The organism is Janibacter sp. GXQ6167, assembly GCF_041365945.1.
Taxonomy (GTDB): domain Bacteria; phylum Actinomycetota; class Actinomycetes; order Actinomycetales; family Dermatophilaceae; genus JBGFSK01.
Genome location: NZ_JBGFSK010000011.1, coordinates 1 through 80939 on the forward strand (window position 1 = coordinate 1; position 80939 = coordinate 80939).

The following is an 80939-nucleotide window of genomic DNA, read 5'->3' on the forward strand; positions in this document are numbered from 1 at the left end:
ACCTCCGGGTTGGAGTGGGCCTTCGACAAGCCACATCCCATTCGGAGGTTCTCGTTCGTTCAAGCAGGCGCGCTGCTACCAACCTGATGGCCGGGTACACCTAGTCGCGAGCGCGTCGCGCGTCGCCGCCGTGGCGCGGGCGACCCTGACCGCCGCGGCGCGGTCCACCCTGGCCGCGGCCGTAACCGCCGCGTCGCGGAGCGCTCCCGCGCGGACCGCCGGTGCCACCGTGGCGTCGACGGGGCGGGTCGAGCAGCGCCCGGAACTCCGCGTCCGCGATCGGCTCGCCGGTCGGTTCGCTGGCCCCGGTCGCCGCGATCACGGCGTCCCCGGGAGCGGCCTTCACCGGGCGGGCGTCCAGCCCCGCGTCGGCGGCCATCCGCGCCATCGTCTTGCGCTGGTGCGGAAGGGCGAGGGTCACGACGGTGCCCTGCTCCCCCGCACGCGCGGTGCGTCCGGCGCGGTGCAGGTAGTCCTTGTGGTCGGCCGGCGGGTCAGCCTGGAGGACCACCGAGACATCGTCGACGTGGATCCCGCGGGCGGCGACATCGGTCGCGACGAGCACCGGCACGGTGCCCTTGCGGAAGGCCCCGAGGACCTTGTTACGCACGCCCTGGGTCAAACCACCGTGCAAGGCGGCGGCACGCACGCCGGACTCGCGCAGTTGGCGAGCGACGCGGTCGGCACCGAGCTTGGTGCGCACGAAGACGACGGTGCGGCCGTCGCGGTTCGCGAGCTCAGCGGTGATCGACTTCTTGTCCTGCGGGTCGATCAAGAGGATGTGGTGTTCCATCGTCGTGACCGAGGCCTGCGCGTCGTCGGTGGAGTGGGTCACCGGGTCGACCAGGTAGGTGTCCACGAGGGTGTCGATCCCCTTGTCCAGGGTCGCCGAGAAGAGCAGGCGCTGACCGCCCGACGGGATCTCGTCGAGGATCCGGGTCACCGCGGGCACGAAGCCCATGTCGGCCATGTGGTCGGCCTCATCGAGCACGGTGATCTGGACGGAGTCGAGCGAGACCGCTTCCCGGTCGAGGAGGTCGACGAGTCGCCCCGGGGTCGCGATCAGCAGGTCGATCCCGCGGTTCAAGGCGGCGATCTGACCCGTGTAGGAGAGCCCACCGGCCACCAACTTGTGACGCAAGCCCATCACGTGGACGAGCGGCTCAAGCGCGTCGCTGACCTGCATCGCGAGCTCACGGGTGGGGACCAGCACCAACGCCCGGGGGCGACGGGGCTTGGACTTCTCTCCGGCGAGGTGCGTCAGCGTCGGGAGACCGAAGGCGAGCGTCTTGCCCGACCCGGTCTGCCCGCGGCCGAGCACATCACGCCCGGCCAATGCGTCCGGGATGGTGGCTTCCTGAATCGGGAAGGGGGCGGTGATGCCATCACGGGCGAGCCGCTCGACGATCTCACTCGGCAGGCCTAGGGCGGTGAAGCCATTGTCCTCTCCGACCTCGACCGGGCCGCTCGCACTGGTGCGGGTGGCCTTGACCCAGGTGTCGGCTTCCATCCGCTCGGCCTCGTGGTCGACCGGCGCGTCGGAGCGCTCGAAGCGCTCCGGGCGGCGGCTCACCTGCTCCCGGTCGAAGGGCGGCCGGTAGCCCTCGCGGCGCTCCTCGTAGCGGCTGCGGGTCGGTCGCTCGCCCGCGTCGCGGCGGGGTCGACGGTCATCGCGGCGCTCATCCCGGTAACCGCCACGGCGGTCGTCGCGGCGCTCATCCCGGTAGCCACCACGACGGTCGTCCCGGCGCTCATCCCGGTAACCGCCACGACGGTCATCGCGGCGCTCATCCCGGTAACCACCACGGCGGTCGTCCCGACGGTCGTCGCGGCGCTCATCCCGGTAGCCACCGCGGCGGTCGTCGCGGCGCGGCTCCCACCGGTTGCCGCGGGGGCGCTCATCGGCGCTGCCGTCGCGGCGCACGCGAGCCGGACGGTCGTCGCGGTACCCACCGCGGCGGTCGTCACGTCGCTCATCGCGCCGGTCGTTGCGGTAGCCACCGCGGCGGTCCTCGCCGCGGGACTCCCAGCCGCCTTCGCGGCGGGGACGGCGCTCATCACGGCGCTCCTCGCGGTAGCCACCGCGACGCTCGTCGCGGGCGGCGCGGGTCTCGCGACCGCGCTCCCCCTTCGCGTCGCCGTCGGGACGGTCACGCCAGCGCTGCTTGGGCGCGCGCTCGTCGGCGCTCGGCGCCTGGCCGCGGTGGTGCGCCTTCTTCGGTGCGGATCCGGCCTTGGCCTTCTTCGCCTGCGCCTTCTGCGCGGCGCTCCAGCGGGCCTTCTTGGGTCCAGTCTTCTTGGGCATGGGTAGGTCTCAACTCTCTAGCCGGTCGGCTCGAAACGAATCAGACACGTCTCGAGCCACCTGGCGAGGGCGACCTCTTCGGACGAGTCTCGAAGCGCACTAGTTGCGCTCGTGCGGGCCCGAGGCCATCGGTTGATGCCTGGGCGGTCCAGGGCGAACGGTTGGGAACAGATAAGGCGGGAAGGGGGCCGACCGCTGGCGGTCTCGGCGACGGTGCCGGACTCGGGTCGGGCCACTTCACCTGGCGCAGCCGTGCGCCGGTTCGTGATCCTGGAGGAACGCTACAGTCTACCAGCGCGGCGGCGGCTCACGAACCACCACGCGAACGCCGCGATCGCCACCCCCACCAAATCGGCGACGACATCGAAGGGGTCGCCGGTCCGCCCCGGGAGCCAGACGTGCTGGATGAGTTCGCTGATCGGCGCGTGGACGGCCATGACCACCGCGGCGACCTGCCAGTGCACTCCGGCGAGGGGCGCGATGAGCGTCGGCACGGCGAAGAGGGCGACGTGGACCACCTTGTCGGCATGCGGGAAGGGGGCGGGCCCGGTCCCCGTCACGAGGTAGAGCGACCACACCTGCCACGCGAGCGCGGCGAGCAGCATCACGAGCGCGAGGGAGCGGGGCATCGGGCGAGTCATCGCCGCCCAGACAAGCATGTCCGCGACGCTGCGACCAAGCGAGGCCCAGCGAGACCTAGCGGCCACGCTCCCCCTTCTGCTTACAGTGGAGACATGACGATCCGAGAACTCGACCTCGACGGCTTCCGCGACACCGTGACCAAGGACTCGACCGTCCTGGTGGACTTCTGGGCGACGTGGTGCGGTCCGTGCCGCCAGTTCGCGCCGGTCTTCGAGGCCGCTGCCGAGGCGCATGACGACATCACCTTCGCCAAGGTCGATATCGACGCCAACCCCGACCTGGCCTCGCTGGCGCAGGTCACGTCGGTGCCGACGATCATGGCCTTCCGCGACGGGATCCTGCTCCACCAGAGTGCGGGCGCGCTGCCGAAGGCCGAACTCGAACGCCTCATCGAGGCCGTTCAGGGCGCCGACATGGAGACCATCCGCGCCCAGGTGGAGGCCGCCGAGGCCGACGGGAGCGGCCAGACCCGAGAGGTCTAAGCCCTCGCCGGCGCCCCCCCAAGACACAAGGAAGCGGCTCCCCCTTCGCCTGGGCGAAGGGGGAGCCNGCCGAGGCCGACGGGAGCGGCCAGACCCGAGAGGTCTAAGCCCTCGCCGGCGCCCCCCCAAGACACAAGGAAGCGGCTCCCCCTTCGCCTGGGCGAAGGGGGAGCCGCTTCTTGCGGTGCTCGTGACGTGTCGCACGGATGGTGGAGGTGGCGGGAATCGAACCCGCGTCCACTGGCGGACGACCAGGACTTCTCCGGGCGCAGTGCGTTAGGGATTTTCTCGGCCCCAGGGCTGGCACGCACACCTTCCCTGACAGGCCCAGTCGAGTAAGAGTCCCGCGACGCCCCCCGACATGGCGCCGCAGCAAGATCTCTAGCTGACGCTGGTGACTAAGCGGAGATCGCGCTTAGGCCAACGGACTTCGGGCTCGCTCAGGCGGCGAGGGCGAAGTCGGTGCGCTTGTTGTTGGCACCTATTGGTTTGCATGGAGCGTTTACGAGATAACCATGCATCCTCGACCCGCTTCCCCTGATGGACCGACCAATGTCGAAACCGATCACCCCCGCGAAGGGGGCAGACACGTCACGCTGTTGAGTTATCGAAGAATCAGTATCGGGCACAACGTCATTGGGGGGCAAGCGTATTCCCCCCTTGTGGGGGTTATGCCAATCGCCCGTCTCCACGTATGGTGAGAGGGCGCAAGGCCCTTCGGGGTCCGACTAGCCGCGCACATTCCAGACGATGGAGGTAGCCCATGGGTATCGGTGACAAGATCGAGAACATCAAGGACCAGGTCGTCGGCGAGGCCAAGCAGAAGCTCGGCGAAGCCAAGGACGACCCCGAGATGCAGGCCGAAGGCAAGGCCCAGGAGACCAAGGGCGACGCCAAGCAGACCGGCGAGAAGGTCAAGGACACCTTCAGCTGATCGACGCTGACCTGTAACCCTCCCCCGGGGGCAAACGGGGACGAAGGGGCCGGCTCTTAAATGAGCCGGCCCCTTTCGTGTCCGCTCGGGACTTACCAGGAGCCTCCGGTCGACCCGGCGCCGCCGCCGCCCGAGAAGCCCCCGCCACCCCCGAAGGAGCCGCCCCCACCAAACGAGCTCCCGCCGGAGGAGGCCGGGGTCGAGGTGAAGGTGCCCGATGCCGTCGTGGCGAAGAGGTCACTGCCGCTCGCGATTCCACCGAAGTCCGGTCCGCCGGCGACGCCCCACGGGACGATGTACCAGCTCGGCCAGGCGATGGGAGTCCCGGACAGATCGGCAGCCTCGGCGACCTTGGCGAACGTCTGCGCCCACCGCTCGGCCACGCCAAAGACGACCGCGTAGGGCAGGTACTGACTAAAGATCCGCTCGGCCTCTTCAAACCGGATCTGGTCGGCCTCGGCCGTCTCGAGGTACATCTTGAAGCCCTCGCTCTGCGCCAGCACCGCGCTCCCGTCCGCGGTCCGCGATGGCATGTGGGTCGAGAGCACGCGCGCGATCACCCCGCCGATCGCGACGCCGATCGCGAGGACCCAGATCGGGCTGATCGGCACGTACGGCAGGTCGATCTGAGCGCCGACGCCGAGGGCGTCCTGGACGAAGAGCAGGATGAAACCGGCGAAGACGAGAGCTCCGCCGATAAAGCGCATCCCCGAGCGTGCGGATTCGGGCGAACGGCGGAACCAGCCGCGGCGGATCGTCTCGGTGGTCATCTCCCCACGGACCATCTCGAGTCGGCTCGCAAAGGTGTTCTTCAAGCCCGAGAGCACCTGCTGGGGTCCGCTCGGGAAGAGCCCATCGAGGAGCATCTGCTCATAGGGAGCAAGGACATCGCGCGGCGGGGGCGCGAGCCGGTCCAAGACCCAGTCTGTGCGCTGGCGCTCCGACGAGGTCTCGGTGATCCGAAGATGTCCGCGGACCGCAAGGTCGAGCACGGTGGCCGAGACGTCGACGGTATCGGCTGACTCATCGATCACGACGCCGACGAGTCCCGGCCGGACCCCGGGGGGCGGGTGGAACTGCACGGCCACCGTCCCAAAGCGCCCGCGGCGTGTGGTCGCCGGCTCTCCCGGTCCCGGGGTCAGACCGGGAGTGAGGCCGACATAGATCTCGTCTCGGCCCCGAGTGGTGACGAGGAAGAGGCCGATCGCCGCGATCAGAAGGGGGACAAGGATGCCGGCTCCGACCATGAACCATCCGGTGTACCAACCGGGCACTTGCCGCAGGTCGGGATCGAGATTGCCGAAGGCCGATCGCGGGTACTCCACCGCGACCGTCATCCCCTCCCCCGCCGCGAGGTCGGAGTGCCGGAAACTGGCGCGCTCTCCGGCCTGGGCGTCGCACCGCGTCGTCGAGCCCTGCGGACCGTAGAAGCATGACGCCTGGGTGGCCCCATCGGGACCGACCACCGTGACGGTCACCGGGCCGTAGGTCTGCCGGTTGTCGGTCCCGACGACATTGAAGACCAGCTCGGCATGGTCGCCGATCGCGTTGACCAGTTTCCCGAGGGTGTAGGTGACGACGTAGGTCTCCTCGCCGCTCACCACCTGATCCGGGTCACCGACTCTGATCTGCTCGTGGGTATCGGTGCTCGTCACATCGAGAGCGGTCGGAGCGCCAGTGGGAGAAGTGACGCTGAGGTCGCTCAGCGGATAGGCGCGGTAGACGTCCTTACGATCGCCGTACCCGGCACCCACTTGGATCGAACGCAGGATCCCGTGACGGCCTTCACCTTCGGGGAAGTGGTGGACCTCTTCCTCGCGGACCGTGACCGACCCGTCGGGATGGGCCGTGATCGTCACGTCCATCCGGGTGACATCCGGCCGGTCGAGCCGAAGGCCCGGCTGCGCTGTCGAGGGCTCCGCGGCCCCAGCGCTCGATGCGCCCAGCAGCATGATGGCCACGGCGAGGAGGAACACTCCCGGCCAGCATCGCCACCGCTGCGGGGCCGAGATCACTCCCTGCCCCGCCCGAAGACCACCCGCTCGGCTTCGCGCCGGTCCTGGCGCTCACGCAGGGCATGGCGCTTGTCGTACTGCTTCTTACCGGTGGCGAGGCCTAGCTCGATCTTGGCGCGCCCACCCTTGAAGTAGAGCGAGAGCGGGATCACCGTGCGGCCGCTCTCCCGAGTGCGAGCCATGATCTTGTCGAGTTCGCTGCGGTGGAGCAGCAGCTTGCGGCGCCGACGCGGGGTGTGATTGGTCCAGGTGCCCTGGACGTACTCAGGGATGTGCACCCCTTCGAGCCACAACTCATCGCCATAGAAGGTCGCGAAGCCATCGACGAGGGAGGCGCGGCCCATCCGCAGGGCCTTGACCTCGGTGCCCATCAAGGCGAGGCCGGCTTCGTAGGTGTCCTCGATGAGGTAGTCGTGACGGGCCTTGCGGTTACTCGCGATGATCTGTCGGCCGTCCGGTGACGTCTTCTTCTTGGCCACGGCTACCCCCTTCGTGATCGTCTCGTTGGTCGTGTCGAGCGCACACGCTACCTGTCCCAGGCAGCCGCAGCCCACCGGATTGCGGCGCGGGAGGTTTAAGGGGCCGAACTACAACCAGTTCATCGGGTTGACGGGGACGCCGTTCTCCCGGGTCTCAAAGTGCAGGTGGCACCCGGTCGACAGGCCCGTCGTGCCGACCCGGCCGATCAACTGGCCGCGGCTCACCGATCCGCCCGTGACGGCGAAGGAGCTCAGGTGGTTGTAGCTCGTGGTGAGCGACGTCCCGCGCTTGACTCCATGGTCGATCACGAGTTGGTTGCCGTAGCCGCCCGCGACACCGGCGGAGACGATGCGGCCGGACGCGGCGGCGTAGACCGGAGTCCCGCACGCGGCGCCGTAGTCCTGACCCGAGTGCAGGCGCCAGTAATGCAGGATCGGGTGGTATCGCATGCCGAAGGGGGACCCCGGGGGGACATTGACCGGCGGGGACAGCACGCCGTCGCCGCTCGGTGCCTTGGGCGCTGGGCTCGCGGGCGGGGCCGGCGCGGAGGGGGTGCTCGGCGAGGACGGCTTGACCTTGTTCTGGTTCGCCGCCGCGGCCTGGGCCCGGCGTCGAGCATCGGCTTGCTGGGCCGCGCGGATCTTTGCCTCGCGAATTCGCGCCTTGCGGGCGCGCTCGGCGAGGACCTTGCCCAGGCGATCGGACTCGGCCTGGAGGCCATCGAGACGCTTGATCTCGGCGCCGCGTTCGCGGCGAAGATCGGCGGCACGCTGCGACTGCTCGGACTCCAACCCTTCGAGCGCGCTCTGGGCGTTATCGGCCTTGACCCGAGCATCCTGAGCGACACCTAGCGCATCCTCGGCCCGGTCGCGGGCCTTTTGCGTCTTGCGCTTCAGCGCACCGAGGTGGTCCTGCTGGGAGACGAGGTCCGCCCGGGTGGTGCTGAGATCCTTCAAGGCATCGCTTTGCATGCCGGTGACGGTCTCGGACGCCACCATGCGGTCGACGACCTCGGTCGGGCTCTGCGAGCCGGAGATCAGCGCGAGCGAACCCATCCCCTGGTCTTGGTAGAGCTCGCCGGCATAGGCACCCACCGCGTTGCGCTTGCTCGAGATGCTCTTGGTGGTGCGCTTCATGGCGCGCTGGGCCTTGCGTTCGTTGGCCTCGGCGACCTCGACCTCGGTCACGGCCTCGTCGTACGCGCCGCGCGCGATGGTCTCGGCCGTCCGTGCGTCGCTCGCCGCCTTGCGGGCTGCGGGCAACTTCGCCCGGGTCGCCTTCAGCGCGTCGTAGGTCTTGGTGAGCTTGGTCGAGGTGTCGCGGATCTGGTCCTGCGAGGTCGAGATCCGGCCATCGACGCTGCGCTTCTTATCGGCGGGATCATCGCCCGCATGGGCCTGCGCGGTGAGGCCAACGGCCAGGGATGCAGCAAGCAACGAGCACGCGCCGACGCGCACTCGCTGCCAGGTGTTTCTCGACCTCAGACGACTCATTAGTCACAACCGTACCGTCAGTCACCCCTTCTGTGAAGCAATCGTCCCGAAGAGGCGGGGCCGGGCGTGTCCGACCTACACCCGAAGGTAGCGCCAGATCGCGATCGTTGCCGTCACCGCGGCGAGGACAACGACCCCGAGGCCGAGCACGGGCGCCAGAGCGAGGACGTCGGCGGAGGAGATCCGCGGCACGGTCGCCACCTGTTGTCGGAAGTAGCGGTCGAGCACCACGACGGCGGCGCCCCAGAGCAGGCCGGTCGCGAGGATCACGCCGATCAGCGAGGTGATGATCGCTTCGACGACGAAGGGGGCGCGAATCGTGGCATTGGACGCACCGACGAGGCGCATGATCGCGATCTCGCGGCGGCGCGTCACGGCCGCCTGATGCACCGTGGTGACGAGGAGCAGCACCGCGCTCACCAGGGCGAGGACCGCGAGCCCGAAGGCGCCCCATTGCATGAACCCGATGATCTTCAGCACCGGGGCGAAGATCTCCCGGACATTGGGGATCGAGGAGACGCCGGGGGCGTTTTGGAAGGTCTCGGCGACGACCTGGTACTTCTCCGGGTCCGAGAGCTGGACGCGATAACTCGATGGCAGGTCGCCGACCACCACATTGTTCGCAAGCGGCGAGTCCTCATTGTCCTGCTGGAAGCGATCGAAGGCTTGCTGCTCGCTCACGAACTCCACGGAGGTGACGAGCGGCTTCATCTCCTCGAGCTGCTGCTCGATGTTTTCGCGCTGCTCGTCGGTGACCGCACCATCTTGGCAGGCCGCCTTCGGGGAGTTCTTCGGGCAGAGGTAGATCTGGACCTGGACCTGGTCGTAGACGGTCGTCCTGATCAGGTCTGCCTGGCGCCAGGCGAGGCCAGCGACGCCGAGCAGGACGACCGAGACGGCCGTGACCAGGACCACCGACATCGTGACCGAGAGGTTGCGCCGGATCCCCTGCCAGGCATCCGAGAGCACACTGGCGATCCTCATCGCTCCTCCCGCTCGCTCGTCTCGGCCCTCACGTCGTCATCGACCTCGCCGGGCTCGTGGTGGGAGTCCCTGGTATCCAGCGGGTCCTCTTCGATCGGGGCGGCCTCGCTGGTCGCCGGACGCGGGACATAGGACCCCCCTTCCTCATCGCGCACGAGTCGGCCGTCCTCGAGCTCGACCACGCGCTGGTGAAGGGCGTCAACGATCACGTTGTCGTGGGTCGCCATGACGACCGTCGTCCCACTGTCGTGGACGCGTTGGAGGAGCCGGACGATCTCGAGGGAGGTCACCGGGTCGAGGTTGCCGGTCGGCTCATCGGCGAGCAGGACCGGGGGTCGGTTGACGACGGCGCGGGCGATCGCGACCCGCTGCTGCTCGCCGCCGGAGAGTTCGTGGGGGTAGCGCTCCTCCATCCCGACCAGGCCGACGAGCTCGAGGGTCTCGGGGACCAGCGCTCGGATCTCGCGGCGCGAGCGGCCGAGGACCTGCAGGGCGAAGGCGACATTTTGCCGAACCGTCTTGTTCGGCAGCAGCCGGAAGTCCTGGAAGACCGTCCCGACCTGACGGCGCAGGATCGGGACCTTGCGCTGTGGCAGGTCGCGCAGGTCATGGCCCCCGACGAGGACGCGGCCGGAGCTCGCCTGCTCTTCGCGGATGATGAGCCGCAGCATCGTCGACTTGCCAGACCCGGAGGGCCCGACGACGAAGACGAACTCACCTCGGTCGACGTTGAGCTCGATCTCGTCCAGCGCTGGGGAGCTCGAGCGGGGGTAGGACTTGCTGACGTCCTCGAATCGGATCATGCGCGACCGGCTCGCCTTAGGGTCTCGAAGAGGTACATGGCCGTTTGCCACGATAAGCGCGGCACGTGCCAACACCGGTCAGGCGCGCGGACCTCGGCGCGCCGCGGATTCCCTTACAGCGGTAAGGAGGAGAAGCGGCCGTGGTGGACGCTGCGGATTCGATAGGTCGCGTCGCTGTAGTAGGCCGAGGCCGCTTCGAAGACGACCTGGAGCTCGCCCCCAGCGATCACCATGCCCTCGGACATGTTCGGCGCGGTGATCGCGCTGCCATAGCGGAAGTCGCCGTCATAGGTCCGGTTCCGGGGCCAGACAATGAGCTTGCTGTCGTTCTTGCGGCCACACGATTGCGACCAGACGATCTTGGTGCCGTCCATCGCGACGCCTTGAACCTTTGAGGGTGTGACCCGGGTTTCGCGATGGGCCAGGGCGCCGGTGGAGGTCACGACATAGCGGTACATCTTGTCGTTCGCGACGCGTTTGGTCGGACACGTCTTACCCGGCCCCCAGTTGAAGTTCCCGACCCATACCTCGTTGCCGGACCCATAGGCGTAGGACGCGTAGCCGGCGACGTTCTGCTGGTAGGTGAAGCGGATGGTGCTTCCCGACGGTCGGGTGAACTCCGTGCGGGCGTAGCGCTGCAGTTCTCCGCCGTAGGTCACCCACACGTACTGGTGCGTGGTGGCGAGACCTCCGACGTGGCCACGGTGCGGGAGCTTGTAGTACCGCTTGTACTTGCCGCTCACCCGGTCGATGACGGCGATCCGACTGTTTTCCCGACCCGAGGAGTCGTAGTAGGAGATGAGCAGCTCGTTTTCGGTCGAGCCATTCTTCGCCAGACCCTGCGGGACCCACTTCGTGTCCGACCATGGGATCCGCGAGCGGCCGGTATCCATGTACCGGTAGTACCGCTCGTATCGAGCCGGTGCGGCGGCGGCCGACGCAGCGACCGTCGTGACTGGTCCCGATGTAGCAGAGGGCGCCGCCGAGGTGGCGGGAGTGATCCCGACCAGCCCCGCACCCGCCACGGCTACGGCCACCACAACCGACGTCAACCTACGTCGTGATCCCATCTGATCTCCTCCCACGGGGGCGGCCCCACGACCGTCTGCGGGAGACGCTACTCCTGGTCGGCCTTCGCCTGCTCGATACGCCAGCGAATTCCGGCCTCGATGAAGGAGTCGATGTCGCCGTCGAAGACGGCGCTGGGGTTGCCGGTCTCGTGCTCGGTGCGCAGGTCCTTCACCATTTGGTAGGGGTTTAAGACGTAGGAGCGCATCTGGTCGCCCCAGCTGGCCTTGATATCGCCCGCCAGTTCCTTGCGCTCGGCGGCCTCTTCGGCGCGCTTGAGCAAGAGCAGCCGCGACTGCATCACGCGCAGCGCCGCGGCGCGGTTTTGGATCTGCGATTTTTCGTTTTGCATCGAGACGACCGTGCCGGTCGGGATGTGGGTCATCCGCACCGCGGAGTCGGTCGTGTTGACGCTCTGGCCGCCGGGGCCGGAGGAGCGGAAGACATCGATCTTGAGGTCGTTTTCGGGGATGTCGATCGAGTCCGTGCTCTCGATGACGGGGATGACCTCGACCGCCGCGAAGGAGGTCTGGCGCCGGCCCTGGTTGTCGAAGGGGGAAATGCGCACCAGGCGGTGGGTCCCCCCTTCGACCGAGAGGTTGCCGTAGGCGTAGGGGACGTTGACCTCGAAGGTGGCGGACTTCAGGCCCGCCTCTTCGGCGTAGGAGGTGTCCATCACCTTGGTCGGGTAGCCGTGACGCTCGGCCCAGCGCAGGTACATGCGCATGAGCATCTCGGCGAAGTCGGCGGCGTCCACTCCCCCGGCGCCGGCGCGGATCGTCACGACCGCCTCGCGCTCGTCGTACTCACCGGAGAGCAGGGTGCGGACCTCGAGCTCACCGACGGCCTTCTTCACGGCGGTGAGCTCGCGCTCGGCCTCGGCGACGGTGTCGTCATCGCCCTCTTCGAGGCCCATTTCGGCGAGGACCTCGAGGTCGTCGATCCGCGAGTCCATCCCGGTGACGCGGTCGTGCTCGGCCTTGGCGCGAGAGAGCGCGGAGGTCACCTGCTGCGCGGCGTCGGGGTCATCCCAGAGGTCGGGGGCGGCGGCGCGCTGCTCCAGGTCGGCGATCTGGCCCTCCAACGCGGCAAGGTCGGTCACCTGGCGCACGGAGTCCATCGTCGCGCGCAGGTCCTGGATTTCTTGAGTGAAGTCGGCAGCCACGATGGGCCAGCCTATCGTCAGAGTGGTTGAGCGCTTCGATCGTCGATCGGATGGCTGGCGATGAACTGGTTGATCCAGCGGGTGCTCGGATCCCGGTCGATCAGCAGGGTCTTCACGAGCAGGGTGAGCGGGACGGCGAGCAGGGCGCCGAGCGCGCCGAAGACATAGGACCAAAAGACGAGGGACAAAAAGACCGTGGTGACGTTGAGCCCCACCGCGTCGCCGGTGAACTTGGGCTGGAGCAGCGTCTGGATCACGAAGTTGGCGACGCAGTAGATGACGATCACCCAGATCATCGTCTCGACGCCGTTGTGCAGCAGGGCGAGCAGCGCGGGCGGGATCAGGCCGAGGATGAAGCCGATATTGGGGATGTAGTTGGTGACGAAGGAGAGCACCCCGAAGGTGAGGGCCAGCGGCACCCCGAGCCAGATGAGCGCGACGTAGTCGATGGCGGCGACGATCAGACCGAAGATGGTCGTGACGACCCAGTACTTGCGCACGCGCGCGCCATAGTCGACGAGGGCGTCGGCGAGGTCGGGCTTGACCCGGTGCACGGCTCGCAGCCGCTTGCCGAAGCCTCCGGCGTCCATGGCGAGGAAGACCATGACGGTCAGCAGGAAGAGCATGGAGGAGGTCGTCCCCCCGAGCACCCCGGCGATGTATTGAGCGACCGCGGTGAGGTCATCGATGCTGAAGTTGCTGGTCGCTCGGTCGATCTGCTCCTGGCTGATCCCCTTCGCGAGGAGGAAGGTCTGGCCCTGCTCGATGAGGCCATTGAAGGTGGCTGAGTATTTCGGCAGCTCGTAGGCGAGCTTGCCGACCGCCACCCCGAGCGCGGTCCCGATCGCGGCGAGCACTCCATAGAGCATGACGAGCAGCAGGAACCCGGCGATGAACTTCGGCAGGAAGCGGTCAAGCAGCTTGTAGATCGGGTGGACCGCGATGATCAAGGTGACGGCGAGGAAGGTGGGGGCGACGATGGAGCCGATCTCGCGCAGACCGAGCACGGCGACCACCATCGCGGCGATCCCGAGGACGACCGTGAGGGTGGGCGGCAGCATCGTGCGGACCGCCGGCATCTGCGGGTGCGGGTGCTCATGCAGGCGATCGGGACGCCCGATGTCGTCGGCCGCGATCTGCTGGCTCGCCGGAGTCGCCGCGTGCTCCCGCGTCACCGGGGGTGCGTCGGTCACCGTGCCGTCGGTGTGGTGGGTGACCAGGTCGTCGGCACCCTCTTCGGGTCTGCGATCGGATGACACGACGCCAGTCTGTCGGACCCGCAGCGGCTACGGGAGGAACGGCACGCACCAGGGCGCGATTGATCGTGACCGCGATGTCGCGCCCCTAGCTCGCAGGGGTGACAGCGCGGGCGCGGGACTCGACGGTGACCGTCACCGATCCACCGAGGGAGCGGATCAGGCCACCGACCAGAGGCACGTCGACATCTCCGGTGAGCACGACGACCGCGGTGCGCCCATCTGGAGTGCCGGTCGCGCCAGTGATGTGCAAAGCGCTCACCCGGGTCGGGGGTTCGCGTCGAGCAAGCGAGTCCGCAGCGCTCCGCCTCACAGTGGCGTCGCTGAGCGGTGCCGCGACGTCGACCCCCTCGCTGTACGCCAGGCGGCCGCCGTCATCGGCGGCGTCGAGCGCGGCGGTGTCGGCAGCGTCGATCATCGCCATCCGGCTGAGATGCACCGAGGTCACCGCGGTCGCACCGAGGATGACGGTCAGCGCGATCACGCACATCCCGAGGATCAGGATCGAGATCTGACCGCTCTCCCCCTTCGCCTCAGTCACGCCGGACCTCGTAGAGCGGGACATCGGCGATGCTCGTGGCGCTCACGGGAATTTCGAGCGGGATCACATCGCGGGCGAAGGCAGGGATCAGCGGAAGGGGGACCGTGACCGTCGCGGTGGAGACGATCCGGCCACCACGGCGCATGCACGGATCGCCGTCACACTGGACCTCGAGGACTCCTTCCTCAGCGAAGCCTTGGTCCGCGAACGCGAGCTCGGCCGCGGCTTCGGCGCGACCGGGCGCAGCTGCCGCCCGCGTCGAGGTGACGTACGCCCGGCCCGACTCCCGGGCGGCCTGGCTGACCGCATAGCTGCCGGCTTGGACCCGCGCCAGGGCCAGCACGAGGTAGAGCAGCGGGAGGAGAAGCAGGACACCGAGGACGACGAACTCGACAACCGCTGAACCCCCTTCAGCTGAGGCAGTTCGCTTGCGCCACAGGAGAACTGCCCGGGTCAGGAACCGCCGGAGGATCACGGGTCCACGCCCTGTCGTTCGGCGAAGGCGCGACCGCTGACCTCCAGTGAGTCGCCGGGACCATAAGGACCGAGCACCGGCAGCGGCGCCGAGACGCGTACGACAACCACGTCCACGCCCGCCTCGGTGGTCTCGGTGGTCGCCCGCACCCCCTTCGCGTAGCGAGGCGACAGAGAGGACGAGATCAAGTCCTCGGTGCGTGCGGCGCCCTCCCCCGGCGTCGCACCTAAGCGTGCGCCGTAGCGTGCTCCCTCGCTGGCGCAGGAGATCAAGGTGTTCCGCACGTGCAAGGCGAGGCCGACCTGCAGCACCATCACGAAGAGCAGGCTGAGCAAGCCAGCGGTCATGACGAAGTCGGTCACGGCCGACCCGCGCTCGCCGACCCCACGGGCCGGTGAGCTCACTTGCCGCCGACCCCGCTCGTGACGCTGTCGAGGGCGTCTTCGAACATGGCTGTCAGTCGCGTCCCGGCGATGGTCCACAGCGCGATCACGAGGGCAGCGGTCATCAAAGTGATGAGCACCCACCCCGGCACGTCCCCGCGCTCGGGTTCAGCGACCGCCCGCCGGTACCGCTCCGCGACCGCTCTCGTCACGCGGACATGGGCCCGAATCAGTCTGTCGGTCATTTTTGTCTCCTTCGCTGGTCGAGCCTGGCCGTCGGCTCGGCCTGGGTCACATCTGAAATTGCAGGAAGGTGAAGCCCGGCCAGACGGCAAACACGACGGTGATCGGCAAGACAAGGAAGACGACCGGAACCATCATCGCGATCTCCTTTTTGCCGCCGCTTTCCATGACGAGGCGGCGGCCCTCTTCGCGGACATCCTGGGCTTGGGCCCGCAGGACGTCCGCGAGCGGAGTCCCTCGCTCGACCGCGATGATGATCCCGTCGACGAAGCGGGCGAGGCTCGGCAATCCGGTCCGTCCGGCGAGTCCGTGCAGTGCATCGGGAAGGGAGGCGCCAGCGCGGGCGTCAGCAAGGCAGCGACCAAGCTCGGCGGAGAGTTCCCCGCGCGAGAGCCGCACCACGCGTTCGAGCGCACCAATCGCCCCTTCGCCAGCCCCCACCGCAAGGGCGAGGAGCTCGGCGATCGTCGGGAATTCGGCGAGCATCCGGGCCTCACGGCGCTCGGCCTGGCGGGTCAGCATGGTGTCCCGAGCGAGCACCCCCGCGATCAGGCCCACGAAGAGGAAGGTCGCGACGAGGACGAGCGACGTGCCCTTGGTCGCGACGACCAGTCCCCCGAGGACGGCGCCGATCGCGGCACCCGCGAAGGCCCAGACGACCTGCTCAGCGCGGAACTGTGCGGTGTCGGGGTCTCGTCCGGCCCGCAAGAGGCGTCGCCGCACCGAGGCCGTCCCTCCGAGCAGCCGCTCGGTGCGCCGGGCCAGATCGGTGAGGAGCGGCTGCACCAGCGTCGGAACCACCGCTCGGACGGAGACGCCGGGTGGTGTGAGGAGCCGCGACGGGCGCGGGGTATCGCGCAAGTAGGGCGCGATCCGGTCCTCAAGGGTGGGGCGACGCGGGAGACCCCGCCAGATCGCGAGAACCCCGAGCCCGGCGAGGAGGCCGGTGACGGCACCTGCGCGATGCACCAGGGCATCGTCAAATAGCTGCCGGAGTGATTCGATCATCCGAGGACCCGCCCTTCCTCGGGGAGGCGTCCAATCCGGATCATCACCCGGTAGGCGATCACCGACACGACCGCCCCGAACGCAAGGATCAGGACCCCGGTCCGCGTGTTGTAAGCCGCGATCGACTCCGGACGCGCGGCGAGCATGGCGAGGACGGCCCACGGGGCAGCGACCGCGAGGCGAGCGGCGTTGACGGTCCAGGACTGGCGCGCCTCGAGTTCGGCTCGGGTGCGCGCGTCTTCGCGCAGGAAGGTGCTGAGCGTGCGCAGCAAGGAGCCAAGGTCCGAGCCGCCGACCTCGCGAGCAATCCGCAGCGACTCGATCAACCGGTCTCCAACCGGGTCGGCGAGGCGTTCCTTGAGCCGGTCGAGGCAGTCATTGAAGCGCCCCGTCGCGCGATAGTCCTCGGCGAAGGAGGTGAACGCCGGACGTAGTTCTTCGGGCCCCCGATGCGAGAGTTGCGCCAGCGCCTCTGGGAGCGCCAGCCCCGCCCGGACCGCGGAGGTGATGTTGTCCACCGCGTCTGGCCAGAGGTCGCGCAGGTTGCGACGCCTGCGGCGAGCGCGGCTGCGGACGAGCGCGATGGGCGCGCTCGCCGCGATCCCAGCAAAGCAGGCGGCGACGGCGGGCGCGCGGGTGATGGCGGTCCCGAAGAAAAAGACCAGGGCGGCGATGGCCGCACTGGCGGCGATCAGGGTCCGGGGGCGAAGCCCGTGGTAGCCCGCCTGGACCAACTCATCCTGAAGCCCAGCAAGAAGGGGGCGTCCCGGGCGTGATCGGCGCGGTTCGCGCGGCCACCATGACCAGGCGAGGCAAAAGACCCCGGTCCCAAAGAGCAGCCCGACGAGCGCCCCGACCATGTCACGGCCCCGCGAGCAGTGCAGTGAGGTCGTATCCCGCGCGCTCGAAGCGCTCGCGATGCGGTGGGTACCCGTCGGCGCGAGTGAGGACCCCTTCGCGCCGGACGTAGATATCGGCCGTCTCCACGACATCTCGCTCGACTCGACCCGGGAGGGCGATGATCTCGCGCACGCGACGCACCCCGTCATGTTCCAGGGCGATATGGACGACGAGGTCGATCGAGGAGGCGACCGTCGGGACCACGAACCGGGCGCTCACATTTTCGCCCGCGAGGAGTGGCAGGGTGCACATCTTGGTGACGGCTTCGCGAGCGCTGTTGGCGTGGATCGTGCACATGCCGGGCAGGCCGGAGTTGAGCGCGATCAGCAGGTCCAGGCTCTCCTCCTGGCGCACCTCGCCGACGATGATCCGCGATGGGCGCATCCGCAGGGCTTCCTTAACGAGCCGTCGGAGTTGGACCTCGCCGGTCCCCTCAAGACTCGGCTGGCGGCATTGCATCGCGGCGACGTCGCGAAGCGGGAGCTTCATCTCGAAGACCTCTTCGCAGGTCACCACCCGTTCCTTAGGTGGAATCGCCGCGGCGGCACAGTTCAACAGGGTGGTTTTACCCGCCTGAGTTCCCCCAGCAACCAGCAGATTCAACCCCGACGCCACCGCTGCCCCCAGGAAGCGTGCGGCCGAGGTGCTCAGGGTGCCAAGGCGCACGAGATCGTCGAGGTGATCGGCTTTGACGATGAACTTGCGGACGTTGATGAGCCAATGTTCACGGCTGATATCGGGGATCACCACGTGCAGCCGACTGCCGTCCGGGAGGACCGCGTCGACGAAGGGAGAGGAGAGATCCACCCTTCGCCCGGAACTCTTCAGCATCCGCTCGACCAGGTCACGCACCCCGTCCGCGGTCAGCACCGTCGAGGTCAACTCGGCGACCCCGCCGCGGGCAACGAAGACCTGCGACGGACCGTTCACCCAGATCTCCTCGATCTGGGGGTCGTCGAAATAGCGTTGAAGGGGGCCATATCCAGCGACGGTGTCCATGACATCGCGGATGGCGTCGTCCAGGTTGTGCAGGATCGGGAGACCACCGTGGAGGGAGCGCTCGTCGTAGTCGGTGACCGCGTCGCGCACCAGAGTGCGTACCGCAGCGGTGTCGCGGGCCGGGTCCAGACCGGATCGCCGGATGAGTTCCCTCACCTCGGCCTCAACGGTCTCGACAGCGCTCACGTGCGCCCCTTAGCGACAGGTATGGCGTCCATCACATCGGCGTGATGAGTTATCGACCATACCGACCGCACGTGAGGAAGGGCAGATGTTATCCACAGGCTTTCAGCCCGCAGCGGCATCGACCTGGGTGGGCCAATCACCGCTCCCGCCCTGCGGGCGGTGTCACGGGAGCCTCTGGTCAGGGAAAATGGCAGGTGTGAACCGTCCGATCATGCTCTACGACGCCGATTGCGGCTTCTGCACGAAGTCGGCCGGCCAGGTGCCCCGTCTCGGCGTCGATGTCGAGATCGCGTCACTTCAAGAGAGCGACCTCGAGGCGCTCGGCGTCGATGACGAGCGCGCCTATCGAGAGATGCCCTTCGTCGGTCGCGATGGGCGAGTCGAGTACGGACACCTCGCCTGGGCGGGGATTCTCGCTACCGGTCCCCTGCCCGCCCGTCTTCTTGGGCGCGCCTTCCGGACGCGGCTCGGAGGGGCCCTCGCGAGCCGGGCGTACCACTGGGTCGCCGCCAACCGACACCGCTTGCCCGGCGGCAGCCCCTCCTGCGCGCTGCACCCGGAACCGAAGAGCTAAGCCCCCGGCGCGCACCCCACCCCTCCTGCCGGGGTGCCGAAGGTGCCGCACACCGCACCTCGAGCACCCCACCCCCTTCGCTGGGGTGCTGAAGGTGCCGCACACCGCACCCTCTGCATCCCACTTCCCGCGCCCGGGATGTCGAAGGTGCAGGCCCTCGCACCCTCTGCATCCCCCTTCCGCTGGGGTGCCGGAGGCGCCGACCCACGCACCCTCTGCATCCCACCTCGCGCGCCCGGGGTGCTGAAGGTGCGACCCGACGCACCCTTTGCATGCCGGAGGCGCTGCGGGCGGGGATGACGAAGGGGGTGGAGCCGGTCGGTCGGCTCCACCCCCTTCGACGACTCTCAAGTAATCAGCGCGCGGCCGAGCCCTCGGTGTAGTCGTCGTCGACCTGCTTCCAGGCGAAGTGGGCGCGCAGTTCCTTGCCGGTGGCCTCGATCGGGTGACCGGCCTCCTTCTCGCGCAACTCCTGGAACTCCTTGGCGCCGTTGTCCTGATCGGCGATGAAGCGCTCGGCGAAGGAGCCGTCTTGGATGTCGGCGAGGACGCCCTGCATCGCTTCCTTGACCGACGGCGCGATGACGCGCGGGCCCGAGACGTAGTCGCCGTACTCGGCGGTGTCCGAGATCGACCAGCGCTGCTTGGCGATCCCGCCCTCCCACATGAGGTCGACGATCAGCTTCAGCTCGTGGAGCACCTCGAAGTAGGCGATCTCCGGCTGGTAGCCCGCCTCGGTCAGGGTCTCGAAGCCGGCCTGCACGAGGTGCGAGACCCCGCCACACAGCACGGCCTGCTCGCCGAAGAGGTCGGTCTCGGTCTCCTCGGTGAAGGTCGTCTTGATGACGCCCGCGCGGGTACCGCCGATGCCCTTGGCGTAGGACTTCGCGAGCTCCCACGCCGACCCGCTCGCGTCCTGCTCGACCGCGATGATGTCCGGGATGCCGCGACCGGCGACGAACTCGCGGCGCACGGTGTGGCCCGGGGCCTTCGGTGCGACGAGGAGGACATCGACATCGGCCGGGGGCTTGATGTAGCCGAAGCGGATGTTGAAGCCGTGCCCGAAGACGAGCGCGTCGCCGTCCTTCAGGGCCGGGGCGATGTCATCGGCGTAGAGGTGGCGCTGCACCTGGTCCGGCGCGAGGATCACGATGACGTCGGCCTCTTCGGCCGCCTCACGCGGGGTGAGGACGCGCAGGCCCTCTTCCTCGGCCTTCCCGCGGCTCTTCGAGCCCTCCTTCAAGCCGACGCGGACATCGACGCCCGAGTCGCGCAGGTTCAGGGCGTGGGCGTGACCCTGTGAGCCGTAGCCGATGACGGCCACCTTGCGTCCCTGGATGATCGCGAGGTCCGCGTCGTCGTCGTAAAACATCTCGGCCATGGGGCCTTCTCCTTTATGTGGTGCTACTTGCGGTGATCGGTGGTCTGGTGGGGCTAGTGTCGCCCAGCGCGGTCGGTGATCGAACGACCACCCCGGCTGATGCCGACGACCCCGGACTGGACGAGCTCGCGGATGCCGTGGGGTTCGAGGATCTCGAGCATCGCCTCGAGCTTGTTGGAGCTGCCGGTCGACTCCAAGGTGACGGCGTCGGCGGTCACGTCGACGATCCGGGCCTTGAAGAGTTGTGCCGTCTCCAGGATCGCCCCGCGCGAAGAGGAGTCGGCCCGCACCTTCACGAGCACGAGTTCGCGGCTCACTGACGCGAGCGGGTCGAGCTCGACGATCTTCAGCACCTCGACGAGCTTGTTGAGTTGCTTGGTGACCTGCTCCAGCGGGAGCTGGTCGACATCGACGACGACCGTCATCCGCGAGACCTCGGCGTTTTCGGTCGGGCCGACCGCGAGCGAGTCGATGTTGAAGCCACGCCGCGAAAACAGCGCCGAGATCCGAGCGAGGACGCCGGGCTTGTTCTCCACGAGGACGGACAGGGTGTGCTTAGGCATGTCGGGCTTTCCTTTACTTGCCGTCGTGGTCGGCGTCGGTGTCCTGCTCGACCGCCTCGGAGTCCTCGCGGTCCCACTGCGGGGCCGCGTCCCGGGCGATCTGGATCGCGTCATTGCTGACGCCCGCCGGGACCATCGGCCAGACCATCGCGTCGCGCTCGACGACAAAGTCGATCACGACCGGACGGTCATTGATCTCCATCGCCTGCTGGATGGTCGCATCGACATCGGCGGGCCGCTCGCAGCGCAGGCCCACGCAGCCGTAGGCCTCGGCGAGCTTGACGAAGTCGGGGATGCGGCTGCCGACCGAGGTGTGCAGGTCGGTGTTGGAGTAGCGCTCGTTGTAAAAGAGCGACTGCCACTGCCGGACCATGCCGAGCGAGGAGTTGTTGATGATCGCGACCTTGATCGGGATGTCATTGATGACGCAGGTCGCGAGCTCCTGGTTGGTCATCTGGAAGCACCCGTCACCGTCGATCGCCCACACGACCGTGTCCGGCTCGCCCACCTTCGCCCCCATAGCCGCGGGCACGGAGTACCCCATCGTCCCGGCGCCGCCGGAGTTGAGCCAGGCGTTGGGGCGCTCGTAGTCAATGAACTGCGCGGCCCACATCTGGTGCTGGCCGACGCCCGCGGCGTAGATCGCCTCCGGGCCGGCGATCGCACCGAGCCGTTCCAGGACGTATTGGGGAGCCAGCTTTTCCGGGTCCTCGCTCGCGGTGTACCCGACCGGGTAGGAGCGCTTCCACCCCTGCACCCGGCGAACCCAGGGCGAGTAGTCGGCGCGCTTGCTGTCCGCGATCGCCGAGTATGCCTCGGTGAGTTCGGCGATGATCGCCTTGGCATCACCGACGATCGGCACGTCGGCGACGCGGTTCTTGGAGATTTCTGCCGGGTCGATGTCGGCGTGGATCACCTTCGCGTCGGGCGCGAAGGAGGACAGCTGCCCGGTGACCCGGTCGTCGAAGCGGGCACCGAGGGCGATGATCAGGTCGCTGCGCTGCAGGCCCGCGACGGCCGCCACCGAACCGTGCATGCCCGGCATCCCGAGGTGAAGGGGGTGACTGTCCGGGAAGGCCCCGCGCGCCATCAAGGTGGTGACGACCGGGATCCCGGTGGCCTCGACGAGCGCGGCGAGTTCCTCATTGGCCTCGGCGCGGATCACGCCACCACCGACATACAGCACGGGCTGCTGCGAGCGGGCCATCAGCTTGGCGGCTTCGCGGATCTGCTTGCCGTGCGGCTTGGTCACCGGGTGGTAGCCCGGAAGGGCGAAGCGCGGCGGCCACGAGAAGGTGGTCTTGGCCTGCAGCGCGTCCTTGGCGATGTCGACGAGCACCGGGCCGGGTCGCCCGGTCCCCGCGATGTGGAAGGCCTCGGCGATGACCCGGGGGATCTCCTCGGGATCGGTGACGAGGTAGTTGTGCTTGGTGATCGGCATCGTGATGCCGCGGATGTCGGCCTCCTGGAAGGCGTCGGTCCCGATCGCGCTGGAGGCGACCTGACCGGTGATCGCGACGATCGGCACCGAATCCATGTAGGCGTCGGCGATCGCGGTGACGAGGTTGGTCGCGCCCGGCCCGGAGGTCGCCATGCACACCCCGACCTTGCCCGTCGCCGCGGCATATCCCTCCGCAGCGTGGCCCGCACCCTGCTCGTGGCGCACGAGGATGTGGCGCACCTTGACCGAGTCCATCAGCGGGTCATAGGCCGGCAGGATCGCCCCGCCCGGGATGCCGAAGACGACATCCGCTCCGACCGCCTCGAGCGAGAGGACGAGGCTCTGCGCCCCGGTGACCTGCTCGGGCGCCTTGGCCTGAGCCTGGCGTGCCACCACGGCAGGGCTCGGGGCCGGCGCGCTGGGCCGCTGGCTGACGATGTCGCTCATCTTGGAGTCATCTTTCGTTGATGCGTCGCTTCGGTCGTGGCCCGGATCCTTAAGGCGAAGGGGGTCTCCCCTCGCGTCCTTACACAAAAAAACCCTCCAGCCCGGGTGCGGGACGTGAAGGGTGCGCGCTCGACAGGTGTCGTCTAGCGCGCTTTGGGAAGTACGAGGATCCTGGCCACGTCCTGAACTCTGCTATCCGCTCGGGCGTGTGTCAATCCGCGAGACAGTGCGTCTCACCACACGGACGCGTGATGCCCCCTTCACCGCTGCGGCGAAGGGGGCATCAGGGTCGGTCACTGGTAGCGGGTGGTGCAGACCCAGGTGAGGGTCTTCGCCCCCTTACCGAGCGGCCTCTTGGCGCGCGCGATGGCCGCCTTCTTCGACGTGGCCCAGGCGCTCTGGTAGCGCCACGAACCGTTGGAGTAGGTCTTGTACGCCACGGCTCCGCACGCGTTGCGCACCCAGATCGCCGTGCGACAAGACGAGCCGTGGGCGTACCGCTTGCACTTCTTCAGTGCAGCATTGATCGCCGCCGACTTGGTCTTGTAGTCGTAGGAGTACGCGGACGCACCGGTCCTGGTGTTGATGGCGATCGCGCCGTAGTAGTTGCGCGCGCTCGCCGCAGCCGCGGCGGTCGGGGCGGCGACCTCGGCGACCGGAGCGGCCTGAGCGGGCGCGGCGGTCATCCCGGACACTCCGACGGCAACGGCCGCGACGGCGAGCCCAACCCGTGCGCGGGTGGTGACGGTCTGCATGAGGGTCTCGTCCCCGATCAGCGGTAGCGCGTGGTGCAGAAGTACCCGCGGTAGCGAGCACCCTTGCCGAGCGGCTTCTTCGCGTTGGCGACGGCCTTGGCCCGCGTCGAACCCCAGCCGCCCTGGTAGCGGATCGAGCCATTGGAGTAGCGCTTCTCGGCCGCGGCGCCGCAGGCGTTGCGAGCCCAGACCAAGGTGGTGCAGTACTTACCGGAACCCTTGGCCTTGCACTTCGACATGGCCGAGCGCTCCGCCCAGTAGCGCGAAGAGGCGTCGTTGCGGGCGAACATGTAGCCGGTCTTGCGGTTGACCACGATCGCGCCGTAGTAGTTCCGCGCGCTGGACGCGGACGCGGCGGTCGGGGCGGCGACGCCGGCGACCGGAGCGGCCTGTGCCGGAGCGGCGATCATGCCGGTGGCGCCGACCGCGAGCGCGGCGACGGCGAGTCCGGCTCGAGTGCTCTTCTTGGTGCTCATGACTGGGATTCCCCCCTGTGCATTGGTGATGTGGTGTGGCGTGCAGTCGCAAGCATGCACGAGCGCTCCCGCGGCTCACAATGGGGAGTACTCCCCCGCGTCCAGGCCTTTGAGAAATCAGCGGCTCGGAGCGTAGTAATCCTCCAGGACCGCCGAGCCAACGGCGAGGTCGGACCAGTGCCCGGAGTAGCGCAGCAGCGCGGCGGCCGCCGGCGGGAAGCCCTTGCAGAGTTGATCGTGGGCGTGAGCCTCACCCGCCCCCTCAGCGAGCATGCTGACGACCGCGGGCAGCGCCGGGGCGTGGGCGACAACCATCACGACGCTGGCATCGTGCGGGGCCTCGCGGACGACCTGCAAGACCGCGGACGGGTCCGCTGCGTAGAGGGCGTCCTCGATGATCACCTCGGCCTCGGAACAGCCCGCCGAGCCGATCTCATGCACCGTCTGGCGCGTCCGCAGGGCGGGCGAGCAGAGCACGGTGTCACACCCGATCTCCTGCTCGCGCAACCACCGACCGACGGCGCGGGCGTCCTGCTCCCCCTGCGATGTGAGCGCGCGCTCCAGGTCGTGCTGCCCCGGATGAGGTGACTCCGTCTCGGCATGCCTTAACACGATGAGCGTCCGGTCCTCCGATGCAGCGGTCATGACCCCATAATCTCCCCCTCGCGGTCGCCGCGCTAGAAGGGAGGCTCCGGCGTGGCCCGCTTTACTAGGGACATGAGCGGCCACCCCCTTCCCGTCACCGATGTCACCGTCACCGGACGCCCGGACCGGGCCTGGGTCGACGAGGCCGTGCGCCGATTGCAGGCCGATGCCAATCGCAGCGCCGACACCCACCTGATCGCCGTCCCACTGCCCGCGGGATGGGAGGTCGACCTCTACCTCAAGGACGAATCCACCCACCCGACCGGTTCGCTCAAGCACCGCCTCGCCCGCTCGCTCTTCCTCTACGCCCTCTGTAACGGTGCGATCGGCCCCGACACGACCGTCATCGAGGCGTCGTCCGGATCGACGGCGGTGAGCGAGGCCTACTTCGCGCGGATGCTCGGGCTGCCCTTCATCGCGGTCATGGCCCGATCCACCACGCCGGAAAAGATCGCCTTGATCGAGCGCGAAGGGGGACGCTGTCACCTCGTCGAGCACTCCGGCGAGGTCTACGACGTGGCTCGGCGCCTCGCCGAGGAGAAGGGCGGGGTCTACCTCGATCAGTTCACCCACGCCGAACGGGCGACGGACTGGCGCGGCAACAACAACATCGCCGAGTCGATCTACGCGCAGATGGCCCTGGAGCGCCACCCCGTCCCCGAGTGGGTCGTCGTCGGTGCTGGGACCGGAGGGACCTCGGCGACCATCGGCCGCTATGTCCGGCTGAAGGGCCACCGCTCCCGGCTCTGCGTGGTCGATCCGGAAGGCTCGGCCTTCCTGCCGGGCTACGCCGACCGCGAGGCACCGACGCTCCATGGGTCGCGGATCGAAGGGATCGGCCGCACCCGCGTCGAGCCGAGCTTTATCCCGGGCGTCGTCGACCGCATGATCGGTGTGCCCGATGCGGCGTCCATCGCCGCCATGCATCACCTCAAGGAGCAGACCGGCCTGGACGCGGGCGCCTCGACGGGGACCAACCTCTACGCGGCCCTGCGCCTCGCCTGCGAGATGCGCGCCGAAGGGGTGAAAGGATCGGTCGTCACGCTCCTCTGCGATCCCGGACGCCGCTACGCCGAGACCTACGGCGATCCCGCCTGGGTGGGGACGCAAGGGTGGGATCTCGCGCCCTACCAGGAGGTCCTGACCCGGGCGTGGCGCGATGGAATCTGGACCGGTTGAACCGCGCCGCCACCGATCAGAGCGCGATACCGTGCGATGACCCGGCGGCAACGACGCCCGCCGCGACCGAGCCAGGAGTGCCCGCCATGTTTGAGATCGACGACGTCCTTGCCAACCTCCCCCTCAGCGACCTCGCGAGTCGTCTCGGGAGTTCCCCGGCCGAGGTCGAGCAGGCCGCCCGCGCCGCGCTCCCGGCCCTGCTCGGTGGTCTCGGAGCGAACGCGCAGGACCCGGCAGGTGCCGACTCGATCGCCCAAGCGCTCGGCCAGCACAGCCCGGGCCTCGTCGACGGCGGCGTCAACCTCGACGAGGTCGATGCCACCGACGGTGAAGCGATCACCAGCCACATCTTCGGCGGTCAGCGCGACGAGGTGGTCTCGCGCCTCGGGGGTGTCTCCGGCGGCGACTCCTCCCTCATCCGCAAGTTGCTGCCGCTCCTCGCACCGATCGTCTTGTCCTACCTCGCCCGTCAGCTCGGCGGACGCTCCGGCGGCACTGCGTCCAGTGGTGCTCCCTCCGGCGGTGCGGTGCAAGACATCCTCGGCTCGATCCTCGGCGGGATGACCAAGGGCGCCGGCGGCTCCGGTGGGTCCGCCGGCTCGATCCTGACCGATGTGCTCGGGGGCGTTCTCGGTGGCGGCCGCCGCTGAGCCCGGACCCGCCCGCAGGCGGCGCCTCGCCGCGCTGACCCTCGCGGGGGTCGTTGCCCTCGCGGGATGTACCAGCGACGAGGCCAGCCCGAGGACCACCGAGCCGGCGAGCACCGAGACGACCAGCATCGAGGTCGCCGACGGGACCGACATCGCGACGGGTCTCGACGTCCCCTGGGAGGCGGCCTTCCTCCCCGACGGGTCGGCATTGGTGACCCTGCGCGACGAGGGACGGGTCGTGCGCGTGCGCTCGGGCGCGGACCCCATCGACCTCGGGGAGATCCCCGGTGTCGTGGCTCAGGGCGAAGGCGGGCTGCTCGGCGCGGCGGTCTCCCCCACCTTCGAGCAGGACCAGCGGGTCTACTTCTATCTGAGCGCCGAACGCGACAATCGCGTGGTGCGAGCGCGCCTCGACGATGACCGGATCAGCGGCGTCGAGCCGATCCTGACCGGCATCCCGAAGGGCAATATCCACAACGGAGGCCGGATCGCTTTCGGTCCCGACAACGAGCTCTACGTGGCGACCGGGGACGCCGGCGACACGTCGCGCTCGCAAGACCGCGATGACCTCGCGGGGAAGATCCTGCGGATCACCCCGGACGGTGAGGCCGCGCCCGGCAACCCCTTCGACTCACCAATCTGGTCGTGGGGCCATCGCAATGTCCAAGGTCTGGCCTGGAGCGAGGACGGCACCATGTGGGCCAGCGAGTTTGGCCAGGGCGACTGGGATGAGCTGAACCGGATCGAGCCCGGTGACAACTACGGCTGGCCGCAGGTCGAGGGCGAAGGGGGCGAACCGGACTTCACCGATCCGGAAGTGGTCTGGGCCACCGGCGATGCCTCACCAAGCGGGATCGCGGTGGGTTCCGATGGCGCGATCTATATCGCCGCGCTGCGTGGGGAGTCGGTGTGGCGAGTGCCCGTCACCGGCTCCGGCGACGATGTCCGAACCGGGACGCCAGAGCGGATCTGGCAGGGCCGCTACGGGCGCATCCGGGATGTCTCCGCCGCCCCGGATGGCACGTTGTGGGTCGTGACGAGTAATACCTTCCGTGGCACTCCTCGCGATGGTGACGACCGGATCGTGGTCCTGCGCCCGCCTGGCTCCTAGCCCGAGTGGACGACGTTGACGGGGTCGTCCCCGCTTGCAGCGCGCCGTAGCTGCTCACGCAGGAGCGCGACCCCCCGCGGCCGGAAAGCGGTCGAGACCCCACCGACGTGCGGGCTGATCAGCACGCCCGGCGCGTGCCACAGCGGATGGTCGGCGGGAAGCGGCTCGGGGTCAGTGACATCGAGCGCGAAGCGCAGTCGACCTGCTTCGGCGAGGGCGGCCTCCGTTGAGAGCACCGGCCCGCGCGAAACATTGACCACGAGCGCGTCATCGGGCAGCAGCGCAAGGTGGCGCTCATCCATCAGGCCGTTGGTGGAATCGGTGAGCGGCGTCAGCAGCACCACGATCTCCTGCTGCGGGAGCAGCTCGTCCAACTCATCGAAGCCATGGATCCTCTCGATGAGGTCGTCCCCGTCGCGGGCCGTCGAGGCGACAGCGGTGAGCTCCACTTCGAAGGGGGCGAGGCGCTGCGCCAACGATCGACCGATCGACCCGTAGCCGAGGATCAGCACGCGCCGGTCGGCGAGGGAAGGGCGGAAGGATCGCGGCAGCCACTCCCCCTTGTCCTGGGCGCGCACGAAGTCGGCGAGCCCCCGCTGCGAGGCGAGGATCAGCCCGACGGCGAGTTCGGCCGTCGAGGCATTGTGGACTCCACCGGCGTTGGCGAGCGCCACACCTTCGGGCAAGACCGGCAGGACCGCCTCGTACCCGGCCGAGAGCACCTGGACAAGGCGCACGCTCGGCCGGTCCCTGATCACCGCGACGGTCTCGGGGCCACCCATATAGCGCCCGATGAAGATCTCGACCTCACCCTCGGGCGGGTCACCGTCTGAATCCCAGACGACGGATTCGACCCCGTCAATCGGTCCGACATCATCGAGCCACTGCTGATCTGGGAACGCTACGAGCACCATCCATGGAAGGCTACTGGGATGGACGCCCTCAATCTGCCCGCGCTCGCCGACGAACTCCTCGCCGAGGCCCAATCGGCCTCATCCGGACGCGCCACGAGGGTCATCCAGCGCAGCGACACCGGCCTGCGCCAGCTGGTGCTCGCGCTCGCGACCGGCCAGGGACTGGGCGATCACCAAAACCCCGGGCATGCCACGCTGCAGGTGATCCGCGGCGCGGTCACCCTGAGCGCGGGCGAGGAGTCCTGGTCCGGCGAGAGCGGCGACTACCTCATCATTCCGCTGCGGACCCATGACCTCAACGCGCACGAGGACTCGGTCGTGATGCTGACCTTCGTCACCGCCTAGGGCTGGGCGCCGATCAGGACTGGCCGAGGGCAGCGAGGATCAACTCGCGGGCCTTCCCGGCATCGGCCTGACCCTTCATCTCCTTCATCACCTGACCGATGAGGGCTCCGGCCGCTTGGACCTTGCCGTCGCGGACCTTCTGCGCGATATCGGGATTGCGTTCGATCACCGCGGTCACCGCGGCCTCGAGGGCCCCGTCGTCTTGGACGAGTTCGAGCCCGCGCGCATCGGCGACCTCGGTCGGTGCGCCCTCACCATCGAGCACGCCATCAAGGACCTGACGGGCCATCTTGTCATTGAGTCGCCCGGACCGGACGAGCCCATCGAGTTCGGCAATGTGCGAGGGGGTGAGATCCACCTTCTCGGCGTAGGTGACGAGGTCGACCCCCTCGCCGTTGGCGCGCCGAGACGGCTCGCCGAGCCACCACTTGCGCGCAGCCTGCGCGGACGCACCCGCCGCGATGGTGGCTTCGATCAGCTCGCTGGCGCCCGCGTTCAGCACGTCGCGCATCTCCAGGTCGGAGTATCCCCACTCGGCCTGGAGGCGCTTGCGGCGCTCCGCCGGCGGCTCGGGCAGGGTCGCGCGCAGACGCTCGACGTCCTCGGCGCTCGGGGCGACCGGGACCAGATCGGGCTCGGGGAAATACCGGTAGTCCTCGGCGTCGGACTTCACCCGACCGCTCGTGGTGATCCCGGTGTCCTCGTGCCAGTGGCGCGTCTCCTGGATGATCGCGCCGCGCTCCTGCAACACCGCGGCGTGGCGGCAGATCTCGTAGCGGACCGAGCGCTCGACGCTGCGAAGGGAGTTGACGTTCTTGGTCTCGCTGCGGGTGCCCATCGGCACGGCCAGCTGCTCCGCAGCGGTCGGGTCATCGCCGACGCGCGGGCGCAGCGAGAGGTTGACGTCGCAGCGCATCGAGCCCTGCTCCATCTTCACGTCCGAGACGTCGAGCGCACGGAGCAGATCGCGCAGCGCCGAGACGTAGGCACGGGCGACCTCCGGAGCGCGCGCACCAGCGCCGACGAGGGGCTTGGTGACGATCTCGATCAGCGGGATCCCCGCCCGGTTGTAGTCGACGAGCGAGTACTCGGCGCCGTGGATCCGACCGGTCGAGCCGCCGACGTGGAGCGACTTGCCGGTGTCCTCTTCCATGTGCGCGCGCTCGATCTCGACGCGGTAGGTCGAGCCATCTTCGAGATCGACATCGAGATAGCCGTCGTGGGCGATCGGCTCGTCGTACTGCGAGGTCTGGAAGTTCTTCGGCATGTCCGGGTAGAAGTAGTTCTTCCGGGCGAAGCGGGACCACGGAGCGATCTCGCAGTGGAGCGCCAGGCCGATCCGGATCGCGGACTCCACGCCGGTCGCGTTCACTACGGGAAGGGCGCCGGGTAGGCCCAGGCAGACCGGGCAGACCTGGGTGTTGGGTTCGGCGCCGAAGGTGGTCGCGCAGCCGCAGAACATCTTGGTCGCGGTCCCGAGCTCGACGTGGACCTCCAGGCCCATCACCGGGTCGTACGAGCCGATCGCCTCGTCGTAGTCGAGCACCGCGTCAGTTGTCGTCGCCATGGAAGGTCAGGCTCCCTTCGTCAGGGCCGGAGCCCGGTCCAGCAGCGGGCCACCCCACTGATCGAGCAGGCGGGCCTCGAGGGCCGCGCCGACGCTGTAGAGGCGCTCGTCGGCCATTGCCGGGGCGAGGATTTGCAGGCCGGCAGGGAGGCCATCCTCGTCGGCGAGGCCACTCGGCAAGGACATGCCAGGCACTCCCGCGAGGTTCGCCGGGATGGTCGCGATGTCGTTTAAGTACATCGCCATCGGGTCGTCGAGCTTGTCCCCGAAGGCGAAGGCCGTGGTCGGCGCGGTCGGGCAGACGAGCACGTCGGCGCGAGCGAAGGCCGCGGCGAAATCATCGGAGATCAGGCGGCGGACCTTTTGCGCGCTGCCGTAATACGCGTCGTAGTAGCCGGACGACAGGGCGTAGGTGCCGAGGATGATCCGGCGCTTGACCTCATCGCCGAAGCCCGCATCGCGGGTCGCGGCCATCACCTGCTCGGCGCTCGGGTCCCCTTCGGGGACGACCCGCATGCCGTAGCGCATGGCATCAAACTTCGCGAGATTGCTGCTCGCCTCGCTCGGCAGGATCAGGTAGTACGCGGCGAGGGCGTACTGGAAGTTGGGGCAGGAGACCTCGACGACCTCGGCGCCGGCCTCGGTGAGGAGCGCGACGGCCTCATCGAAGCGGGCCTGCACGCCGGGCTGGAAGCCCTCACCGGTCAGCTCGCGGACGATGCCGATCTTCATGCCCGAGACGTCGGCGCGGCGCGCCGCCTCGACGACCGACGGCACCGGGGCGTCGATCGAGGTGGAGTCCATCGGGTCGTGTCCACCCATCACCTCATGGAGCAGCGCGGTATCGAGCACCGTGCGGGCGCACGGCCCCGCCTGGTCGAGCGAGGACGCGAGCGCGACGAGCCCATACCGGGAGACACCCCCGTAGGTGGGCTTGACGCCCACGCTGCCGGTGACCGCAGCGGGCTGGCGGATCGAGCCGCCGGTGTCGGTCCCGGTCGCGAGCGGCGCCTGGTAGGACGCGACGACCGCGCTCGACCCACCGCCGGAGCCGCCGGGGATGCGGTTGAGGTCCCACGGGTTGCGGGTCGCCCCGTACGCCGAGTGCTCGGTCGACGAGCCCATCGCGAACTCATCCATGTTGGTCTTGCCGAGGATCGGCATCCCCGCGGCCTTGATTTGGCGCACGACGGTCGCGTCATAGGGCGGGATCCAGCCCTGCAGCATCTTCGACCCGCACGTGGTCGGCATCCCGGTCGTGGTCATCACGTCCTTGACCGCGATCGGCACGCCAGCGAGCTGGTGCAGCGTCTCCCCCTTCGCCCGCGCAGCGTCCACCTCATCGGCGGTCGCGAGGGCCGAATCGGCCGCGACATGCAGGTAGGCGTGGATCGCGGGGTCGACCTCGGCGATCCGGGTGAGGTGGGCTTGCGTGGCCTCGCGGGCGCTCACCTCGCCCGAGGTGAGGGCCTCGGCGAGATCGGCCGCGGTGAGGCGGGTCAGGTCAGTCACGGCAAGGAGATCCTTTGGTCTTTTCGACAGGCGGTGCGAAGGGGGCGAAGCGGCCTTAGTCCTCGTCGAGGATGCGCGGCACCGAGAAGCGCTGCTCCTCGGCGAGCGGCGCGCCGGAGAGGGCCTGCTCTGGGGTGAGCGACGGGCGGACCTCATCGGCGCGGGTCACGTTGACGAGCGGCATCGGGTGGCTCATCGGCTCCACGTCATCGATCGGGGCCTGCTGGACCGTCGCGACGGCGGTCAGGATCACGTCGAGTTCCCCGACCAGGCGGTCCAGTTCGGCCGGGTCGAGGTCGATGCGGGCCAGCCCGGCGAGGTGCGCGACGTCGTCGCGGGTCAGTTCAGACATGGCGCTCAGTCTACGGACCCCTCGGGCATGCCATGGGCCCGCACCGGCGAGTGCCGGACGCGGGCCCATGGGCCGGTGGGGCGTTAGCGAATCACCGCGACCGGGCAGCCCGCGTCGTGGATGATCCGGTGACTCACCGATCCGAGGAGCAGACCGGCGAAGCCCCCGCGACCGCGGGTCCCCACGACGAGGAGCGAGGCGTGTTGGGCAGCATCGCGCAGCACGACGACGGGTGAACCGCGCTCCACCCGACCGGTGACCTCCACATCTGGGAAGCGCTCGGGCAGGACCTGGACGGCCTGATCCACCCAGCCCTGCATCTTCGCTTCCTCCTTGGAGTGCAGTTCCTGCACGCCCACGCGGGCGGCGAACTCGGCCGACAGATGGCCGATCCCACCGACATCCCAGACGCCGACGACCTCCAGCGGAAGGCCCGCCTGTTGCGCGTACTCGGCGGCGAAGAAGCCCGCGTGCACCCCCGAGCGAGAACCGTCGATCCCGACGACCACCGGGCCGTCGGTCGACCACTGCGAGCCCTCGTGATCGCGGATCACGACCACCGGGCATGCGGCATGGGAGGTGACCGCGTACGCCACCGAGCCGAGCAGGGTCGAGGCGGTCTCCCCCTTCCCGCGATTACCCACGACCACGAGGTCCGCCTCGCGCGACATCTCGACGATCGCGCCGGTGATATCGCGGTAGCCGACCTGGGTCTCGATATCGCTCACCCCGAGGTCCTTCGCGTAGCCCACCGCTTCATCGAGCAATGCCGTCGCGGCCTCGACGAATTCGGGCGGGACCCCCATCGCCTCGTCGTAGAGGGTCCGCGGGAGGTTGATCACCGTGAGGATGGTGAGGGCCTGCCCGCACCGCAGGGCATGCTGCGCGGCCCAGTGCAGGGCGTTATGTGACTCCGTACCGGAGTAGGCCACAAGAATCATCAGGGCACCCTCCGTCCTCAGGCTCGGATCCGGATCGACTCATCCTGAGTCGTGGGATCCCCGGGATCGACCTTGGTCACCATCTTGATCCGGATGCGGTCAAAGATCGCGTCGGCCTTGCGCGCCTCATCGCCCTTCGGCTGGGTGAGGAGGGAGACGACCATCATCACGATGAAGCCGACCGGAAGGGAGATGATCGCCGGGCTGGAGATCGGGATGAAGGCGTTCTCGCCGCGGAAGATCGGGCTCTGCAAGATCACGAGCAGCGCGGTCAACAGGCCGAAGACCATGCCCACCGCAACGCCGATAGCAGTCGTCTTGCGCCAGTACATCGTGAGCAGCAGGGCCGGCAGCATGGCGCTCGCCGCCACCGCGATCGCGAGGGTCGCGAGGAAGGCGACGTTGTACTGCTGGGCGACCAGGGCGATCGCGGTGGCGATCGCCGCGCTCACGAAGGTCGCGATCCGAGCGACCGTCAATTGCTGTTTCGGGTCAACCCGGCCCTTCTTCAGCACGTTCGCGTAGAGGTCGTGCGAGATCGCGCCCGAGGTGGCGATGATGAGGCCAGCGAGCGAGGAGAGGATCACGAGGAAGGTCACCGCGGCGACGAAGGCGAGCAAGGTGTCACCGCCGAGGTACTTCCCGAGAGCCGTCACCGTGAGGTTCGGGTTCCCGACCTCCTCCATTAGCCCCTTCCGGCCGCCGTAGAGACTCACCGCGCCGAAGGAGAGGATCGGCATGAAGATGAGGAACCCACTGAAGATCCAGATCGAGGTGACCGCCGAGGAGCGGGCTTCCTTCGCGCTCGGCACGGTGAGGAAGCGCACCAGGATGTGCGGCAGACCGAGGACACCCAAGGTGACGCCGAAGATCAGCGAGAACTGCTCCCACTGAGCGGCGGGGCTTTCGCGCAAGGGCTGGAGCAGCGCCGCGTCCGGAGACGCCTTGATGCTCGCGAAAACCTGCATCGGGTTGAAGCCGAAGTTGCTCAGCACCAGCACGATGAGGACCACACCGGCGATCAGCAGCAGGATCGTCTGGACGATCTGGATGTAGGTCGTCGCGATCATCCCGCCAAAGAGGGTGTAGACGGTCGTGAGCACCGCGATGATGATCGCCGCCCAGAGATAGTCGATCCCGAAGAGGAGCTGGACCAGCAGCGCGGCCCCGACGAACTGGGCGACGACGTAAAGGATCGAGACGACGACCGCGGAGACCCCGATGGTGGCCCGGACATTGTCACTCGGGAAGCGGGTGGCGACCACGTCTCCGAGGGTGAAACGGCCCAGGTTGCGCAGGGGCTCGGCGACGAGCAAGAGCGCGAGGAGGAAGGCCATCGGGATGAAGATCGCGTAGTAGTACCCGTTGAAACCGGAGAAGGCGATCGCCGCCGTGGTCCCGAGGAAGGTGGCCGCCGAGACGAGGTCACCGGCGATGGCGAGGCCATTGCGCTTGCCCGAGATCCGCCCTTGGGCGACGAGGTGGCTCTCGACCGAGGTATTGCGCTTGCCGGCCCACCACGTGATGACGAGGGTGGCACCGATGAAGATGACGAAGAGGACCGCCGCGGTGGTGTTCATCGGGCCTGCTCCTCATCGACCGTGAGCTCACCGGAGATCGCGTCATACCGCTCGGCGATCTCGTCGAGATTGCGCGGGGACAGATCCCGCTCGATCTTGTTCATGCGCGAGCTGTAGATCATCGTGACGATGATGATCACCGGGAATAGCAGGATCGTGTAGGCAAACGCGATCGTCATGTTTTCGGTGATGAAGCCGTCCATCACGGAGGTGAAGTTCGTCAGCACCTGCTGGAGGAAATAGACAAACAAGATGAAGACGACAAGCGGGACAATGAGTTTCTTGCGCCCGGCCTTCATCCCGTCGTAATAGGCCTGCAAATCCTTGGCATCTTGAGCAGAGGGGTGCGCCATCGGAGGTTCCTTCCCTGATTTTGGTGGGCCGTCGTCGGCCCGGTCATTGGCGACACCGTCGTCGCCGAGCGGTCCTAAAGCTGCGCTCCTTCCTGAACTGACCGCCGGGCCCGCAGGGGTGAGGGCCCGAGGCGGGTGGTCACATGTGCTTGCCGCCGTTGACCTGCCAGACCTGGCCGGTGACGTATGCGGCATCGTCGGAGGCGAGATAACTGACCGTGCCCGCAACCTCGGCGGGCTCGCCGAAGCGGTAGATCGGGATCTCGCTGTGCAGTGCATCCCGGATGCCGTCAGGGATCGCCTGAACCATCTCGGTGTTGATGACGCCGGGACTCACGCAGTTGACCGTGAGCCCGGGTCCTTCGCCCAGTTGCCCCTTCTTACCCATCAGATAGGCCACTTCACGGGCGATGCTCTTGGTGAGCCCGTAGAGACCGGACTTGGAGGCCGAGTAGTTGGCCTGGCCCATATTGCCGATGTCACCGACGATCGAGCCGATGCTGATAATCCGGCCGGTGCCGCGCGGAAGCATGTGGCGCAACGCGGCTTGGGTGGTGAAGAAGGTTCCTGAGAGGTTCACGGCGATGACCGAGTTCCAGTCCTCCTCGCTCATTTTGATCACGAGGCGGTCGGAGTTGGTCCCGGCGTTGTTGACGAGGACGTCCAGTTGGCCGTGCGTGTCGATGACCTCATCGACGAGGCGCCGGCAATCATCGGCGATCCCGATATTGGCCTGGTGCACGCTGAGGTGAGCGTCCGGGAAACGCTCGCGCAGATCGGTCGCGAACTCCTCGGCTGCCGAGGCGTTGCCGGCGTAGGCGACGGCCACTTTGGCACCGTCTTCGGCCAGTCGGCGAGAGATCGCCGCCCCGATCCCTCGGGTGCCTCCGGTTACCAGGGCGACCTTGCCATCAAGTCGGGCAGATCCGCTCATGATCAACTCCGTTCAATCGTGCGAGACGTCCCGCGGAATTGCGCGACGACACCTCGATCATTGCGAACCTCGATGTCGTAGAGACCGTTTCGGCCCCATTTGCTGACCTCTCGGGCAGTGGCGACGAGGAGGTCCCCTTGATGGGCCGGCGCGAGGTACTGGATCGAGACCGCAGCGGCCACGGTGACCGGCCCATAGGAGTTGCACGCGCAGGCGAAGGCGGTGTCGGCGACGGTGAAGATGTAGCCGCCATGACAGGTGGCATGCCCCTGCAGCATCTGCTCCGTGACCCGCATGGTGACCGTCGCCGAGCCAAGATGGAGCTCGGTGACTTCCATGCCGAGGTGAGCCGAGGCGAGATCGTCGCGCAGCATCCGCTCGACCGCCGAGAAGTCGATGTCGGGATCCGTGTGAGGCATGGGGATCCCCGCCGACCCGGCACCCGCCGGGTCGGCCGCTGATGAATCGTTCATCGCGTCAGAGGTTCCGCTGATCGACAAGGCGCTTGGCCTTGCCTTCGGAGCGGGGCAGGGTCTTCGGAGGCAGGATCTCGACGTGGGTGGAGACCCCGATCACGTCCTTGATCCGGCCCTTCACCTGCTTGGCGAGGGTGTGCCGATCCGAATCCTGGACGATGTCGCGGGTCTCGACGAGCACATCGAGGGTGTCCATGCGACCGGACTTCTTCAGCACCAGTTGGTACTGCGCCACGAGCCCTGGAATCCCGAGGATGATCTCCTCGATCTGGCTGGGGAAGAGGTTCACGCCCCGCAGGATGATCATGTCGTCGCTGCGGCCGGTGATCTTTTCGATCCGGCGGAAGGAGCGCGCGGTCCCCGGGAGCAGACGGGTGAGGTCGCGGGTGCGGTAGCGCACGATCGGGAAGGCTTCCTTGGTGAGCGAGGTGAAGACGAGTTCGCCCTCCTGCCCATCCGGCAGCACTTCGCCGGTCTCCGGGTCGATGATCTCCGGGTAGAAGTGGTCCTCCCAGACGTGCAGGCCATCCTTGGTCTCGACGCACTCGTTGGCGACGCCGGGGCCGACCACTTCGGACAGGCCATAGATGTCGACGGCGTGCATGTCGAGCTTGGCTTCCATCTCGCGGCGCATCTCCTCGGTCCAGACCTCGGCGCCGAAGACACCGGCCTTCATGGACGTCGTGCGCGGGTCGATGCCGTGGCGCTCCATCTCATCGAGAAGGGTCATCATGTACGACGGCGTCACCACGATGATGTCGGGCTTGAAGTCCTGGATGAGCTGAATCTGGCGCTCGGTCTGGCCACCGGACATCGGGACCACCGCGCAGCCCAGCCGCTCGGCGCCGGCGTGCAGACCAAGGCCGCCGGTGAAGAGGCCATAGCCGTAGGCGTTGTGGATGAGCATCCCCTTGCGGCCGCCGGCGGCCCGGATCGACCGGGCGACCACATCGGCCCACATGTTGAGGTCGTTTTGGGTGTATCCGACGACGATCGGCTTGCCAGTGGTGCCCGACGACCCGTGGATGCGACGGACCTGATCCATCGGGACGGCGAACATGCCGAAGGGGTAGGTGTCGCGCAGGTCGTTTTTGACCGTGAAGGGGAACTTCGCGAGGTCGCTCAGCTCCTTGAGGTCGTTGGGGTGAATCCCGACCTCGTCGAAGCGGTCGCGGTACATCGCGACGTTGCGGTAGGCGTGGTTCAGCGACCACTTCATCCGCTCCAGTTGGACGGACTGAATCTCATCGGTCGAGGCCCGCTCGATGGGTTCGAGGTCGATGGTCCGAGGGGTGAGGTCTTCCATGGATGGTTCCTTTGCGTGACGACGCTGTGACGCGAGAGATATCGATGAGGAGGAGGCGCTGCCGATCGGCAGCGAACACGCGAAAAGCCGCTAGACCCGTTCAACCAAGAGCGAAATGCCTTGTCCCACCCCCACGCACATCGTGGCCACGGCCCGGTCGGCCTGGCGGTGCCCGAGCTCGAGCGCGGAGGTGAGGACAAGCCGCGCACCGGTCGCCCCGAGGGGGTGGCCGAGGGCGATCGCCCCGCCATGGGGATTGACGTGCTCGGCGTCGTCGGGCAGCCCGAGTTCTCGGGTCACCGCGAGCGCCTGGGCCGCGAAGGCTTCGTTGAGCTCGACGATGTCGATGTCACTCATGGCAAGGCCATGGCGATCGAGCAACTTGCGGGTGGAAAAGATCGGGCCGACGCCCATGATCCGGGGCTCAACCCCCGCGGTAGCGGCGCCGCTGACCTTGGCGATCGGCGTGAGGCCGTACTTCTCCACCGCCCGCTCCGAGGCGAGCAGCACGACGGCTCCACCATCGTTGACGCCAGAGGCGTTCCCGGCCGTCACCGATCCCCCTTCGCGGAAGGGGGTCTTGAGCTTCGCGAGCGCCTCCAGCGAGGTCTGGCGCGGGTGCTCGTCGGTGTCGACGACGATGGGCTCGCCCTTGCGCTGCGGGATCGAGATCGCGGTGATCTCCTCGGCGAAGCGTCCCTGCGCGATCGCGGCGGCGGCGCGTTCTTGCGAGCGCATCGCGAACGCGTCTTGATCCTCCCGCGAGACTCCGAACTCCGCCGCGACATTCTCGGCCGTCTCCGGCATCGAGTCGGACCCGAATTGCGCGTGGATCTTAGGGTTCGTAAAGCGCCACCCGATCGTCGTGTCGTACACCTCGGCGGAGCGGCTCCAGGCCGAGCCGGCCTTCGGCATGACGAAGGGGGCCCTGGTCATTGACTCCACGCCACCGGCGATGATCAGGTCGGCCTCGCCGCACCGAATCGCGCGCATGCCCATCGCAATCGCATCCGCTCCCGACCCGCAGAGCCGGTTGACCGTCGTCCCTGAGACGCTGACGGGCAGGCCCGAGAGCAGGACCGCCATGCGGGCGACATCACGGTTGTCCTCCCCCGCCTGGTTGGCGTTGCCGAGGATCACGTCATCGACGTCGGCCCAGTCGACGTCCGGCAAGCGGGTCGTGAGCTCCCTGATGAGCTCGGCGACCAGGTCGTCCGGTCGGACGCTAGCCAGGGCTCCTCCGTAGCGGCCGAAGGCGCTCCGGGTGCCGGTGACGATAAATGCCTCGCTCACAACTCTCCTTAGGTCGGATCTCGGGGGTCGATCGATCACACGTCGAAGTCGACGGTGACCGTCTCGCTCGTTGGGAAGGACTGGCAGGCGAGGACATATCCCTTGTCGACCTCATCGGCTTCCAGGGCGTAGTTCTGCACCATGTCGACGCTGCCCTCGAGCACCTTGCACCGGCAGGTCCCGCAGACGCCGTTCTTGCAGGCGTAGGGCACCTCGGAGCGAATCTTGCGAGCGGCGTCGAGGATCGTGTCGGTGTTGGGCGGCAGGGTGAAGGTGGTGGAGCGCCCTTCGAGGTGGACGGTCACCTCGGCGCCATCCCCCTTGACCTTGACCTCGGTCTTCGGGCGCGGCGGCGCGGTGCTGACGTGGAAGAGCTCGCGGTGGATGTCCGCGTCGGCCACCCCGCGCTCCATTAGGACCTCGCGGGCCATATCGGTCATCGGCAACGGCCCGCAGAGGAACCACTCATCGACATCGCGGCCACCCGCGCCGTCGAAGATCGCCCGGAGGCGGTCCTCGTCCAGCCGGCCGCTCAGCAACTCGGTCTCGGTGGACTCACCGTCGAGGACATGGAAGGCATCGAAGCGGTCCATATAGGTGTTCTTCAGGTCCTCGAGCTCCTCGAGGAACATGATGCTGTGGGCGGCGACGTTGACGAAGATCAAGGTGGCCCGCGCCTGCTCGTCATCGGCGAGCGCCGTCGAGAGGATCGAGAGCACCGGGGTGATGCCGGAGCCCGCCGCGATCGCACCGATGTGCTTGCCGTGGCCCTCACCGAGCTCGGTCGTAAAGGTCCCGCTCGGGCTCAGCACCTCCAACGAGTCACCGACCCGCAGTCGCTCGATGGCGTAATTCGAAAAGACGCCATCGACCAGACGCTTGACGCCAATGCGCAACGTTCCCGACCCCGCCGGGGCGCAGATGGAGTAGTTACGGCGGATGTCATCGCCGGCGATCGTGGCCCGCACGGCGACGTGCTGGCCGGGTAGGTAGGCGAAATCCTCGGCGAGATGATCGGGCACCTCGAAGGTGATCGCCACCGCGTCATCGGTGATCCGGTCGAGTTCCTTGACCTTCAGGACATGGAACCCGATCCGCTTCTTCGGCGCGGGGCCGTCGTCCTTGGTGGTGCTGGCGAATGCTGCCTTGGCCCGCTGAACCGAGGTCGTCATGGTCTTTCCTCACCTTCGCTTCGTTGCGTGGGGTGTCACGATCAATCGGCCGGGCCGCTAGATCGCTTTGAAGTAATCGAAGGGCTCGGCGCACTGGGTGCAGATGTACGCCGCCTTGCAGGCCGTCGAACCGAAGCGCGATGACTCCCGAGCCACCCCACCGCACTGCGGACAGAGGACCGTCGGGGCCGGAGGGCACGCCGACAGCGTCACCGAGACCGGCCCTCGGGGGGCGCCAGCGGCGGGCGGAGCGATGCCGAACTCTCGCAACTTGCGTCGCCCGTCCTCGCTCATCCAGTCGGTGGTCCAGGCCGGGGACAGCACGGTCGTGACCCGGACCGACTCGTGGCCCGCTCCTTCAAGCGCCGCACGGACGTCGGCCTCAATCTGCGCCATCGCCGGACATCCGCTGTAGGTAGGGGTGATCACCACCTCCACGGTCCCGTCCGGGTGCTCGATGACCTCGCGCAAGATGCCGAGGTCCTCGATGGTGAGGACCGGGATCTCCGGGTCGGTCACCGCCGCGAGGGCGGCGCGCGGGTCGGTCATGACCGTCACCACTGCGCGCCGGGGTGGAGCCGGTGGATGTACTGCATCTCGGCGAGGAGATAGCCGAGGTGCTCGCTGTGAAGTCCCTGGCGACCGGTGCCCTGGCGGAACCCGCGCTCGGGCTTGGTCAGCGTGGCCTCGGCGAAGACCTCGGTAACCGTCGCGTCCCAGGCGCTCATCAGCGCCTCCGGATGCGGGGCGAGCCCATGGCTCGCCATCTCCTCGACGACCGGGTCGACCTCGGCGAAGTCCCCGGCGAGCGGCCAGAGCGCATCGACGGCGTCCTGGATCCGGGCATGGCTCTCCGCGGTCCCGTCGCCGAGGCGAATCACCCAGCCCGCGGCGTGCTCGAGGTGGTAGCGTGCCTCCTTCACCGACTTCGCGGCGATCTCGGCCAGCCGCGAATCGGCGGAGTCCACGAGCCGCTCCCAAAGCGGAAGGGCGTAGGCGCTGTAGTAGAAGAGTTGCGCGATCAACTGATCGAAGTGGTGAACCGTCGGTTGCTCGACGAGCAGCAGGCTGCGGAACTCGTGCTCTTCGCGCAAGAAGGCCAGGTCGTCTTCGGTGTTGCCCTCGCCCTCGATCTCACCGGCGTAGGTGAGCAGGAGTCGGGCCTGCCCGAGCAGGTCCAAGCCGATATTGACAAGCGCCATGTCCTCTTCGAGCTGAGGGGCCCAACTCGCCCACTCGGCCACGCGATGGCTGAGGATGAGGGAGTCGTCGGCGAGCCGAATCACGTATTCGAAACGGTCCTTACGGGCGACGTCCTGCACTGCGGTCGCGGCCATCACATCTGCACCCCGGCCGGCACGTCGTAGAAGGTCGGGTGGCGGTAGATCTTGTCCGCGGCGGGCTCGAAGAAGGCGTCCTTCTCGTCGGGCGCGCTCGCCACGATGTCCTTGGCCTTCGCCACCCAGATCGAGACACCCTCCTGGCGGCGGGTATAGAGATCCCGGGCGTTCTTCAGCGCCATTTGCGGATCGGGCGCGTGGATCGAGCCGACGTGGTTGTGCGATAGCCCTCGGCGGGCCCGCACAAACACCTCGTAGAGATCCCATGAGTCGCGCTCGGTGCTGGGCCGCGGCTCGGTGATCGCGGGGGTCACGGTGTCATCGCTCATGCTGCGTCCTCCGTCTGCGTGCGCTTGGCCTGCTTGGCGGCGTAAGCGTTGGCCGCTTCCCGGACCCAGCGGCCTTCGTTGTGTGCCTGGTTGCGGTGATCAAGCCGCTTCTTGTTGGCGGGCCCATCGCCCTTGACGACCCGGAACATCTCGTCCCAGTCGATCGGGCCGAAGTCGTAGTGGCCGCGCTCTTCGTTCCACTTCAGATGCGGGTCCGGGAAGGTCATCCCGAGGACCTCGACCTGGGGGACGCACATGTCGATGAACTTTTGACGCAGCTCATCGTTGGTGTGGCGCTTGATCTTCCAGGCCATCGACTGGGCGGTGTGCGAGGACTGGGCGTCCGGCGGGCCGAACATCATCAGCGCCGGCCACCACCAGCGGTTGATCGCGTCCTGGCACATCCGGCGCTGCTCCTCGGTGCCCTGAGAAAGGACGTAGAGCGACTCGTAGCCCTGGCGCTGGTGGAAGGACTCTTCCTTGCAGATCCGGATCATCGCCCGCGCGTACGGACCGTAGGACGTCCGACAGAGCGGGACCTGATTCATGATCGCGGCGCCGTCGACGAGCCAGCCGATCGCCCCCATATCCGCCCAGGTCACGGCCGGGTAGTTAAACACCGACGAGTACTTGTGCTTGCCGCGGTGCAGGAGGTCCATCGCCTCGTCGCGGCTCATGCCGAGGGTTTCCATCGCCGAGTAGAGGTACTGCCCGTGACCGGCCTCGTCTTGCACCTTGGCCATCAGGATCGCCTTGCGGCGCAGGCTCGGCACCCGGGTGATGAAGTTGCCCTCGGGCTGCATCCCGATGATCTCGGAGTGCGCGTGCTGAGCGATCTGCCGGATCATCGTCTGGCGATACGCCTCAGGCATCCAGTCCCGCGGTTCGATCCGCGAGTCCTGCTCAATGATTGCGTCGAAGGCGGCTTGACCGGCCTCATCAACGGTCTCGTCGAGGACCTTGGACTGGTCCTCACCGAAGGTTGCTCCGTACATGGCTATCGCCCTTCTCGCACCGCATCGTGCGTTTGCTTCGAGGCATCCGATCGACCCGCACCGGCCGGTCGGTGACCGAGGACACATATATTAGTGACCGGTCGTTCGGTTTGTCCAATATATCTCACACCTGGAGACGGACCCCGAACGACCGGCGAAGGGGGTGGCCCTGCTGCTATAGCGGACCGGGGCCGTCGAAGGTGGGGCGGCGCTTCTCCCGGCGGGCGTCGACCCCTTCCTTGGCATCCGGGCCGGTGAAGCCCAGGAACTCGAGGGCCAGCGAGGTGTCGAAGGTCGGACCGGCCATCCGCAGCCAGTTGTTGAGGGCGTACTTGGTCCAACGCAACGCCGAGGCGGACCCGTCGCGGAGCCGTTCGGCGATCTCGAGGGCCTTGTCGTTGGCGCCGCCGTCGTCGACAACCAGCGAGATCAGACCCATGCGCTCGGCCTCTTCACCGCTCATCGGTTCGCACAGCATCAGGTGGTACTTGCTCTTGGCGAGCCCGATGAGCAGCGGCCAGACGATGGCGGCATGGTCGCCGGCGGCCACCCCGATCCGGGTATGCCCATCGATGATCCGCGCCGAGCGCCCCGCGATCGAGATGTCGGCGAGCAGCCCGATCACGAGGCCCGCGCCGACAGCTGGACCTTCCATCGCCGAGACCACCGGCTTGTCGCAATTGATCACGTTGTAGACCAGATCGCGGGCTTCGCGCCAGACGACCGCGCGGTCACCGAAGTCATTGATGATGTCGTCGATCATGTCGAAGTCGCCGCCGGCGGAGAAGGCGCCACCCTCTCCTCGCACGACGACCACATCGACCTCGGGGTCGCGAGCAACCGTGAGCCAGACATCGGCGAGGTCGCGGTGCATCCGCCGGTCGGCGGCATTGAGTTTGCCGGGAGCATTCATCACGATTTCGAGAATCGAGGGACGAGTCTGCTCGAAACTCAGCGAGGGGAACTGCTCGGCGTAGCGCTCTTTCACGAAGCCTTCTCCTTTGACATGGATCGTGGAACGAAGGGGGCGGCGCGCCGGCGTCGACGAACCGGGCCCGCACCCTTCCACCGTCCCGGCGTGCCGTGTATAGTTAACCCGAACGGTCGGTCAATAAAGCACTCTAGCGTGACTCGACCGCCCGCGATCGTCACCGCCGACGAAGGGAGAACTCGTGGCACGCTTCGTCGCGATCTACCGGGAACGACCCGATGCCGAGGCCGCAGCCGACTTTGAGCGGGCCTACCGCCAGACTCATCTCCCTCTCGTCGCCCGAACGCCCGGGCTCATCTCGGCCGAGGTCTCGGCGGCGCGTAAGACCCTCGCCGGCGAACCCGTGCAATTCATCGCCGAGATGACCTTCGCCGACCGCGAATCCATGAGCGCAGCCCTGCGCACCCCGCAGTGGGCCGCCGCTGGCAAAAACCTCGCCGAGATCGGCGGTCTCGAGATCGCCACCCTGGTGATCCTGGACGACCCCGAGCCGGTCGACCTCGGTGCCGCCGACACATCCGCTTAAACCCCATGTGAAACGTGCCGGCACCCACCGCCGGCCCGATCGACCTTACGAAGGAGTCCGCCCGTGAAGGCTGCGATCTTGGAGTCAGCTCCCGGGGAACTGATCGTGATCGACGATGTCGAGCACGACGCCCCCGGGCCGCGCGAAGTCGTCATCCAGACCGCTGCGGCCGGGGTGTGCCACTCCGACCTGCACTACATGCAAGGCAAGTACCGGACCCGTCTGCCCACGGTGGTCGGCCACGAGGCGGCCGGTGTCGTCGTCGACGTCGGCTCGGATGTCTCCTATGTCGCCCCCGGCGACCACGTGATCACCTGCCTGTCGGTCTTTTGCGGCACCTGCGAGTACTGCCTCTCCGGCCGCCTCGTCCTCTGTTCCAAGCGCGGGACCCGCCGCGCCCGGGGTCAAAAGCAGCGCCTCAGCCGTGGTGGGGAGGACATCCACCAGTTCCTCGACGTCTCCGCCTTCGCCGAGCGGATGTTGGTCCACGAAAACGCGGTCGCCAAGATCACCCCCGACCTCCCCTTGGACCGAGCGGCCCTGCTCGGCTGCGCCGTCACCACCGGGATGGGCGCCGTCGGGCGGACCGCCCAGGTCCCGATCGGCGCGAGCGTCGTCGTGATCGGCGCCGGCGGCGTCGGCCTCAATGTCATCCAGGGGGCTCGGATCGCCGGAGCCGGGCGGATCATCGCGGTCGACCGGCTGGACTCCAAGTTGGCGACCGCGATCGATTTCGGAGCGACCGAGACCATCAACGCCTCCGAGATTGACGCGGTCGAGGCCGTTAAAGACCTGACCGGTGGCGGGGTTGACTTCGCCTTCGAGGCGATCGGCCTGAAGGAAACGACGGAGCAGGCCTTCGCCATGCTCCGCCCCGGAGGCACCGCCGTCGTCGTCGGCATGATCCCGCTCGGGACCTCGATCGAACTACCCGGCGTGGACTTCATGTTCGAAAAGCGCTTGGTCGGCTCGCTCATGGGCTCCAACAACTTCCGCACCGATATGCCCCGCTACGCGCAGCTCTACGCCGAGGGCCGCCTCAAGCTCGACGAGTTGGTCTCGGCGCGGATCGGTCTGGAAGAGGTCAACTCGGCCTTCGCCCAGATGGAGGCCGGTTCGGTCGCTCGCAGCGTCATCGTCTTTTAACCGAAGAAGGTCGGTAACTCATGGCAACGATCCTCAAGCGAGTCCAGTACGACACGATGGAGGACACCTTCGTGCGGGTGATGGACCTCAAGGTCCGGATTCGACGGCAGGAGCGCCCCGGAACGCCCCTGCTCCTCATCAATGGTCTCGGTGCCTGCCTGGAGGCATGGGAACCGCTCACCCGACTGCTCCAGGGGCGCGACATCATCGCGGTCGACCACCCCGGGTGCGGGCTGTCGAGCCCTCCGAACCACATCATGACGATGCCCGAGATCGCCATGTTCTATACCGAGGTGCTCAAGACGGTCGCCGTCGATGAGGCCGATGTCCTCGGCTTCTCCTTCGGCGGGACGATCGCCCAGCAGATCGCCAAGGACTATCCCGAGTTCGTGCGCAGCTTGATCCTCGCGGGGACGGCACCGGGGACCGGCGGCTTCCCGGCCGACCCGATCACGATCATGACCGCGGCCAATCCCCTGCGCTATGTCATCCCGCTGGTGCGCGAGATGGCCGCACCGATCATCTACCGCGGCCGGTGCGGGCGTCACCCGCGCCTCTTCGAGACCGAACTCTCCGGCTGGGACGCCCACCGCACCACCCTGCTCGGCGTGGGAGCCCAGACGGCGGCCTTCGCCGGCTGGAGCTCGCTCAGTTGGCTCGCGATGATCGACAAGCCCACGCTCGTCCTCGGTGGCGAGGAGGACCCGATGGCACCGGTCGCCAACAGCCGACTGATCGCTTCGGTGATCCCCGGCGCCGAACTGCGGGTCTTCGATCAAGGGGGGCACCTCTTCCTCTTCGACATGGCCGAGCAGGCAGCCCCGCCGATCAAGGACTTCCTTGAGCGGGTCGACGCATCGACGCGGGACTAGAAGGACGCCCACTGCGATGACCGACACCGAACGCGCCGACACCGGCGCCGAGGACCAGTTGCCCGACGAGGTCGACGGGTCCCTCGGCGGCGAGGTCATGGCGACCCTCGATCCCCTGCTGATGATCGAGTCGGTGGTGCAGACCGTGTCGGTCAAGTCCTTCGCGCAGGTCACCGCCGGCCTCGCGACCGGCATCCCGCGGGTTCTGCTTGGCTTCACCGAGCCGCACCTGCCCGAGCGCGATTTCCGGTTCGCCGATACGACCTTCCAGGAGAACCTCATCTATCGCCGGATGGCGGCGGCCTACGCCCTCTGGGAGCGCGAGGTGATGACTCTCGTCGACAACCCCGATGTCGACTGGCGCACGCGTGAGCGCGCGAAGATGGTGATGGAGGCGCTCACGACCGCGCTCGCGCCGACCAACACCCTCCCGGGCAATCCGGAGGCCGTCAAACGTGCCTTCACGACCGGCGGAGCCTCGGTGCGCGCCGGCATCGCGAACTTCGTGCGCGACGTCGTCTCCAATGGCGGGTATCCCTCGCAGGTCGACAAGGACGCCTTCCGGGTCGGTCGCAATCTCGCGACGACGCCCGGGTGGGTGATCTTCCGCAGCGAGCAATTCGAACTGATCCAGTACTCCCCCGCCACGAAAACGGTCGGGACGATCCCCCTTCTGCTCCTCCCCCCGCCGGTCAACAAGTACTACTTCTGGGACCTCGCTCCCGGCCGGAGCATGATCGAGTACGCCGTGAGCCGCGGCGTGGAGGTCTACACGATCGTCTGGCGCGACCCCCAAGAAGACGATGGCCACTGGGGCGTCGACTCCTATCTCGCCTCGGCGCTCGATGCTCTCGATGTCGTGCGCGAGGTGAGCGATGTCGACGATGTGCATGTCTTCGGCGACTGCTCGGGCGGCATGCTCTTGTCGATGCTCCTCGCCCTGCAAGAGGCGACCGGCGAATACCGGATCCGGACCGGGACCTTCGGGGTCACGGTCTTGGACTTCGGCGAGCCGGGCGGGATCGGCGTCACCGCCTCCGATCGCGGGCTCGAAACGGTGCGCAAGAAGGCCGAGAAGAACGAGGTGATCAGCGCCTCCGATATCGCGAGCACCTTCGTGTGGATGCGGCCAAACGACCTGGTCTGGCGCTATCTCATCGACGAGTGGCTCCTTGGGAAGAAGCCCCCCGCCTTCGACATCATGTACTGGAACGCCGATGGGCAGGGGATGCCCGCCCGGTTCGCCTACGACATGACGACCATGTCGCTCGCCAACGCGCTGATCGAGCCGGGAGCCTTCACCGCGCTCGGGGTCCCCCTTGACCTCAGCGCGATCTCGGTCGACAGCTATCACATCGCGGGTCTGACGGATCACATCTCGCCGTGGCGCGGGTGCTACACCGGCGCTCAGGTGATGGGCGGAGAAGCCACCTTCGTGCTGACCCCCACCGGTCACGTCCAGTCGATCATCTACCCGATGGGCAAGCGCCGGGCGGCCTTCTGGTCGGGCCCGAGCGTGGACCGTCATCCCGAGGACTGGTTCGCCGAGGCCGACCGGACCGAGGACTCGTGGTGGGAGCACTGGGTCGACTGGACCCTCGAACGCAGCGACGGCACCCGCACCGCGCCGATCTCCCCCGGCAACGCCACCTATCCGCCCCTCGTGCCCGCCCCGGGCCTCTACGTGCACGGAGAGTGAGCAACAGTCATGGATCGCATGTCCGTTATGGACGCCTCCTTCCTCTACAGCGATGACGGGCGGAGCCACAACGATGTCGGGATGGTCCTCGTCTTCGATGGGCCGCACCCAAGTCGCGAAGAGGTGATGCAGGCCATCGCCGATCGGATCGCCCTGGTGCCGCGCTTCCGCCAACGCATCCGACACATGCCGTTTGCCCTCGGGCTCCCGGTCTGGGTCGATGACGTGAGTTTCACGATCGCGCGGCATGTCCATAGCCACCCTGCCCCCGCCGCTCAGCACCCGGTCGGCCAGGCTGTCTCGCGGATCATGTCCACCCCGATGGACATGACCCAGCCGCTCTGGCAGATCCACCTGGTGACCGGGCTGCAGGACGGGCGCTGGATGCTCGTCGTGCGGATGCATCACGCGATGGTCGACGGGGTGAACTCGACCGAGATCGTTCGGCTCCTGCTGAGCCCCCACCCCGAAGGGGAGCCAGCGATCCTCGACGACTGGCGGCCCCGCTCGGAGGTCTCGGACCAGGTGCTGCTCCAAGACCTCGCCCGAGATGCCTGGCGGGACTCGGCGACCTTCTGGAAGAACGCGGTCTCGGGGACCTGGGAGATCCCGAAACCCCCGGACACCTTCGATCCGAGCCCGCTCATCCCGGTCGGGACGCCGATCAGCCCCACCGCGATCAATGGTCCGATCGAGACCGGGCGCCATTACGGAATCGTCGACGTGCCGCTAGCGAAGATCCGCGAGATCCGGGCCGGGCTCGGCGGGACGGTCAACGACGTCGTCCTCGCGGCCTGCGGGTACGGGTACGGCAAGGCCATCAGCGAGCACCTGGACGTCGACATCGATGACCGCACGATGCGCACGATGGTCCCCGTCTCGCTTCACGCGGCCAAAGACAATGTGAACGGCAGCAACGAGATCGGCGCAATGGTCGTCGAGATCCCGCTCGGCCCGATGGACCCGGTCGATCGGCTGGCCCGGATCCACGCCCAGACCGCCTCCTTTAAAGAGATGAAGAACGCGATCCCGGCCGATGCCATCAACCCCGGCGCCAGCCTCGCGAGCCCGCTGACGCTGATGATGGGCAGCCGGATGGCCTCCTCGGCCCCGACCTTCGTCAACACCGTGATCACCAACGTCCCCGGACCACAAAACCCGCTCTATCTCCTCGGGCGTCAGATGCACCAGTTGGGTGCCTGCATCGCCTTGTGGGCCCCCCTTCGGATGGCGATCTCGGTGATGTCCTACAACGGGATGGCGACGATCAACGCGGTGACCGATGAAGGGAGCTTCCCCACCGTCACCCCGCTCCTCGACGGGATCGCCGAGGGATTCGACGACCTCCTGCGCGCAGCACGCGCCGCCCATTAGACGGGCACACAGACCGAACAAAAAAAGAACGCGACCTCGGATCAACGGCGCTGCGAGGTCGCCCGCTGAGACCACGATGGATTGGATTGAAAACGAATGACACACAAGGTCAACAGTTATGTCGCCGGGCGCTGGTACGAGGCTCCGGGTGCCGGGACTGAGGTCTTGGACCCGACCACGGGCGCCGCGATCGCCGAGGTGAGCTCCGAGGGTATCGACGCCGCGGAGGTCGTCCGCTACGGCCGCGAGCTCGGCGGGCCAGCCTTGCGCGCGATGACCTTCCACGAGCGGGCGGGCCTGCTCAAGCAACTCGCCGCCTACCTCACCGAGCACCGCGACGCGATGTACGCCGACTACGCCACCACCGGCCAGACCCAGGGCGACGCGCAGGTCGATATCGAAGGGGGGATCCAGGTCCTTGCGGTCTACGCCTCACTCGGGCGCAAGGAGATGCCCAACGACACGATCTACACCGAAGCGCAGGCCGCGCCGATCCTGCGCGGTCCGGGCTTTGTCGGCCAGACGATCTACACGAGCCGACCGGGTGTCGCGCTGCTCATCAACGCCTTCAACTTCCCGGTTTGGGGAGCGCTGGAAAAGATGGCTCCGACCTTGCTCGCGGGCCTCCCGGTGATCGTCAAGCCCGCCACCCAGACCGCGCGAACCGCCGAGGCGATGGCCAAGCTGATCGTCGATTCCGGCATCCTGCCCGACGGCGCCTTCCAGTTCGTCGCCGGCAGCGGATCGGCGCTACTGGACCACCTCGGCATGAGCGACCACCTCTCGATCACCGGCTCGGCGGCCACCGCCGCGTTGCTCCGCCGCCATGCCGCCGTGGTCGAGCGGGGCGCCACCTTCAACGCCGAGGCCGACTCGCTCAACGCCCTCGTGATCGGCCCGGACGCCGATGCGAGCAGCGACGAGTTCGACCTGGCGGTGAAGTCCATCACCCGCGAGATCACCTCCAAGACCGGGCAGAAGTGCACGGCGATCCGCCGGGTCTTTGTGCCCCAGGACCGAGTGCAGGCCCTCACCGACGCCCTCGAGGTCCGCCTCGCGAAGGTCGTCGTCGGCGATCCCCGCTCGGAGAGCACGACGATGGGCCCACTCGTGAGCGCGCAGCAGCGCGCCGACGTGGAGGACTCCGTGCGCTCGCTGATGACGGCCTCCCGCGCGATCATCGGCGGTCCGGACGCCACCCCGAGCGTCGATGGAGCGAGCGAGGACAACGGCTTCTTCGCCCCGACGGTGCTGCTCGCCGAGGACTCGCACGCGGATGTCCTCCACGAGGTCGAGCCCTTCGGACCGGTCACCACCGTGCTCCCCTACCGCGACCTCGATGAAGCCACGCGCCTCGTCGGTCGAGGTGGAGGCAGCCTGGTGGCCTCGGTCCACAGCAACGACCCGCAGGTGGTGCGCGAGATCGTGCGGTCCATCGCGCCCTTCCATGGCCGAGTCCTCGTCGTTAACCGCGATATCGCCCGCGGTGCGACTCCCCACGGAGCCGTGGTGCCGACGCTCATCCACGGTGGTCCGGGACGGGCCGGAGGTGGTGAGGAGCTCGGCGGGCTACGTGGCGTCTTGCACCTCATGCAGCCGACCAGTGTCGCCTCTAGCGCGGATATGAACGTCGCCCTCACCGACCGCTGGAACGCCGGAGCCACGCAGTTGACGCCCGAGGTCCACCCCTTCCGCCTCCACCTCGAAGACCTCCGCCTCGGTGACACCCTCACGACCGAGAGCCGGCTCATTACCCTCGAAGACATCGAGCACTTCGCACACTTCACCGGCGACACCTTCTACGCCCACATGGACGAAGAGGCCGCCGCGGCCAGCCCCCTGTTCAACGGTCGGGTCGCCCACGGGTACTTCATCCTCGCCGCAGCAGCAGGACTGTTCGTCGATCCCGACCCGGGTCCGGTCCTCGCGAACTTTGGCCTGGAGAACTTGCGCTTCGTCCAGCCGGTCTACCCCGGCGACGAGATCTCCCTTCGCCTCACGGCCAAGCACAAGGCCGTGCGCGCCGGCGCTGGCTGGGGCGAGGTGACCTGGGATGTCGAGGTCCGCAACGACAAGGACGAGGTCGTCGCTACGTACGACCTGCTCACAATCAACGCCTCGAAGGAGGGCTAGCCCTTTTCATGCTTGCGATACTGATCGCTTGCGTTATATAGTGAACAGCACCGACCACCGTTTAGGAGTACCCACGATGAGCAACCCCACCCCGCAGGAAGCCCTCCAGGCCATGCAGGCCCAGGCCCTTGACGCGATCAAGAGCGGCCAGGCGGCTGCGCTCGACGCGGTCAAGAAGTGGAACGCCGATATGGCCCAGTTCCGCGCCGCGATGCCGCCGGCTCCCGAGATGCCCGAAGAGGTCCGCCAGTCGATGGGCGACCCGGAGCAGATGGTCGACTCCGCCTACGACTTCGCCGCCAAGCTGCTCGAGCTCAACAAGCAGTTCGTCCACCAGCTCCTCGAGGCGTCGACGCCGAAGCAGGGCTGACCCGCGCGCAGAGGTCTGCTTGGCCGATCCGAAGGAGCGGGCCGACACCCCCTCCTTCGGATCGACCCGCAGGTCGGACGCCGCCCGTAGACTGGAACACGCGATGACGAGCGAGAACACGAGCCCCTGGGAAGAGCAGCGCGAGGCGATGGGCGCCTTCATCCGCAGTCAGCGGATGCTGTCGAATATGTCCTTGCGCCAACTCTCGCAGGCGACCCAAATCTCGAACGCCTACCTGTCGCAGATCGAACGTGGGATGCACGACCCGACCCTGCGGGTCCTCGTCCAGATCGGCGACGCGCTGCACCTCTCGATCGAAGAGATGCTGCAAAAGGCCAAGGAGACCGAGGACGCCGAGGAATCGGTCCTCACGGTCGAGGCCGCGATCGCGGCCGACACGGTCCTTAGCCCCCCGGAGAAGCAGGCACTGCTCGCGGTCTATCGCAGTTACGTCGCTTCGCACCTTTAAAAAAAAGAAGCGGCGCCACCGGCGTTTCGATCCACCGTCATCGGTTGCCCACCGATCTCGAACCGCTCTATAATTCTAACGATCGTTCAGTAATTCTATGCGGACGATGCCGTCCGCCGGTCCGAACCGGGCCAGGAAGCAGGGCCGAGCAATGATGCTCACCTTCGAAGACGTCGTGCGTGGATCCAACGAGCAGATGCTGTCGGTGCTCACCAGTTGGCAACAGGGTTCGATCGAGGCCTACTACGCCTGGATGAAGGCCATCGCGCCGCTCATCCCCGATCTGAACCTCTATCACGAGATGCCCACCTTCGTGCAGGACATGCTGGGCAATCCCGAGGTGATCCTCGAGAACAACTACCAGACCGCGATCGCGGTGGTGAACCTCAATCGAGAGTTCGTCCAGGAGATCTTCAAGGCGTCCTTCATCGCGCCCCGCACCCCGCACGTCCCCCGCGCCCGCTAAGCCCGCCCCGCTACGTCAAGGAATTGTCGCTGATGAAAACCCCCCTCGAACAACTCGCCGCCCAGCAGGAGCAGGCGCTATCGCAGATCCGTGCGCTCCACGTCTCGATCATCGAGAGCACCCGGATGATGACCGAACGGCTCGCGAAGTTCACCCCCACGACGCGCAACTTCTACACCACCGCCTTCGGCCGCCGACCGGAAGAGGTCGACGCCGACCGCAAGGCCTACTTCGACGCCCAGTTCGAGTTCGCGACCAAGGCCTTGCAGCTCCAGCGCGAGTTTGCGCGCAAGGTGGCCGCGATCATGCACGACCAGCTCGAGGCCGTCCCGACCGCGAAGTCCGAGGACTTCTTGAAGGCGTGGGAGTCGACCCTGCAGAACCTCCCCGATCTGCCGCCGATGCCCGACCTCCCCGCGATGCCACAGGTCCCCGTCGGTTCCTGGCCGAGCATGCCAAGCCCAGCGGACATCACCCCGGCATCGGTCTTCGACGCGATGACCAAGGCCGCGCGGGCCGCCGCCGACGGCGCCGCCAAGGTCGCCGAGGCCACCGTCAAGAGCGGGCTCGCCGCCGGCGCGTCCACCAAGGCCGCTCGGGCCTCGGCCGAGTCGGCGGCTGCCGATTCCGACGAGGCTGCGGATAAGGCGCGTTCGGCAGTCACCGAGGCGGCCCGGCGTCACACCGACGCGGCCGTCGCCGCGATCCACGCCCAGCAGGCGGCGGCTGCGGCCGCCGAGGCCGGTACCGAGCTCGCGGCGAGCGCGATGCGCGCCAATGTCGAGGCCGCCGGGGCCGCGAGCGGGACGATGGCCGAAGGCGCGACCAAGGTCGCCGCCGCCGTCCGCTCGGCGGGCGCCGCCCGCGTCGCCACCCGCGCCAAGACGCCCGGTCGTTCGGCCGTGGAGTCGATCGCGAGCACCGAACCAGTTCCCGCCCCGAAGGCTCCGGCCGCGACGACCCCCGCGAAGAAGGCTCCGGCCAAGAAGGCTCCAGCCGCGAAGAAGGCGGCGACGAAGAAGGCGGCGACGAAGAAGACGGCCGCGGCAAAGAAGGCCCCGGCCGCGAAGAAGGCTGCGGCGAAGAAGACCGCCGCGACCTCGGACGCGAAGGCGTCGAGCGCTAAGAAGACCTCGCCCACCAAGAAGGCGAGCACCAAGAAGGCGACCGCGAAGGCCACCACTGCGTCCGCGCCGAAGGCCGCCGACGACAAGGCGTCGACCAGCAACTAACCGGCTTCACCGCATTTGCCGCGAAGACCTCCCTTCCCCGCCATCGGCTAACGGGAAGGGAGGTCTTCGCCGGTGAGTTCACCCGCGGCGTGGGCGGCCCGCAAGCCCGCCTTGTCGATCTTCCCGACGCTCGTCCGCCGGATCTGCGGGACCACGATGATCCGGTCCGGGTGCTGCCACCGCGGCATCGTCGCGCCGAGGTGTGCCCTCACCTGCTCGTCGGTGAGCTGGACGCCCGGGCGCACGGTGATCATCGCGAGCGGGCGCTCGGACCACGTCGCGTCGGGGATCCCGATGCAGGCAGCCTCGACCACCCCGTCGATTTCGCTCAGCCGGTCCTCGATGTCGGTCGACGAGATCCATTCGCCCCCGGACTTGATGAGGTCCTTCGAGCGGTCGGTGATCTTCATGGCTCCCGCGTCATCGATCGTGCCGACGTCGCCGGTGCGCAACCATCCGTCGTGAACCCGATCGGGGTCACGATCGCGGTAATACCCCGCCGCGACCCACGGCCCGCGCACCTCCAACTCGCCGACGGACTCACCGTCGTTCGGGAGCGGTTCGCCGCGCTCATCGGTCACCCGGATTTCGACGCCGGGGACGGGCCGCCCGGTCCGCGTGCGCCAGTACCACTCGTCCCGGTCACGGGTGCGCACCGGTGGCCTCGCGATCGCCGCGAGCGGAGAGGTCTCGGTCATTCCCCAGGCCTGGTAGAGCTCGATCCCGATCGTTTGGTAGTCGCGCAGGAGCGACTCCGGCACCGCGGATCCGGCGCAGGAGATCAGCCGAAGGGAGCGAAGGTCGGCCCCGCGCTCACGGGCCTGGTCAAAGACCGCCCGCCAGATCGTCGGCACCCCTCCCGAGACCGTGGGGCGTTCGCGCTCGATCAGCTCGACCAGGGTCTCTGGCTGGAGGTCGCGCCCGGAGAGCACGAGCCCCGCGCCGGATAACAGTGCGGCGTAAGGGAAGCCCCACCCGTTCGCGTGAAACATCGGTACGACCTGCAAGACCGTATCGGCGTCGTGGATCCCGAAGCCCCCGGCGTACAGATTGGCCGCCGCGTGCAGATAGACCGAACGATGGCTGTAGACGACCCCCTTCGGGTGGCCGGTCGTCCCGGAGGTGTAACACATCGCGGCCGGGGCCCGTTCGTCGCTCACGTCGCCGACGAAGGGGGTCGCCGCGTCGAGGAGGTCCTCGTGGCGAACGGCCGGGACCGGCGACATCGTGAGGTCGAGGTCTGCGTCGTCGCCGCTCACGATGACCCATTCGACGCTCGGGCAGTCCGGGAGCACCTCCAGCGCGAGGTCCCACATCGAGGCATCGACGAGGAGCACCTTGTCGGCGGCGTCGGCGATGATCCAGGCCACCTGCGCCGGGTAGAGCCGCAGGTTGATGGTGTGCAGGACCGCCCCCAGACTCGGCACCGCGAAGTAGGCCTCGAGGTGAGCCTGGGTGTTCCAGCACAGCGTTCCGACGGCATCGCCGGGCCGGACCCCCCGCTCACGCAGCGCGCCAGCGAGGCGGTGGATCCGCTCGCCGGTCTCTGCGAAGGTTCGCCGCTCAGCGCTCCCCCCTTCTCGCGCCGCAACGATCGGACTCTCGCCGTGGACGCCCAGCGCGTGGCGCACGATCATCGGCACCGTGAGCGGTGCGTCGTCTTGCATCGTCGAGCGCAGCACGGCCTAGACCTGCGCTCCGGTCGATGGTGACGCCGGGGTCGCGTCGACCTGGCCGAGGAAGGCCAGCATCGAATCGGTGAGCTGTTCGGTCGCATCGGTCATCAAGATGTGCCCGGCCTTGTGGCAGATCACGGTGTCGGCGTGCGGGATGGCCTCGGTGATCCGGTCGAGGTTGGCGGGCGGGACGATGAGGTCATCGCTGCCGTGAACGGCAAGGACGGGACCGCTCCACCGATCGATCCGTCCGGCCACGCCCTCGTACTCCCCCACCGCTCGCAGTTGGCCGAGATAGCCGGGGCGCGGGGTCGGCCTCTTCATCCGTACCTCGATATCCCGCTCGATCTCCTCGTGGCGGGTGGAGTGCGCGTAACACACGCGCGCTGCGCGCCAGGCGGCATCGCGAGCGCTGAGGTTGCCCCACTCGGTGAACTGCTCGGCGACCTCGGCGCTCAGCGGCACCGCCTTGTCCCCGCCGGGACTCGTACATCCGAGGATGAGCGAGCGCACCAGGTGGGGGTGGCGCACGGCGAGTTCCTGCGCGATGAGGCCGCCCATCGAAAAGCCAGCGACGTGCGCGGGCCAGCCTCCGGCCGCCTCGATCACGGCCGCGGCGTCGTCGGCCATATCCGCGATCGAAAAGGGGTCCTTCGGCACATCGCTGCGCCCGGCTCCGCGGTTATCCACCTGGATCACCCGGTGGCGATCGGTGAGCGCGGGAAGGACACGCCAATTGGCGTCGCTCGGGTAGCCAAGACCCTGGATGAGCAGCAGCGGACTCCCTTCGCCGGTCTGCTCCCAATAGACCATGTGCCCAGACCGGGTCACGAAGGCCACGTCTTTTACTCCCCTCGGAAGGTGGGTTCGCGCCGCTCTAAGAAGGCGGTGAACCCCTCCACATAGTCGGCAGTACGCGACGACCGGCTCTGGGCGCCGACCTCGCGCTCCAGCGACTCGGCGAGGCTCAGCCCCTCGTCGCTCAGTTCACGCACCAGCGCCTTGGACTCTTGGAAGGCGAGGAGCGGGCCCCGCGAGACGGCGAGCGCGTACTCGCGGGCGGTCGCGTCGAGCTCATCAGCGGCGACGGCCCGAGAGACGAGCCCGGCGGAGGCTGCTTCGGTGCCGCTTAAGAAGCGGCCCGAGTACATGAGGTCGAGCGCGACGGCGGGACCGAGGCGGTCGACAAAGGCCTTATGGCCACCGGAATCGAGGACCGCGCCGATCTTGGCGAAGGGGGAACCGATCTTCGCCGAGTCGGCGACCAGGATGACATCGCAGGCGAGCGCCAAACCGAGGCCCGTCCCGAGGCAGGCGCCCTGGACGGCCGCGATCGTCGGGATCGTGAGGTCGGCGACCGCGCGCACCATCGGGTTGAAGACGGCGTTCAGCACCTCTCCCCCGTCCTCGGTCCCAGGCTGTGAGCCGGCGAGGTCACGGCCCGCGCAAAAGGCCCGGCCCTCCGCCCGCACCAGCAGCGCCCGTGAGCCATCCCGGCCCGCCTGCTCGGCGGCGGCGATGATGTCGGCGACCATCGTCTCGGTCATCGCGTTGAGTTGCTTCGGGCGGTTCAAGCTCATCGTCGTCACGTCACCGACGCGCTCGACGAGCAGTTCGGGCTCGCTCATGAGGTCTCCTTCGCTTCCCGGGCCGCGCGGCGGCGAGCCCGCTCGTCGAGGAAGCCCTGCATGCGCTCCCTCTTCTCGGCGCTGTCAAAGAGCAACGCCTGGGCGGTCATGTCGTACAGGGTCGTCGCTGGGCGGTGCAGGCGAAGCGCCACCTTGGTGAGTTCCAGGGCCTGCCAGGACTGGGACGCGACGCGTTCGGCGTAGGCGATCCCGGCGCTCAGCGCATCGTCCTCATCGGCCACGACGACGTCGATGAGACCGGCGGCGTGTGCTTGCGCGGCGTCGAGTCGCTCGCCGGCGTACAGCATGCGCCGGGCCATGGGCAGGCCCACGGCCTGCGCGAGGCGCCAGTTACCCCCGGCCCCGGCGAGGATGCCGAGCCCTAGCTCCGGCTGACCGAAGGTGGAGCGCGCACTCGCCACGCGCAGGTCGGCGGCCAGCGCGAGCTCGCAGCCGCCGCCGAGCGCGGGACCGTCGATCACCGCGACCGTCGGCCAACGACGCTGCTCGATGAGCTCGAACAAGGTCGCATTGATCCCGCGCAGGCCAATCTCGGCGTTGCGCTCGAGCAACTCGGCGATATCGGCTCCGGCGACGAAGATTCCGGGTGTTGTCGAGTAGAGCACCACGATGCTGCGCTCGTGGGCGATCTCGGTGAAGACCGCGGTCAGCTCCTCGCACAGCGCGAGGTCGAGCGCGTTGAGCTTCTCCGGTCGATCGATGCCCACGAGGGTGATGTCCCCGCGGCGCTCCACGGTGACGAGGGATCGGTCTACCACGTGTAGAACCCCTGCCCCGTCTTCTTCCCGAGCTTGCCCTCGGCGACCATTTGGCGAAGGAGCGCCGGCGGCTCAAACCGCTCCCCGAGCTCCGCCGCGAGGTACTCGGCGATGCCCAGCCGGACATCGTGCCCGACGAGATCACCGAGACGACACGGGCCGATCGGGTAGCGGTAGCCGAGGACCATTCCTCGATCGATGTCCTCGGGAGAGGCCACCCCTTCTTCGACCATCCGGATCGCTTCCAGCCCGACGATGACCCCGAGGCGACTCGTGGCAAACCCCGGCGAGTCGTTGATCTCGATCGTCTCCTTGCCAAGCGCGTCGGCGAGGGCGTGGACCCGCTGGAGGGTCTCGGCGTTGGTCGCGGGGATCTTGATGACCTCCAGCAGGACCTGCGCCGGAACCGGGTTGAAGAAATGCATGCCCACAAAACGTTCGGGGTGGCGCAGCGGCTCGGCGAGCGACCTGAGGGAGAGGGAACTGGTGTTGGTCGCAAGGACGGCATCGCTCGCGATGTGCTGCTCGATCCCGGTGAGGAGTCGAATCTTCAGATCGGGGATCTCGGGGACGGCTTCGATCACGACCTGCGCGTCAGCCAGAGCGCCCTGATCGGTGCTCGTCGTGAGGCCAGAGAGCACCTCATCGACGCTGCGATCGAGCTTGCCACGGGCCTGCGCGCCGTCCAGGCTCCGTGAGATCAGCGCCTGCCCTCGCTCCAGCGCCGCGTCATCGGCCTCGATCAAGGTGGTCTCAATCCCCGCGGCGAGGAGGACATGGACGATGCCCGAACCCATGGTGCCGCCGCCAACCACACCGACCGAGGTCGGGGCTGGGGCGGTCGCGGTCACGTCGGTTGACGTCTCGGTCATGGTTGCTGAGGTCCTCACATCTCGTACACGTAGAAGGTGGTGACGCTGCGTCCACCGCGCAGCTCGTGGGTCCCGACGAGGCGGAAGCCCACGGCCTCGGCGGTATGCCGGCCCACGGCATTCCAGGAGGGCACGGTGGCGCGCAGAGTCCGGTTGTCGCGGATGGTGTTGGCGTGGGCGACCGCGGCCTCGGCGAAGGGAGCGCCGAGGTGGCGTCCGTGATAGCGCGGGTCCATCCCGAGCGCCACGTCGAGCGTGCCGGGCACTCCGGGAAGACCGACCGATCGGGCCTGCTCGCCGAAGGCGCAGTAACCGATCAGGGTGTCCTCGGCATCGCGGATGGCCCAGAACCCTTCGTCCGGGCGCGGGGGCTCCAGCGAGTCCTGCACCGCCCAGGGGCCAGGGGTGCGCCACATCGCGATTTCCATCGCGTCATCGATGGTGAGCACGGAGACGGAGTAGGGAAGGACGGGCTCTGCGGCGCCGGTGGACATGACACGACCTCCTGATGCATCGGGACCCGGCATCACTCGCGTCACGGCGGCGCTGCCGGAGGGTGTGCCCTAAACTGCGGAGTTATCCACAAGGCCTAAAGGCACATTCGGCGCTCACGAGGCGCCTTGACGGAAGCATACCAAGTTAAATGACCGGACGTTCGGTTAAATCCCAATCCGGCCGCACCCGCCGCGGTCGCCCAGGCTATGACCTGGACACCCTTCTCGACGCCTCGGTAGAGGTCTTCACCGAGCGCGGGTTCGATGGTGCGAGCATGGAGGACCTCTCGAAGCACCTCGGCATCACCAAGTCGGCGATCTATCACCACGTCGCGAGTAAGGACGAGCTTCTCGGTCTCGCCCTCAACCGCGCTCACGGGCAGCTCGAAGCGGTCTTCGCCGAGGCCAAGGCTCTCGATGTCGGCCCGGTCGAGCGCTTGCAGCATCTCCTGCGCAACACGGTCGCCGTAGTGGTCCGCGAGCGCCCGTACGTCGCGCTCCTCCTTCGCGTCCGCGGCAACACCGAGCAGGAGCGCGCCTCGATGGCTCGGCGGCGGGTCTTCGATGCTGACCTGGCGGCGATGGTCCAAGAGGCCGCCGACGCCGGCGCGATCGCGCCGGAGGTCCCTCCCGCGCTCGCCGCGCGACTCCTCTTCGGCCTCGTCAATTCCCTGACCGAGTGGGTCCGCCCCAATAGTGACCCCGAGGTCGTCGCCGATGCGATCAGCCGCCTCGTCTTCGAGGGTTTGCTCGTCGATGGCTACGAGCCCCCTGCGGAGTCCACTGCGCAATGAGCGATCGGACCGTGAGCGCACCACCTCGGTGGTTGGCTGTCGTCGCGGTCCTGTTGCTGGCCGCCAACCTGCGCGCCGCGGTCAATGTCATCGGCCCGCTCCTGCCTGCGGTCCGCGGGAGCCTTAACCTCACCGGCTTGCAGGTCGGGATCGTGACCGCCCTGCCGACCTTCTGCTTCGCCGTCGTCGGCCTCATCGCGGCGCGCCTCGCCGCGCGGGTTGGTCCGACCCGCACCGTCGTGCTCTCGATCGCGTGCATGGCCGCCGGGCAGATCTTGCGCGCCCTGGTCCCCACCACCGCCGCGCTCTTCGCGGGGACCGCGCTCGCCCTCGCCGCGGTGGCGGTCGCCAACGTGCTGATGCCGGCCCTGATCTCGGCCTTCTTCCCCGGGCGGATTCCCTCGATGACCGCTGCCTACACGGTCGTGCTCTCTGGGACCGGCGCTGTCGCGAGCGGCGCGACCCTCCCCCTTCAAGAGGCGCTCGGCGGGGATTGGCAGGTGGGCTTTGGGATGTGGGCCCTGATCGCGGTCGCTGCGCTCGTCCCGTGGGTGCTGATCGCTCGCCATCGTGGTGGGACCTTGCGCACCTCGCGCGCGGCCTACCGCGTCAAGGAGGTCGCCCGATCCGGACGCGCTTGGGTGCTCGCGATCTTCTTCGGCCTCCAGGCCCTGCAGGCGTACGTCATCTTTAGCTACTACCCGACGATGTTGTACGACGCCGGTGTCCCCCTTCACCTCGGCTCGGCCTACGTCGCGCTCGTCTCGCTTTTTTCGATGGCGGGGGCCGTGGTGCTGCCGGGCTTGCTCGCTCGCCTGCGCCATCCGGTCCCGCTCGTCGTGCTCGTGGGGTGCGGGTTCCTCGGTGGCTATCTCGGGACGATCATCGCGCCGGCGGCCGCGCCCTGGCTCTGGTCCTCGCTGATCGGCCTCGGCGTCGCAAGCTTCCCGATGGGGCTGTTCATCGTGACCCAGCGCGCCGAGAGCCCCTCGGGGGTGCTGGCCCTATCGGGATTCATGCAGGGCATCGGCTATCTGATCGCCGGGATCTTCTTGGTCGTCTTTGGGGCCTTCCAGGGCACCTCGACGAACTGGACGCCCGCGCTCATCGCCTTGATCATCATCACCATCGTGCAAACCGCTGCCGCGCTCGTCAGCGTCGGCACCTGGACGATCGAAGAGACCTTGGGACGCATCCCGCCGGGCGATGCGAGGATCGACCCGCTGGATTAAGCCTGCGGTGCGACCCCCGACGCGAGCGCGACCGGGTCATCGGCGGCGTGTACTGCAGCGGCCACCGCCTCGCCGCCGCGGCGGCTCATAACGATGGTGTAGTGGTTGACTCCCGCCACCGGACGCACGATGACCTCGGGATAGGTCTCCACCCAGTGGAGCAGAAGGGGTGGCGGGTAGAGACCCGGTGCCTGGCCGAGCAATCCGAGCGAGGCCGTGAGCCACTGTGCCTGGTGAGCGAGGTGGTCGAGGGCGTCGCGATGTTCGCTCCCGCGCAGGATGTCGGCGGAGTCCTCGATCAGGGCGTCCTTGACCGCTCGGGAACGCCAGCGTGGCGCCCGCCCGCCGAGGTCGTACCTGGCGTAGTCGGCCACGACGGGAGACCAATCGTGGGCGAAGGCGGGATGCATTCGCCAGAACATGACGGCGTCGTCCTTGGTGCGAAACCGCAGGTCGAGCCGGGCGGCGAGGTTCTCCGGGATATCGCGGGCTAACTCCTCGTCGGCCAGCGGGCGGCTCGTGGTCATGGGCATCCCACCGTCGACGAGGATGAGCGAGTCCACCCGATCCGGATATCGATAAGCGAGCACCGTGGCGACAAAGGCGCCCATCGAATGACCGACAACCCTCACCCGATCGATGCCGAACGCATCGAGGACCGCGACCATGTCCTCGGCATGACCTCCGAGCCCGTACGGTCCCGGTAAGGCGTACGACCCACCCCGGCCGCGCAGATCCGGTGCGATGACCTGACGATCGGGCACACAGTCCGCGAGATAGTGCCAGCACCGGTGGTTGCCGGTGATGCCGTGGATCGCAAGGACCGGTAGCCCCGGGTCCTCGGCCGCAGCCGTCGTGGGGCGCCAGGTTCCTACAGCGAGATGTCCCCCAGCGACGGCGGCCTGCGCCAGCTCATATCGTTTCGCGGCGGGTAGCACCGGCGTCGGCATGGTGATCCCCTTCCTGAGGCGGGACGGAGGCTTCCACCCTGGCACAGCCCGGTCAGGGCTACCACCACCATCGGGCCCGAAAGCCGTCCCACCCTTTTTAGAGCGATCGCAAAACCCGCACCCGGTCGGCCATCGCTCGCTGGCTGACTCCGGCCGCCGGTGCGAGCAGGTCGAAGGCGTGCGGCGCCCCAGGGTGCAGGTGGAACTCCACCGGGACTCCCGCGCCGAGGAGCCGCGCCGCGTAGGTCAGGTCTTGCTCGGCGAAGAGGTCGAGGTCGCCAACCTCCAGGTAGGCCGGCGGGAGGCCGCCGTAGTCGCTCGCCCTCGCCGGCGCCGCCCAGGCCGGCAGGTTGGGATCGGCACGCAGGTCCCCAAGGAGCGCGTCCCAGCCGGTCACGTCATCGGCCAGGGTCCAGCGGTGGAAGGCCGCGCTCGGATGGTGGGGAGGTGGGTCGGTCCGGTCGTCGAGCATGGGGTAGATCAGGATCTGGTGTGAGATCGACGGTCCCCCGCGCTCACGGGTGAGGTGGGTGAGCGCGGCCGCTAACCCACCGCCGGCACTATCACCCATCACGGCAATCCGGTCGCGGTCGATGCCGTATGTCAGCGCATTGTCATGGATCGCGGTGAGTCCGGCGAGCGCGTCATAGACCGGTGTCGGATGTCGGTGCTCGGGAGCGAGCCGGTAGTCGACGGCCAAGATCGGAACCGCCGACCGCGCGACGTAGACGCGCAAGATCCGGTCATACATCGCCACCGATCCGGTCACCATCCCGCCCCCGTGCAGATAGAGCGACGCGGCTCCGCTACCGATCATCGGCCGCGCTGCGGGGAGGTACCAGGTGGCAGGCACTGGTTCGCCGTCGTGCCCGACTACGGGCCGCGACACCGTCACCACTCCTGGGACCGCGGGCGCGAGCAAAGCCAGCTGCGTCAAGCGATCCATCTGGCGTCGCCGGGCGGCGATGTCGCCGATCTTCGGTCGCCTGATCTCCTGCCGAGCGATCGGTCCGAGAGCGGCGGCGAGTTCGGGATCGAGCCGTGCAGCTTTCATCTCCGACATCTGCTCGGCTCTCCTTCCTCGCGGCCTCACCGATCAGCCTAGACGCCCCCTTCGGCGCGCCAATCGAGGCGGCGATCTCCTCTTCACCCCGAAGGACGCGCTCCTCGCTCCCTAGCCCGCCGGTCAGCGTAGGCGCAGCCCGTAGATCAGGCCGCCACGAGTGCCGACCACGACCATGTCGTCAAAGACCGCGGGACTGGACTCGATGGCCCCGTCGAGTTGGAGGCTTGAACGGTCCTCACCCGTCGCCGGGTCGATGACGTGCATCAGCCCGGAGACATCACCGAGCAGGATCACACTGCGGCCAGCGTCGTCTCGCACGGCGGTGGGGGTGCTCCACGAATACTGGTCCAGCTCGCGGGTCCACTTCACCCGGCCGGTCTTCGTGTCCAGCGCGTAGACCGTGCCAGCCCCCGGCGCTGTCGTCCGGGCGACGTTGAAGACCACGGTGCCTTCGAGGTCGCCGTCGCCAATCAGCGGCGAGCCGAGCAGGCCCCCGTTGGAGTCCGGGTCGTAGTGCACAGGCACATCGCGCTGCCACAGAACCTTGCCCGTCAGCGCATCGATCTTGCGCAGGTTGCTCACGCGCGGCCCGCCCTCGGCGCCGCGGCGATCCACCTCGTTGCCGGTGTAGAGCGCCAACCCCTCGTCGGTGACCTCGAGAGGCATGGTGGCATCGGAGTCGTCCCCGATATCGCGGGCCCACAGCACCTGCATGGTCGCGATATCGACACACAGCAGATGACCGTCGTTGTCGGTGAACCAGATGAGATTGTGATAGGCGGTGATCGACGATTCGATGCCGTACCGGCTCGATCGCGGCGATCGATGGACCAACCGGGTGATCGTGGGCGAGATCGTCGGTTGACCCGTCTTGGAGTCAATCGAGGTCCGTAGCTCGATCCGATAGAGAACGCCATTTTCCCCAGCGGTGACGAGCGTGTCCGAGGCGGCATCGATCAGCGCGGATGAGTCGTTGGCTAACCACTGGCGTGGCGCGAGCGGATCGGCCGGGCGGCGGTAGATCACGTCATCGGTGGTCAGGTCGACGCCGAGGAAGCTCATCGGGTTTGCGCCGGGCAAGCCCTGCCCGGCAAAGAGAAGGGGGTTCCCGCGCGGGTGGATCGCTCCGGTGCCCTTGAAGGCGTTGCCCGTCTCCATCGGCGCCGTGGTGGCCGTGCCGTCGGCAAGAGAGAACCGGTAAATCCGGCCATCGAGGACGGGGTAGATGACCTCCGGGCCGTCGGTCTTGACCGTCATCGCGCGGCGGGTGGCCTCCGGCCAGTCCACGAGGAGCGGCTGGCCGGTCCATCCAGAGCCGGCCCAGGACGCGTCGAGTGCCGAGCTACTTGACGTACCGTGCTCCCACACTTTGGTGAGCGTGCCCTCGGCGACTGGGGCGCTCCCGAAGGCGCCGCCGATCCGCCAGGGTCCGCCGCGGAAGGCGAGCACGCCGGAGACCTCGGTGTAGTCGTCCTGATCGGGGAAACTCACGATCCGCCGCGCATCGCGCGCAGAAAGTGGGGCGCCATCGTCGCCGTGAACGGTCCAGGAGATCTCTCCAGCGTCGTCGAGCATGACGCGGCGGTACCGTCCGGGACCGAGTTCGGTGGCGGGCTCGATGTCCAGCATGGTGCGGGGCTCGACCAACTCGCCCGCGGGCACCTCGCGCCAGGCTGGGAGCGATTTCGCCACGGGCGTGGAGGTCGACGCGGGGGGCTCGGCGACCGCCTCCGGTTTGGCCATCTGCGGGACGGCGAACGCGATCCCGATCAGGACCATCACGACGACGAGAAGCGGCCCTATTGCCCGTCTCGTCACCCGTCGCACGCGGCCAGCATCTCCCGGGTCACAAAGGCCTGCCAGTCCCCAATTCCGCTAGCGGGTAAGGGTTGTCGCCAGGATTGGGACTCGCTCGCGGGCCTGGCGCACCGCGTCCCGATCGATATCGGTCACCAGCAGGGCGGGAGCTCCGTCAATGCGGGCACGCACCTGACCCATCGGTCCGGTGACGCAGGACCGGCCGATGCCGTAGGGGCCCTTGATGGACTTCTCTTGCCAGGCCTGGGCGGCCCCGAGCAGCCAGGCCTGCGCGTCGGCGGCGCGAGCCCGGGTGAGCAGATCCCACTGCTCGGCCTTCCCGGGACCATCACCCCAGGACGTCGGCAGCACGATGAGCTCGGCTCCAAGCCTCCCGAGCGCGGTGAACTGGTCGGCGAAGCGCACGTCATAACACGTGGCGAGGCCAACCTGCCAGCCCTCGACCTCGACGATGACGTGCTTCTCACCGGGTTGCACGGTCTCGGACTCGAGGGTGCCGAAGGCGTCGTAGAGGTGGATCTTGTCGTAATGCGCCTCGGCGCCGGGCCCGGTGAGCAGCAGCGTGTTGCGGACCCGGCGGCGTCCGTCGACCTCATCTCCTGGGGTAAACATCCCGACGACCACGGTGATGCCGTGGCGCTCGGCAATGGCTCGTACACCGTCGGCGAAGGGACCATCGAGCGGCTCGGCCAGGGTGTCGAGGCGTTCGGTGAAGGGGGCCATGGTCCCCTCGGGGCACGCGACAATTCGCGCCCCCTGCGCGGCGGCATCCGCGCTTGCCTGCTCGACCAGAGCGAGGTTGTGGTCGAGATCGGGCGTGCTCGTCAACTGGGCTGCGGCGATCCGCAAGCGGTCAGACACCGGTACTCCTCGTGGTCGGGATGCGGCCCAGCACGTCCGCGCTCGCCTCGGCGACGAGACGCTCGGCTCGGCGCCGGAGGATGAACTGCAGGATGGGAGTGAGGACATGACGCAGCCGAGGCTGGGTGACCGTGTAGCGGATCAGCACCACCAGTCGGGCGCGATCACCGAGGTCGTCCACGCGCCAGGCCACGGACGCGTCGCGGGCGATGACCCTCGGGATCCGCACTCGCGAAGGGCCCTCGGGAAGGGCGCCGCCGAGCCACTCCGCCGAGACCGGCAGCTCACGATCCGCACTCACCTGGGGCATGCGCCCACCCTAGTCGGGCACCCCCGATCCCTCTTAGGGTGAAGGCCATGGCCACCCTCTTCACCAAGATCATCAACGGCGAGATCCCCGGTCGCTTTGTGTGGGCCGATGACGTGTGCGTCGCGTTCTTGACGATCGAACCCTTGACCGACGGGCACACCATGGTCGTCACGCGCGACGAGATCGAGCAGTGGACCGATGCCGACGACGCGACGTGGACGCACGTCCAGCAGGTCGCGAAGACCATCGCGGAGGCGCAGCAGGCGGAGTGGGGTGTCCCCCGGATCGGGATGTTGCTCGAGGGTTTCCTCGTCCCGCACCTCCACATCCATGTGTGGCCAGCCGCATCGGCCGCCGACTTCGACCCGCACGCACCGATGAAGGATGTCTCTGCAGAGCGCTTCGATGCGGCAGCGGAGCGCCTGCGCGAGCGGCTGACCTCGATGGGCCACGGCGAGCAGGTCGCCGGTCCCGGTCCGCTTCCGGCGAAGGGGTGACACGGGCCCCCTTCATGGCGTTGAGTGGGGTCCATGGCAACCACTGCACTCAAGGGCAACCCCGTCAACACCTCCGGTGAACTCCCTGCCGTCGGCAGCAAGGCCCCGGCCTTCAAGCTCGTCGGTCAGGATCTTGGGTCCGTCGAGTCCTCCGACTTCGACGGCCGCGTCGTGCTCAACATCTTCCCCAGCATCGACACCGGCGTCTGCGCGACCAGCGTGCGCACGTTCAACGAACTCGCGGCCGGTCTCGACAACACGACGGTCGTCAACGTCAGCGAGGACCTCCCCTTCGCCCAGGCGCGCTTTTGCGGCGCCGAGGGCATCGACAAGGTCGTGGTCGGCTCGGCCTTTCGCAGCAGCTTCGGCGAGGACTTCGGGGTGACCCTGGCCGGGGGCCCGATGGCCGGTCTGCTGGCCCGCGCGGTCGTCGTCGTCGACAGTGACGGCACCGTCTTGCACAGCCAACTCGTCGACGAGATCACCACCGAACCGGACTACGACGCGGCGGTTGCCGCGCTCGGCTGATCCCGCTGGGCCTGCTCGGCCCCGCCTTCTCCCGATGGCGCCGCGTCGCACTGCGATGTGGCGCCATCGCCCTTTGTCACCCCTCGGTCAGGCTCTCACGTGCCGCAGCCAGCACCACCGGATCCTCGCAGGCGCGCGCGAAGGCGTTGATCCGGGCGGTGATTTCGCGCCCGAGCAGCCATTGGCCGATCGGATGAGCGATCGGCGCTAGCCACGCCGGGCGGACGTCGTAGGTGTACTTCCACACGGCGAGCGTGCCGTCGCCGTCGGCCGTAAAGCGCCAGCCACCACCGAAGCGCTCGAAAAACCACGGGCCGGATCTCATCGTCATCCCGACCGAGGTCGGGGGGCGCCAGGAAACGTACTCGCTGATCATTGCGGGACCCACCCGGGCTCGAGTGAAGGTGCGGACCCCCACCGCTGGCTCGGTCGCGCCGTCGAGGAAGTACTGCTGCCGGATGAAGGGGTCCCACCGCTTGCGGACGTCGCCGTGGGTCTGCGAGACGGCATAGGCGAGGTCCGGCGGGATCGGGACGTGGGTCTGCGCGGTGACCTGAGGCATGCCCGCCACCCTACGAAAGCGCCGGAGCACCCACCTGCGCATTGGTACCTACGGCGCTGACCGGCTCACGTGCCTATGGTGAGGTCGCTGGCCGCAGCACCAACTCGTCCCGATCGCTTTCCTGATCAAAGCGCTGGTGGACTAATCGTCCTCGCCGGGCTCGTCCGGGAAGGCCGCAACAGCGCCGGTCTCGAGGAGCTCGACGAATTGCGCCTCATCGAGGATCTTCAGGCCTAGCTCGCGGGCCTTGGTCTCCTTGGATCCCGCGCCGGGTCCGACGACCACCCAGTCGGTCTTCTTGCTCACCGACCCGGCCGCCTTGCCGCCTCGGGCGAGGATCGCCTCCTTCGCCTGATCCCGGGTGAATCCCTCGAGCGATCCGGTGACGACCACGGTCAGTCCCTCGAGCGTGGGCGTGATGCTCTCGTCACGCTCGTCGGCCATTCGCACGCCGTCGGCGGCCCACCGCTCGACAATCGCGCGATGCCAGTCATTGCCGTCCCCGTCGAACCACTCGCGCACCGATGCCGCGATCGTCGGGCCCACTCCGTCGACGGCGGCGAGATCTTCGGCGCTGGCCTCACGGATCGCGGCCATCGACCCGAAGTGCTGCGCGAGGGCCCGCGCCGCGGTCGGGCCGACGTGGCGGATCGACGAGGCGACGAGGACGCGCCACAGCGGCTGCTCCTTCGCCACAGCCAGGTTCTCGATCAGCTTCGCGCCATTAGCGGATAGCACCCTGCCGTCGGTGATCGCGTCCGGGTCATCGCCCTTCTTGGCCATCCGAGTGTAGAGCGGCACCTGCCGTAGCTGCTCAGCCGTCAAAGAAAACAGGGTCGATTCGTCCTCGAGCACCCCGGACTCGAGCAGAGCGATCGCCCCCTCCCACCCCAGCGCCTCGATATCGAAGGCACCACGCGAGGCGAGTCCGAAGAGGCGCTCGCGCAACTGCGAGGGACAGGACCGCGCGTTGGGGCACCGGATGTCCTTATCGCCCTCCTTCTGCGCGCCGAGCTCGGTGCCGCAGGACGGGCAGTGGGTGGGCATCACGAACTCGCGCTCGGAGCCATCACGCAACTCCACCACCGGGCCGAGAATCTCGGGGATCACATCGCCGGCCTTCCGCAGCACGACGGTGTCCCCGATCAGCACGCCCTTGCGCTTGACCTCGTGCGCGTTGTGCAAGGTCGCCATCGAGACGGTCGAGCCGGCGACGGTGACCGGCTCCATCAGGCCGAAGGGGGTCACCCGGCCGGTGCGCCCGACATTGACCTGGATATCGAGCAGTTGGGTGTTGACCTCTTCGGGGGGGTACTTATAGGCGATCGCCCAGCGCGGAGCGCGCGAGGTCGTCCCGAGCTGGCGCTGGGCGGCGATGTCGTCGACCTTGACGACGATGCCGTCGATCTCGTGCTCGACGCTGTGCCGCTGCTCGGCGTACCCGTCGATGAACTCCTGGACGTCGGCGATCGTGTCGAAGATCCGGTAGTGCGTCGATGTCGGCAGCCCCCAGGCGTGGAGGAGCTCGTACGCCTGCGACTGCCGCTCGATCTCGAAGCCGGTCCGCGCGCCGATCCCATGCACCAACATGTGGAGCGGCCGGGTCGCGGTGACCCGAGGGTCCTTCTGCCGCAGTGATCCGGCGGCCGCGTTGCGCGGATTGGCGAAGGGGGACTTGCCCGCCTCGACGAGTGAGGCATTGAGATCGGCGAAGGCCTCAATCGGGAAGAAGACCTCACCGCGGACCTCGACGACCTCCGGGACGGGCACCCCCGCGTCACCGGTTAAGACCACCGGCACATCGTCCATGGTCCGCACGTTGAGCGTGACGTCCTCCCCGGTCCGCCCATCACCGCGGGTGAGCGCCCGGGTGAGGCGTCCCCCTTCGTAGAGCAGGTTGATCGCGAGGCCATCGATCTTCAGCTCGCAGAGGTACTGCGGGGCGCGCCCGAGCTCGCGCTGAATGCGCGCGTCCCAAGCGAGCATCTCCTCCGGAGTGAAGGCGTTGTCCAAGCTGAGCATTCGCTCCCGGTGATCCACCGCGGTGAATTCCGTGGAAAAGACCGCTCCGCCGACCTGTTGGGTCGGGCTCTGCGGGGTCCGTAACTCGGGGTACTCCTCTTCGAGCGTGTTGAGGCGCCGGATGAGGGCGTCGTACTCACCGTCGCTGGCCGTCGGCGCGTCCTTGACGTGGTACGCGAACTGGTGGGCAAGAGCCTGCTCGGCCAGATCGCTCCACTCGTGCCGGATCGGATCGGGGGTCGTCGTCACAAGAGACATCCTGCCGCAGCCCACCGACGATCCGGCGATCGCTGGGCTCGCCGGTACCTTTAACCCCATGCCCGAAACGATCGTCATCGCGCCGGCGCGTGGCCCCGAGCGCTCCCGCGCCATCGCGACACGCGTCGGCGCGATGGTCCTCTTCGCGCTCCTCCTCGGCCTCATCGTCTGGCTTTTTGACGACGGGATGTCGGGTGCGGGGCTGCTCTGGCTGGTCGCCGTCATCTGGCTCGTGCCGGGCTGGTCGTCCGCGCTGCGGGCAACGCGCGAAGAGCAGCAGACGCCGACAACGGTGCGCCGAGAGGGTGAGGATCTGATTGTCCAATCGGTGTACCTCGCCGAGCCGGTCCGCGTGCCGCTCCATCAGCTTGCGGAACTGCGCACCGGCGACCTCGAACGGCCCGGCGAGTACAGCCAGGGCTGGCCGGTTCTGGGCTTTGGCGGGCAACCGACAGTAGGGCTGATCTTTACCGAAGAGCAGTACGTCGCGAGCCCCTGGCCCCGCCCGCGCACCGGCCACGAGACCCCGACGATGCGGGTCCCCGCCCTTGCCCTGCTCTTCATCACCGCCGAGCCAGAGGCGGCCGCTCGCGATCTCGCCGCGGTGACCGGGGTTGAGCCGGTGACCGTCGCGAACTGGGCACCGGATCCCCCTTCGGTCTAACGACCCGATCCTCCAGGGCTGGCAGCGGCGAAAACTCGTGCGGCTCAAGGGTTCCGCTCGGAGCGAACCACCGTGCAAGATGAGGCATCCGCCCTTCGGACCATCCCTCAGGAGTCAATGATGACCAACCTGGCGAGCAATCTCGTCGCGACCGCCCAAGCGCACCCCGATTCGGTGGCGATCAAACTCGACGATGCCGAGCTGACCTGGTCTCAGCTCTTCGGCCTCGCTGCGCAGACCGCCGGCGCGCTGAAGAAGGCGGGGATCGAGCCGGGCGACCGGGTCGCGTTGATCCTGCCGAATATCCCCGCCTACCCGATCCTCTTCTACGGCACCCTCCTCGCCGGTGGCACCGTGGTCCCCCTGAACCCCCTGCTCAAGGCGGGCGAACTCGAGTACTTCTTCGGCGACTCCGGCGCCGACCTCGCCTTCGTCTGGGGCGACTTCGCGCCCGAAGCGGTCGCTGGTGCCGAGGGACTCGACACCAAGGTCATCGTCTCGGGACCGCTCGGTCCGAACGTCGAGGACCTCCCGGCGGGCGACCCGATCGCCGTTCCGGTCGAGCGGGCCGATGAGGACACCGCGGTGATCCTCTACACCTCTGGGACCACCGGCAAGCCGAAGGGGGCCGAGCTCACCCACAAGAACCTGCGCCTGAACGCCGAGCGCTCGGCCGAGGTCATCATGGAGATGAGCCCCGATGACGTGATCATGGGCTGCCTCCCCCTCTTCCACGTCTTCGGTCTGACGTGCGGGCTCAACGCCGCGGTCCGCCGGGGCGCGACCCTGACCCTGATCCCCCGCTTCGAGCCCGGCAAGGCGCTCGAGGTGATCGAGCGGGACAAGGTCACGATCTTCCAGGGCGTCCCGACCATGTACGGGGCGATGCTGCATCACCCCGCCGCCTCGAGCACCGATACCTCCAGCCTGCGGACGTGCGTATCCGGTGGCTCGGCCCTGCCGGAGGACACGATGCGCGCCTTCGAGGAGACCTTCGACGCGCAGATTCTGGAGGGCTACGGCCTCTCCGAGACGAGCCCGGTGGCGTCCTTCAACATGCCCGACGCGCCGACCAAGCCCGGCACGATCGGTCGCGCCATCCCCGGTTGCGAGATGAAGCTCATCGACGAGGACGGCAAGGACGTCCCTGCTGGCGGCGGCGTCGGCGAGATCGTGATCCGCGGTGACAACGTGATGAAGGGTTACTGGCGCAAGCCCGAGGAGACCTCCGCGGCGATCCCCGACGGCTGGTTCCGCACCGGTGACCTCGCGACAGTCGACGAGGACGGCTACTACACGATCGTCGACCGCAAGAAGGACATGATCATCCGCGGCGGGATGAACGTCTACCCGCGCGAGGTCGAAGAGGTGATCTACACCCACCCGGACGTCGTCGAGGTCGCGGTGGTCGCGATCCCCGACGAGCTCATGGGCGAGGAGATCGGTGCCGCCGTGGCGCTCAAGCCCGACGCGACGGCCACCCTGGAGGACATCCAGGCCTACGTCAAGGAGCGGCTCGCGGCCTACAAGTACCCGCGGCGGATCTGGACCCTCGACGAACTCCCGAAGGGCCCGACCGGCAAGATCCTGCGCCGCGAGGTCCACGCCCCCGCCGAGTAACCCAGCGGACGAAGGCCCTCCCTCCCCCTTCTTGACCGCAAATGCCCGGGCATTTTCTCACGCAAATGCCCGGGCATTTGCGTTAGAGGTCGGTGAGGGCGCGGGCGGCTTCGACAGCCGTGCGTTGGCGGGCGATCGCCAGCGAAGGGGGGAGGCCTGCGAGGCCGCACGACGGGGTCACGACCACCCGGGCCAGGTCGGCGTCCGGCAAGCCCACCTCACGCCACGGCCGCAGGACCGCGTCTTGTACCGCGCGCCAGTCGGCGGCGCTCTCGCCTGTCGTCGGGACCGCTCCGGCCCACAAGGTCGTGCCCCCTTCGACGGCGGCCGCGACCTGATCCCAAGCGGAGGTCCCGAGGTATCCCAGGTCAAGCGAGACCGCCGAGGTCCCGGTCCCGACGATGAGCGCGACCGGGGCCTCGGGGTGGCAGCAATGCACGACCGTGGGCCGCTCCCCGGCCGCGGCGAGGACCTCTTCGAGGCCGCTTGAGACCTCAGCTCGATCGACCGAGCGCAACCGGCCATACCCCGATTGGGTCGGCAGGGTGCCGGCGAGCACGGCCGGAAGGGCGGGCTCGTCGACCTGGAGGACCAGTTGCGCACCCGGGACGAGCGCTTGGACCCGTGCGAGGTGAGCGCGAGCCCCTTCGGCGAGGGACGCGGCGATCTCTCGGCGGGCGCCCGGGTCGCTCACCGAGCGCTCCCCTCGGGTGAGTTCAACGCTCGCCGCGAGCGTCCAGGGGCCGGTGACTTGGACCTTGAGCGGTCCGGTCCACCCGTCGTAGGCCTCGGCGAGTTCGTCGAGGTCCTCGCGCAGGTAGGCAGCGGTCCGCGCGGCATCGCGACCCGGCCGGTCGACGAAGCGCCATCCTGCCGGTTGCCGATCGACGTGGAGGTCGATGAGCAGGCCCGCGGCCCGGCCGATCATCTCCGCACCCGGCCCCCGGGCGGGGAGTTCGGGCAGGTACGGGATCCCGTCGAGGAGCAGATCGCGCACGGCTCCGATGGCCGAGCGAGGGTCGGTGCCGGGCCACGAACCGATGCCAGAAGCGAGGGTCACGCCGCGCAGCCTACGTGGCCGGCCCGCCCTGCTCGGCCACCCGGGCGCGCACCGAGTCAGGGAGTTCGGCATCGGACCAGGACTCGCGCACGGGTTCCCCGGCCATCAGCCGAAGGGGGATCACGCCGGCCCAGACGCCCGGCGCAGGCACACCCTCTTCGGGATCGCCGACTCCGCCGGTGCGTTCCTTGTAGATCCATTGGCCCGGCGCGATGTCCAAGGCGAGCACCATGGTCGCGGCGTACTCCTTGCCGGAGAGCGGGCGGGTTTCGGCGTTTCGACCCGGAAGGATCCGGTCGCTGAGCAGGCCCACTGCGGCCTTTTTGTCGGCGCCGGTGACCAGGTTCATCGTCCCGCGCAGAGTGGCCGAGCGGTAGTTGGCGGACGAGTTGAAGGTCGACTCGGCGACCACGATCCCGTCGAGCGACATCACCGATATGACGACCGGCGTACCGCTCGCGATCCGGCGGAGGGTGCCGGCACCGGTGGACCCGTGAATGAGGAGGCGATCCCCGTCCCGAGCGAATAGGTAGGGGACGGCGACCGGTTCACCATCGGCGACGATGCTCACGGTGGCGACCATCACCTCATCGAGCAACGCATCGAGTAAGGCGCGCTCAACGCGTTCGCGGTCGGGGTAGCGCTGAAGCGCGTGGTCCATCACCCGGCGATTGTGGCAGAGCCGATCACCCGGGTGCCGTCATAGAGCACGACCGACTGGCCCGGTGCCACGCCGCGCACGCGCTCGGAGAGGTCGACGACCACCTGAGCCTCGCCGCCCACGTCGATCACCTCGGCGCGGGCGGGGATCTCTTCGCCGTGTGCGCGCACCTGCGCACCGACCGCCACCGACCCCTCCGGCGGCTCGCCACACCACCGCACGTGGGTGCCGGTGAGCCGGTCCACGCCAAGCAGGTCAGCGGTCCCGATGAGGACCTGGTTGCGGGTGGCATCGATGCCGGTCACATAGCGGGGTTGGCCGTCCAACGACGAGCGGTCCAGCCCAAGACCTCGGCGCTGGCCGATCGTGAAGCCGTACGCGCCCTGGTGCTCCCCCATGACCTCCCCGGTCGTCGCGTCGACCAACTCGCCCGGCTGCTCACCGAGTCGGCGGGTCAACCACGCGCGCGTGTCACCGTCGGGGATGAAGCAGATGTCGTGGCTGTCCGGCTTCTTCGCGATCGAAAAGCCGCGCTCGGCGGCCTCGGCGCGGATGTCGGGCTTGGTCGTGTCCCCAAGGGGGAAGAAGGCCCGGGCCAGTTGCTCGGCGTCGAGGACGCCGAGCACATAGGACTGGTCTTTGGCCGGGTCGACTGCGCGATGCAACTCGCGCCCCGCCGGGCCGTCCACGATCTGTGCGTAGTGCCCCGTCGCGACCGCGTCGAAGCCGAGCGCGAGCGCCTTATCGAGCAGGGCGGCGAACTTGATCGACTCATTGCAGCGCAGGCACGGGTTGGGGGTACGCCCGGCCTGGTACTCGGCAATGAAGTCTTGGACCACGTCCTGCTCGAAGCGGCCCGCGAGGTCCCACACGTAGAAGGGGATCCCGAGCCGGTCGGCGACGCGACGGGCATCTCCCGCATCCTCGATGGTGCAGCAGCCGCGGGCCGACTCACGCAAGGTGGCGGCGTTGCGGGACAGGGCGAGGTGCACGCCGACCACATCGTGCCCGGCGTCGATCATGCGTGCTGCGGCGACGGCCGAATCGACCCCACCACTCATCGCGGCGACCACTCTCATCGGATCAGCCACCGGCCATTCGGGCTCGCCCGATGGCATCGGGAAGCGCGGCGAGCACGGCGTCGACGTCCTCATCGGTGGAGGTCCAGCCGAAGGAGATGCGCAACGACCCGTTGGCCTCGGCTTCGCTGCGGCCCATCGCGAGCACGACATGGCTCGGCTGCGGGATCCCGGCTTGGCAGGCTGACCCGGTCGAGCACTCGATCCCGGCCGCATCGAGCAGGTAGAGCAAAGAGTCTCCCTGGGCCCCCGGGATGGTGACGTGGGCATTGCCGGGCAGCCGCGTCGTGACATCGCCCGGCTCCCAGCAGCCGGTCACGCGGACGCCGAGATCGAGCGCGAGCGCACCGTCGAGGAAGCGATCGCGCAGCGCCGCCACCCGCTTCGCCTCTCGCTCGCGGCGCTCGACGACCTCATCGAGCGCGACCGCGAAGGCCCGGATGGCCGCGACCGGGAGGGTCCCACTTCGCAGTTGGCGCTCCTGTCCACCGCCATGGGTCAGCGGGACCAGCTCCGCGTCCCGAGCCGCGATCAAGGCACCGATCCCGACCGGCCCACCGAGCTTGTGCGCGGTGACGCTCATCAGGTCGGCGCCGGACTCGGCGAAGTTCACCGGCAGGTGACCGACGGCCTGGACCGCATCGGTATGGAAGGGGGTGCCGTCGGCCTTGGCCGTGGCGGCCATCGCCGCGACATCCTGGACCGTTCCGACCTCGTTGTTGGCCCACATGACCGAGACCAGGGCGGTCGTCCCCGGGTCCTCGGCGAGAGCATCGGCGACCGACGAGGGCTGGACGACCCCACACTCTCCCGGTTCGACCCAGGTGACCTCCGCCCCCTTCTCGGTGGCGAGGTACTCGACCGGGTCGAGGACTGCGTGATGCTCGACGCCGCTCACGACGAGGCGACGGCGGCTGGGGTTGGTGCGCTCGGCAGCGAGCCAAGCACCCTTGACCGCCAGGTTGTCGGCCTCGGTGCCACCGGAGGTGAAGATCACCTCGGAGGGGCGCGCGCCGAGCGCCGCACCGATCCGCTCACGCGACTCTTCGACCACCCGCCGAGCGGCGCGGCCAGAGCCGTGCAGGGACGATGAATTGCCGGTCAGGGCGAGTTGCTCGAGCATCGCCTCGCGCGCCGCCGGAAGCATCGGCGTCGCTGCAGCATGGTCGAGGTAGTGCGTCACGCGGTCGATCCTATGTCTCGTCGTCGGCGGGTGCCCCGCCCGCTAGACCCCTACGGCCTAGCCCTGCCCTCTTAACGAAGGGCGGGCGCGCTCGCTTCCCGATTCGAGGTAATTCATGGCCACCGGTGGCAGCGGAATACCTCGAACCGCTGGCGTGCCCTTAAGGAAGGGCGGGTCGACCTAGTACTGGTGGACCCAATTATTCGAACTGCGCGAATAGCCCGTCCGGTGCCTGCGCCTGGCGGCTTCCTCGAGCATGAGCGGATTGTCACCGAAGTGCCGCTTCAAGATGTTCGACGATGGTCGTCGGTTTTGGGAGCTCCAGCACGGAGCGGCGAAGTTGTGCGGTTCGGCTGCGTGCCCGTTCGTCCGCCAGAAGTTCGGTGACCGCTTCGACGATCTCGTGGGCTGTCACCGTAATTGGGTCGAGAACCTGGCCGAGACCTAGCCGGTTCACGCTGTCAGCCGTGAACGGCTGATCCGCTCCCATCGGGAGGACGATCTGGGGTGCTCCGCCCAAGACCGAGCGCAGGAACAGACCGCTCCCGCCGTGATGGAGCACGAGACTCGCACGAGAGATCACGGTATCGAGGTCGACGAACCGTTCCACCCGCACATGCGGGGGTTGCGTCCCGAAGCGTTTCGGGTCCAGGTCACAACCAATCGCCACGACCGCGCTCCTATCGGTGACCGAGAGTGCTGTGAGGATCCGACTGAACAGGTCGCCAGATTCCGTGTTGAACTCGGTGCCGAGCGTCGCAACTATCGACCCGTCGGAATCGGACGGCGAGCCCGCACGAGGCTGCATCCACAAAGCGTCGGTGGGGGCGGGGAAGCGCGGATCTCGCATTGAAGGGGTGAACGGGACGACGAAGAAGTCTCCGTACGGGCGGATCGGCTCCGGGACGCCGAGCTGATCACGGAGCGCATCGAGCGCATCGGTGAGTCGCTCTGGTCGCACGAGCGCGCCGGACGCGATCACCGCGACGACGACGACCGGGATCCGCGCCCGTTGCGCTGCGGCGATGGCGCCGAAGTCGACTTCGTCGCAGACGACGAGGTCGACCCCGCGCAGCTCCTCGTCCAGCGCCGCAGCCGTGCCAAGGGCCGCGCGCCCGGCGAAATGGCGCTCGATCACGGACAACTCATGTTCGATGTCCACCGGCGCGAGGGGAGCGATCGCTTCGGCGAGCTCGCTTCTCCGGTCCGGCCGCTCAACGATGCGGCTATAGATGCCGCGAGGGACAGCGGCAACCGCGGAAGCGCGCCCGGCAAGCGTCAACTCGTGGCCGGCCGAAGCGAGGGCACGATGCAGCGGCGCCTGCGGAACGAGATGACCCGCTCCCCCAGCGAACGAACACAGAACCCGCACCACAGCGACGGTACCAAACGACTCGACCACGGCTGGCGGCCTGAGAACGGAGAGCGCGTTCGTGCTACACCCGAGGGAACACACATGGGCCGACGAATACCCGGCCGCGGACTCAGTACTGGTGGACCCACTATTCTAAGCGCCTGAATGGTTCGAGATGGACGCTCCTGAGCAGGATGCCCTAGCCTCGATGTTTCATGGGGCTGGTGAGCGGGGTGGGTCGGCGTCGTTGCCGGTGTTGAGCTGCTGATTCTGGCATTCGGGTATGACAGATCGTCGCAGTGTCCGTTGCGGGCGGTCGGGTTCCACTCCCGAGAAGAGGAGCTGCTGGTCGTAGGGGCGGGTGGTCTCGCCGGGTTAGGTCTGTGCGACGGTGGTGCGGAGCCGGTTGACGCCGGTCAGGACCCTCACGGCTTCGGGTGCATGTTCGGCGAGGTGGAGGACCTTGTGCCGGGCGCGGCGCACGAGGGTCGCGGGGATCTCGAACAACCGCGCGCGGAGCCGTTTGGGTTCCCATTTCCTCGCGTCGTGCCTGGTGAAGGCGATGGTTTGCATCCAGGCGACGAGCTCGGAGGCGAGTTGGATGATCTGGCACCAGATCTGGTTCTGCGCGAAGGACTGCAGCGGGAACTTCTCAAGGCCCATGTCCTTGGCGTTACGGATCCGGTCTTCGCAGCGTGCACGGCGACGGTGCCGCAGTTCCAGGACGGGAAGCTGGCCGCGCGGGGAGTTGGTGGCGAACGCGGTGATGCGCATCCCCTCGTGATCGGTGATCCGCAGCTGCGCCCCAGGATGAGGACGTTCCTTCCGCACGATCACCCGCATCCCGGGCGGCCAACCCTGAAGATCCAGCAGCCCGGTCAGCTCCGCCACCCATGTCCCCTCGCGGATCCCCTCGTCCTCGCTGTCGTAGGCGGGGGTCCACGCCTTTGCCTCGTCGATACGTTCCAGTAGGTCAGGCGTGTTCGCAGGGAGGGTGAACCCGACCGAGTAGGCCAGACGCTGCCGCTGGAGCCAGGCCAGGAAGTCTTTGGTGCCGCCGGCCCCGTCGGTGCGGATCAAGATCTTCTTCGATCCCCGACCACCCCGAGCCAGCAGGCCCGCAGGCAGCTGGGCCAGAGCGTCACGGGTGACGGTGATGTGATCAGCAGCCGTGTTCGAGCCGGCGTTGCCGGGGCGCAGCTGGATCGCCAGTGGTTCCCCGGTCCCGTCGCTGCCGTGGTCAAGGAACGCACACAACGGGTGGTATCCGAAGCCGCGTTTGAACGTCGGTGCGGCCTGCTCCTTCTCACTGTGGGCGGTGATCAGGGTGGCGTCGAGGTCGATGACCAGCGGGCTCTTCACGCTCGCCCCCACAGTCGGGGAATGGTCTCCGGCCAGGGCCCAGGCCTGTTCACGCGCGGCCCGGCGGGCTTTCGAGATCGCCTCGATCACGGTGGGCGCGTCCTGGGCGAGGGTGGTGAGCGTGCGGGAGATCGTGGGGGCCGAGGCGACATCACCGAACAGGCCCGGCTCGCAACGCAGCAGATCAGTATCCGAAGCATGCTCCCCGCCGATTGCGAGAGTGAGTGCGAGGTCCAGCAGGACCTTCGCCGCGTGGTGCTCGGCCAGCGGCTTCGTCCACGGAGCCAGTGCTTCCCGCAGCGAAGAGGCGAGGCCGGTGGCGTGGATCGTGTCGGTCAGCAGCACCGCACCAGCATGCGAGAGGGCCGGGACCTCGGCGATGTCCACGCGCGGACGGGGGTAGAAGAACGCGGACGGGGGTAGAAGAACAAGGTAGGGTGGGACACCTGAAAGGTGCTCCTTCCGGCGGATGGCTACGAGCTTCAACACCCCGTATCATCCCAGGCCAGGAGCACCTTTCTCTATGCCTCCCACCCATCGAGACCACACCGCTATGAAAACTCGAGGCTAAGCGCCAGAGCTTTGGCAGTGTTACTCTTTGGGCATGGTGGTACGCCGTTTGGAAAGCCTTGGTCTGATTATCGGACCCTTGCTGTTCGCCCTGTCACCGCTCTTCTGGATCGACGGACACTATGGAGTGACCGGCGGGCTTCTCATTGCCATAGCCGCCGTGCCCTGGGTGTACGGACTCATTGGGGAATACAACGCCCTCCGCCCCCGGTTTCCCCTTCTGTCGGGGCTATGGATGCTTCTGGTGCTGATCGGCATGTTCGGCACCGTCGCGTTCGGGCTGCAAGGCGTGTTTGAGAGTGTGTTCGGTATCACCGAGTTTCGCTCGCTAGCTACTTTCGACATCTACCCACTCCCGGTGGCTATTGTGCTGATTCTGGCCGGACCGCTCTTTCCGGTCGCGCTTTTGTCCTTGGGCGCAATGCATTGGTGGACCGGGCTCACGCCCCGCTGGAGCGCTGTGTCGTTGGTATTTGCGGCGGCTGCGTTCCCGGTTGCGCGGATATCTCGATCTGTCCCAGTTGCGTTCATCGCTGACCTCGTCATGCTCGCAGCCTTCTGTGTGGTCGCCTGGTTTGCCTGGCACCGAAGGGACGAGGAATCCATATAACTTGCGGCTTGCGCTCAATGATGCAGAACTCTGACCCTGATTTCCAGAACACGACGAGACTCAGATAAACCGCCCGCGTACCACCCTCGGTGCCTCACATATTTTTGCCCGCGAAATGGTGGACCCTGGGACAGTATGGGAAGTGAACTGTCGATGGC

83 protein-coding genes and 1 other RNA gene are annotated in these 80939 nt (G+C 67.9%); 24 read left to right on the forward strand and 60 right to left on the reverse strand.

The window, feature by feature from the left end:
- Positions 1–100: 100 nt before the first annotated feature.
- Positions 101–2305: a DEAD/DEAH box helicase gene (locus AB8K43_RS13925; RefSeq protein ID WP_370894811.1), complete on the reverse strand. Its 2205-nt coding sequence runs from the start codon at positions 2303–2305 to the stop codon at positions 101–103.
- Between the two features lie 281 nt (positions 2306–2586).
- Entirely contained in the window at positions 2587–3012 is a 426-nt protein-coding gene (locus tag AB8K43_RS13930; RefSeq protein WP_370894812.1) for a VanZ family protein, read from the reverse strand.
- Positions 3013–3039: 27 nt separating this feature from the next.
- On the opposite strand from AB8K43_RS13930, the gene trxA reads away from it, so the two are divergent.
- A complete protein-coding gene (gene trxA / locus AB8K43_RS13935) occupies positions 3040–3429 on the forward strand; it encodes a thioredoxin (RefSeq protein ID WP_370894813.1) in 390 nt (129 codons plus the stop codon).
- Between the two features lie 207 nt (positions 3430–3636).
- On the opposite strand, the gene ssrA is transcribed toward trxA, so the two are convergent.
- Positions 3637–4002: a transfer-messenger RNA gene (gene ssrA, locus AB8K43_RS13940) on the reverse strand.
- A gap of 190 nt (positions 4003–4192) precedes the next feature.
- On the opposite strand from ssrA, the gene AB8K43_RS13945 reads away from it, so the two are divergent.
- Positions 4193–4363 carry a CsbD family protein gene (locus AB8K43_RS13945; protein WP_370894814.1) on the forward strand — a complete coding sequence of 57 codons (171 nt, stop codon included), beginning with the start codon at positions 4193–4195 and terminating at the stop codon, positions 4361–4363.
- A 92-nt stretch (positions 4364–4455) separates the two neighbouring features.
- Here the strand turns inward: AB8K43_RS13945 and AB8K43_RS13950 are convergent, their stop codons facing one another.
- The 15 genes from AB8K43_RS13950 to AB8K43_RS14020 all read right to left on the reverse strand — a co-directional run bounded on the left by AB8K43_RS13950 (position 4456) and on the right by AB8K43_RS14020 (position 18362).
- On the reverse strand, positions 4456–6339 hold the full coding sequence (locus AB8K43_RS13950; protein ID WP_370894815.1) for a DUF2207 domain-containing protein: 1884 nt from the start codon (positions 6337–6339) through the stop codon (positions 4456–4458).
- A gap of 35 nt (positions 6340–6374) precedes the next feature.
- Positions 6375–6857, reverse strand: a complete 483-nt coding sequence (gene smpB / locus AB8K43_RS13955; protein WP_370894816.1) for an SsrA-binding protein SmpB — start codon at positions 6855–6857, stop codon at positions 6375–6377.
- Between the two features lie 108 nt (positions 6858–6965).
- Positions 6966–8351 carry a peptidoglycan DD-metalloendopeptidase family protein gene (locus tag AB8K43_RS13960; RefSeq protein ID WP_370894817.1) on the reverse strand — a complete coding sequence of 462 codons (1386 nt, stop codon included), beginning with the start codon at positions 8349–8351 and terminating at the stop codon, positions 6966–6968.
- 75 nt (positions 8352–8426) lie between these two features.
- Positions 8427–9335, reverse strand: a complete 909-nt coding sequence (ftsX, locus tag AB8K43_RS13965; protein ID WP_370894818.1) for a permease-like cell division protein FtsX — start codon at positions 9333–9335, stop codon at positions 8427–8429.
- Positions 9332–10138: a cell division ATP-binding protein FtsE gene (gene ftsE / locus AB8K43_RS13970; protein WP_370894819.1), complete on the reverse strand. Its 807-nt coding sequence runs from the start codon at positions 10136–10138 to the stop codon at positions 9332–9334. Before ftsE ends, ftsX begins: the two co-directional genes overlap by 4 nt.
- 113 nt (positions 10139–10251) lie before the next feature.
- The gene (locus AB8K43_RS13975) at positions 10252–11175 is read right to left on the reverse strand and encodes a hypothetical protein (RefSeq protein WP_370894820.1); all 924 of its coding nucleotides are present in this window, start codon (positions 11173–11175) and stop codon (positions 10252–10254) included.
- An 80-nt stretch (positions 11176–11255) separates the two neighbouring features.
- Positions 11256–12371: a peptide chain release factor 2 gene (gene prfB, locus AB8K43_RS13980; RefSeq protein ID WP_370894821.1), complete on the reverse strand. Its 1116-nt coding sequence runs from the start codon at positions 12369–12371 to the stop codon at positions 11256–11258.
- Positions 12372–12388: 17 nt separating this feature from the next.
- Positions 12389–13630: an AI-2E family transporter gene (locus AB8K43_RS13985; RefSeq protein ID WP_370894822.1), complete on the reverse strand. Its 1242-nt coding sequence runs from the start codon at positions 13628–13630 to the stop codon at positions 12389–12391.
- 85 nt (positions 13631–13715) lie between these two features.
- On the reverse strand, positions 13716–14168 hold the full coding sequence (locus AB8K43_RS13990; RefSeq protein ID WP_370894823.1) for a pilus assembly protein TadG-related protein: 453 nt from the start codon (positions 14166–14168) through the stop codon (positions 13716–13718).
- The gene (locus AB8K43_RS13995) at positions 14161–14643 is read right to left on the reverse strand and encodes a TadE/TadG family type IV pilus assembly protein (protein ID WP_370894824.1); all 483 of its coding nucleotides are present in this window, start codon (positions 14641–14643) and stop codon (positions 14161–14163) included. Before AB8K43_RS13995 ends, AB8K43_RS13990 begins: the two co-directional genes overlap by 8 nt.
- Positions 14640–15005: a TadE family protein gene (locus tag AB8K43_RS14000; RefSeq protein WP_370894825.1), complete on the reverse strand. Its 366-nt coding sequence runs from the start codon at positions 15003–15005 to the stop codon at positions 14640–14642. The genes AB8K43_RS13995 and AB8K43_RS14000 overlap by 4 nt, the downstream gene beginning before the upstream one ends.
- Before the next feature lie 38 nt (positions 15006–15043).
- Positions 15044–15271 (reverse strand): hypothetical protein, encoded by a 228-nt coding sequence (locus AB8K43_RS14005; RefSeq protein ID WP_370894826.1) that lies wholly within the window; start codon positions 15269–15271, stop codon positions 15044–15046.
- 46 nt (positions 15272–15317) lie between these two features.
- Positions 15318–16277, reverse strand: a complete 960-nt coding sequence (locus AB8K43_RS14010) for a type II secretion system F family protein (protein WP_370894827.1) — start codon at positions 16275–16277, stop codon at positions 15318–15320.
- Complete coding sequence (locus AB8K43_RS14015) at positions 16274–17137, reverse strand: type II secretion system F family protein (RefSeq protein WP_370894828.1); 864 nt, start codon at positions 17135–17137, stop codon at positions 16274–16276. The genes AB8K43_RS14010 and AB8K43_RS14015 overlap by 4 nt, the downstream gene beginning before the upstream one ends.
- Position 17138: 1 nt before the next feature.
- Entirely contained in the window at positions 17139–18362 is a 1224-nt protein-coding gene (locus tag AB8K43_RS14020; protein ID WP_370894829.1) for a CpaF family protein, read from the reverse strand.
- Between the two features lie 196 nt (positions 18363–18558).
- Between AB8K43_RS14020 and AB8K43_RS14025 the strand changes: the two genes are divergently transcribed.
- Positions 18559–18936, forward strand: a complete 378-nt coding sequence (locus AB8K43_RS14025) for a thiol-disulfide oxidoreductase DCC family protein (RefSeq protein ID WP_370894830.1) — start codon at positions 18559–18561, stop codon at positions 18934–18936.
- A gap of 355 nt (positions 18937–19291) precedes the next feature.
- Here AB8K43_RS14025 and ilvC read toward each other — a convergent pair whose 3' ends face one another.
- The 6 genes from ilvC to AB8K43_RS14055 all read right to left on the reverse strand — a co-directional run bounded on the left by ilvC (position 19292) and on the right by AB8K43_RS14055 (position 24644).
- On the reverse strand, positions 19292–20317 hold the full coding sequence (gene ilvC / locus AB8K43_RS14030; protein WP_370894831.1) for a ketol-acid reductoisomerase: 1026 nt from the start codon (positions 20315–20317) through the stop codon (positions 19292–19294).
- 53 nt (positions 20318–20370) lie between these two features.
- Positions 20371–20880 carry an acetolactate synthase small subunit gene (ilvN, locus tag AB8K43_RS14035; RefSeq protein WP_370894832.1) on the reverse strand — a complete coding sequence of 170 codons (510 nt, stop codon included), beginning with the start codon at positions 20878–20880 and terminating at the stop codon, positions 20371–20373.
- Positions 20881–20893: 13 nt separating this feature from the next.
- Entirely contained in the window at positions 20894–22768 is a 1875-nt protein-coding gene (locus tag AB8K43_RS14040) for an acetolactate synthase large subunit (RefSeq protein ID WP_370894833.1), read from the reverse strand.
- A gap of 293 nt (positions 22769–23061) precedes the next feature.
- A complete protein-coding gene (locus AB8K43_RS14045; protein WP_370894834.1) occupies positions 23062–23523 on the reverse strand; it encodes a DUF4189 domain-containing protein in 462 nt (153 codons plus the stop codon).
- 17 nt (positions 23524–23540) lie between these two features.
- Positions 23541–23999 carry a DUF4189 domain-containing protein gene (locus AB8K43_RS14050; protein WP_370894835.1) on the reverse strand — a complete coding sequence of 153 codons (459 nt, stop codon included), beginning with the start codon at positions 23997–23999 and terminating at the stop codon, positions 23541–23543.
- 117 nt (positions 24000–24116) lie between these two features.
- Positions 24117–24644, reverse strand: coding sequence for a histidine phosphatase family protein (locus tag AB8K43_RS14055; protein ID WP_370894836.1), 528 nt, complete (start codon positions 24642–24644; stop codon positions 24117–24119).
- 72 nt (positions 24645–24716) lie between these two features.
- Between AB8K43_RS14055 and AB8K43_RS14060 the strand changes: the two genes are divergently transcribed.
- The 3 genes from AB8K43_RS14060 (at position 24717) to AB8K43_RS14070 (ending at position 27584) form a co-directional block, all read left to right on the forward strand.
- Entirely contained in the window at positions 24717–25823 is a 1107-nt protein-coding gene (locus AB8K43_RS14060; RefSeq protein ID WP_370894837.1) for a PLP-dependent cysteine synthase family protein, read from the forward strand.
- Between the two features lie 86 nt (positions 25824–25909).
- Entirely contained in the window at positions 25910–26473 is a 564-nt protein-coding gene (locus tag AB8K43_RS14065) for a DUF937 domain-containing protein (RefSeq protein WP_370894838.1), read from the forward strand.
- Positions 26457–27584, forward strand: a complete 1128-nt coding sequence (locus AB8K43_RS14070) for a sorbosone dehydrogenase family protein (protein ID WP_370894839.1) — start codon at positions 26457–26459, stop codon at positions 27582–27584. The genes AB8K43_RS14065 and AB8K43_RS14070 overlap by 17 nt, the downstream gene beginning before the upstream one ends.
- On the opposite strand, the gene AB8K43_RS14075 is transcribed toward AB8K43_RS14070, so the two are convergent.
- On the reverse strand, positions 27581–28498 hold the full coding sequence (locus AB8K43_RS14075; protein ID WP_370894840.1) for a 2-hydroxyacid dehydrogenase: 918 nt from the start codon (positions 28496–28498) through the stop codon (positions 27581–27583). The genes AB8K43_RS14070 and AB8K43_RS14075 overlap by 4 nt on opposite strands.
- An 18-nt stretch (positions 28499–28516) precedes the next feature.
- Between AB8K43_RS14075 and AB8K43_RS14080 the strand changes: the two genes are divergently transcribed.
- Positions 28517–28843, forward strand: coding sequence for a cupin domain-containing protein (locus tag AB8K43_RS14080; RefSeq protein WP_370894841.1), 327 nt, complete (start codon positions 28517–28519; stop codon positions 28841–28843).
- Between the two features lie 13 nt (positions 28844–28856).
- Here the strand turns inward: AB8K43_RS14080 and gatB are convergent, their stop codons facing one another.
- From gatB to AB8K43_RS14160, 16 genes are all read right to left on the reverse strand, one after another.
- Positions 28857–30410: an Asp-tRNA(Asn)/Glu-tRNA(Gln) amidotransferase subunit GatB gene (gene gatB, locus AB8K43_RS14085; RefSeq protein WP_370894842.1), complete on the reverse strand. Its 1554-nt coding sequence runs from the start codon at positions 30408–30410 to the stop codon at positions 28857–28859.
- A gap of 6 nt (positions 30411–30416) precedes the next feature.
- Positions 30417–31922, reverse strand: coding sequence for an Asp-tRNA(Asn)/Glu-tRNA(Gln) amidotransferase subunit GatA (gene gatA, locus AB8K43_RS14090; protein ID WP_370894843.1), 1506 nt, complete (start codon positions 31920–31922; stop codon positions 30417–30419).
- A 55-nt stretch (positions 31923–31977) separates the two neighbouring features.
- Positions 31978–32274: an Asp-tRNA(Asn)/Glu-tRNA(Gln) amidotransferase subunit GatC gene (gene gatC / locus AB8K43_RS14095; protein WP_370894844.1), complete on the reverse strand. Its 297-nt coding sequence runs from the start codon at positions 32272–32274 to the stop codon at positions 31978–31980.
- A gap of 83 nt (positions 32275–32357) precedes the next feature.
- Positions 32358–33215, reverse strand: a complete 858-nt coding sequence (locus AB8K43_RS14100) for a universal stress protein (RefSeq protein ID WP_370894845.1) — start codon at positions 33213–33215, stop codon at positions 32358–32360.
- 17 nt (positions 33216–33232) lie between these two features.
- Positions 33233–34795, reverse strand: a complete 1563-nt coding sequence (locus AB8K43_RS14105) for a cation acetate symporter (protein WP_370894846.1) — start codon at positions 34793–34795, stop codon at positions 33233–33235.
- A complete protein-coding gene (locus AB8K43_RS14110; protein ID WP_370894847.1) occupies positions 34792–35148 on the reverse strand; it encodes a DUF485 domain-containing protein in 357 nt (118 codons plus the stop codon). The genes AB8K43_RS14105 and AB8K43_RS14110 overlap by 4 nt, the downstream gene beginning before the upstream one ends.
- Before the next feature lie 139 nt (positions 35149–35287).
- A complete protein-coding gene (locus AB8K43_RS14115; protein WP_370894848.1) occupies positions 35288–36082 on the reverse strand; it encodes a 3-oxoacyl-ACP reductase family protein in 795 nt (264 codons plus the stop codon).
- 2 nt (positions 36083–36084) lie between these two features.
- On the reverse strand, positions 36085–36555 hold the full coding sequence (gene paaI, locus AB8K43_RS14120; RefSeq protein ID WP_370894849.1) for a hydroxyphenylacetyl-CoA thioesterase PaaI: 471 nt from the start codon (positions 36553–36555) through the stop codon (positions 36085–36087).
- 4 nt (positions 36556–36559) lie between these two features.
- Positions 36560–37864 (reverse strand): phenylacetate--CoA ligase PaaK, encoded by a 1305-nt coding sequence (paaK, locus tag AB8K43_RS14125; protein WP_370894850.1) that lies wholly within the window; start codon positions 37862–37864, stop codon positions 36560–36562.
- 90 nt (positions 37865–37954) lie between these two features.
- The gene (gene pcaF / locus AB8K43_RS14130) at positions 37955–39157 is read right to left on the reverse strand and encodes a 3-oxoadipyl-CoA thiolase (protein WP_370894851.1); all 1203 of its coding nucleotides are present in this window, start codon (positions 39155–39157) and stop codon (positions 37955–37957) included.
- Between the two features lie 35 nt (positions 39158–39192).
- Complete coding sequence (gene paaE, locus AB8K43_RS14135; RefSeq protein ID WP_370894852.1) at positions 39193–40329, reverse strand: 1,2-phenylacetyl-CoA epoxidase subunit PaaE; 1137 nt, start codon at positions 40327–40329, stop codon at positions 39193–39195.
- Between the two features lie 57 nt (positions 40330–40386).
- Positions 40387–40878: a 1,2-phenylacetyl-CoA epoxidase subunit PaaD gene (gene paaD / locus AB8K43_RS14140; RefSeq protein WP_370894853.1), complete on the reverse strand. Its 492-nt coding sequence runs from the start codon at positions 40876–40878 to the stop codon at positions 40387–40389.
- A 5-nt stretch (positions 40879–40883) separates the two neighbouring features.
- The gene (gene paaC, locus AB8K43_RS14145; RefSeq protein ID WP_370894854.1) at positions 40884–41666 is read right to left on the reverse strand and encodes a 1,2-phenylacetyl-CoA epoxidase subunit PaaC; all 783 of its coding nucleotides are present in this window, start codon (positions 41664–41666) and stop codon (positions 40884–40886) included.
- Positions 41666–41998, reverse strand: coding sequence for a 1,2-phenylacetyl-CoA epoxidase subunit PaaB (paaB, locus tag AB8K43_RS14150; RefSeq protein WP_370894855.1), 333 nt, complete (start codon positions 41996–41998; stop codon positions 41666–41668). The genes paaC and paaB overlap by 1 nt, the downstream gene beginning before the upstream one ends.
- A complete protein-coding gene (gene paaA, locus AB8K43_RS14155) occupies positions 41995–42993 on the reverse strand; it encodes a 1,2-phenylacetyl-CoA epoxidase subunit PaaA (protein ID WP_370894856.1) in 999 nt (332 codons plus the stop codon). Before paaA ends, paaB begins: the two co-directional genes overlap by 4 nt.
- Before the next feature lie 175 nt (positions 42994–43168).
- Entirely contained in the window at positions 43169–43981 is an 813-nt protein-coding gene (locus AB8K43_RS14160; protein WP_370894857.1) for an enoyl-CoA hydratase/isomerase family protein, read from the reverse strand.
- A 184-nt stretch (positions 43982–44165) separates the two neighbouring features.
- Here AB8K43_RS14160 and AB8K43_RS14165 point away from each other — a divergent pair, with 184 nt between their 5' ends.
- From AB8K43_RS14165 to AB8K43_RS14210, 10 genes are all read left to right on the forward strand, one after another.
- Complete coding sequence (locus AB8K43_RS14165) at positions 44166–44510, forward strand: EthD family reductase (RefSeq protein ID WP_370894858.1); 345 nt, start codon at positions 44166–44168, stop codon at positions 44508–44510.
- 63 nt (positions 44511–44573) lie between these two features.
- On the forward strand, positions 44574–45656 hold the full coding sequence (locus AB8K43_RS14170) for a Zn-dependent alcohol dehydrogenase (protein WP_370894859.1): 1083 nt from the start codon (positions 44574–44576) through the stop codon (positions 45654–45656).
- 20 nt (positions 45657–45676) lie between these two features.
- Positions 45677–46528 (forward strand): alpha/beta fold hydrolase, encoded by an 852-nt coding sequence (locus tag AB8K43_RS14175; protein ID WP_370894860.1) that lies wholly within the window; start codon positions 45677–45679, stop codon positions 46526–46528.
- Positions 46529–46544: 16 nt separating this feature from the next.
- Positions 46545–48227, forward strand: a complete 1683-nt coding sequence (locus tag AB8K43_RS14180) for a PHA/PHB synthase family protein (RefSeq protein ID WP_370894861.1) — start codon at positions 46545–46547, stop codon at positions 48225–48227.
- 18 nt (positions 48228–48245) lie between these two features.
- Positions 48246–49601, forward strand: coding sequence for a wax ester/triacylglycerol synthase family O-acyltransferase (locus AB8K43_RS14185; protein WP_370894862.1), 1356 nt, complete (start codon positions 48246–48248; stop codon positions 49599–49601).
- A gap of 96 nt (positions 49602–49697) precedes the next feature.
- Positions 49698–51734 (forward strand): phenylacetic acid degradation bifunctional protein PaaZ, encoded by a 2037-nt coding sequence (gene paaZ, locus AB8K43_RS14190; protein ID WP_370894863.1) that lies wholly within the window; start codon positions 49698–49700, stop codon positions 51732–51734.
- A 76-nt stretch (positions 51735–51810) separates the two neighbouring features.
- Complete coding sequence (locus AB8K43_RS14195) at positions 51811–52104, forward strand: hypothetical protein (RefSeq protein WP_370894864.1); 294 nt, start codon at positions 51811–51813, stop codon at positions 52102–52104.
- A gap of 103 nt (positions 52105–52207) precedes the next feature.
- Positions 52208–52573 carry a helix-turn-helix domain-containing protein gene (locus AB8K43_RS14200; RefSeq protein ID WP_370894865.1) on the forward strand — a complete coding sequence of 122 codons (366 nt, stop codon included), beginning with the start codon at positions 52208–52210 and terminating at the stop codon, positions 52571–52573.
- A 97-nt stretch (positions 52574–52670) separates the two neighbouring features.
- Positions 52671–53039 carry a hypothetical protein gene (locus AB8K43_RS14205; protein WP_370894866.1) on the forward strand — a complete coding sequence of 123 codons (369 nt, stop codon included), beginning with the start codon at positions 52671–52673 and terminating at the stop codon, positions 53037–53039.
- 32 nt (positions 53040–53071) lie between these two features.
- Positions 53072–54271, forward strand: a complete 1200-nt coding sequence (locus AB8K43_RS14210) for a hypothetical protein (RefSeq protein ID WP_370894867.1) — start codon at positions 53072–53074, stop codon at positions 54269–54271.
- 47 nt (positions 54272–54318) lie between these two features.
- Here the strand turns inward: AB8K43_RS14210 and AB8K43_RS14215 are convergent, their stop codons facing one another.
- The 6 genes from AB8K43_RS14215 to AB8K43_RS14240 are packed head-to-tail and all read right to left on the reverse strand — an operon-like array spanning position 54319 to position 59720.
- On the reverse strand, positions 54319–55953 hold the full coding sequence (locus AB8K43_RS14215) for a long-chain fatty acid--CoA ligase (protein WP_370894868.1): 1635 nt from the start codon (positions 55951–55953) through the stop codon (positions 54319–54321).
- A gap of 3 nt (positions 55954–55956) precedes the next feature.
- Positions 55957–56787, reverse strand: a complete 831-nt coding sequence (locus AB8K43_RS14220) for an alpha/beta fold hydrolase (protein ID WP_370894869.1) — start codon at positions 56785–56787, stop codon at positions 55957–55959.
- A gap of 5 nt (positions 56788–56792) precedes the next feature.
- Positions 56793–57575, reverse strand: a complete 783-nt coding sequence (locus AB8K43_RS14225; RefSeq protein WP_370894870.1) for an enoyl-CoA hydratase/isomerase family protein — start codon at positions 57573–57575, stop codon at positions 56793–56795.
- A complete protein-coding gene (locus AB8K43_RS14230; RefSeq protein WP_370894871.1) occupies positions 57572–58354 on the reverse strand; it encodes an enoyl-CoA hydratase/isomerase family protein in 783 nt (260 codons plus the stop codon). The genes AB8K43_RS14225 and AB8K43_RS14230 overlap by 4 nt, the downstream gene beginning before the upstream one ends.
- Positions 58348–59226 (reverse strand): 3-hydroxyacyl-CoA dehydrogenase family protein, encoded by an 879-nt coding sequence (locus AB8K43_RS14235; RefSeq protein WP_370894872.1) that lies wholly within the window; start codon positions 59224–59226, stop codon positions 58348–58350. The genes AB8K43_RS14230 and AB8K43_RS14235 overlap by 7 nt, the downstream gene beginning before the upstream one ends.
- A gap of 14 nt (positions 59227–59240) precedes the next feature.
- Positions 59241–59720 carry a GNAT family N-acetyltransferase gene (locus tag AB8K43_RS14240; RefSeq protein ID WP_370894873.1) on the reverse strand — a complete coding sequence of 160 codons (480 nt, stop codon included), beginning with the start codon at positions 59718–59720 and terminating at the stop codon, positions 59241–59243.
- A gap of 149 nt (positions 59721–59869) precedes the next feature.
- On the opposite strand from AB8K43_RS14240, the gene AB8K43_RS14245 reads away from it, so the two are divergent.
- Together AB8K43_RS14245 and AB8K43_RS14250 are read left to right on the forward strand one after the other, a co-directional pair.
- On the forward strand, positions 59870–60514 hold the full coding sequence (locus tag AB8K43_RS14245; RefSeq protein ID WP_370894874.1) for a TetR/AcrR family transcriptional regulator: 645 nt from the start codon (positions 59870–59872) through the stop codon (positions 60512–60514).
- Between the two features lie 11 nt (positions 60515–60525).
- Positions 60526–61746 (forward strand): MFS transporter, encoded by a 1221-nt coding sequence (locus AB8K43_RS14250; protein WP_370894875.1) that lies wholly within the window; start codon positions 60526–60528, stop codon positions 61744–61746.
- On the opposite strand, the gene AB8K43_RS14255 is transcribed toward AB8K43_RS14250, so the two are convergent.
- The 5 genes from AB8K43_RS14255 to AB8K43_RS14275 all read right to left on the reverse strand — a co-directional run bounded on the left by AB8K43_RS14255 (position 61743) and on the right by AB8K43_RS14275 (position 66751).
- Positions 61743–62696 carry an alpha/beta fold hydrolase gene (locus tag AB8K43_RS14255; protein ID WP_370894876.1) on the reverse strand — a complete coding sequence of 318 codons (954 nt, stop codon included), beginning with the start codon at positions 62694–62696 and terminating at the stop codon, positions 61743–61745. The two genes, AB8K43_RS14250 and AB8K43_RS14255, sit on opposite strands and share 4 nt — an antisense overlap.
- 97 nt (positions 62697–62793) lie before the next feature.
- Positions 62794–63759: an alpha/beta hydrolase gene (locus AB8K43_RS14260; protein ID WP_370894877.1), complete on the reverse strand. Its 966-nt coding sequence runs from the start codon at positions 63757–63759 to the stop codon at positions 62794–62796.
- A gap of 123 nt (positions 63760–63882) precedes the next feature.
- Positions 63883–65541, reverse strand: a complete 1659-nt coding sequence (locus tag AB8K43_RS14265; RefSeq protein WP_370894878.1) for a PQQ-binding-like beta-propeller repeat protein — start codon at positions 65539–65541, stop codon at positions 63883–63885.
- A 96-nt stretch (positions 65542–65637) separates the two neighbouring features.
- Entirely contained in the window at positions 65638–66441 is an 804-nt protein-coding gene (locus AB8K43_RS14270) for a nitrilase-related carbon-nitrogen hydrolase (protein ID WP_370894879.1), read from the reverse strand.
- Positions 66434–66751 (reverse strand): hypothetical protein, encoded by a 318-nt coding sequence (locus AB8K43_RS14275; protein WP_370894880.1) that lies wholly within the window; start codon positions 66749–66751, stop codon positions 66434–66436. Before AB8K43_RS14275 ends, AB8K43_RS14270 begins: the two co-directional genes overlap by 8 nt.
- Positions 66752–66798: 47 nt before the next feature.
- On the opposite strand from AB8K43_RS14275, the gene AB8K43_RS14280 reads away from it, so the two are divergent.
- Both AB8K43_RS14280 and tpx read left to right on the forward strand, forming a co-directional pair.
- Entirely contained in the window at positions 66799–67248 is a 450-nt protein-coding gene (locus AB8K43_RS14280; RefSeq protein ID WP_370894881.1) for an HIT family protein, read from the forward strand.
- 33 nt (positions 67249–67281) lie between these two features.
- Positions 67282–67776 carry a thiol peroxidase gene (tpx, locus tag AB8K43_RS14285; RefSeq protein WP_370894882.1) on the forward strand — a complete coding sequence of 165 codons (495 nt, stop codon included), beginning with the start codon at positions 67282–67284 and terminating at the stop codon, positions 67774–67776.
- A 76-nt stretch (positions 67777–67852) separates the two neighbouring features.
- Here the strand turns inward: tpx and AB8K43_RS14290 are convergent, their stop codons facing one another.
- A complete protein-coding gene (locus AB8K43_RS14290; RefSeq protein ID WP_370894883.1) occupies positions 67853–68338 on the reverse strand; it encodes an SRPBCC family protein in 486 nt (161 codons plus the stop codon).
- Positions 68339–68479: 141 nt separating this feature from the next.
- On the reverse strand, positions 68480–70618 hold the full coding sequence (gene ligA, locus AB8K43_RS14295) for an NAD-dependent DNA ligase LigA (protein WP_370894884.1): 2139 nt from the start codon (positions 70616–70618) through the stop codon (positions 68480–68482).
- 58 nt (positions 70619–70676) lie between these two features.
- Here ligA and AB8K43_RS14300 point away from each other — a divergent pair, with 58 nt between their 5' ends.
- A complete protein-coding gene (locus AB8K43_RS14300; RefSeq protein ID WP_370894885.1) occupies positions 70677–71282 on the forward strand; it encodes a hypothetical protein in 606 nt (201 codons plus the stop codon).
- Between the two features lie 120 nt (positions 71283–71402).
- Positions 71403–72902 (forward strand): long-chain fatty acid--CoA ligase, encoded by a 1500-nt coding sequence (locus AB8K43_RS14305; RefSeq protein WP_370894886.1) that lies wholly within the window; start codon positions 71403–71405, stop codon positions 72900–72902.
- An 82-nt stretch (positions 72903–72984) separates the two neighbouring features.
- On the opposite strand, the gene AB8K43_RS14310 is transcribed toward AB8K43_RS14305, so the two are convergent.
- The 6 genes from AB8K43_RS14310 to AB8K43_RS14335 form a co-directional block, all read right to left on the reverse strand.
- Positions 72985–73962, reverse strand: coding sequence for a methionine synthase (locus AB8K43_RS14310; protein WP_370894887.1), 978 nt, complete (start codon positions 73960–73962; stop codon positions 72985–72987).
- A gap of 10 nt (positions 73963–73972) precedes the next feature.
- Entirely contained in the window at positions 73973–74623 is a 651-nt protein-coding gene (locus tag AB8K43_RS14315; protein WP_370894892.1) for a pyridoxamine 5'-phosphate oxidase family protein, read from the reverse strand.
- Positions 74623–75702: a tRNA 2-thiouridine(34) synthase MnmA gene (mnmA, locus tag AB8K43_RS14320; RefSeq protein ID WP_370894888.1), complete on the reverse strand. Its 1080-nt coding sequence runs from the start codon at positions 75700–75702 to the stop codon at positions 74623–74625. Before mnmA ends, AB8K43_RS14315 begins: the two co-directional genes overlap by 1 nt.
- A gap of 4 nt (positions 75703–75706) precedes the next feature.
- A complete protein-coding gene (locus AB8K43_RS14325; protein ID WP_370894889.1) occupies positions 75707–76885 on the reverse strand; it encodes a cysteine desulfurase family protein in 1179 nt (392 codons plus the stop codon).
- Positions 76886–77153: 268 nt separating this feature from the next.
- Positions 77154–78341, reverse strand: coding sequence for a glycosyltransferase (locus AB8K43_RS14330; protein ID WP_370894890.1), 1188 nt, complete (start codon positions 78339–78341; stop codon positions 77154–77156).
- A 273-nt stretch (positions 78342–78614) separates the two neighbouring features.
- Positions 78615–79988 carry an IS1380 family transposase gene (locus AB8K43_RS14335; RefSeq protein ID WP_370894891.1) on the reverse strand — a complete coding sequence of 458 codons (1374 nt, stop codon included), beginning with the start codon at positions 79986–79988 and terminating at the stop codon, positions 78615–78617.
- Positions 79989–80205: 217 nt separating this feature from the next.
- On the opposite strand from AB8K43_RS14335, the gene AB8K43_RS14340 reads away from it, so the two are divergent.
- Positions 80206–80781 carry a hypothetical protein gene (locus AB8K43_RS14340; RefSeq protein WP_047253612.1) on the forward strand — a complete coding sequence of 192 codons (576 nt, stop codon included), beginning with the start codon at positions 80206–80208 and terminating at the stop codon, positions 80779–80781.
- Positions 80782–80939 lie beyond the last annotated feature (158 nt).

Coding starts and splice junctions, on each gene's coding strand:
- AB8K43_RS13925 (WP_370894811.1), bottom strand. CDS start 2,305: ATGCCCAAGAAGACTGGACCCAAGAAGGCCCGCTGGAGCGCCGCGCAG.
- trxA (WP_370894813.1), top strand. CDS start 3,040: ATGACGATCCGAGAACTCGACCTCGACGGCTTCCGCGACACCGTGACC.
- AB8K43_RS13945 (WP_370894814.1), top strand. CDS start 4,193: ATGGGTATCGGTGACAAGATCGAGAACATCAAGGACCAGGTCGTCGGC.
- AB8K43_RS13960 (WP_370894817.1), bottom strand. CDS start 8,351: ATGAGTCGTCTGAGGTCGAGAAACACCTGGCAGCGAGTGCGCGTCGGC.
- ftsX (WP_370894818.1), bottom strand. CDS start 9,335: ATGAGGATCGCCAGTGTGCTCTCGGATGCCTGGCAGGGGATCCGGCGC.
- ftsE (WP_370894819.1), bottom strand. CDS start 10,138: ATGATCCGATTCGAGGACGTCAGCAAGTCCTACCCCCGCTCGAGCTCC.
- AB8K43_RS14005 (WP_370894826.1), bottom strand. CDS start 15,271: ATGACCGACAGACTGATTCGGGCCCATGTCCGCGTGACGAGAGCGGTC.
- AB8K43_RS14010 (WP_370894827.1), bottom strand. CDS start 16,277: ATGATCGAATCACTCCGGCAGCTATTTGACGATGCCCTGGTGCATCGC.
- AB8K43_RS14015 (WP_370894828.1), bottom strand. CDS start 17,137: ATGGTCGGGGCGCTCGTCGGGCTGCTCTTTGGGACCGGGGTCTTTTGC.
- ilvC (WP_370894831.1), bottom strand. CDS start 20,317: ATGGCCGAGATGTTTTACGACGACGACGCGGACCTCGCGATCATCCAG.
- ilvN (WP_370894832.1), bottom strand. CDS start 20,880: ATGCCTAAGCACACCCTGTCCGTCCTCGTGGAGAACAAGCCCGGCGTC.
- AB8K43_RS14040 (WP_370894833.1), bottom strand. CDS start 22,768: ATGAGCGACATCGTCAGCCAGCGGCCCAGCGCGCCGGCCCCGAGCCCT.
- AB8K43_RS14045 (WP_370894834.1), bottom strand. CDS start 23,523: ATGCAGACCGTCACCACCCGCGCACGGGTTGGGCTCGCCGTCGCGGCC.
- AB8K43_RS14050 (WP_370894835.1), bottom strand. CDS start 23,999: ATGAGCACCAAGAAGAGCACTCGAGCCGGACTCGCCGTCGCCGCGCTC.
- AB8K43_RS14055 (WP_370894836.1), bottom strand. CDS start 24,644: ATGACCGCTGCATCGGAGGACCGGACGCTCATCGTGTTAAGGCATGCC.
- AB8K43_RS14060 (WP_370894837.1), top strand. CDS start 24,717: ATGAGCGGCCACCCCCTTCCCGTCACCGATGTCACCGTCACCGGACGC.
- AB8K43_RS14065 (WP_370894838.1), top strand. CDS start 25,910: ATGTTTGAGATCGACGACGTCCTTGCCAACCTCCCCCTCAGCGACCTC.
- AB8K43_RS14075 (WP_370894840.1), bottom strand. CDS start 28,498: ATGGTGCTCGTAGCGTTCCCAGATCAGCAGTGGCTCGATGATGTCGGA.
- AB8K43_RS14080 (WP_370894841.1), top strand. CDS start 28,517: ATGGACGCCCTCAATCTGCCCGCGCTCGCCGACGAACTCCTCGCCGAG.
- gatB (WP_370894842.1), bottom strand. CDS start 30,410: ATGGCGACGACAACTGACGCGGTGCTCGACTACGACGAGGCGATCGGC.
- gatC (WP_370894844.1), bottom strand. CDS start 32,274: ATGTCTGAACTGACCCGCGACGACGTCGCGCACCTCGCCGGGCTGGCC.
- AB8K43_RS14100 (WP_370894845.1), bottom strand. CDS start 33,215: ATGATTCTTGTGGCCTACTCCGGTACGGAGTCACATAACGCCCTGCAC.
- AB8K43_RS14105 (WP_370894846.1), bottom strand. CDS start 34,795: ATGAACACCACCGCGGCGGTCCTCTTCGTCATCTTCATCGGTGCCACC.
- AB8K43_RS14110 (WP_370894847.1), bottom strand. CDS start 35,148: ATGGCGCACCCCTCTGCTCAAGATGCCAAGGATTTGCAGGCCTATTAC.
- AB8K43_RS14115 (WP_370894848.1), bottom strand. CDS start 36,082: ATGAGCGGATCTGCCCGACTTGATGGCAAGGTCGCCCTGGTAACCGGA.
- paaI (WP_370894849.1), bottom strand. CDS start 36,555: ATGAACGATTCATCAGCGGCCGACCCGGCGGGTGCCGGGTCGGCGGGG.
- paaK (WP_370894850.1), bottom strand. CDS start 37,864: ATGGAAGACCTCACCCCTCGGACCATCGACCTCGAACCCATCGAGCGG.
- paaE (WP_370894852.1), bottom strand. CDS start 40,329: ATGACGACCTCGGTTCAGCGGGCCAAGGCAGCATTCGCCAGCACCACC.
- paaD (WP_370894853.1), bottom strand. CDS start 40,878: ATGACCGACCCGCGCGCCGCCCTCGCGGCGGTGACCGACCCGGAGATC.
- paaC (WP_370894854.1), bottom strand. CDS start 41,666: ATGGCCGCGACCGCAGTGCAGGACGTCGCCCGTAAGGACCGTTTCGAA.
- paaB (WP_370894855.1), bottom strand. CDS start 41,998: ATGAGCGATGACACCGTGACCCCCGCGATCACCGAGCCGCGGCCCAGC.
- paaA (WP_370894856.1), bottom strand. CDS start 42,993: ATGTACGGAGCAACCTTCGGTGAGGACCAGTCCAAGGTCCTCGACGAG.
- AB8K43_RS14175 (WP_370894860.1), top strand. CDS start 45,677: ATGGCAACGATCCTCAAGCGAGTCCAGTACGACACGATGGAGGACACC.
- AB8K43_RS14180 (WP_370894861.1), top strand. CDS start 46,545: ATGACCGACACCGAACGCGCCGACACCGGCGCCGAGGACCAGTTGCCC.
- AB8K43_RS14185 (WP_370894862.1), top strand. CDS start 48,246: ATGTCCGTTATGGACGCCTCCTTCCTCTACAGCGATGACGGGCGGAGC.
- paaZ (WP_370894863.1), top strand. CDS start 49,698: ATGACACACAAGGTCAACAGTTATGTCGCCGGGCGCTGGTACGAGGCT.
- AB8K43_RS14195 (WP_370894864.1), top strand. CDS start 51,811: ATGAGCAACCCCACCCCGCAGGAAGCCCTCCAGGCCATGCAGGCCCAG.
- AB8K43_RS14200 (WP_370894865.1), top strand. CDS start 52,208: ATGACGAGCGAGAACACGAGCCCCTGGGAAGAGCAGCGCGAGGCGATG.
- AB8K43_RS14205 (WP_370894866.1), top strand. CDS start 52,671: ATGCGGACGATGCCGTCCGCCGGTCCGAACCGGGCCAGGAAGCAGGGC.
- AB8K43_RS14210 (WP_370894867.1), top strand. CDS start 53,072: ATGAAAACCCCCCTCGAACAACTCGCCGCCCAGCAGGAGCAGGCGCTA.
- AB8K43_RS14225 (WP_370894870.1), bottom strand. CDS start 57,575: ATGAGCGAGCCCGAACTGCTCGTCGAGCGCGTCGGTGACGTGACGACG.
- AB8K43_RS14235 (WP_370894872.1), bottom strand. CDS start 59,226: ATGACCGAGACGTCAACCGACGTGACCGCGACCGCCCCAGCCCCGACC.
- AB8K43_RS14240 (WP_370894873.1), bottom strand. CDS start 59,720: ATGTCCACCGGCGCCGCAGAGCCCGTCCTTCCCTACTCCGTCTCCGTG.
- AB8K43_RS14245 (WP_370894874.1), top strand. CDS start 59,870: ATGACCGGACGTTCGGTTAAATCCCAATCCGGCCGCACCCGCCGCGGT.
- AB8K43_RS14255 (WP_370894876.1), bottom strand. CDS start 62,696: ATGCCGACGCCGGTGCTACCCGCCGCGAAACGATATGAGCTGGCGCAG.
- AB8K43_RS14260 (WP_370894877.1), bottom strand. CDS start 63,759: ATGTCGGAGATGAAAGCTGCACGGCTCGATCCCGAACTCGCCGCCGCT.
- AB8K43_RS14265 (WP_370894878.1), bottom strand. CDS start 65,541: ATGGTCCTGATCGGGATCGCGTTCGCCGTCCCGCAGATGGCCAAACCG.
- AB8K43_RS14275 (WP_370894880.1), bottom strand. CDS start 66,751: ATGCCCCAGGTGAGTGCGGATCGTGAGCTGCCGGTCTCGGCGGAGTGG.
- AB8K43_RS14280 (WP_370894881.1), top strand. CDS start 66,799: ATGGCCACCCTCTTCACCAAGATCATCAACGGCGAGATCCCCGGTCGC.
- tpx (WP_370894882.1), top strand. CDS start 67,282: ATGGCAACCACTGCACTCAAGGGCAACCCCGTCAACACCTCCGGTGAA.
- AB8K43_RS14290 (WP_370894883.1), bottom strand. CDS start 68,338: ATGCCTCAGGTCACCGCGCAGACCCACGTCCCGATCCCGCCGGACCTC.
- ligA (WP_370894884.1), bottom strand. CDS start 70,618: ATGTCTCTTGTGACGACGACCCCCGATCCGATCCGGCACGAGTGGAGC.
- AB8K43_RS14300 (WP_370894885.1), top strand. CDS start 70,677: ATGCCCGAAACGATCGTCATCGCGCCGGCGCGTGGCCCCGAGCGCTCC.
- AB8K43_RS14305 (WP_370894886.1), top strand. CDS start 71,403: ATGACCAACCTGGCGAGCAATCTCGTCGCGACCGCCCAAGCGCACCCC.
- AB8K43_RS14315 (WP_370894892.1), bottom strand. CDS start 74,623: ATGGACCACGCGCTTCAGCGCTACCCCGACCGCGAACGCGTTGAGCGC.
- mnmA (WP_370894888.1), bottom strand. CDS start 75,702: ATGAGAGTGGTCGCCGCGATGAGTGGTGGGGTCGATTCGGCCGTCGCC.
- AB8K43_RS14340 (WP_047253612.1), top strand. CDS start 80,206: ATGGTGGTACGCCGTTTGGAAAGCCTTGGTCTGATTATCGGACCCTTG.